This is a genomic window from Klebsiella pasteurii (genome assembly GCF_018139045.1).
Lineage (GTDB): Bacteria > Pseudomonadota > Gammaproteobacteria > Enterobacterales > Enterobacteriaceae > Klebsiella > Klebsiella grimontii.
The window spans coordinates 2806359-2921701 of the sequence record NZ_CP073236.1 but is presented as its reverse complement, the minus strand read 5'-3'; the positions used below and the strand labels follow the sequence as shown (position 1 = coordinate 2921701).

Sequence of the window (115343 nt, the reverse complement as noted above, 5' to 3'; positions counted from 1 at the left end):
CGGCGGAGGTTGAAACCGTGGTGGCCGGGCCGCTGTGCGAATCGGGCGATGTCTTTACCCAGCAGGAGGGTGGGAAAGTGGAAACCCGCCTGCTGCCTGCGGTGGCGCCGGGGGATTATCTGGTGCTGCACGATACCGGCGCTTACGGCGCGTCGATGTCTTCAAACTACAACAGCCGTCCGCTGCTGCCGGAGGTGCTGTTCGACAACGGCAAAGCGCGGCTGATCCGCCGTCGCCAGACCATTGAAGAGCTGCTGGCGCTTGAGCTGCTGTAAGGTGGTGCCCGATGGCGCTTCGCTTATCGGGCCCGCTCATTATGGGTAATACGGCCCAATTGTCACCGATTCGCGCAGCACCAGGGTGCCGGTAAACGGCGGGATGGTCTCGATCGGCTGACCGTTGGCCAGCTTGATGGCCTGATCGATAGCGGTGGTGATCATGTTATCGATCGGCAAATAGACCGTCGACAGCCCTGGCTCCAGCCATTTGGCGCTCGGCGCGTCATCAAAACCAAACAGCGAAATATCCTGCGGGATCCGCAGCCCCGCCTGATGCAGCGCTTTCGACGCGCCCAGCGCCATATCATCATTACAGGAAAACAGCGCGCTAAACGGCGTCTTCTCTTCCAGCAGCTCGCAGCACAGCTCATAGCCGCGGCTCATGGTGGAGTCACCGTATTTCACCTTCGCCGGATCCCACTTGATGCCGTGCTTTTTCAGCGCGTTACGATACCCTTCCAGGCGGGCTTTGCCCGTCGGCGTGTGCATCGGCACGGTCAAACAGGCAATATCGCGATGGCCCTGGGTAATCAGGTACTCCACCGCCTGGAACGCCGCATCCTGCTGTTCAAAGAACACGCAACGTTCCCGCGCCTGGCTAACATCGCGGTTAATCACCACCAGCGGCATGGCGATGGACTCAATCAGCGACATGATCTTCTTTTCGCTCATATGGCGGGTGTAGAGCACGATGGCGTCGCACTGGCGATCGGCCAGCATCTGCACCGCCTCTTCTTCACGCTCTGGCGCATCGTGGCCGTCGGTGACGATTAGCTGTTTGCCCCAGGCTTCCGTCTGGCGGGAGGCCTGCTGCAGCAGGCGGCCAAAATAGAAGCCATCAAAGGTGGAAACCACCAGGCCGATGCTGTTGCTCGTGCGGTTCGCCAGCGAGCGGGCGAGAAAGTTAGGCCGATAGCCCAGCTCTTCCATCGCCTTAAAAACCTGTTGGCGGGTGCTCTCTTTTACCTGACCCGTGCCGTTCAACACGCGGGAAACCGTCGCTTTAGAGACGCCTGCGCGAATTGAGACATCCAGCATTGTAGCCATTCATCCGATTCCTGATATCACGTGGTAACCCGCAGTTTATCACAGACATTCAGGGGGATATGGCCTCATGGCGCGGCAAAAAAACCATCGCGATCACGCTTTTACAGGAATTGATCGAGTGGAAAATAAAACTGCCAATGCGGTATGCCAATTATCACCATTATGGAATACCAATGAGCGCGTTGAGAGCTTAATCACAGAACTTATTTTCACCAGTCGCTATTTTTTGGTATGCCAATAGGTGTTTGGCTGTACACCTGGTGCGCTATAAGCCCTTAAACCTGAGGTATCCTCTATGGCATTGCAGGACAAACTGATCGACTCACTGGGGAGTTTCGCCACGAAATTCAACAGCTACCGCTACATCATGGCGATAAAATCCGCTTTTATTACCCTGATGCCGGTGATCATCGTTGGCGCCTTTTCGGTGCTGATTTCAAATATGGTACTGGATCCGAAAAACGGACTCGCCAGCTTTCAGTCGCTCTCATTTCTGGCGGCGCTCAAACCGATTACCAGCGCCATCAATTATGCGACCCTTAACTTTCTCAATATTGGCGCGGTCTTTCTTATCGGCATCGAATTGGGGCGGATTAACGGCATCAAGAGCCTGTTCCCCGGTCTGCTGGCGGTGATCTGCTTTATCTGCATCACGCCGACCACCGTCGAGATGATGGTCGACGGCCAAATGCATGAAGTGAAAGATGTGCTGCTGCGCCAGTTTTCCGATACCCGCAGCCTGTTCCTCGGCATGTTTATCGCCATTCTGTCGGTGGAGATCTACTGCTGGCTGGAGGGTCGCAAGGGGCTGAAGATCAAGATGCCGGATACCGTGCCGCCCAACGTCTCGGCGTCATTTTCCGCGCTGATCCCGGCCATTATCACCACCACGGCGATCGCCACCTTTGGCTTTATTTTTCATCAGGCCACCGGCATGTACCTGTATGACGCGGTCTATCAGGTGGTGCAGCAGCCGCTGGAACGCGTGGTGCAAAGCCTGCCGGGGATCCTGCTGCTGATGTTTGTCGCGCAGCTGTTCTGGGTTATCGGTATCCACGGCAACCAGATGATCAAACCGATCCGCGAACCGCTGCTGCTGGGAGCGATCACCGTCAATATGAGCGCCTTTGAGCAGGGCAAAGAGGTGCCGAATATCATCACCATGCCTTTCTGGGATGTTTATATGAGCATCGGCGGATCGGGGCTGACGATTGGCCTGCTGATCGCGGTGATGATCGCCACCAAACGCAAAGAGATGAAAGAGATCGCTAAGCTGTCGATTGGGCCGGGCCTGTTCAACATCAACGAACCGGTGATTTTCGGCATGCCGATCATGCTCAACCCGATCCTCGCGATCCCCTTTATCATCACGCCGCTGGTGACCGGCAGCATCGGCTACTTCGCGACCGCCGCCGGTTTTGCCGGTAAAGCGGTAGTGATGGTGCCGTGGACCACACCGCCGCTGATCAACGCCTGGCTCTCCACTGCAGGTTCGATGGGCGCGGTGGTGACCCAGCTTATCTGTATCCTGACCGCGGTGCTGATCTATCTGCCGTTCGTCAAAATTGCCTCCCGTCGCGCGGAAAACGCACAGCGCCAGGCGGAAAATACCCCCACCAGCCAACAGATATGAGGACACGATGACGACAGTAAGGATGGCGATCCCCCACGACTTTATCCTCGGCGCCGCCGCTTCGGCGTGGCAAACCGAGGGCTGGAGCGGCAAAAAAGAGGGCCAGGACTCCTGGCCGGATCTGTGGTACAAAAACGACCGCCACGTCTGGCATAACGGCTACGGCCCGGCGGTGGCGACTGATTTTATCAACCGCTTTCGCGAAGACGTGCAGTTGATGAAGCTGGCGGGGCTGACCCACTACCGCACGTCGATTAACTGGTCGCGCTTTCTCACCGACTATGAAAACGTCACGGTCGATGAAGACTATGCGGCGTACTACGACCAGCTCTTCGATGAACTGCTGGCCAACGGCATCGAGCCGATGATCTGCCTTGAGCATTATGAACTTCCCGGCCATTTGCTGGAGCAGTACGGCGGCTGGGCGTCGAAAAAGGTGGTTGAGCTGTTTGTGCAGTACGCGGAGAAAGTGTTCGCCCGTTATCACCACAAAGTGACGCGCTGGTTTACCTTCAATGAACCGATCGTGGTGCAGACCCGCGTTTATCTGGATGCGCTGCGCTGGCCTTACGAGCAGAACACCGGCACCTGGATGCAGTGGAATCACCACAAGGTGCTGGCGACGGCAAAAGTGGTCCGGCTGTATCGCGAGAAAGGCTATTGCGGCACGGTCGGCTGCATTCTTAACCCTGAGGTCACCTACCCGCGTTCAAACGCGCCGCACGACGTGCGCGCCGCCGAACGCTACGATCTGTTTTATAACCGGGTTTTCCTCGATCCGCTGGTCCACGGCATCTACCCGCCCGAGCTGTTGACCCTGCTCGAACAGCACCACGTCTCCTGGGATTATGACGCTGAAGAGCTGGCGCTTATCCGCGAAAATACCGTTGATGAGCTGGGAATTAACCTTTACTACCCGCATCGCGTCAAAGCTCCCTCGCGCGCCTGGCATCCGCAGACGCCGTTCCACCCGGCTTACTATTATGAGCCCTTTGAGCTACCGGGGCGGCGGATGAATAGCTCTCGCGGTTGGGAAATTTATCCGCAAATCATTTTTGATATGGCGATGCGGATCAAGCAGGACTATCGCAATATTCCGTGGTTTGTGGCGGAAAGCGGCATGGGCGTGGAAAACGAAGGGCAGTTTCGCAATCGCGAAGGCGCTATCGCCGACGACTACCGGATCCGTTTTATCAGCGAGCATCTGTGGCAAACGCTGCGCGCGAGGGAAGCGGGGGCCAACTGTCACGGCTACATGCTGTGGGCCTTTACCGACAACGTTTCGCCGATGAACGCGTTTAAAAATCGCTACGGGCTGATTGAAATCGATTTACAAAATAATCGTGCCCGGCGGCCCAAGGCTTCCGCCAGCTGGTTCCGTAAGCTAGGCGAGAGTCGCGAATTGACGCTGGATATTGACGATGAGTGGCGCTAGGCGGGCGGAAATTTTGCTAAGATAGCGGCCGATATTGACTCGCAGGTTCATAACGCACAGGTGATATTGTGGAGAAGGCTATCATTCCGCCGGAAAAGAAACCCTACCAGGAAATAGGTGATGATTTACGCGCACAGATTGCGCAGGGGCGCTACCCCATCGGGTCGCGCCTGCCGCCGGAACGCAATATCGCCGAGACCTACGGCGTGAGCCGGACCATAGTGCGCGAAGCGCTGCTGATGCTGGAGCTGCAGGGGACGGTCGATATTCGCCAGGGCTCCGGGGTGTACGTGATGCGCATCCCGCACGAGGACGATAGCGAGGAAGAACAGATGCTAAGCAGCGACGTCGGGCCGTTCGAAATCCTGCAGGCCCGCCAGCTGCTGGAGAGCAATATCGCCGCCTTTGCCGCCAAAATGGCGACCCGCGCCGATATCGATAACCTGAAGCGTATTATCGAGCAGGAGCAGCGGGCTATTGCCGCCAACGATACCAGCCAGGATAACGCCCGGCTGTTTCACCTGGTGCTGGCCGGGGCGACGCAAAATCAGATGCTGCTGGCGACGGTCGAGCGCATCTGGCTGCAGATGGACAGCAGCCCGCTGTGGCAGCAGTTCAACGTGCATATCGCCAGCCGGGCGTACCGGCTGAAGTGGCTCGGCGACCGGCAAACGCTCCTCGCCGCCCTGCGCCGACGCGATGTGATGGGGGCCTGGCAGGCAATGTGGCAGCATCTTGAAAACGTCAAAAACAGCCTGCTGGAGCTCTCCGATGAAGACGCGCCGGACTTTGACGGCTATCTGTTTGAATCGGTGCCCATTTTTCAGGGGAAGCTGGTGTGATCATTCAGCCCCTGCACGCCGCGCCGCAGCACGCTTCACGGGTGACGGAATGGCTATGGCAGGCTTTTGGCGGTGAAACGCTGCCGCAGGCGTTCTTCGCCAGCATTGTCGGGCATAGCCAGACGCCGGGGGCGCTGCCGATGACCTTTATTGCCGCTGAAGGGGAGACGCTGCTGGGCACCGTCGGCCTGTGGCGCTGCGATTTAATCAGCCGTCAGGACCTTTATCCGTGGATGGCGGCGCTCTACGTGGCTCCTGAGTCGCGCGGGCGCGGGCTGGCGGGGAAACTACAGCAGCACGTGATTGGCTATGCCCGAACGCAGGGCTATAGCGAGCTGTTTCTCTACTCCGCCTGCCGCGATTTTTATGAACGTTTCGGCTGGCAGTATATCGGCGAAGGCCTGGATTATCCGGCCGCCGCCGTCAGTTTATACCGCTACGATTTATCGCTATCGAGAGGCGCAATCACCGAGTGACGGCGGACCAGCGTGGGGCTGAAAAGGTGGGTAATCTCCGGCGGCGGGCGATGTTCCGCCAGCGCTAACGCCAGCTCCGCGGCCTGCGTCGCCATGGTGACAATCGGATAGCGTACGGTGGTCAAACGCGGGCGCACGTAGCGCGAAATCAGCACGTCATCAAAGCCAATCAGCGAAATCTCGCGCGGCACATCAATCCCGTTATCGTTTAATACGCCCATAGCACCGGCGGCCATTGAGTCGTTATAGCAGGCTACGGCGCTGAAGTTCCTGCCGCGACCCAACAGCTCGGTTATGGCCTGTTCTCCACCGCTCTCATCGGGTTCGGCAAAAGTCACCAGGCGATCGTTGCACGGCAGATCGCTCTCTTTTAACGCCGCGTAGTAGCCCTGCAGGCGGTCTTCGGCATCGGAAATAGCGTGGTTTGAGCAGAGATAGCCGATGCGGGTGTGGCCCTGCTGGATCAGGTGGCGGGTCGCGAGCCATGCGCCGTAGCGGTCATCCAGCGCAACGCAGCGCTGCTCGAAGCCGGGGAGGATGCGGTTAATCAGCACCATGCCGGGAATTTGCTTCATCAGCGAGGCCAGTTCGTCATCGGGGATCATTTTGGCGTGGACCACCAGCGCGGCGCAGCGGTGGCGAATCAGTTGTTCAATCGCCTGGCGCTCTTTATGGAGATTGTGATAGCCGTTACCGATCAGCAAAAAATTGCCGGTATTGTAGGCGACCTGCTCGACGGCTTTCACCATCGCGCCGAAGAAGGGGTCGGAGACATCGCCCACCACCAGGCCGACGGTTTCCGTTGACTGCTGCGCCAGCGCGCGGGCGTTGGCGTTGGGGTGATAATTTAGCGTTTCCATCGCGGCGCCTACCGACTGGCGCGACGCTTCGCTGGCTTTCGGGGAATTGTTGATAACGCGGGAGACGGTAGCGACGGAAACTCCTGCGAGCCGGGCTACATCCTTAATAGTCGCCATACCAGGCCTTTTTTAGGGTAAGCGTTTACATAACGTTTATGTTACGGGAAAGTGCGGCAGATTCAAGGGTTGCTACTTTTGGGTTCATGCAATTGTGACGCAGATTAGCGTTGCTGGTGAAATAGTTACCCACAGGCGAGCGGAGAATGATTCCGGAAAACGACAATTCACACCTTTGCTTACACTTTGCGATTGGCTGTTGCGAATGTTCGCTGGTTTACCCATTCATTGCATTGATATTCTGGCTATCCCAGAGGTATTGATAGGTGGAGTCAACTTCAGGTTGACCACTTAATTACACCAGCCTGCGCAGATGCGCAGGTTTTTTTTTGCCCGCCGTTGGCCATTGTTACAGTTCGCGAAAAAAGTAATAACTGGTTGCACTTAGGCTCATTCCTTTGCGTTTTATGGCTGGCGGCGGCGGCGGGAAAAACGAGACAATCAGGATCCCAGAGGTATTGATTGGTGAGTTTTTTAAGTACGCTTTTCGTACTGATTATCTTGCACCGACCTGCGCGGATGCGCAGGTTTTTTTTGTCCTGAATTCCGCTCCTCCTGGTGCATTTTCCGCCCCTTCTCATGTAACCTGCTTTGACTGATTAACCGGTCAAACGGAGTTGTTATGCTTTTGGGATTTTTTAGACTGCTTTTCAAAGGATTGTACCGGGTCAAGTTAACCGGTGACCCGCAGGCGTTGTATCAGCAAAAGGTGCTGATTACGCCAAACCATGTCTCATTTATTGACGGCGTACTGCTGGCGCTTTTCCTGCCGGTACGCCCGGTGTTTGCGGTCTATTCCTCAATCAGCGATCGCTGGTTTATGCGCGCGCTAAAACCGATTATTGATTTTGTGCCGCTGGACCCGACCAAACCGATGTCGATAAAACATCTGGTCCGCCTGATTGAGCAGGGGCGCCCGGTGGTGATTTTCCCGGAAGGGCGGATCACGGTGAGCGGCTCGCTGATGAAAATTTACGACGGCGCCGCCTTTGTGGCGGCGAAGTCGCAGGCGACCATCGTGCCGCTGAGAATCGAAGGCGCTGAATTAACCCCCTTTAGCCGCCTGAAAGGGCTGGTCAAACGTCGTCTGTTCCCGCGCATTCAGCTGCACCTGCTGCCGCCGACGCATCTGCCGATGCCCGATGCGCCTCGCGCCCGCGAGCGGCGTAAAATTGCCGGTGAAATGCTGCATCAGATCATGATGGAAGCGCGGATGGCGGTGCGCCCGCGCGAAACGCTGTATGAGTCGCTGCTGGCGGCCCAGTACCGCTTCGGCGCGCGCAAAAACTGCGTGGAAGATATCAATTTTCAGCCGGACACCTACCGTAAGCTGCTGACCAAAACCCTCTTCGTGGCGCGCATTCTGGAAAAATACAGCGCCCAGGGCGAAAAAATCGGCCTGATGCTGCCGAACGCCGGAATAAGCGCGGCGGTGATTTTCGGCGCGATCGCCCGCGGCCGGGTCCCGGCGATGATGAACTATACCGCCGGAGTCAAAGGCCTGAGCAGCGCCATTACTGCCGCGGAAATCAAAACCGTATTCACCTCACGCACCTTCCTCGAAAAAGGCAAACTCTGGCACCTGCCGGAGCAGTTGACTCAGGTGCGCTGGGTGTTCCTCGAAGATTTAAAAGGCGACGTCACCGCCGGCGATAAGCTGTGGATTTTTGCTCACCTGATGATGCCGAAGCTGGCTCAGGTTAAGCAGCAGCCGGAAGACGCGGCGATGATCCTCTTTACCTCCGGCTCGGAAGGCAACCCGAAAGGGGTGGTGCATAGCCATAAAAGCCTGCTGGCCAACGTCGAACAAATTAAAACCATTGCCGACTTTACCGCGAACGATCGCTTTATGTCGGCGCTGCCTCTGTTTCACTCCTTTGGCCTGACGGTCGGCCTGCTGACTCCGCTGTTTACCGGCGCGGAAGTGTTCCTCTATCCCAGCCCTCTGCATTATCGCGTGGTGCCGGAGCTGGTGTACGACCGCAACTGTACCGTGCTGTTCGGCACCTCCACCTTCCTTGGCAACTACGCCCGCTTCGCGAATCCGTATGATTTTTACCGCCTGCGCTACGTTGTCGCCGGGGCGGAGAAGCTGCAGGAGAGCACGAAGCAGATCTGGCAGGACAAGTTTGGCCTGCGCATTCTTGAAGGCTACGGCGTCACCGAATGCGCGCCGGTAGTCTCGATCAACGTGCCGATGGCGGCGAAAGTGGGCACCGTTGGCCGCATTCTGCCGGGGATGGACGCGCGTCTGCTGGCGATGCCGGGAATTGAAGAGGGGGGCCGTTTGCAGCTTAAAGGGCCAAACATTATGAACGGCTATCTGCGGGTGGAAAATCCTGGGGTACTGGAAGCGCCAGCGGCGGAAAATCAGCATGGCGTCATCGAGGCTGGCTGGTACGACACCGGGGATATCGTCAGCTTTGACGAGCAGGGCTACGTGCGGATTCAGGGCCGCGCGAAGCGCTTTGCCAAAATCGCCGGTGAGATGGTGTCGCTGGAGATGGTCGAACAGGTGGCGCTGGCGGTTTCGCCGGACAAAATGCACGCTACGGCGATTAAACAGGACGCCAGCAAAGGCGAGGCGCTGGTGCTGTTTACTACCGATAATGAACTGAATCGTGAAAAACTGCTGCGCTATGCCCGTGAACACGGCGTACCGGAGCTGGCGGTACCGCGCGACATTCGCTGGCTGAAGCAACTCCCGGTACTGGGCAGCGGCAAGCCGGACTTTGTCACCCTTAAAGGCATGGTTGAACAGGCGGAAGATTCGGATGAGTGAGTCAGTACACACTAACACGTCGCTGTATTCGAAAGGGATGATGGCGGTTATCTGCGCCCAGTTTCTTTCGGCGTTTGGCGATAACGCGCTGTTGTTCGCCACCCTGGCGCTGATGAAGCAGCTGTTCTATCCGGAGTGGAGCCAACCGGTATTACAGATGTTGTTTGTGGGCGCTTACATTCTCTTTGCGCCGTTTGTCGGACAGTTTGCCGATAGCTTTGCCAAAGGGCGGGTGATGATGGTGGCGAACGGCCTGAAGCTGGTTGGCGCAGGCTGTATCTGCTTCGGCGTGAATCCGTTTATTGGCTATACGCTGGTGGGCATCGGCGCCGCCGCCTATTCTCCGGCTAAATACGGCATCCTCGGCGAGCTGACCACCGGCGATAAGTTAGTGAAAGCGAATGGCCTGATGGAGTCATCGACCATTGCGGCAATCCTGCTCGGCTCGATGGCGGGCGGTATTCTCGCCGACTGGCACGTTGTGGCGGCGCTCAGCGTCTGCGCGGTGGTGTATGCCGGGGCGGTCGTTGCCAACCTGTGGATCCCGAAGCTGCCGGCGGCTCGCCCCGGACAGTCGTGGCGCTTCAGGCCGATGACCCACAGCTTCTTCAGCGCCTGTACGACGCTATGGCGCAACGGTGAGACCCGCTTTTCGTTAGTCGGCACCAGCCTGTTCTGGGGGGCGGGCGTGACGCTTCGCTTCCTGCTGGTGCTGTGGGTCCCGGTGGCGCTGGGCATTACCAGCAACGCCATGCCAACCTACCTTAACGCGATGGTGGCGGTGGGGATCGTACTGGGGGCCGGCGCGGCGGCGAAGCTGGTGACGCTGGAAACGGTGTCGCGCTGTATGCCTGCCGGGATATTGATTGGCGTGGCGGTTATCTTTTTCGCCATCCAACAGGCGCTGCTGCCGGCGTTTGCTCTGCTGCTGCTGCTCGGGGCGTTCGGGGGCTTCTTTATCGTGCCGCTGAACGCGCTGCTTCAGGAGCGCGGCAAACATACGGTTGGCGCGGGTAACGCTATCGCGGTGCAGAACCTCGGCGAAAACGTGGCGATGCTGCTGATGCTGGGCCTCTATTCGCTTGCGGTGAGCATCGGTATTCCTGTCGTGGGCGTAGGGATTGGCTTTGGCGTGGTGTTCGCGCTGGCGATTACTGCCCTGTGGATTTGGGGACGACGCAGATAGTCTCTCTGGTGGCGCTTCGCTGACCGTATACGTATTTTCCCGGAGGCGGCGCGTCGCGCCTGTCCGGGCTACAAACCGCACGAACTTGTAGCCCGGACAGATGCGTAGCATCGCCTCCGGGAGCTTTTACGGCCTTACGGTGCCGGGTAGGTATAAACCTGATGCACCGCTTCAATCTCGGCTAAAACCTCTGCGCTTAGCTCCAGATGGAGGCTTTCGACGTTGGTCTTAAGCTGCTCCATGGTCGTCGCGCCAAGCAGGGTGCTGGCGACAAAAGGCTGACGACGCACGAAGGCCAGCGCCATCTGCGCCGGATCAAGGTTGTGCCGCCTGGCGATATCGACATAGGCCGCTACCGCTTTTTGCGTTTGCTCGCCGCTGTAGCGTGTAAAACGGCTGAACAGCGTGTTGCGCGCGCCAGCCGGTTTCGCGCCGTTGAGGTATTTCCCGGTCAGCGTACCGAACGCCAGGCAGGAATAGGCCAGCAGCTCCACGCCCTCATACTGACTGACTTCCGCCAGGCCCACTTCATAGCTGCGGTTCACCAGGCTGTACGGGTTCTGAATCGTCACGATGCGCGGCAGATCGTGCTTATCCGCCAGGTGGAGATAGCGCATTACGCCAAACGCCGTTTCGTTGGAGACGCCAATATAGCGAATCTTACCAGCGCGCTGGAATTCGGCCAGCGCGTCCAGCGTATCCAGCAGGGTGACGACCGGCGCGGAATCGGCCCAGGTGTAGCCCAGCTTGCCGAAACAGTTGGTCGGGCGCTGAGGCCAGTGTACCTGATAGAGGTCGAGATAATCGGTCTGCAGACGCTTCAGGCTATCGTGCAGCGCATCGCGGATGTTTTTGCGATCCAGCTTGTGGTCAGGACGAATGCTGCTGTCGTTATTGCGGGCAGGGCCGCTGACTTTAGAGGCGACAACCAGCTTTTCGCGATTGCCGCGCTTCGCCAGCCAGTTGCCGACGTAGGTTTCCGTCAGGCCCTGGGTTTCCGGGCGCGGCGGGACGGGATACATTTCCGCGACATCAATCAGGTTAATGCCCTGACTCACCGCGTAATCGAGCTGTTCGTGCGCGTCTGCCTCGCTATTCTGCTCACCAAACGTCATTGTGCCCAGCCCCAGCGTGCTGATCTCAAGAGAACTGTGTGGGATACGGTGATACTGCATAGCCGGCTTCCTTTTTTATCAACAAGGTCAGGCATTACCCGACAAAGGAATATAAAAATGGCAGAGGGGGAGAAAAAGGGGAAGTAAAAAATCAAAAAAGCCGGGTTGACGCGCTCCGGCCCGCTTAATGCTGGCGGGCAGATCCGGTTTGTCCCGACTCTTTTCTTAAATCTGAAGAATAATGAAAGCTGCTCAACCCGGCGATAAATGAGACATCGCTGCCCGGCGGCGGGTCTTAACGTTTAATAATCTGCGAAACGTCGTCACGATTGATCTGCATTTTATTACCCTGCTGATCTTCGTAGCTGATAAGGCCGGTATCGTCATCTATGGCGGGCTTACCGTCGGTCAGAATCATGCGACCATCTTTGGTTGCCATGACGTAATCGCTGCTGCAACCGGAAACCGAGAACGCCAGTCCTACGGCGGAAATCAATACTGCCCATTTTTTCATCGTTATCACCCCTATTATAGCCGCACCTCGTACCAGTATATTAATAGCCTGATTTATGAGACATAAAAAGCAGTTAAGTCTTAAAAAAGGATTGCAGCCCGTTTCAGGGCTGCATTTTAGCGGGCTACAGCGGATTTTTTTTATTGCGCAGCAGGTTGAGGCTTTCAACTGCAATCGAAAAGAACATCGCGAAGTAGATGTAGCCTTTCGGCACGTGCACGTCGAAACTTTCGAGCATCAGCGTGAAGCCGACGAGGATCAAAAACGACAGCGCCAGCATTTTCACCGAAGGATGGCGGTCAACAAAATCGCCTATCGGACGAGCGGCGACCATCATTACCAGCACCGCGATGACCACTGCCGCCATCATGATAAACAGATGGTCCGACAGCCCGACGGCGGTGATCACCGAATCGAGACTGAAAATAATATCCAGCAGCATAATCTGCACGATAGCGCCCATAAAGGAATGGACGTTGGTTTTCAGCCCTTCTTCTTCGCCTTCAATGGATTCGTGAATCTCTTTACTCGCCTTCCAGATCAGGAATAGCCCGCCCAGCAGCAGGATCAGATCGCGAAACGAGATCTCCTGGCCTAACACGGTAAAGAGCGGATTGGTGAGCTTGACGACCCACGCGATTGACGCCAGCAGTGCCAGACGCATGATCATCGCACCCATTAGCCCAATGCGGCGAGCGTGAGCCCGTTGCGCCGTGGGCAGCTTAGCGACCACCAGAGAGAGGAAAATAATATTATCGATCCCGAGCACTATCTCCAGCAGCGTCAGCGTACCAAGCGCCAGCCAGGCGTTAGGATCGGTTACCCATGCAAATAACATCGTTCAAAGTCCTGCAAAATAGAAAGATGCGATTATATGCAACCGCTACGGCAGAACAAAAAAATAATCATCCGCAGGCCGTTATTTAGGAGGAGAGAAGGAAGTGGCGGGCCAACAGGGCGGCGGTAAAGTTTTTCTTCAGGTAGAAACCGCGCGGTAAGGTGAGGATCGGCTCGCCGCGGGCGCCGACGGCCTCGGTCAGCGCTTTGCTGTTTGCCGCTTTCGGGCGCAGCTGCAGCACTTCGCCATGGCGGGCGGTAATACGTTCGACCTGGCCGAGCACGATCAGATCCATCAGCTCTTCCCAGTCCATCCGCAGCTGGCGATCTTCTTCTTCGCTGGGGCTCCACAGCAGCGGAGCGCCGACGCGGCGATCGGCCAAAGGGATCGTCCGCTCGCCCTCTACCGGCACCCACAGCACGCGCTTGAGCTTATGGCGCACGTGGCTGCTCTCCCAGGTCACGCCGCTGTTGCCGGTGAGCGGCGCGACGCAGACGAAGGTGGTTTCCAGCGGGCGGCCTGAAGAATCGATGGGGATCGTTTTCAGCTCGACGCCGAGGGCGGCGAAATCCTGCTCCGGCTTACTGCCTGCGCTGGCGCCCAGCCATATCTCCAGCAGAATGCCGATCCAGCCTTTATCGCGTTTTAAATCGCGCGGAATCGGAATCCCGGCAAGCTGGGCCAGTTCACCCAGCGAATAGCCTGCCAGCTGCTGCGCCTGGGCCAGAAGTTGCTCCTGGCTTTGCGGGGGGGATAAGAGCGGCGCGATGGTCGGCATAACGTAAAACCTCTGACTAAAAAGTGAGCAGTAATTTCATCCATTGTGGATAGAGTTTACCTTTTCTTGAGTAAGTATGACAATTTGATGATTCGTATGGCTTTTTTTTCATTTTTTTGTCGCTGTGAAAATGGTGAAACCGGGTTTTCCAGAACTGGTCACCGACAATGAACAGGATCTTACACCCTGTTATCCACAGAAAAATGGGATAACTGGGGAAAAGCGCCACTACTGTTTCCATTTACAGCCTTGACGTGAGAGGAAAATCGAGTTTTTAGACAAAATATGCCCAGCTCGCTTGTGTAATCTGTGGATAAAATCAACATTGCTCGATCTTTCATCAGTTCCAGGATCGCTTATGTGATGATCGTCACGTTATACTGTGAATTATGAAATTTAAACATGCTAACACAATGAAAATTAGGTCATTATTATTAATGGTTATGGCTACGCCGTTCGGATGATTCCGGGTTTTCCCGGGTTAATTCCATACTTCTTCACAACTCTATCCACAGAAAAAGTGAATAAAATCGTCCGGGTATGGCTTTCGCTGTTTATAACTCTGGGTATTACTGTGAGTTATTCAAATGTTATTCGAACTCATCGCTCTCACAGAGTGGTTTACCGTTTCCAGCGAGTGTGAAACAATCATTCACATTGAAGCTTATTTTGAGGTAGTCCGGTGATTGATGACGATGGCTACCGCCCAAATGTCGGTATTGTAATCTGTAATCGCCAGGGCCAGGTTATGTGGGCCAGGCGCTATGGTCAGCACTCGTGGCAGTTCCCGCAAGGGGGCATAAATCCAGGAGAATCAGCAGAGCAAGCGATGTATCGGGAATTGTTCGAAGAAGTCGGGTTAAGCCGCAAAGATGTGCGGATCCTCGCTTCAACCCGTAACTGGTTGCGTTACAAATTGCCTAAACGTTTGGTGCGTTGGGACACTAAGCCGGTATGTATCGGCCAGAAACAGAAGTGGTTTCTCCTGCAATTGATCGGCAGCGATGCGGATGTCAATATGCAAACCAGCAGTACACCTGAGTTTGATGGCTGGCGATGGGTAAGCTACTGGTACCCGGTGCGCCAGGTGGTGTCGTTTAAGCGCGACGTATACCGCAGGGTGATGAAAGAGTTCGCCAGCGTCACGATGGCGCTGGCGGAAAGCACGCCTAAGCCGCAAAGCGCGCCTGCATATCGACGTAAAAGAGGTTAAGCCACGCACATTATGCTCACTCGGTTGCGAGAAATAGTCGAGAAGGTCGCGAGTGCGCCGCGTTTAAACGAGGCGCTGGATATCCTGGTCACCGATATCTGCGCCGCGATGGAGACGGAAGTCTGTTCGGTTTATCTGGCTGACAATGACCGACGCTGTTATTACCTGATGGCGACGCGCGGGTTGAAAAAGCCCCGCGGGCGCATCGTTGCGCTTGCTTTTGACGAAGGCCTGGTCGGCCTGGTGGGCCGCCTGGCGGAACCCATTAACCTCGCCGACGCGCAAAAGCACCCCAGCTTTAAATACATTCCTGCAGTAAAAGAGGGCCGTTTTCGCGCCTTCCTCGGCGTGCCGATTATCCAGCGGCGTCAGCTGCTCGGCGTGCTGGTCGTGCAGCAGCGCGAACTGCGCCAGTTTGACGAAAGCGAAGAATCATTCCTGGTCACTCTGGCCACGCAAATCGCCGGCATTCTCTCTCAGTCCCAGCTGAACGCGCTGTTCGGTCAATACCGTCAGACCCGCATCCGCGCGCTGCCCGCCTCGTCAGGCGTGGCGATTGCCGAAGGCTGGATGGACGTCAGCCTGCCGCTGATGGAGCAGGTGTATGAAGCCTCGACGCTCGATACCGCTTCCGAGCGCGAGCGGCTGACCGGCGCGCTGGAAGAGGCGGCGAATGAGTTTCGCCGCTACAGCAAGCGCTACTCTGCCGGCGCGCAGAAAGAGACGGCGGCTATCTTTGACCTCTATTCGCATCTGCTTTCCGACGCGCGCCTGCGCCGCGAACTGTTCGCCGAAGTCGATAAAGGCGCGGTGGCTGAATGGGCGGTGAAGAAGATCATCGAGAAGTTTGCCGAACAGTTTGCCGCGCTCAGCGACGGCTATCTGAAAGAGCGCGCGGGCGATCTGCGCACGCTGGGCCAGCGGCTGCTTTTCCATCTTGATGACAGTATTCAGGGGCCAAACACCTGGCCGGAGCGTATCGTGCTGGTGGCGGATGAACTGTCGGCCACCACCTTAGCGGAGGTTCCTCAGGATCGTTTAGCCGGCGTGGTGGTGCGCGATGGCGCGGCCAACTCCCATGCCGCGATTATGGTGCGCGCGCTGGGCATTCCGACGGTGATGGGCGCGGATATTCAGCCTTCGCTGCTGCACGGGCATACTCTGATTGTCGACGGCTATCGCGGCGAGCTGCTGGTCGACCCGGAGCCGGTGCTGCTGCAAGAGTATCAGCGCCTGATCAGCGAAGAGAACGAGCTTAGCCGCCTGGCTGAGGACGATCTTGAACGCGCTTCCGAACTGAAAAGCGGCGAGCGGGTAAAAGTGATGCTCAACGCGGGCCTCAGCCCCGAGCACGAAGAAAAGCTCGGCAATTTCGTCGACGGTATCGGCCTTTACCGTACCGAAATCCCCTTTATGCTGCAAAGCGGCTTCCCGTCTGAAGAGGAGCAGGTTGCCCAGTATCAGGGCATGCTGCAGATGTTCAACGAGAAATCGGTCACCCTGCGCACGCTGGACATCGGCGCGGATAAACAGCTGCCGTATATGCCGATTAGCGAAGAGAATCCGTGCCTTGGCTGGCGCGGTATTCGGATCACGCTCGATCAGCCGGAGATCTTTCTGGTACAGGTCCGCGCGATGCTGCGGGCCAACGCCGCAACCGGAAACCTCAGCATCCTGCTACCGATGGTCACCAGTCTCGATGAAGTGGATGAGGCTCGTCGCCTGATCGATCGCGCCAGCCGCGAAGTGGAAGAGATGATTGGCTACGCCATTCCCCGCCCGCGTCTTGGCGTGATGCTGGAAGTGCCGTCGATGGTCTTTATGCTGCCGCAGCTGGCGAACCGCGTTGATTTTATCTCCGTTGGCACCAACGACCTGACCCAGTACATTCTGGCGGTGGATCGCAACAATACCCGGGTCGCCAGTATGTACGACAGCCTGCATCCGGGGGTACTGCGGGCGCTGGCGATGATTGCCCGCGACGCCGAGCGTTTTGGTATCGACCTGCGCCTGTGCGGCGAAATGGCGGGCGATCCGATGTGCGTGACGATTCTGATCGGGATGGGCTATCGCCATCTGTCGATGAACGGTCGTTCGGTGGCGAGAGTGAAGTATTTGCTGCGGCGCATCGATATCAATGAAGCCCAGGAGCTTTCCCAGCGTAGCCTGGACGCGCAGATGACCGCCGAAGTGCGCCATCAGGTCGCGGCTTTTATGGAACGACGCGGACTCGGCGGCCTGATTCGCGGCGGCCGGTAGCGGGGGCTACGGTTCATGAATTTGTAGCCCGGGTAAGGCGTTAGCCGTGACCCGGGACAACGCTGACGAGATTCGAGCGGCCTGAGGGTTGGGTCGTCCGGACAGGCGCAGCGCGCCGCCTCCGGGAATGCTCAACCGCGAATTCGCATTCGTATACATATCTTTTACATGTCCGGCGCGGATCGCCCTTCGCGCTTATGCTATCATTCGCAGCCTTTGGAGCGCCCGTTTCTGACGCGCGCGAACGATCCCCGCTGTCCACTTTCGGCGGAATAACAAGTGTTTATGGTGACAGATGAATAGTGGCTACCTGCATTTTCCGGAGTTTGATCCGGTAATTTTTTCCATTGGACCGGTCTCCCTTCACTGGTACGGCCTGATGTATCTGGTTGGGTTTATATTTGCGATGTGGTTGGCCACCCGTCGGGCCAATCGTCCGGGCAGCGGTTGGACAAAAAACGAAGTTGAAAACCTGCTGTATGCTGGCTTCCTCGGGGTTTTCCTCGGCGGGCGTCTTGGCTATGTCTTCTTCTACAACCTACCGGTGTTCCTCGACGATCCGCTCTATCTGTTCCGCGTCTGGGACGGCGGTATGTCCTTCCACGGCGGCCTGATCGGCGTGATTCTGGTGATGATCATTTTCGCCAAACGCACGAAGCGTACCTTCTTCCAGGTTTCCGATTTTATTGCGCCGCTGATTCCGTTTGGCCTCGGCGCCGGGCGTCTGGGCAATTTTATCAACGGCGAACTGTGGGGCCGCGTCGATCCGAACTTCCACTACACCATGATTTTCCCCGGCTCTCGGGCGGAAGACCTGGCGCTGCTGCCGTCACATCCTGAGTGGCAATCGCTGTTCGATACCTACGGCGCGCTGCCGCGTCACGCTTCCCAACTCTATGAGTTGGCGCTGGAAGGCGTCGTGCTGTTCCTGATCCTGAACCTGTTTATCCGCAAGCCGCGTCCGGCAGGTTCGGTTTCCGGTCTGTTCCTGATTGGCTATGGTCTGTTCCGCATCATCGTGGAGTTTTTCCGCCAGCCCGATGCGCAGTTCACCGGCGGCTGGGTACAGTACATCAGCATGGGTCAGATTCTTTCGATCCCGATGGTGCTTGCGGGTATCATCATGATGGTCTGGGCGTACCGTTGTCGTCCGCAGCAACAAAATTCTTGAGGAACCATGAAACAGTATCTTGATTTGATGCAGAAAGTGCTCGACGAGGGCACGCAAAAAAATGACCGCACCGGTACCGGCACCGTCTCTATCTTCGGCCACCAGATGCGTTTTAACCTGCAGGAAGGATTCCCGTTGGTGACGACCAAACGCTGTCATTTACGCTCCATCATCCATGAACTGCTGTGGTTCCTGCAGGGTGACACCAACGTGGCGTATCTGCACGAAAACAACGTCACTATCTGGGACGAGTGGGCGGATGAAAACGGCGATCTGGGGCCGGTCTACGGCAAGCAGTGGCGTTCCTGGCCCGCGCCGGACGGCCGTCATATCGACCAGATCAGCACGGTGATGGAACAGCTGAAGAACGACCCGGATTCTCGCCGGATTATCGTCTCGGCATGGAACGTCGGCGAGCTGAACAAAATGGCGCTGGCCCCGTGCCACGCGTTCTTCCAGTTCTACGTCGCCGACGGCAAGCTCTCCTGCCAGCTCTATCAGCGCTCGTGCGATGTATTCCTCGGCCTGCCGTTCAATATCGCCAGCTACGCGCTGCTGGTGCATATGGTGGCGCAGCAGTGCGACCTCGAAGTGGGCGATTTTGTCTGGACCGGCGGTGATACGCACCTGTACAGCAACCACATGGAGCAGACGCACCTGCAGCTGAGCCGCGAACCACGGGCGCTGCCGAAGCTGGTGATCAAACGTAAGCCGGCATCGATTTTCGACTACCGTTTTGAAGACTTCGAAATCGAAGGCTACGACCCGCATCCGGGGATTAAAGCGCCAGTGGCGATTTAACCCGGAAGTGACGACGAAAAACCGGTGCCTGCGAGCGCCGGTTTTTTTATGCGCCAGCAAGGCCAAACGGCGCAGTAACCCGCTGTCAGAAGACTTTTTTGCGAGCAGGTATCCTGCGTCTCTGCAACCCGTTGCAATACCATAAATACTCTCTGAAGCGCGACGCAAACCCGCATTTTACTGTTCGAATAAAGCCTCAATGCTCCGCATACTTGGGCCATGAACAGAGAACATGGCTACACCCTGATTGAAACCCTGGTCACGATGGTCGTGGTCGTCATTCTTGGCGCCAGCGGGCTGTACGGCTGGCAGAGCTGGCAACGGCAGCAGCGCTTGTGGCAAACCGCCTGTCAGGTCCGCGACTACCTGGTGCTGCTACGCGATGACGCCAACTGGCACAACCGCGATAGAGTGTTAAGCGTCGGCCAGGGCGCGGCGGGGTGGTGCCTGAGCGCCAGCGGGCCGATGGCCGACTGTAGCGTCAGGAACGCTTTCACGCTGCAACCGCTCTGGCCGGAGGTTTCGCTCAGCGCGATGACGCCGGGGCTGGGATTCTATGGCCTGCGTAATACCGCCTGGGCCGGGCATATCCGCCTGCAAAGCGCGGCCGGCGGCTGGAACATAATCGTTTCAAACTGGGGGCGAATCCGCCTCTGTCGCGGCGAGGAGATAGCATCATGCCTGTAACATGCCGCGGTTTTTCGCTACCGGAAACGCTGATCGCGATGGCTATCAGCTCCGTACTGCTGCTCGGCAGCGCGCGTTTTCTCCCGGCGCTGCAGTGGGCTACGCTTCGCCAGACCCGCCAGCAGTCGCTGGAAAATGAGCTCTGGCAGCGAATCTACACCGTAGCGAAGCACCTGCAGCGCGCCGGCTATTGCCGTGGCCTCTGTCGCGGGCAGGCGCTGTATATTGCAGGCGGCGGTGATTGCCTGCTGGTGAGTTGGGATAGCAACGGCGATGGCGTCTGGAATAGCGCGCCGTCATCGGAATCGGATACCACCGGGTTTCGTCTGCGCGATGGCGCGCTGGAAACCCTGCGCGGAGCAAGCGCCTGTAGCGGCAAAGGCTGGGAGAAAATGACCAACCCGGCGGCGATTCAGGTCACCGCGTTTCAGGTTACGCGCCTGGAGAGGGCGGGCTTCTCGCCTGAATTATCGATCGCGCTGGCGGCGCACTCGGTCGCCGACCCGCAAATCCGCGCGCGGGCGGAATACGCCGTAACGGGATATAACCTGTGAATCGCCAGCGCGGGCTCTCTTCGCTACTGATGGTACTGCTGCTTTTAGCGCTCGGCAGTTTATTACTCCAGGGGCTGAACCAGCAGCAGAGTTCGCTGTTAGCGCAGACGGCCAGCGAAACACAGGCGCTTCGCGATGCCGCTGGCGCGCATTCTGCGCTGCAGTGGGGGAAGGGGCTCGCCTGGTCTCTTCAGGAAACGGTTAGCTGCCAGCAGAACGCGGCGCTCGGCTGGCGCGCCTGCTTGCGGATCTTTAGCGACGCCTCGGTATTGCTAATTGGCGGCAGCGATGGCGGCGGCATGCTGCTGTGGCAGTCAGGTGCAATCGAACAAAGCCGCGTTCGCTTTTCGCCTCACGGCTGGAGCGATTTTTGCCCGTTAAAGGAGGCGAGCCTATGCCTGATGCCCTGAGGCGGCAGAGAGGGTTTAGCCTGCCTGAAACGCTGCTGGCTTTAGTCTTGCTTATCGCAACCGTGACCGCGCTGGCCGGCTATCAGCGAGGGTTGGCCAACGGCTTTATGCAGCTTAACCAGTACCGTCAGCTGTGGCGCGATGCGTGGCGATTCGCTCAGCTTAGCCCACCGGTGATTCCCGCGAACCGCCAGGTATCCCGTGTGCAGACATCGGTGCAAAGATGTGTCAGCATCACGGTAACGATCACCATGCCCGCAGCCAGGCGGGCGCAGATGACCCGGCTGCATTGCCCGGTCAGTCAGTAACCAGGAGCGAATATGTTAAGGGTGTACCACTCAAACCGTCTGGATGTGCTTGAAGCGTTGATGGAGTTTATCGTCGAGCGCCAGCGGCTGGATGACCCTTTTATGCCGGAAATGGTGTTGGTGCAGAGTACCGGGATGGCGCAGTGGCTACAGATGACGCTGGCGCAGCGCTTCGGCATCGCGGCCAACATTGAGTTCCCGCTGCCCGCCAGCTTTATCTGGGATATGTTCGTGCGGGTACTGAAAGATATACCCGGAGAAAGCGCGTTCAGCAAACAAAGTATGAGCTGGAAACTCATGACCCTGCTACCGCAGCGGCTTGACGATGAATCCTTTACGCTACTGCGCCACTACCTGCACGATGATAGCGACAAGCGTAAGCTGTTCCAGCTGGCCGCCAGAGTCGCCGATCTCTATGACCAGTATCTGGTTTATCGCCCCGAGTGGCTGATGCGCTGGGAGGCCGATCGGCGCGTGGACGGCCTGGGCGATGCGCAGGAGTGGCAGGCGCCGCTGTGGAAAGCTCTCGTGGAATATACCGCCGAGCTGGGCCAGCCGCTGTGGCATCGCGCCAATTTGTACCAACGCTTTATCAGCGCGCTTGAAGCGGCCGAAGAGCCGCCCGCCGGGCTGCCGTCGCGAGTCTTTATTTGCGGGATTTCGGCGCTGCCGCCGGTATATCTGCAGGCGCTACAGGCGTTGGGTAAGCATGTCGACGTCTATGTCCTTTTCACTAACCCGTGTCGCTACTACTGGGGCGACATTAAAGACCCGGCATTTCTCGCAAAACTGCTGTCCCGCCAGCGCCGTCACCACCGCGAAACGACGCGAGCGCTGCCGCTGTTTCGCGATACGGAACAGGCTCCAGGGCTGTTCAACGACGCCGGGGAGCAGGATGTGGGTAATCCGCTGCTGGCTTCCTGGGGCAAGCTGGGGCGCGACTATATTTATCTGCTGGCGGGTCTTGAGCGCTATGAAGAGCTGGACGCCTTTGTCGATATCGCGCCGGATAACCTGTTGCATAATCTGCAGGCGGATATTCTTGAGCTGCGCAATGCGGCGGTGGCCGGGCGCAGCGCCGAGGAGTTTGCCAACAGCGGCAGCAAGCGGCTGCTGGCCGCGGATGACCGTAGCCTGACGATTCATGTCTGCCACAGCCCGCAGCGCGAGGTTGAGGTGCTGCACGACCGGCTGCTGGCGATGCTGGAAGAGAATCCCGAACTCACCCCGCGCGATATTATCGTCATGGTGGCGGATATCGATAGCTACAGCCCCTATATCCAGGCGGTCTTCGGCAGCGCCAGCGGCGAGCGCTGGCTGCCGTGGGCGATATCCGACCGGCGCGCCCGTGAATCGCATCCGGCGCTGCAGGCGTTTATCACTCTCCTTTCGCTGCCCGACAGCCGCTTCGCCAGCGAAGACGTGCTGGCGCTGCTCGACGTTCCGGTACTGGCCGCGCGCTTTAACATCGACGAAGAGGGGCTGCGCTACCTGCGCCAGTGGGTTAACGAATCCGGCGTACGCTGGGGAATGGATGACGACAACGTGCGCGAGCTCGACCTCCCTGCTACCGGCCAGCATACCTGGCGCTTTGGCCTGACGCGTATGCTATTGGGCTACGCCATGGACAGCAGCGAGGGGGAGTGGCGCTCGGTGCTGCCTTATGATGAGTCGAGCGGTCTTATCGCCGAGCTGGTGGGCAACCTGGCGTCGCTGCTGATGCAGCTCAATCTCTGGCGTCGCGGGCTGGCCCAGGATCGCCCATTAGCCGAGTGGCTGCCGCTATGCCGAGACCTTCTGAACGACTTCTTCCTTCCGGACAGCGAAACGGAGGCCGCCCTGGCGCTGATAGAACAGCAGTGGCAGGCGGTGATTGACGGCGGCGTCGACGCGCAATATGGCGAAACGGTACCGCTGTCGCTACTCCGCGATGAGCTGTCCCAGAGGCTCGATCAGCAGCGTATCAGCCAGCGCTTTCTCGCCGGCCCAGTCAATATTTGTACCCTGATGCCGATGCGTTCGATTCCTTTCAAGGTGGTCTGCCTGCTGGGAATGAACGACGGCGTTTATCCGCGCACCCTGGCGCCGCTGGGCTTTGATTTAATGAGCCAGAAGCCGCAGCGCGGCGACCGTAGCCGTCGCGATGACGACCGCTATCTGTTCCTTGAAGCCCTGATGTCGGCCGAACAGAAGCTGTACATCAGCTATATCGGCCGTTCTATTCAGGATAACAGTGAACGCTATCCCTCCGTTCTGGTTCAGGAGTTGGCGGACTACATCGGCCAGAGCCATTGCCTGGAGGGCGACGAGGAGCTGGACTGCGATGCCAGCGAACGCCGCGTCAAAGAGCACATCACGCATCTACATACCCGCATGCCTTTCGATGCCGCTAATTTTCTGGCCAATGAAGATCAAAGCTATGCCCGGGAATGGCTGGCGGCCGCCAGCCAGCAGGGGGAAGCGCACAGCGCGTTCATCCAGCCGCTGCCGGCGCCGGAAATCGATCGCTTACCTTTCGAACAGCTGCTGCGCTTCTGGCAACACCCCGTTCGCGCCTTCTTTCAGCAGCGGCTGCGGGTGAATTTCCGCTCGGAGGAGAGCGAGATCCCCGACGATGAACCTTTTATCCTCGAAGGGCTGAGCCGCTATCAGCTGAACCAGCAGCTGCTCAACACCCTGATTGAAGAGCAGGACGCCTCGGCGATGTATCGCCGCTTCCGTGCCGCCGGCGAGCTACCCTACGGCGCTTTCGGCGAGCTGGCCTGGGAAACCCAGCGTCAGGAGATGCAAAACCTGGCCGAACGGGTGATTGCCTGCCGCCAGCCGGGGCAAAGCATGGAAATCGATCTGCAATGCAACGGAGTCAACATAACTGGCTGGCTGCAGCAGGTACAATCCGACGGTTTGCTGCGCTGGCGGCCTTCGCTATTAAGCGTGGCCCAAGGGATGCAACTTTGGCTGGAGCATCTTGTCTATTGTGCTAGCGGCGGTAGCGGCGAAAGTCGGCTGTTTGTGCGTAAAGAGGGCCAGTGGCGTTTTCCACCGCTGGCGCAGGAGCAGGCCCAGGGCTACCTTAACGATCTGGTTGACGGTTACCTGCAGGGAATGTCCAAACCGCTGCTGCTGCTGCCGGAAAGCGGCGGCGCATGGCTAAAAGTCTGTTATGACGCCGAAAAGGATGTCATGTTAATGGACGAAGAGACGCAGCAAAAAGCGCGCAGTAAATTTCTACAGGCTTATGAAGGGAACATGGTGGTCAGCGGTGAAGGTACCGACGTCTGGTATCAGCGCCTGTGGCGTACCCTGGAACCAGAATACTATGAAGAGATCCTTACGCATACGCAGCGTTATTTGCTACCGGTGTTTCGTTTCCATCAGTCCGAATAACATTGTAATAGTATAAAAATTGCGCACTGGACGGCAGTTCAATTATGATGCGCAGCGAATCACGGACTGATGTTTTATTAAGAGCTTATCCCATTAGGTTATTTTATTTGCCTGTTTGGGCTTGGGCAGTGCTCACAATCCTCACGTACTATGTGTACGCTCCGGTTGTTCCGCGCTGTCCGCGTCCAAACTGGCTGCAACAATGACACCTACCGGGAAAAGCTCTAAGGCTGCCAATTATGCAGCGCCAGGTTTGTTAATGATGAGGTCCGTGAATGCCCCGCAGTTTATGGTTCAAGGTTATTGTTTTACTGGCCGCCCTCTGGGCGCCGTTAAGTCAGGCAGACACCGGATGGCAACCGATCCAGGAAACCATCCGTAAAAGCGACAAAGATACCCGTCAATATCAGGCGATCCGCCTCGATAACGGCATGGTGGTGCTGCTGGTTTCCGATCCCCAGGCGGTAAAATCGCTGTCGGCGCTGGTCGTTCCCGTGGGATCGCTGCAGGATCCCGCCGAGCATCAAGGGCTGGCCCACTTCCTGGAGCATATGACGCTGATGGGCTCGAAAAAGTACCCGCAGCCGGATAGCCTCGCAGAGTATCTCAAAATGCACGGTGGCAGCCACAACGCCAGCACCGCGCCGTATCGCACCGCCTTCTATCTTGAAGTGGAAAACGACGCCCTCGACGGCGCGGTCGATCGCCTGGCCGACGCCATCGCCGCGCCGCTGCTGGATAAAAAATATGCCGACCGCGAGCGTAATGCGGTGAATGCCGAGCTCACGATGGCGCGTACCCGGGACGGGATGCGAATGGCGCAGGTTAGCGCGGAAACCATCAACCCGGCGCACCCCGGCTCGCAGTTTTCCGGCGGTAACCTTGAAACGCTGAGCGATAAGCCCGGCAAACCGGTGCTTGATGCCCTGCACGCTTTCCGCGATAGCTGGTATTCCGCCAACCTGATGAAGGCGGTGATCTACAGCAACAAGCCTCTGCCGGAGTTGGCAAGCATCGCGGCGGCCACCTACGGTCGCGTGCCGAACCACGATATCAGCAAACCGGAGATTACCGTCCCGGTGGTGACCGATGCGCAAAAGGGCATTATCATTCACTACGTCCCGGCGATGCCGCGTAAAGTGCTGCGCGTGGAATTCCGCATTGATAACAATAGCGACAAGTTCCGCAGCAAAACCGATGAGCTGGTGACCTACATGATCGGTAATCGCAGTCCCGGCACGCTCTCCGACTGGCTGCAAAAGCAGGGGCTGGTTGAAGGCATTCGCGCGGACTCTGACCCGGTGGTCAACGGCAACAGCGGGGTGCTGGCGATATCTGCGACCCTGACGGACAAAGGTCTGGCACACCGCGATGAAGTTACCGCAGCCATCTTTAGCTACCTCAATCTGCTGCGCAGCCAGGGGATTGATAAACGCTATTTTGATGAGCTGGCCCACGTGCTGGCGCTCGACTTCCGCTACCCATCCATCAACCGCAATATGGATTACGTCGAATGGCTGGCGGACACCATGATCCGCGTGCCGGTGGAGCATACGCTGGACGTGGTCAACATTGCCGATCGCTACGATCCGCAGGCAATCAAAGACCGCCTGGCGATGATGACGCCGCAAAATGCCCGCATCTGGTACATCAGCCCGAAAGAGCCACATAACAAGACAGCCTACTTTGTCAATGCGCCCTATCAGGTGGATAAAATCAGCGAGCAGACCTTTGCCGACTGGCAGCAGAAGTCCAGCGCCATCGACCTCAAGCTGCCGGTGCTGAACCCCTATATTCCGGATGATTTCAGCTTAATCAAAAGCGATAAGGCTTACCCGCATCCGCAGCTGATCGTTGATGAACCGACGCTGCGGGTGATTTACGCGCCGAGCCAGTACTTCGCCAGCGAACCGAAAGCGGATATCTCGCTGGTTCTGCGGAACCCGCAGGCGATGGACAGCGCCCGCCGCCAGGTGATGTTTGCGCTCAATGATTATCTGGCGGGCATTGCGCTCGACCAGCTCAGCAACCAGGCGGCGGTCGGGGGGATCAGCTTCTCTACTGGCGCGAATAACGGCCTGATGGTTAACGCCAACGGCTATACCCAGCATCTGCCTGAGCTGTTTAACGCCCTGCTCGACGGCTACTTCAGCTATACGCCAACCGAAGAACAGCTGGAGCAGGCCAAATCCTGGTACGCTCAGATGATGGATTCGGCGGATAAAGGCAAAGCCTACGATCAGGCGATCATGCCGATTCAGATGGTTTCGCAGGTGCCGTACTTCCAGCGTGAAGAGCGGCGGGCGCTGCTGCCGTCGATTACGCTGAAAGAGGTGCTGGAGTACCGCGCTAATCTCAAGGCGAAAGGGCGACCGGAGCTGATGGTCATCGGTAATCTTACCGCCGATCAATCCACCGCCATGGCGCGGCAGATTCAAAAACAGCTCGGCGCCGACGGCAACGAGTGGTGCCGCAACAAAGACGTGCTGGTCGACCATAAACAGCTGGCGATTTTTGAAAAAGCGGGCAACAGCACCGATTCCGCGCTGGCCGCCGTCTTCGCGCCGCCGAACGTTGACGAATACGCCAGCTCCGCCGCCAGCTCGCTTCTCGGGCAAATCGTACAGCCGTGGTTCTATAACCAGCTGCGTACGGAAGAACAGCTGGGCTACGCGGTCTTCGCCTTCTCGATGAACGTGGGCCGCCAGTGGGGGATGGGGTTCCTGCTGCAAAGCAACGATAAGCAGCCGGCTTATCTCTGGCAGCGTTTCCAGGCCTTCTTCCCCACGGCGGAAGCCAAACTGCGGGCGATGAAGCCGGAAGAGTTTGCGCAAATTCAGCAGGCGGTAATTGGTCAGATGCTGGAAGCGCCGCAAACGCTGGGCGATGAAGCGTCGAAGCTGAGCAAAGATTTCGATCGCGGTAATATGCGTTTCGATTCACGTGATAAAGTAGTGGCTCAGATTAAACTGCTGACGCCGCAAAAGCTTGCCGACTTCTTCCATCAGACGGTGGTGGATCCGCAGGGCATGGCAATGCTCTCCCAGGTTTCCGGTAGCCAGAATGGCAAGGCGGAATACGCGCATCCTCAGGATGGCAAAGTCTGGGAGAACGTCAGCGCATTGCAGAAATCCTTACCCCTGATGCGAGAGAATGAATGACCGACACCGCCGAGTCTCTTGACCCCCTGCGCTTGCCCCTGACGGGCGAGCGCCTGATAGAAGCCTCTGCGGGCACAGGAAAAACCTTTACCATCGCCGCGCTCTATCTGCGGCTGCTGCTGGGGCTGGGCGGTGAATCCGCCTTTCCCCGGCAGGTTAGCGTGGAAGAGCTGCTGGTGGTGACCTTTACCGAAGCGGCGACCGAAGAGCTGCGCGGGCGTATTCGCAGCAACATCCACGAGCTGCGTATCGCCTGCCTGCGCGACAGCGCCGACAACCCGCTTTACGCCGGGCTGCTGGCGGAAATCGCCGATAAAACCCAGGCCGCGCAAACGCTGCTGCTGGCCGAACGCCAGATGGACGAAGCGGCGGTGTTTACCATTCACGGCTTCTGTCAGCGGATGCTGAGCCTCAACGCCTTTGAGTCCGGCATGCTGTTCGAACAGCAGCTGATTGAAGACGAGTCCCGCCTGCGCTATCAGGCCTGCGCCGACTTCTGGCGTCGCCACTGCTACCCGCTGCCGCGCGAAATCGCGGCGGTTATCCACGAAGCGTGGAAAGGGCCGCGCGATCTGTTGAAATCCATCGACCGCTGGCTACAGGGAGAGGCGCCGCAGCTTAAATCTCCGCCGCCGGCTGACGAAACGCTGGCCGAACGCCATCAGCAAATTATCGAACGCATCAACGCGCTGAAGCAGCAGTGGCTGGCACAGGTGGGCGAGGTTGAGGCGGTGCTGGAAAACTCGGGCCTCGACCGGCGCAAGTTCAATCGCGGCAATCAGGGGAAATGGCTGGAGAAAGTGACCGCCTGGGCCCAGGAAGAGACCCTGAGCTACCAGCTTCCGGATGCGCTGGAGAAGTTCTCCCAGGTCTTCTTGCTTGAGCGCACCAAAGCGGACGGCGCGCCGCCAGTACACCCGCTGTTCAGCGCGGTAGAAGCGCTGCTGGCGACACCGTTAACCCTGACCGATCTGGTGATCGCCAGGGCGATGGTTGAAATCCGCGAAGCGGTCGCGCGGGAGAAACGCCGCCGCGGCGAGCTGGGCTTTGACGATATGCTCAGCCGCCTGGATGACGCCCTGCGCGGGAAGAGCGGCGAAGCGCTGGCCAGCGCGATTCGCCAGCGCTTTCCGGTGGCGATGATCGACGAATTTCAGGATACCGACCCGCAGCAGTACCGCATCTTTCGCCGCATCTGGCGGCGTCAGGCGGACACTGCGCTGCTGCTGATTGGCGACCCAAAACAGGCTATCTACGCCTTCCGCGGCGCGGATATTTTCACCTATATGAAGGCGCGCGGGGACGTCACCGCCCACTATACGCTCGACACCAACTGGCGCTCCGCGCCGGGGATGGTTGACAGCGTCAATCGCCTGTTTAGTCTCAGCGATAATCCCTTTATGTTCCGTGAAATCCCGTTTATGCCGGTGAAGTCGGCCGATAAAAACCAGGGGCTGCGCTTTACCGTCGATGATGCTGCGGTACCGGCGATGAATATCTGGCTGATGTCGGGCGAGGCTGTGGGCGCGGGGGATTACCAGACGTTTATGGCTCAGCTCTGCGCGGCGCAAATCCGCGACTGGCTCAGTGCCGGCCAGCAGGGCAAGGCGCTGCTGTGGCGCGGTGAAAAAGCGGAGCCGGTGCGGGCTTCAGACATCACGGTACTGGTGCGTAATCGCCAGGAAGCGTCTTTAATCCGCGATGCCCTCCAGCTGCTGTCGATTCCTTCCGTGTATCTCTCCAATCGCGATAGCGTGTTTGAAACGCCGGAGGCGCAGGAGCTGCTGTGGCTGCTGCAGGCGGTGTTGGCACCTGAACGCGAAAATACGCTGCGCAGCGCGCTGGCGACGTCGATGTTTGGCCTTAACGCGCTGGATATCGAAAATCTCAATCACGACGAACGGGCGTGGGATGAGCTGGTTGAGGAGTTTAGTCGCTACCGGCAAGTCTGGCGGCAGCGGGGCGTCATGCCGATGCTCCGCGCGCTGATGAGCGCGCGGAGCATCGCTGAAAATCTGCTGGCGACCAACGGCGGCGAGCGGCGCCTGACCGATATTCTGCATATCAGCGAGCTCCTTCAGGAGGCGGCGAACCAGCTGGAGAGCGAACATGCGCTGGTGCGCTGGCTGGCGCAGCATATCGCCGAACCGGACAGCAACGCCTCCAGCCAGCAGATGCGGCTGGAAAGCGATAAGCATCTGGTGCAGATCGTCACCATCCATAAATCGAAAGGGCTGGAGTATCCGCTGGTCTGGCTGCCGTTTATCGCGCGGTTCCGTAAGCAGGATCAGGCGTTTTATCACGACAGAAGCTCCTTTGCCGCCGTTCTCGACCTGGGCCAGGATGAGGGCAGCATGGAGCTGGCGGAGGCCGAGCGTCTGGCCGAAGACTTACGTCTGCTTTACGTCGCGCTGACCCGCGCGGTCTGGCACTGTAGCCTTGGCGTGGCGCCGCTCAGCACCCGACGCAGCGACAAACCTGGCGCCAGCGATTTTCATCACAGCGCGCTGGGCCGTCTGCTGCAGGGCGGGGAAGCGATGGATGCCGCGGGGCTGATGGCGCGCCTGCAGGTGTTCTGCAGCGGGGACATTGCCCTGCAGCTGCCGGATATGGCGGCGCAGATGCCGTGGCAGGCTCCGCAGGCGGAGCTGCCGCCGCTTTCAGCCCGTATGCTTGAGCGGTCGGTGACCGATGACTGGCGGGTCACCAGCTATTCCGGCCTGCAGCAGAATGGACACAGCGTGGCGCAGGATCTTCTGCCGCGATTGGATGTCGATGCCGCTGGCGTCGGTAAGGTCGTGGAGGAGCCGCAGCTTACGCCGCACCAGTTCCCGCGCGGCGCGTCGCCGGGAACGTTTCTGCACAGTTTGTTCGAAGATCTCGATTTTACCCAGCCGATTCCCGCCGACTGGATGGCGGAAAAACTTCAGTTGAGCGGCTTCGAGGAAAAGTGGACCCCCGTGCTGACCGCATGGCTCGACGGCGTACTGCGTACCCCTCTGCCTGGCGCGGGGATCGCCCTCAATCAGCTGAGCGAGCGCGATAAACAGGTGGAGATGGCGTTTTATCTCCCCATCGAACAGCCGCTGGATCCCCTGCGTCTGGATGCGCTGATTCACCAGTATGATTCGCTCTCCGTGGATACCCCAACGCTCGATTTCCGCCAGGTGCGCGGGATGCTGAAAGGCTTTATCGACCTGGTGTTTCGCCACAACGGCCGCTACTACCTGCTGGATTACAAATCCAACTGGCTTGGGGAAAACCGCGAAGCTTATACCCAGGAGGCGATGAGGCAGGCAATGCGTTCGCATCGTTACGATTTGCAGTATCAGCTCTATAGCCTGGCGCTGCACCGCTATTTACGCCACCGTATGGCCGATTATGATTACGAACGCCATTTCGGCGGCGTTATTTATCTCTTTTTACGCGGCATGGACGGGCAGGAAGGCGGGCAGGGGATCTTCACCACCCGGCCGGCGCTGCCGCTGATTAACGGCCTCGATGCGCTGTTTGCCGGGGAAACCCTGGAGGTTGTGCTATGACCATGGATGAACTGTTGCAGCAGGCGGTTGAACAGCGCCTGCTGCGCCCGCTGGACGTCCAGTTTGCGCTCATGGTGGCGCAGGAGGCGCATCCGGCGGTGAAGCTGACTGCCGCAATTCTCAGTCGCGATGCCGGAGAGGGGCACGTCTGCCTGCCGATTTCACGTCTTGCCGACGATGAACTCCTGAGCGCAAAGACAACGGCTCTGAGTGAGCAAATCCTTGAACTGACCGGCGCTGCGGAGGGCTGGCTGCCCCTGCTGCTCGATTCGGAAGCGGTGAGCCGCGGTGAGCGGCCGACGCCGATGATCCTCTGCGGCGAACGGCTCTATCTCAACCGCATGTGGCGCAACGAATTAACCGTCGCGCGCTTCTTTAACGAAGCCAACCAGGTGCTGGAGGTAGATGAAACCCGCCTGGCCTCGACGCTCGACGCGCTGTTTCCGCCAGGGGATGAAATCGACTGGCAAAAGGTTGCTGCCGCGGTTGCTCTGACCCGACGGATTTCGGTGATCTCCGGCGGCCCCGGGACCGGTAAAACCACCACCGTCGCCAAACTGCTGGCGGCGTTGATTCAAACCAACACCAGCCCGCGCTGCCGTATTTGTCTGGCGGCGCCGACCGGTAAAGCCGCCGCGCGCCTGACTGAATCCCTCGGCGCTGCGCTGCGCCGCCTCCCTCTTACCGACGAACAAAAGGCGCTGGTGCCGACCGAAGCCAGCACCCTCCATCGCCTGTTGGGCGCGCAGCCGGGAAGCCAGCGGATGCGTTATCATGCCGGGAACCCGCTGCATCTTGACGTGCTGGTGGTCGATGAAGCCTCAATGATTGACCTGCCGATGATGTCGCGCCTGATCGAGGCGCTGCCTGAACACGGGCGGGTGATTTTCCTTGGCGACCGCGATCAGCTGGCTTCGGTAGAGGCCGGCGCGGTGCTGGGGGATATTTGCGCGTGGGTTAATGCAGGGTTCACCCCGGCGCGGGCGGCGCAGCTTGGCCGCTTGACCGGTCAGCCGGTGCCGGCAGGCGAAAGCGAGATTGCCGGCGCCCTGCGCGACAGCCTGTGCTTACTGCAAAAAAGCTACCGTTTTGGCCGCCACTCCGGTATCGGCCATCTGGCCTGGGCGGTGAACCGCGGTGAACGCCGCGCGGTCAGGGAGACGCTGCGTCAGTCGTTCGACGATATCGCCCTGCATCCGCTGAGCTCCACCGAGGAGTATGAAGCGATGCTCGTTCAGGCGCAGGCGGGTTACGGCCGTTTTCTGCAGCTGCTGCGTGAACGGGCCGAGCCCGCAGAGCTGATTGCCGCCTTTAGCGAGTTTCAGCTGCTCTGCGCGCTGCGCGATGGTCCTTATGGCGTTAGCGGCGTGAACGAACAGCTGGAGCAGATGCTGAACCGCAAGCGGGCGATTGCTCTGCCGCGCTATTCGCGCTGGTATGAAGGACGGCCGGTGATGATCTCCCGCAACGACAGCACGCTGGGGCTGTTTAACGGCGATATCGGTATTGCGCTGGAAAGAGGCGATGGCCTGCGCGTTTGGTTCCCGATGCCCGATGGCAGCATCAAGTCGGTTCAGCCAAGTCGTCTGCCGGAGCACGATACCGCCTGGGCGATGACGGTTCATAAATCGCAGGGGTCAGAGTTCGATCACGCGGCGCTGATCCTGCCTTCGCGCAGCGTGCCGCTGGTAACCCGCGAGCTGGTTTATACCGCTATTACGCGTGCGAAACGGCAGCTGTCGATTTATGCCGATGAGCAGGTGCTGACCCAGGCGGTTGTCGCGCGTACCGAACGCCGCAGCGGCCTGGGGGATATTTTTTCCGCCGGGTGAGAGCCCGGCGGCTATTAGGACACCAGTAAAAGCATCAGCCATAGCAGCGAGATGGAATTCATGGCGAGAAAATACTTTGCCGAGCCTTTGGGGATCGGAGGCGTTGAGACATTAACCACCACGATAATCACGGTTGAAATCACAAGGTTAATGATAGACAGGACAATGAAAACAAAGAAAATGAACAGCCCGGCTCCCAGGGCGCTTCCGGAAGCGCCGCCGCTGCCCATCATCATCAGCAGAACGAGTAACCAGGGATAAAGCGCAATAACGGTGACGATTAGCTTTATATTCTTCACAAACCAGTTTGGTGATTTCTGCATAATAAGTACACATCCTTTGTGTTTTGCAATGAAACGCTTAGAGATTAAATATCGGGAAAATTACCCACAGTAAAGAGATAGAGTTTATTGCCCAGAAATAACCGGCATTTACTTTTTCTCTGGTCGTGATAAATATATTAATTAGCATGATGAAAATTATGGAAATAATAAAATTAATGAATGACAGGGTGGCCAGCGCACAAGCAAATGCCGCGCCTGCGCTGAAAATCCGCCTGCGAGTTTATTCCTGACATTAAGAGAGACCAACACCATCAGCAGCCAGGGATATAAAGAGAGTAGTGTGGCAATTATTCGCCTGTAGCGAGGGGAACCGTTTTCAAAAAGGATCATTCAGACTGCTCTCCATGCTTATATTGCAACTCCGTTCTTAAGCTACTATAAGCGAGGCCAGCTATCAGGGGAATAGATTATAAATAATTGGGTTATTGGACGAGAGATAATTATCCCCGGTTACGGATGCGTTTCCGGGGATAATATTATCAGGCCAGGTCTGCCATCAGCACCTTGGAGCGGCGCTGATAGTTGTACATCTCTTTTTTGCTCTCCGGCAGCAGGTCGACGTCGACCGGCGTAAATCCGCGCTCCTGGAACCAGTGAATGCTGCGGGTTGTGAGCACAAACAGCTTGCTGAGGCCCATTTGCTTCGCCTGCGCGGCAATGCGTTCGAGCAGCACTTCGCCGCGCGATGAGCTGCGGTAATCCGGATGCACCGCCACGCAGGCCATTTCGCCGATCTTCTCTTCCGGGAAAGGATAGAGCGCGGCGCAGGCGATGGTGGTGTTGTCGCGCTGAATAATGGTGAATTTGTCGATTTCCATCTCCAGCTGTTCGCGCGAACGCCTGACCAGAATGCCCTGCTGCTCCAGCGGGCTAATCAGCTCGAGGATACCGCCGATATCGTTAATGGTGGCGCGGCGGATCTGCTCGGCGCTCTCCATCACTATCTGGGTACCGATACCGTCGCGTGAGAACAGCTCCTGCAGCAGGGTACCGTTTTCCTGATAGCTGATCAGGTGGCAGCGGCGCACGCCGCTGCGGCAGGCTTTTACCGCGCCGCGCAGGAAGCGCACCGTGCCGGAGCTGTAGTCTTCATCCGCTTCCATCTCTTCGACGCGCGCCTGGGCTTCGTTGGGGAACAGTTCGGGGACGATCTCGCCGTCCTGATTGTAAACCCCCTGCGATGAGCAGAAGCCAATCATCTTTTCAGCTTTCAGCTTAATCGCCAGCTGGGTGGCAATCTCTTCGGAGGTCAGGTTAAAGCTTTCGCCGGTGACCGACACCGCAACCGGGCCCATCAGCACGATCGCGCCGTTATCCAACTGGCGGTGAATCGCTTCTTCATCAATGCGGCGAATGCGCCCGCTGTGGCAGTAATCCACACCGTCGTCCACGCCTAACGGCTGCGCGATAATGAAATTGCCGCTGACCACGTTGATGTGAGCGCCCTGCAGCGGCGTGTTGTTGAGGCTCATCGACAGGCGAGCGGTAATTTCCAGCTGCAACATGCCCGCCGCCTGCTTAACCAGCTCGAGCGTTTTAGCGTCAGTCACTCGGGTTTGTTTGTGATAAACCGGCTCATGGCGATGTTCGGCCAGATTGGCGTCAATCTGCGGACGAGCGCCATAGACCACCACCAGGCGAATGCCCAAACTGTGAAGCAGACCAATGTCGTTGACAATACTAGAGAAATTATCATGCTCAATGGCTTCTCCGCCCAGCATGATGACAAACGTTTTACCCCGATGGGCGTTAATATAGGGAACAGAATGGCGGAATCCCTCTACCAGTTCGGTGCGACGTTCCTTCACCATGACACAACCTCAATGCATGATTATTCGTAATTAATGTATTTTTATTCTGTTTTGTCGGCAAACGCAAGCCCCAATTTTGGACGGAGCCAGGAAAAAGGTGTGAGCCAAATCAGGGTGTCAAAGATTGTTTACCCTTTTATAGATGACAGGTTATACGCCTTTCGTTAAAGTTTCCGGTCAATCTGTTTGTTTTCAATACGAATGATTTCTTACTGCTTGGGAGTGGCATGTCGGGATACAAGTCAGGATTAAGCCGCCGCCGTTTTTTACAAGGGGCGGGCGCCATGTGGTTAATGAGTGTGAGCCCGGTTGGCCTGGCTGCCGCGGCGCAGGTGGTTGCCGTACGCGTCTGGCCATCGTCGACCTACACCCGCGTGACCGTGGAGTCCAACCATATCCTGAAATATCGGCAGTTTGCGCTCAGCAATCCTGAACGTCTGGTGGTGGATCTGGAAGGAGTTAATCTCAATTCCGTACTTAAAGGCATGGGGGGGCAGATTCGCGGCGACGACCCCTATATTCAATCCGCCCGCGTGGGGCAGTTCGATCCGCAAACCGTACGCATGGTGTTTGAGCTAAAACAGAACGTGAAACCGCAGCTGTTCGCGCTGGCTCCGGTCGCCGGGTTTAAAGAGCGTCTGGTTATGGACCTCTATCCCGCTAACGCCACCGACGTGCAGGATCCGCTGCTGGCGCTGCTTGAGGATTACAACAAAGGCGATCTTCAGCGGCAGGTTCCGCCAGCGGAGAGCGGGCCTAAACCGGGTAAAGCCGGGCGCGATCGGCCCATTGTTATCATGCTCGATCCCGGCCACGGCGGCGAAGACTCCGGCGCGGTGGGGAAATACCGCACCCGCGAGAAAGACGTGGTGTTGCAGATTGCCCGACGGCTGCGCGCGCTGATCGAGAAAGAGGGCAATATGAAGGTCTATATGACCCGCAACGAGGACGTTTTTATCCCGCTGAAGGTCCGCGTCGCCAAGGCGCAGAAGCAGCGCGCCGACCTGTTTGTCTCTATTCACGCCGATGCCTTTACCAGCCGTCAGCCCAGCGGATCGTCGGTGTTTGCCCTGTCAACCAAAGGGGCCACCAGTACCGCGGCTAAGTATCTGGCGCAGACCCAGAACGCCTCGGATCTGATCGGCGGCGTCAGCAAAAGCGGCGACCGCTACGTCGACCACACGATGTTCGACATGGTGCAGTCGCTGACCATCGCCGACAGCCTGAAGTTCGGCAAGGCGGTGCTGGAAAAGATGGGCAACATTAATAACCTGCACAAGAACCGGGTTGAGCAGGCGGGCTTCGCGGTGCTGAAGGCGCCGGATATTCCATCGATTCTGGTGGAAACCGCGTTTATCAGTAACGTCGAAGAAGAGCGTAAATTGAAAACGGCGAAATTCCAGCAGGAAGTAGCAGAGTCGATTCTGGCAGGGATTAAAGCCTACTTCGCCGACGGCGCGACGCTGGCAAGGCGAGGGTAACGCAACAGGAAAAGGACATGGCTCTACTGAAGAGCGCCCACGGCGGCAATATCCGCGAGGCCGCCGCGCTGTTGGGCATCTGTGCGGAACAGCTGCTGGATTTTAGCGCCAATATCAATCCGCTGGGGATGCCGGAAAGCTTAAAGCACGCCATCATCGACAATATGGCCTGCGCCGAACGCTATCCTGACGTTGAGTATCAGCAGCTGCACCTTGCGCTGGCGGAACACCATCAGATCCCCGACTCATGGATCCTCGCCGGAAACGGCGAAACTGAAGCGATCTTTACGCTGGTTCAGGGCCTGAAGCCGCGCCAGGCGATGATCGTCACTCCGGGCTTTGCCGAATACCGCCGGGCGCTGCAGTCGGTGGACTGCGCGGTACGAGAATTTCTGCTGTGTGAAGAGGATGGCTGGCAGCTCACCGGGGCGATTCTTGACGCTCTGACGCCGGATCTGGACTGTTTGTTTCTCTGCACCCCGAACAACCCAACCGGTCTGCTGCCCGAGCGCCGTCTGCTGGAGATGATTGCTGAACGCTGTAAGTCGCTGGGAATCGCCCTGATTCTCGATGAAGCATTTATCGATTTTATCCCCGATGAGCCGGGGTTTATTCCGCTACTGAGCCGCAACCCGCACGTGTGGGTGCTGCGTTCGCTGACTAAGTTTTATGCCATTCCCGGCCTGCGTCTGGGGTATCTGGTCAATGGCGATGCGCGAGCGGTGGCGAGAATGCGCGAGCGTCAGATGCCGTGGTCAATCAACGCTTTTGCCGCGCTGGCCGGGGAAATTATTCTCCAGGATAGCGTCTATCAGCAGAAAACCTGGCAGTGGCTGGCGGAAGAGGGGCAGCGCTTTTACCATCAGCTGCGCCACGTTCCCGGTCTGACGGTCTATCCCGGGCAGGCCAACTATCTGTTTCTGCGCTGCGACGTGCCGGATCTGGATCTGCAATACGTGATGCTGCAACGGCGCATCCTGATCCGCAGCTGCGCTAACTACCCCGGGCTCGACGGACGCTACTTCCGCGTCGCGATCCGCAGCCAGCAGGAGAATACGCAGCTGCTAACGGCTTTCAGGCGGGTTTTTAACGGGTAGATGTTCCGGGCGTCTGCCGCCATTGTTCGTCTGCGTTCTTCCCGGTGGCGCTGCGCTGACCGGGCTACGGGTTTACAGCCGTCTGCGGTCCGGTAGCCCGGGTAAGGCGCGCAGCGCCGCAACCCGGGGAATGCGCCGGGATTAATGCATCGGTGCGGCTTATCCCCGCCTCGCTCTGCGCTTAGCCGGGCTACGGATTCATAGCCGTCTGCGGACCGGTAGCCCGGACAGGCGCGCAGCGCCGCCTCCGGGGAGGTATGGCTGCTGTAGCGTTAGCGCAGCTCGACGCCGCCCTGCACCATGCGCAGCAGATGCTGCCGGGGCCAGAGCTCGCTAAGCCTCGTTTCCTGCAGCCGCCGCTGCAAATACTCAATATCGTGACGCTGGCGGTCGAGCATCAGGCCGACCACGCTGCCGCTGTGCGCCACGTTAATGCCGTATAAATCGCACTCTTCCACCAGCCCCCGCAGCGTATCAAAACCCGGCTTCGGCAGCAGATGCTGGCTGGCGATGGCGCTCAGCGTCGCCGCCTCGCCCATCCGTCGAGGATCGTCGGTCTGGCAGGCCTGCTGAACTTTCTCCCAGGCCTGATGCAGCGTGGCGGAATGGGCATGCAGCTTTTCGAGCCGGGGAAGGCGGTGGTAATCGGTGGTCAGCAGCGTGGCGGGGCTTTCCAGTACCAGCAGATCGAGCTGAGGCTGGCAGCCGCAGGCAATTTGCGTGGCGGCGGTGTTGTGGTCGAATAGCGTCAGCTGGCGGAACAGGGTGCTGTCGGTGGGTTCCAGGGAAACGCAGAGCCGGGCGAGGGTGGCTTCATCCAGCGGATGGCCGAGATGATGCGCGGTGGCCACCGCCGTCGCGGCGATATCCGCGGTGCTGCTGGCCATCCCCTTGGCGACCGGAATCGTAGAGCAAATATCGATCCGAATTTCTTTGCTCAGCGCTGGCGGATAGCGCCAGTAGCTCAGCAGCCGGTCAACCATCGCCCGCGACAGCGGGCGTTCATCCGCGCGAGGCGAACCGTAGTCCACCTCGACGGTGCTGTACCAGTCAACGGGGCAGGAGACCAGCTTCTCGCTGCCGAGGATCCAGCCCTGGATAAGTTCCCCACAGGAGGCGGGGCATTGTGCTACGGCCACGTATTCACCTTTTTACCCGTTATACTTCAAGCTACAGGAGCGTTGGCTGCTCTCATTCACCCCAGTCACTTACTTATGTAAGCTCCTGGGGACTATGAGGGACATCCCTGTCCCTCACTAAAGCCAGCCTTTGGCTGTTCAAATTCGTTCCAGACGAATTTGTCACTCGTTTGCCGCGTTACTCGGCCTGCGGCCTCGCCCCTACGGGGCCAGCGCAAGCGCTGTTCAAAGCACAAGTGCTTTGTCCTGTAACTTGAATTATTTAGGGTAAAGTTTCAGAATTTTAAGCGCATAGTGTCATGCCGATCCCGCTATTACCATGATTCACCGCAACTTGCCGGACGGCGAGCTCAGGCTGAAACGGTTAATGTCTGCGCTTCGGGAAGCGCGAGGCGCATCACGTCGCGGGCAATCATCAGCTCTTCATTGGTATTGATGACCGCCACTTTGACCAGCGCATGTTCGGCCTGAATAAAGGTGGCGTTGTGCTGGTTTTTCTCTTCATCGACCGACAGCCCGAGGAAATTCAGGTTATGGCAGATGGCGCTCCTGGCACGGGCCGAGTTTTCGCCGATGCCGCCGGTAAAGATTAGCGCATCAATTCCACCCATCTGCATGATATAGCTGCCGATGGTGGCGCGAATACGCTCGGCAAATAGCGCCAGCGCCAGGGCCGCCCGACGATTACCGCCGTCCGCCGCCTGTTCGACATCGCGATAATCGTGTGAGACGCCGGAAACCCCCAACAGGCCGGATTCGTTATTCAGCAGCTGATTCAGCTGCTCCGGCGTTTGCCCCTCATGCAGCGCCAGCCACGGTAAAATCGACGGATCGATATCACCGCTGCGGGTGCCCATCATCACCCCGGACTGCGGCGTAAAGCCCATTGAGGTGTTCACCGAACGCCCGCCTTTAATGGCGCAAACGCTGCTGCCGTTGCCGAGATGGCAGCAAACCACGCGCAGAGCGCTCAGCGGCACGCCCAGCTTTTCCGCCAGCGTCGCGCTGACGTACTTATGGCTGGTGCCGTGGAAGCCGTAGCGGCGAATGCCCAGCTCGCTGTAGTAGCGCCACGGCAGCGGATAGATAAACGCGCGCTCGTCCAGCGTCTGGTGAAAAGCGGTATCAAACACCGCTACCGACGGCGTATCGGGCAGCAGCTGGCGGAAGACTTTGATTCCCAGGGCGTTAACCGGGTTATGCAGCGGAGCCAGCTCGGCCAGACGCTCGATTTCCGCTAAGCTTTCATCGGTCACCGGCGTCGAATCTTTAAAGCGCTCGCCGCCGTGCGCCACGCGGTGGCCGACGCCGTCAATATCCTGCAAACTCTCAATAATGCGGTAGCCGAGGAGCTTTTCCAGCAGCAGCGTGACGGCTTCGCGATGATCGGCGATCGGCGCCGATTCCCGCCATTTCTGCGCCGGCGTTTTGAGGGTCACCTGGGCGTTTGCCATACCGATACGTTCAATCAATCCCTGGCAGAGCGTCTCGCCCTGGGGCATTTCCAGCAGCTGGAATTTTAACGATGAGCTGCCGGCGTTGATGGCCATTATTTTGTAAGACATAGGGGTTCCTTCGAATTCAGAAAATCCAGCACCGCGTCGAGTCCCGAATTGTTCAACGCGCTGGTAACAAAAATCCGCCCGGCGCCAGCCTGCGTAAGCCACTCCGCGATGAGCGATATCCGCTGCGGGTCGGCGAGGTCGGCTTTGGTGACCAGGCCAATCGTCGGGCGATTCATCGGGGCGGTAAACCCAGGCGAAAACGGCGACCACTGGGCGTCGGCGTTCAGTACCAGGGCGATAACGTCAGCCTCGCAGGCGCTGGTCAGTAGAGCGCTATACAGGCAGCGGTTCTCCAGATATTCCCCCGGCGTATCGATGGCCATCGGCGACCATTCGATAGCCTGGGTTTTCTTATAATGGAGCGCTTCACCGCGCAGGCTTTGCGTTAGCGAGGTTTTGCCGCACTGGCTGGGGCCGATAAACATCAGGCGCTTCATTGCGCTACGTCCGGGTGATTGCGCAGGTGGTGAACTGCATCATCTCGCCCAGAGTGCGCGTCACCTGCTTGAGGGCATATTCCACGGCGGAAACGTCGCCGGTCAGCACCACGGCCCCGGTAAAACGGTCGAGAAAACCGATCTCCACCGCGCCGGATTTGGTGGCGATATCACAGGCGATAATCGACGCCTCGCTGGGGGTAATGGTGAGGATGCCAATGGCGGAAACCGCATCCTGCAGACCGAGCTTCTTAAAGAGATCTTTTCCGGGATTGGCAATCAGGTGCGCGAGGGTGACCTGTTTCCCCGGCACGTACTCCTGAATCATGCGATCCGTTGTCGGCTGTCTTTCCATTATCCCTCCACCATCTGTCGCCACATCGCTTCATGCGGGCGCGGGATCACTGAACGATAAACCAGTAGCCCTTTTTCGCCCGCGCTTTCGCTGGCCACCGTGACCGCGTTATTGACGTCGGATACGTCGCCCGCCACCACCATGTAACATTTACCGCCGATGCCGAAGGCCATATGCACCCGCACCAGGGTGACGTTTGAGCCTTTCACCGCCCGATCGGCGGCGCTGATGCAGGCCGCAACGCTCCAGGTTTCAACGATGCCGACTGCCTGGCGCTTATCTACGCTGTTCAGGCCGCTGATGGCCGGAAGTACGCTGGGATGAATATTCGCCAGCACCAGGCTGTCAACGAGCATTTCGCCGGCCTGCGACGCGCCAGTTTCAATGGCCTGCTGGATAGCGCCGATATCTCCGCCGAGCATCAGCAAAAACTTACCCGGGCAGATAGTCTTGCTGACCAGCAGATTGACGTTGGCGCTTTTCAGCATCGCATCGCCGAGCTCCATTCCTTTGGCAATGCTGGTGAGTTCTAAAATTCCTATAGCCTGAGACATGGTTAACCTCTTACCACCGTGATGGCCTGTTCGCTGATGGCCGCAACTACGCCATCGATGCTGGCGTGAATCGGCCCGCCTAATACGCCTGCCGGGATATCGGCAACGCATTGCCCGCGCGTAACGCGTTCTCCTACCGCAACGTTGGCTACCGCGCTGGCGCCGATATGCTGGCGCAGCGGCAACGTCACGGTTGCGACCGCCGGTTCGTCTTCCACCAGCGGCGCCTCCTGATACCAGGGGCTTAGCCCCAGTTTGGCGATCAGCCGCTTCACCGGCACCAGGCGATATTTCGCCATCTCATCTGCCGGATAGAGCGGCCCTTCGTAGCGCTGGTTTTGCGCCCGCAGCTCGCGTTTGAGCATGCGGTTGATGCGCATCGGCGAGATCCCCACCGGGCAGGCCACGCTTTCGCAGACGTTGCACTCTGAGCAGGTGAGGGCGCTCAGCAGCAGCTGCGGCGTGGCGGCCTGATGAAAGTTCACCGCCCGTACCAGCAGGTGCGGAGAGAGTTCGTGGCCGATCAGATGCCGCGGGCAGAGATCGGTACAGAGTCGGCACTGTTCGCAGACGGTGCGGGCCACGGAAAGCACCGTGCGCTCATCCTGCATCCGTCGCTGAATAAGCGAATGGCTTTTCGGCAGCACCAGCAGGCCGCCGGTGGTTTTGGTCACCGGGCTATCGAGAGAGGTAATCAGGCCGCCCATCATCGGGCCGCCGTTAATAAAACCGGGGTCGTCGACCGTCGCGCCGCCCGCCAGCGCCAGCACTTCGCGCAGCGACATGCCGATGGGGACGGTGACGGTCAGCGGCCTGGCGACCGCGCCGTTAACGGTCAGCGTCCGGCGGGTCACCGCAAACTGCTGCTCGACCGCGCGGGCCATGTTGAGCACCGTTTGCACGTTATTCACCACGACCCCGACGCTGGCCGGCAGCGCGGCGGGCGCGACCCGGCGACCGGTCGCCAGCCAGATAGTCAGCACCTCATCGCCTGCGGGATAGACATCGGGCAGAATATGCAGGCGAATACCGGCAGGCAGCAGCGGGGTGAGCGCATCGATAGCCCGGCGGTATTTCTCTTTCAGGGCAATCACCCCTTCGCGCGCGCCGGTTGCCGTCATTGCGTATTGTACGCCGCGGACAAGACGCGCAGCCTGCTGCCACATCAGCTGCTGGTCGACCTTGAGCATCGGTTCGCACTCGGCTGCGTTCACCAGAAAAATCTCTACCTGCGCCTGCAGCTTCACGTGGGCGGGAAAACCCGCGCCCCCCGCGCCGACCACGCCCGCTGCGCGAACGCGCTCACGGATGTCATCAGCGCTCAGGGCCATTTCAACAGCGTTGACGGCGTGACTCATAGCAGTTCCTCCAGCAGTTCCCGAATCTCCTCGGCGCTGGCCGGGCGAGGATTGGTGCGTAGCGTGACGTCAGCCAGCGCGGCCTGCACCATCGCCGGAATGCGCGCTGAAAATGTGGATCGTCCCTCTTTCAACGCCACCGCCAGCGAAGGCAGCGCGCAGCGCTGCTTGAGCCGTTCGATTTGCTGGATCAGGGCATTGATCGCCGTAACGTCGTTGGCCTCTGGCGGGCAAAATCCACAGGCTTTTGCCAACCGCGCGTAGCGTTTGGCAGCACGGGGAACAGCGGCGTTAAAGCGGATAACCGTGGTTAACAGTAGCGCGTTGGCAAGACCGTGCGGGAGATGAAACTGTCCGCCAAGCTGGTGCGCGATGGCGTGGTTAAGCCCCAGTCCCGCCTGGCTGAAGGCCATCCCGGCAAGGGTTGAGGCGTTGTGCATTTTCCCGCGCGTCGCCACGCAGTCGCCTTTTTCCACCGCGGTGGGCAGATACTGAAACACCAGTTTGGCGGCTTTTTCCGCCAGCGCGTCGGTAAAGTCGCTGGCGTGCGGAGAGACCCACGCCTCCAGCGCGTGGGTCAGTACGTCCATGCCGGTGTTGGCCGTAATCTGCGGCGGCACGCTGACCACCAGCTCCGGGTCAAGGATCGCCATATCGGGATAGAGCGCGTTGTTAAACAGCGGATACTTGATGCCTTTATCCGGGTCACTAATCACGCAGGCGCTGGTCACTTCCGAACCGGTGCCGCTGGTGGTCGGTATCGCCACGCAGGTTTCGATATTGATGCCGCTCTGCTGGCTGAACCAGACGATAGCCTTCGCCGCATCCATCGCCGAGCCGCCGCCGAAGCCGATAACCACTTGTGGCTGCAGAGCCTGCATTTGCGCAATGCCCTGCGCCACGGTGCGGATGGTGGGGTCCGGGGTTATCTCGCTAAAGACGCTGATGCGGTTATCTGCGGGTAATGCGTTGCGCAGGGTCTCCAGCAGCGGCGAGCGCGCAAGAAAGCCATCGCAGATGATCCAGATGTGCTTGTTGGTAAAGCGCCTGAGCGCCGCCAGGCTACCCTGACCGCTGTACAACCGCGTTTGTAGTGAGAAAGTCTTCATCGCGACCTCGGTTAGCGAATGGAAAAGCCGTTGGTTAGCACGCAGCGACGGGAGCGGGCAAAGGTGCGCGCCGAGGTCGTCCCTTCGCCGGTCGGCGTGGCAATGGTAAAGGTGGTAAAGCCTTCACCGCCGACGCCGATCCCGGCATAAGATGGGCCGTTCTTGACGAAAATCGAGGTTTGCAGGGTGCGGGCTGCGAGGTTCAGGCGCGACACATTTTGCGAGTGCATAATGGCGGTATGATGCAGTCCCTCTTCAACCTTCAGCGCCAGGGCCAGCGCGCTATCGAAATCGCTGACTTTCACTATCGGCAGCATCGGCATCAGCTGTTCGCTGGTGACCCACGGGTCGTCGGCGTTGACGATAGCGATCAGCAAGCGCGGCGCTTTCGCCGGAACGGCGATCCCGGCGGCTTCCAGCAGCGCCGATGGGCTTTTTCCGACCAGCTTCTTATTGGCCAGGCCTTCCGGCAGGCAGGCGGCGCGGAGCTTGTCGGTATCGGCCGGGCTTAGCAGCAGCGCGCCGAAGGTTTGCATTTGCTGTACCAGACGTTCAGCGACGCTCTCCACCACAATCAGGCTTTTCTCGGCAATGCAGGGCAGGTTGTAATCGAACGAGGCGCCGTTGATGATATCCTCCGCCGCTTTGACCAGGTCAGCGGTTTCATCAACGATGCAGGGGGGGTTGCCCGCGCCAGCACCAATCACTTTTTTACCGCTCTTCATGCCCATCGCCACAATGCCGGGGCCGCCGGTAATAGCGAGGACCGCAATGCGCGGATGGGCCATCATCTGTTGGGTCGCTTCAAACGTCGGTTCCGCCACGGTGACCACCAGGTTGCGGATGCCGCAGCAGCGGAAGGCAATCTCTTCAATCAGGCTGATGAGCTTGAGTGAGACCTTTTTCGCTCCCGGATGCGGGCTGAAGTAGACGCTGTTGCCCGCCGCCAGCATGCTGATGCTGTTGTTGATGATGGTCTCCGTTGGGTTGGTGCTCGGTGCGACCGACCCGATTACGCCAAACGGCGAATACTCAAACAGCACCATACCGCCGTCGCCGGTCAGCGCGGTGGTGGTGAGATCTTCCACACCGGGGGTGTTGTCCAGCGCAGCCTTGTTTTTCAGGTATTTATCTTCTTTGTTGCCCATTCCCGTTTCATTGGCGCTCTCTTCCGCCAGCGCGGTCAGCAGCGGCGTCAGCTCCTGACGTATCGCGCTGATGATGGCGCTGCGGGTTTTCAACGGGCACTGCTGATAACGTAAGAACGCCTGGTGCGCGGCGTCGATGGCCTCGCTGACGGACTGGAAAATCCCTTTGCCCTGCGGCTGGATCGGCGTTTGCGCTGGCGTGGTTAATTGCTCGCTAAGAATGGTGCGAATAAGGGTTTCGAGTTCAGAAGTATTCATTGATGAGTTCCCACATTAATGGCCGCGATGGCGGCCAGTGCTATGTCCATGTCCTGCTCAACGCTGCCGCCGCTGATGCCAAGACCCCCGATTAATAAGCCGTCGCGCCACAGGGCGTAACCACCGCCAAAGGTGACCACTTTTCCCTGTAAATGCGTTTCGAGGCCATAAAGCACGGCGCCCGGCTGAACCACATCGCTCAGCTCATGGGTCGCCGTTTTCATCGCCACCGCGGTCCAGGCCTTTTTCGGCGCCAGTTCGCTGCTGACCAGCAGGGCGTCCGGCATCCGCCAGGTCACGGTCTCGGTACCGTGGGCATCAACGATGCTGATCACCACCGGCACCTGTAGCCGCTGCGCGCGCTCGACGGCGGCGCGGGTGAGCTGGTGTAGATCGTGGAATGAGAGGGCCACGGGCGTCGTCTCCTTACTGCGGCTCGGCTGGCTGGCGGCCAGATAGCGCCGGCTTATTTCACGGATAAGGTTGTTCTGGTGCGCGTCGCTATCTTCGGCGCGGGCCAGGGCGTACAGGCAGTCTGATAAGCGATTGATGTAGCGCATCAGCACCTGGCGCACATTGACTTCCGCCGCCAGCTCCACCAGGCGGCGTTCGGCCCGGCGGGCCAGCGTACGGGCAAAATGCAGGCGGCTCGCAGCTTCGCAGCGGCCGGGTAAAATAAAGCTGTGCAGCGGTTCGACGCGGGCCATGGCCCGATCGATGGCGGCTTCCAGGGCGGAAATTTCTTCGCTGCTGATGTAGCGCTGTTTGGGCGACGGCCGTTCGCTGTCGCTGGCCAGTTCCGCGCTAAACCAGAAAATTTGCTGCTGGATGGCCTCGAGCAGGGCGCGGTGATTTTCATCCGCGGCGGCGCAGGCGCACAGGCTCAGCGCGGCATTCAGCTCGTCCAGCGTGCCGTAGGCTTCAACCCGCGGATGGGTTTTACTCACCCGCTGGCCGGTAAAGAGTGAGGTGGTGCCAGCGTCGCCCGTTCGGGTATAAATCGCCATATTCGCTCCTTAACGTGAAAGCGTATCGACAATGCCGACGACGGCGAGGTCGATGGCCTCGTTTGGCCCGGAAAAAACGTGCCTGGCGCTGGAGCCGCCGCTGAGCAGAACCAGCTCGCCGATCCCCGCGCCGACGGAATCCACGGCGACTTCATCGCCGGAGGTGGGCGAGGCGGGAAGTTCGCCATCGGCGCTGACCCTCCGCACAAGCAGCAGCTTTTTCCCGACCAGGGAAGGCGATTTTTGCGTGGAGACAACCGCGCCCGTGACTCGTGCCAGATGCATGATTTACTCCTGCTTAATTAATTGAATATTCCGCGCGCGCGCCGCGTCGCGCGCCAGGGCGGTCACGAGGCATTTGCGCTGAATAACCAGACGCCCGTGACCTAGCGGCGCGACGTCGCGATAGCTGAGCACCGAACCGGCGTGTAAAACCAGCGGCAGCCCGCGTTCGTCGGCAAAGGTCAGCGGCAGGCGAGCCAGTTTTTTAACCGGGATAACCGGCAGCAGCTGGCCGTGCAGGGTGAGCTGCACGCGGATGCCGAAAGCCAGCGCATCGTGAATGTTGCGGGCGGCGGCATCGTCGGTGTCCGCCTCCGCCAACTGGTTCAGCAGCGGCAGGTCGACGAGCAGGATGCGCAGCGACGCGTGCTGGCAGAACAGACTCCGGCAGTCGGCATCACGCAGTTGCGCAACGCTCAGCGTCGCCGTGCTTTCGGCACGCCGCTGCAGCCGGGAGACGATCGTCTCCACAATGCGCTGCAGAAGTTCAGCGTTCATCGCGGGCCTACCAGCCGGGCAAAGACCTGCGGGCTATCGGCCCCGGCGGCGTTAGCCTCATCGGTATCAATATGCATTTCGAGGCGCATGTCCGGCGAAACGCGAACCGCCACGTTGTTGAAGATCAGCCCGCGCTCGTCGCCTTCAATGGCCACCGAAACTCTGTCGCCGTGGGCGACCCGCAGGATCAGCGCATCGAGCGGCGACATATGAATATGCCGCTGCGCGACGATAACCCCTGACGCCAGCTCCAGCTCGCCAAAAGGGCTGACCAGGCGGATGCCCGGCGTGCCCTTGAGGTTGCCGGACATTCTCAGCGGCGCCGCAACGCCCAGGGTTCTGGCATCGGTACGTGAGATTTCCACCTGGCTTACCGAGCGCAGCGGGCCGAGCAGGCGTACATTTTTCAGTTGCCCCTTCGGCCCCACCAGGGTGACGGTTTGCTCCGCGGCATACTGTCCCGGCTGCAGCAGCGCTTTTTTCTCGCTGATGGGATGGCCGGGGAACAGGCGTTCGTAATCCGCCGCGGACAGGTGGATATGACGATTTGAAACCCCCAGCGGGATGGGCCGTAGCCGCATCTCGTCGAGAACTTTACTGACCGTTGATTCCAGAAGCTGTTTATCCATTACGCCTCACCTCGCTTGCCGGGGTGAATGCAAAGCGAGCGCGGCTCGCCCTTCTGGCGCGGACATTTCGGGTCCAGACACAGGTTGCAGCTAACCAGACCCTGTTCCTGCGGGAGCGCTTCGGAAACCCTATCTGCCGTCTCTGACGCTTCAGGCTCAGGTTGCATGACGGAGAGAGGGGGCGTCTGCGTGCGCAGGATCCCTTCTCCTGGCCTGGCGATGACTTTGTGGGCCACCAGGCCATTTCGCTGTTCGGCAAACTGCGCACCGGTGGTGATAGCCGCCTGCACGGAGGCCACATCACCGGTAATTTTAATCACCGTCCAGCCTGAACCATTGGTCTTTTCGAGGGCGACCAGCGTGATAGAAGCGGATTTCGCCATGATATCGGCGCAGCTAATAGCCAGTGCCAGACCACAAACTTCAAGTAATCCCAGTGATTGCTTCACGCGGTGCTCCTTATTCGCCATCAATCAGGCTGATTTCGGTAAAATGGCCTCAACGTCGCTGTGCGGACGCGGGATCACGTGGCAGGATTTCACTTCACCCACTACGCTTGCCGCCGCGCTGCCCGCGTCCACCGCCGCTTTGACCGCGCCGACGTCGCCGCGAACCATCACGGTCACCAGACCAGAGCCAATTTTTTCGTAGCCAACCAGCTGCACGTTGGCGGATTTCACCATGGCGTCGGCGGCTTCAATAGCGCCCACCAACCCTTTTGTTTCAACCAGTCCCAGTGCGTTATTCATCCTGCTGTTCTCCTGTTGCTTAGCGATTCAGGTCCCGGAAAGGGACCCCTTTGACCAGCCGTGCCGCGTTATTACCGGTGTTGCGATAGGCCTGACTGTCCTGATGATGCATCAGCGTAAAAAGCGGCGCCGATGCGGGTAAATTCTTGTAGTGCACGACCAGCGTATGGCGGTCGCAGGCGATGCCCACCAGCAGCGGCGAACTGCGCGCCGCCTGCCAGGCGCTGTCCACGACCTCTCCGGCCGGCTGATGCTGGAGCAGGAAAGGGATGCCTTCCTCTTCAATGCCCAGCAACACTTCGCGCCACAGGCCGTCGCAGCCGTCGATGGCGGTAATGACGATGGCCGGGGCGCTGTGCTTACTGTCCATGCGCAAACTCCTTATGCCAGGAGAGAATCAGCCCGGTGGCCACCGCGTTTCTCGGGCCTTCGCTGCCGCGAATATTTCCCCGCCCGGCAACCAGGCGGTAGTGCGCCAGCGCATCGGTGACCAGCTGCGGGACTTCGAAATCCAGCGACGAGCCGCCGACCAACACCACGAACGGAATATCGCGAATGTTGCCGGTCGGGCTGACCTGACGCAGCGCGCGCAGGGCGTTGGTGACAAAGACCCGCTCTTTGGCGCTGCGGCGAATGGCGCGTACTTTTTCCAGTGCTAAGTCGCCGGGTAGCGGCACCAGTTCCTCCGGTTTCACCACGCAGACACGAGCGAATACAGCGGGAGGCAGCGGCGTGGAGAAGAACTGCACGCTGCCGTCCTCGTGGCGCAAATGGAACAGGCTTTCGACCTTAGCCAGCGGGTATTTCTTGATCTCTTCCGCCAGATAGCGGTCTTCCAGCCCCAGCTCGCGGGCAATGATCATCGTCACCATATCGCCTGCTCCGGCGAGGTGGGTGGCGATGATTTCGCCTTTAGGGTTGATGATGGAGGCATCGGTGGAGCCTGCGCCGAGGTCGAGGATCGCCAGCGGTCGGGTGGTGCCCGGCGTGGTCAGCGCGCCCAGGATGGCGGCTTCGGCCTCGGCGCCGCCGATCTGCACGTCGATATTAAGCTTCTGCTCGATCTCGCGGGCGATCATCGCCATCTGCAGGCGATCCGATTTCACCATCGAAGCGATGCCGACGGCCTGCTCCAGCGAGAACTCCCCGGCCAGACCGCCGGTGACGCTCACCGGTACCGAGGTATCAACGGCCAGCAGGTCCTGGATGAATATTTCGCTACTCGGCTTGTTGGTCAGCTCGGCCATGGTCTGGCGCACGTGTTCCAGCATGCCGCCGATATTGGTGCCAGCCTCGCCGGTGACGTTATCGAGCCTGCCGCAGCCGTCGACCGCTTTCATGATGGCCTCGGCGCCGGCGGCGACATCTACGCGCACGCTGCGCCCCTGGGCCAGCAGCGCCAGGTTACCGGCGGGGATCGCCCGCGCTTTGACATCGCCGGATGGCGTTTTGACCACCACGGCGGAACGGTTGCCAATCAGCGCGCGGGCCATCGGGACGATGTTTTTCGTCTCCTCCGGGTTGAGGTTGAATACGGTAGCGATGCCGTAAGGGTTGGAGAGGGTTTCGATAACCTTCCCCGGAACGGCGACTTCAATCGCCGCCAGCATCCCCAGCGGAATGCGGTCGATGTACAGCACTTCGTCAACGATTGGCAGCGGTTTTTCCAGCCGGTTGCTGACCAGCACGCCGTCGTCGCGCTGCAAAATGACGCCGGTAATCTGATACCCGGCGCGCAGGGAGGCGTTGATAACGTTCGCGATATCGGCAAAATCGAAGGTCGATGACACCACCAGGATATAGGGGGCGTCCGCCGGGCGGGTTAACAGCTCCTGCGGCGTAATAGTGATGCCAACGCCAAGCCCCACGCCGCCGGGCGTTTTCGGGTTATGACCGATCATGGTCGATTCGGTGATGATGGTTTCGGTAATGGTTTCCATCGCCACATCGCCAATCACCGGCGTGGCTTCGTTAATGCGGATGAGCGAAATATCGCTGACATTGATCCCCGCGCGCTTTGCAACGAGAGCGAGGGCCTCCTGAATGCCGAACACGTTACGCAACGTGCCTTTGATCCCGGTGGTTTCCGCTAGCGCGCTATGCGTAATCGTCAGCGCGCCGGCCGCATCCAGAGTCGCCAGGGCGACTTCCGTTGATGAGTTGCCGATATCAATGCCAGCTATATATCGCATTGTTTACCCCTAAAGTTAATCGTCGCCTTTAAGTTTCTTACGCTCGACGTACAGCGTGGCCGCTTCGCGAACGAAAGCGGCGCAAATCTTCGCCTGATAGCGGCTTTCGAGATCGTCGGCGATCGCCAGCAGCTCCTCTTTCGTCGAGCGATAGGGGCGGAGGGCGTTGTAGATTTCAAGAATGCGATCGTCCGGTACCGCGGTCAGCTCGGCGGCGCGTTCGAAGTTCATCGCCAGCCGGTCGCGGCCCGCGTCTTTGGCGATAGATGCCTGTAAGCGCAGGGTTTCCGGGGTGATACGCATATCCTGGGCGGTGACTTTGTTGCTCAGCACGTTTTCCAGCGTAAAGTCGTCCAGCGTTTTATTGGTGGCGGTTTTCACCCATTCCGGGTGCTTGTTCGCCAGCGGATAGTCGCTGACCCTGGCGCTACGGGGCGCGCCGCCAGCCGCCGGAGCCGCCGCAGGCGCCTCGCCCTGCAGGCTATTCATGCGGCTCAATACGTCGCGGACCATCGATTCAATTGCGTCGGTATTCATGGAGTTATCCTTTATCAAAGCGCCACGCGCAGTTCCTGCGGGTTTTTACCCGTCACCACGTACTTGGTCTCTTTAATGTGCAAAATGGCCGATTTCGCCTGGTACTTTGGCCGCGCCATCTGATCATTCAGTGTCGGGACCGGCTGCGGCGATTCGCGTTTCGCATAGCGGGCGGCGTTCTTACCAATCTGACGGTAGGTGTCCAGGGTCAGCAGCGGCGCCTGTGGGAACAGCTCCAGGTTGGAGAGCGGCGGCAGCCCCTGCTGGTGGATAACCGTGGTGCCTTTCGACTGGATGCCGATAGAGATGCCGGAGCCGCTCAGGCGATTGCCCTCAACGGCGACGAAGGCCACGTCGGAGGATTTAAAGCAGCGAATCACGCGCGCTTTAATGCCTTCTTCTTCAATACCGGCAATCACTTCGCGCAGAATGCTCTTATGCGGGATGCCAACGATATTGACGGTCTGCGCCAGGCCGAAAGCCGGGCCGACGGCGATAATCACTTCGTCCTGCTGGGTTCCCTGACGCGCTTCGCCCACTTCGGTCAGGAAGCCGTCGCCGGCAGGCGCTGCGGAGGCAGCCGGCGCATTAAACGAGACCGGTTTATCGCTGCCCTTCATTTCGCTAAGCACGTCTTCAATTATCTGGCGCAGCAATTTTTCATTAATTTCCATTTCTCACCCCTTAATCAATCTCGTTGGGATCAAGAGCGCCAGGGATGTTTTTGATCTCTTCCCAGCGTTCGCCCTGCAGGCGATAACCCGTTGCCGGACCGGCATAATCGTTAACGTCGTTGACGGCTGATAGCACCTGTCCGTCGCCGACGATAATCGCGGAGGTATGCAGATAGTCCCCGGTCAGCTTGGCCTTCTGGATGTTGAGCATGTCCTGGGCCACGTCGGTAAACCCGCCCTGCGCCAGCGCTTTCACTACTTCCAGACCGTTGCGGTTTTGATTGATGATTTCCTGGGCGAACTTGATGTCTTCGACGATGTTACGCTCCGGCATATCTTTCGAACCGTGGGCGTAGGTCGCGGCTTCAACTTCCTCATCAGTAATCGGCGGCAGCCCCATTCCGGCAAACACGGCCTGCAGCGCGCGGGCGGCTTTGTTACGGATGGCGATGACGTCCTCTTCACGAACCGGACGCAGACCGCCGTCCACCTTCAGGTCGCGCTGGATAACGTTGTAGTCGTCAAAGTCTTCGGCATCTTCGTTGGAGCCGGCGAACATGTTGTCGTAGTTCGGCACCGCGGAATAACCGGAGGAGATGAAGTCGGTTCCCGGCAGGAACTGCATCAGCAGGCGCGCGGTGCGACGCATATCGGAGTGGGTAAAGGTCTGGTCGTTACTGGAGGCGCATTCCAGATCCAGCGACGAGCAGATCAGGTTTTCCGCCAGCACCGCACGAATGCCTGACGGCACCGCAGACGGTACGCCGATGCAGCTCACCGAGCCGTTCTGCAGCCCCTGAACGCCGGCGGCTTTGGTGATGTAGATGCAGCGCGCTTCCAGATAAAGCATGGATTTGCCTTCGGCGTAGCCCATCTGCACTTCCGAGCCGGAGCCGGAGGTGAAGCGCATTTTCAGGCCGCGAGAGGCGTAGGACGAGGCCAGGAAGCCCTTCGACCACGGGGTGTCGTCGCCGTCGGTAAAGACCGGCTCGGTGCCGTAGACGGAGATGGTTTCGGCGTAGCAGGTATGGCCCAGCATGCCGAGCTTCAGCTCGGTGGCTTCTTCCAGCGAGCACTGAGTCAGCACGCCCGGACGGCCTACCTGCGAGCCCACCAGCAGCGCGATGGCGTTAAACGGCGCATAGCGCGCTACCGCAACCGTGGTTTCTTGTTCGTCAAATCCGCGCCATGCGCCTTCGGCGGCGTCGGCGGCAATTTGTACCGGGTTATCTTTGACGTTGGTGACGTGGGCCTGCTGGGACGGGGTGCGGCGAGCGCGCATTTTCTGCATCGCCATCATCATCTCGACCACGTTCATATGCGAAACCACTTCGACGATTTTCGCCGGCGTCATCGCGGTGGTCAGCGGGACGATTTCGCTGCGTTTGACGTTCGGATCGCACAGCATATTGGCCAGCTTGACCGAATCCATCGCCATCACTTCTTCAGCGCGGTTCAGATTGATGCCGTAGCGGGCGATGAAGTGGTCGATCAGGTCAAATTCGCTTACCGGTTTCCCGTCCAGCTCGGTTACCGCGCCGTTAACGATTTTAATCGACGGTTTCGGGTCGTTCGGGCTTTCCATTGCGATAAAGCCTTCTTCGATCCACTCTTTAACGAAGCCGTCCTGATTCACAGGGCGTTTCGCCAGTGCTTCAAATCTTTTCGATCTCATGAATCAGCCTCGTGGGTATCAGATGTAGGACGGGCGATCGTTTTTCGGTTCAGAACCGAGGGTCGCAAGGACGGTTTTGCCGATTTCGCGCGCCGAGATGACCGCCTGGCGGACCGCGCCGGAGTCGCCGGAAATCACCAGAATGGCTTCGTTACTGAAGCTGGTGCCGTGCGCCGGGGAGCTATAGACCACGACTTCAACGTTGGCTGACTTCAGCGCGGTATCGGCCATCAGTACGCCAACCGAAGCCGGCGCGCCGACGATGATGCCGCAGGCGCGGCCAATCGGCGCGCCGAACGCTTTTTCCAGGGCGTAGCTGGCGCGAGCGGTGTACTGCAGCTCGATATGTCCGGCTTCGTTGCCGTAAACATCGCCGAAGGTGCGGTCGAGCTCTTTCAGAGCGACTTCGATACCGCGCTTAACGTCGGAAACGTCGTTGCCGCCTAAAATAATCAGCGAACCGTGGCCCGCGCCGCCTTTGGTATCGCGCGGAAGCTCAATGCTGACCACTTCGGTGTTGGTGGCTTTCACCGCTTCGTCCGCCGCCATAATGTGCGGGCCTGCGCCGGTGCGGGCGCCGAGAATGCCGATGGAGCGATAGCGTTTTTCAAGCTTCATCGCGTCCAGCAGGGCGGTATCGACGTTGGCGATCACCAGGCCCAGGGTGTCGCCAATGGCGGTCCCGACAAATTCCGTTAAACTGCAGCTTTTTTCTGCCATAGCCGTCTCTCGTATTGGATGGTTTTCAGTAGGGATGGCCTGCTGTTCCGGCGTTGCCACACGGGCAATCACCTGAGCCATGATCTGTTCAACCAGCTCATTGCTGCTCATTGGCTAATTCCCTTCGGTAAGATTTTTTCTACATCGGTGTGAGGGCGTGGGATGACGTGTACGGCTTTCACTTCTCCCACGTTACGTGCGGCGGCGGCACCGGCATCGGTGGCCGCTTTCACCGCGCCAACGTCGCCGCGCACGATGACGGTGACCAGCCCGGAGCCAATCTTTTCATAGCCCACTAACATCACATTGGCTGACTTCACCATTGCATCAGCGGCCTCTATGGCTGCGGTTAAGCCTTTGGTTTCTACCATTCCTAGTGCTTCTTGTTGCATAAAGACCTCGCATGGAGTGTTCCGATAGTTGGGACTATAAGAAGATGCGAGGAAAAAGAATGGCTGACTTGAATTTGATGGTGAAAAAATAGTGGGTATTTAATAATATAAAATTGTCATTTATAAATTTAATGCAATGATTTTATTATATATTTTTATTTTGTCTTATGTGATTATCTTGTTTTGTATATTCCATATTTACAAATTTATCCATGACGAATTTAATTTTATCTGCTATGCGAGAAAAACTGATTTGTGATGTTTGTTGGAAAAAGAGGAGTTGGTTTTAGCAATATTTTTGCATGCCAAAGGGACAGGTTAATTACAGAATCCACGCGTCAGCGTAGCTCTTCCGGCTTATTCCATGACAATAATTTGTTATTGATGCCCGAATTTTCCGGAGCCGCCGTCGGCAGGTTGCCAACAATTTGTGGAGCGGAGTTCATATAGTGATGCTCGTTGTACTCTACTGCCAGCAGGAGGTTGGCTGGTCAGGACACGAACTCTGCTAAGAAGGTGTCACCATGAATGATTCGTTAAAAGCGCAATGTACCGCCGAGTTTCTGGGCACCGGGCTGTTTTTGTTTTTCGGCATCGGCTGCCTGAGTGCGTTGAAAGTGGCGGGCGCGAGCCTCGGGCTATGGGAGATATGCATTATCTGGGGGCTGGGGATCTCGCTTGCCGTCTATCTGACGTCGGGAATATCCGGCGGCCATCTCAACCCGGCGGTGACCGTGGCTTTATGGCTATTTGCCTGCTTTCCCGGACGAAAAGTTTTCCCCTATATCGTTTCACAGGTCGCGGGCGCCTTTGGCGGCGCGGTGCTGGCCTATGTGTTGTACAGCACTATGTTTACCGAGTTTGAATCCGCCCACCATATTGCTCGCGGCAGTGTGGAGAGCCTGCAGTTGGCGAGTATTTTCAGCACCTACCCGGCGGCGTCGCTGAGCATCTGGCACGCGGCGCTGGTCGAGGTGGTAATCACCTCCATGCTGATGGGGATGATCATGGCGCTGACCGACGATGGCAACGGCGTGCCGAAAGGGCCGCTGGCCCCGCTGTTGATCGGTCTGCTGGTGGCGGTCATTGGCGCCTCAACCGGGCCGCTGACCGGCTTCGCGATGAATCCGGCACGTGATTTTGGACCGAAGCTGTTTACGTGGATGGCGGGCTGGGGCGATATCGCGATGACCGGCGGAAGGGATATTCCGTATTTTATTGTACCGATTATTGCGCCGCTGATCGGCGCCTGCCTCGGCGCGGCGATCTATCGTTATCTGATAGGGAATAACTTACCGTGTAATACCTGTAAATTAGAGGATTAATGTATCGGCTGAAATAGCTAAAAAATTTCATGAACCGGTATCACGAACTGGCCAAAAACGTCTCCCACGGATGGGAGACTTTTGCTATCGTAATATTCTTTTATCGTTGGCGGTAAATGATGATGAAAGGCAGTGAATATTAAAAAAATGTTTTATTTATAACAAAAAATTAACTGAGAGGTTTTATCATGATTTCTGCGAGCACACTGAACTCAGAACTCATTAATAAAATCGCACAGGATTTTGCGCAGGCCACCAGTCTGGCGGTTGTGGTTGTCAATATTCACGGTGATGAAATATCCGAACTGTTTAATTTCACTCCTTTCTGCCAGCTGATGCGCCAGCATCCCCAGCACAGCACCCGCTGCCGAATGAGCGACCGCTGCGGCGGCCTCGAGGCCTCGAAAACCGATGCGCTCTGTATCTACCGCTGCCACGCCGGGTTAACCGATTTTTCCATTCCGCTGGTTATCGCCGGGCACCTTGTGGGCTTCGTGCTTTGTGGCCAGGTGCGCTTAAGCAACGACGTTGAACTGGTGGATATCCTCAACGTTGACGACCGCTGGCAGGCTGACCCCGAGCTGCTTAAAGCGTTCCGCGACGTGCCGGAGATGGACTACTCCAGAGTGATTGCCTCCGCGGATTTACTGAAGCTGATCGTCGAGAATTGCCTGAAAAAGCAGCTTAATTTTGTGGTGATTAAAGACAATCCCCTGCCGCCTGAACCCGCGCGCGCCAGCCGGGCGGTCAGCCCCCACGACAGTAAAATGAAGAAGGCACTGCGCTACATTGACGCCCATTTATCCGACGAGCTTCGCCTGGAAGACGTCGCCGCCCACGTTTATCTCAGTCCCTACTATTTCAGTAAGCTGTTCAAAAAATATCAGGGAATCGGTTTTAACGCGTGGGTTAACCATCAGCGGATGGTGAGCGCCAAAGAGCTGCTTTGCCACAGCGACTGGAGCATCGCCAGCATTGCGCGGAATTTAGGATTTTCGCAAACCAGCTATTTTTGCAAAGTTTTTCGCCAGGCTTATCAGGTCACTCCGCAGGCCTATCGCCAGCAAATTAACGCCAGATCACAAACTGAGTCAATTTAAATGACAATATTTTGTTATTGCCGATTTTTGATATGCCCTCGTATCTGGCTCATTATAAAATGAAAATATCTCATTCAGAGCAATAAATTGTCATAGCGCAACAAAATAATAATGAGAGAACGATAAGCTGCACCAGTTTTTATTTATTTGATGGGATAGAGTGACAACTGAAATGCTTTTCAGAGCGCTATCGGCGTAATGAAGCAGCCTTTGCAATTAAAGATTAAACACGACGGGAGCCATCCAGCTTCCGTAAGATGTTCCTGAAAGCATTCGAGCCGGGCAGTCCCGCTCGAATCACGACGGACTAAACCGACAGGCGCCAGGGAAGGGGGTGTGAATCCCCCGCAGCCCCCGCTGCTGTGATGCTGACGAACCCATATTTAGCCACTGATCTGCTTACCGGATTGGGAAGGATGGGGGAGGACGACGCTAAGCCAGAAGACCTGCCTGCCGGTAATAATCAACAACTTCGGTGGGAAGTGGGTTGCTCAGATGCGTACAGTCGAAAGACTGGGAATGCACGCAGCCCTACCACCCGGCACAGGATCGGGGTATGGCAGCCAGGCAGCACGCATTTATTCTCGCAGGTACCGGCAGCGGTTGTGGTAAAACCACCGTTACGCTTGGTCTGCTCAGCCTGTTGAAGCAGCGCGGCATGCGGGTGCAGCCGTACAAAGTCGGCCCGGACTACCTCGACACCGGCTGGCACACCGCCGTCAGCGGCGTCGCTTCCTGCAACCTCGATGGCTTTATGCTCCCGGAGCCAGTGCTTAACGCGCTGTTTTGCGAACGGATGCAGCGGGCGGATATCGCGGTCATTGAAGGCGTCATGGGGCTGTATGACGGTTTCGGCGCCGACCCCGGCTACTGCAGTACCGCCGCGATGGCCAAACAGCTCGGCTGTCCGGTCATTTTACTGGTAGACGGTAAAGCGGTTTCCACCTCCATCGCCGCCACGGTGATGGGATTTCAGCACTTCGACCCCAGCCTGAATATCGCCGGCGTTATCGTCAATCGCGTCAACAGTGACACCCATTATCAACTTCTCAAAGGCGCCATTGAACGCTACTGCGGGCTGCCGGTGCTCGGCTACGTGCCGCGGGTGGAAGGGGTGGCGTTACCGGAACGCCATCTGGGACTGGTTACCGCCCGCGAGTCGCTGGTTAACCAGCAGCCGTGGCGCGATTTTGCCCACACGCTGGCGCAAACGCTGGATATTGAACGGCTCCTTGCCCTTAGCCAACTCATTACCCTACCCGCCGGGGAGTGGTCCCCGCTGCCGTCGCCCGACGCCGGCGCGGGCCTGACGCTGGCGCTGGCCGACGACGAAGCCTTCAACTTTTACTACCCGGATAACCTCACGCTGCTCGAACGTTGCGGGGTGAATATCGTGCGCTTCAGCCCGCTGCGCGATAGCGAGCTTCCACCGTGCCAGATGATTTGGCTCGGCGGCGGCTATCCGGAAATTCATGCCGCCGCGCTGGCGGCGAACACGCGGATGCTGGCGCAGCTGCAGGAGGCGCACCGGCGCGGGGTGGCGATTTACGCCGAATGCGGCGGCCTGATGTATCTCGGCAGCACTCTTGAAGACGCCAGCGGCGACATCTATCCGATGGCCAACCTTATTCCCGGTCACAGCAAGATGGGCAAACGGCTCACCCGCTTTGGCTACTGTGAGGCGCGGGCGATGCGGCAAACGCTGCTGGCGGCGCCCGGCGAAATCCTGCGCGGGCACGAGTTTCACTACTCGGATTTTACCCCCGAGTCCCCTGCGGTCCTGGCCTGCCGCAAAGTCCGCGACGGCATCACCCTCCAGCAGTGGTCGGGCGGCTGGCAGGTGGGCAACACGTTCGCCAGTTATCTGCACCTGCACTTTGCGCAGCGTCCCATGATGCTTAACCACTGGCTGGCTGCGGCAAGGAGCGCGCTATGACGCTGCTGGCCTGGGGCGTTGCCTGGCTCCTTGATTTTTTCATCGGCGATCCGCAGAGCTGGCCGCACCCGGTGCGCTGGATTGGCAACCTGATCGCCGTCGTTCAGCGCGGCGTGCGTCGCTGCTGTCACAGCGATGCGGCCCTGCGCCTCGGCGGCGCGATGATGTGGCTGGTGGTGGTCGGGCTGACGTGGGGCGTCTCCTGGGGCGTGCTGACCCTGGCGCAGGCGATCCATCCGTGGCTTGGCTGGCTCGTTGAAGTATGGATGATTTTCACCGTGCTGGCCGGACGCTGTCTGGCGCAGTCGGCGCGGGATGTCGAGCGTCCGCTGCGCGCGGGCGATCAGGTGGAGAGCCGTATCAAACTGTCGTGGATCGTCGGGCGAGACACGTCGCAGCTTGCGCCGCAGCAGATTAATCGCGCGGTGGTGGAAACCGTCGCGGAGAACACCGTCGACGGCATTATCGCGCCGCTCTTCTTTTTGCTGCTGGGCGGCGCGCCGCTGGCGATGGCCTATAAAGCGGTCAACACCCTGGACTCGATGGTTGGCTATAAGCACGAAAAATATCGTGCCATCGGCATGGTCAGCGCCCGCCTCGATGATGTCGCCAACTTTATCCCCGCCCGCCTGAGCTGGCTGCTTATCAGCCTCGCCGCTCTCCTCTGCGGTGAAGCGGGCGGCCGCGCGTTGCGCATCGGCTGGCGCGACCGCTACAACCACAGCAGCCCGAACTGCGGCTGGTCGGAAGCGGCGGTCGCCGGGGCGCTCGGCATCCGGCTTGGCGGCCCTAACGATTACTTTGGCCAGCGCGTGGAGAAGCCGTGGATCGGCGACGCGACGCGCGATATTTCCGTAGACGATATTTCCCGAACGATTCGACTGATGTGGGTGTCTTCGACCCTGGCGCTGGCGCTGTTTATGGCGGTCCGGTACTGGCTGGTCGGCGCAGCCTGAGGACAAATGAATGCACTATATCCAGCAACCGCAGGCGATTGAGGCGAAAAGCTTCGACATTATTGGCGACATTATTGCGCAGACCCGCCCGGACTACCGCTTTGCCAGCCCGCTGCACGAAGCCATTATCAAGCGGGTGATCCACACCACCGCCGATTTTGACTGGCTGGATATCCTGTGGTTTTCGCCCGACGTGCTTCCGCGCTTAAGCGCCGCCCTGAGCCATCCCTGCACGCTTTATACCGATACCACCATGGCCCTTTCCGGAATCAATAAAACTCTGCTGGCGAAATTCGGCGGCGAGTGCCGCTGCTATATCAGCGATCCGCGGGTGGTGGCGGAGGCCAAAGCGCAGGGGATGACCCGCTCGATGGCGGCGGTCGATATCGCGGTCGCCGAAGAGGGCGAGAAGGTGTTTGTTTTTGGCAATGCGCCCACCGCACTGTTTCGTCTGCTGGAGCATGACGTCGCGGTCAACGGCGTGATCGGCGTGCCGGTCGGTTTCGTCGGCGCGGCGGAGTCGAAAGAGGCCCTGACGCAGAGCGGCCTGCCGGGCATCGCCGCGCTGGGTCGTAAAGGCGGCAGCAACGTCGCCGCCGCCATCGTCAACGCCATTTTGTACCACCTGCAGGGGGCGCGATGAGCGAGCAATCCTTTGACGCCCCGGTGTGGCACAACGGCAAGGCGCTGCGCAAAGGCTATACCACCGGATCCTGCGCGACGGCGGCAGCCAAGGTCGCGGCGCTGATGGTGATGCGCCAGCATCTGATTCATCAGGTCTCCATTGTCACCCCTTCCGGCGTCACCCTGTGCCTTAACGTCGAGTCGCCGCACGTTGAAGGGCAGCAGGCGATCGCCGCCATTCGTAAAGACGGCGGCGACGATGTTGACGCCACCCACGGGATGCTGATTTTTGCCCGCGTGACGCTCGACGATTCCGGCGAGATTATCCTGCGCGGCGGCGAAGGTGTCGGCACGGTCACCCGCAAAGGAATCGGCCTGCCCATCGGCAGCCCGGCGATTAACCGTACCCCGCGCCACACTATTGAGTCGGCGGTGCGCGAAGCGATTGGCCCGTCGCGCGGAGCCGAAGTCGAGATTTTCGCCCCGGAAGGCGAGGCGCGGGCGCAGAAAACCTATAACTCGCGGCTCGGGATCCTGGGCGGCATCTCGATTATCGGCACCACCGGTATCGTGACGCCGATGTCGGAGGAGAGCTGGAAGCGTTCGCTATCGCTGGAGCTGGAAATTAAGCGCGCGGCGGGGCTGGAGCGGGTGGTGCTGGTGCCGGGCAACCACGGCGAGCGCTTCGTCCGCGAGCAGATGGGTATTGATGCGCAGGTGGTGGTCACCATGAGCAACTTCGTCGGCTACATGATTGAAGAGGCCGTGCGCCTCGGGTTCCGCCAGATTGTGCTGATCGGCCACCCTGGCAAGCTGATTAAAGTCGCCGCCGGGATCTTCCACACCCACAGCCATATCGCCGATGCGCGGATGGAAACCCTGGTCGCGCATCTGGCGCTGCTGGGCGCGCCGCTGGCGCTTCTGCAGCTGGTGAGCGAATGCGATACCACCGAAGCGGCGATGGAGCACATCGACGCGTACGGTTTTCAGCATATCTATCACCATCTTGCCGAACGCATCTGCCTGCGGGTGACGCAGATGCTGCGCTTTACCAAAGCGCCGCCCGTCTGCGACGCCATCATGTTCTCCTTTGATAACAAGGTCCTCGGCAGCAATCGGCCGATCGCCGAGATTGCGCGGGAGATGTCATGTTAACGGTCGTTGGCATGGGCCCGTCGGGCCTGCATCTGATGACGCCGGCGGCGCGGGACGCGGTCGCCAGTGCGGACGCGCTGGTGGGCGGCAAGCGGCATTTGCAGCAGTTCCCTGAGTTTGACGGCGAACGGTTTGCGCTGGGGGCCAATATCGCCGAACTGCTGGAATGGCTCGGCGAGCGTGACGCGCAGAAGGTGGTGGTGCTGGCCTCCGGCGACCCGCTGTTTTACGGCATCGGTACGCGGCTGATAGCCCACTTTGGCATCGAGCGCGTGCGCATTATCCCCGGCATCAGCGCGGTGCAGTATCTCTGCGCGAAGGCTGGTATCGATATGAACGATATCTGGCTGACCAGCAGCCACGGGCGGGAGGTCTGTTTTGATGAGCTGGCGCGCCAGCGCAAGGTGGCGATGGTGACCGACGGGCGCTGCGGGCCGCGGGAAATCGCCGCCCAGCTGGCGGCGCGGGGAAAAGGGTATCGCTGGATGGTGATTGGCGAAAATCTGGCGATGGATAACGAGCGGATCCGCTGGCTACCGGTCAGTGAGGTCAACGGTGAATATGAGATGAACGCGGTGGTGATCCTCGATGAAAGATGAGCTTTTTCTGCGCGGCGAGAAGGTGCCGATGACCAAAGAGGCGGTTCGCGCGCTGGCGCTGGCCAAACTTGAACTGCACCGGGCAAGCCACCTGATTGATATCGGCGCCGGTACCGGCAGCGTGTCGATTGAGGCGGCGCTGCAGTACCCCTCGCTGCAGGTAACGGCGATCGAACGCAATCCCGCGGCCCTGCAGCTGCTGGACGAAAACCGCCAGCATTTCGCCTGCGGCAACATTGAGATCCTGCCCGGCGAAGCGCCGATGGTGATGACCGAGCGGGCCGACGCCATATTTATGGGCGGCAGCGGCGGCCGCCTCGACGAGCTTATTGACTGGTCGTGGCAGCAGCTCTACCCCGGCGGTCGTCTGGTAATGACCTTTATCCTCCAGGAGAACCTGAATGCCGCTCTCGACTATCTGCGGCTGAAGGGAATCGAACAGGTTGATTGCCTGCAGCTGAACGTTTCAGCGCTGACCACGCTGGGCAGCGGCCACTATTTCAAACCGAATAATCCCGTTTTTGTTATCGCCTGTCAGAAGGAAGAAAACCATGGCTGAGACATTTGATCCCCGTAGTGTGTGGTTCGTTGGCGCAGGGCCGGGCGACCGTGAACTGATTACCCTCAAGGGGTACCGTTTGCTTCAGCAGGCCCAGGTGGTGATCTACGCCGGGTCGCTGATTAACACCGAGCTGCTGGAGTACTGTCCTCCTGGCGCCGAGTGTCACGACAGCGCCGAACTGCATCTGGAGCAAATTCTCGACCTGATGGAAGCCGGGGTTAACGCCGGGAAAACGGTGGTGCGTTTACAGACCGGAGACGTGTCGCTGTACGGCTCGGTACGCGAGCAGGGCGAAGAGCTGACTAAACGCGGCATCGACTGGCAGGTGGTGCCGGGCGTCAGCGCGTTTCTCGGCGCCGCGGCGGAGCTGGGGGTCGAATACACCGTCCCGGAAGTCTCCCAGAGCCTGATTATTACCCGCCTCGAAGGGCGCACGCCGGTGCCGGAGCGTGAGCAGCTTGAGTCGTTTGCCAGCCACCAGACCTCGATGGCGATTTACCTCTCTGTGCAGCGTATTCATCGGGTGGCGGAGCGCCTGATTGAAGGCGGTTACCCGGCAACCACGCCGGTGGCGGTGATCTATAAAGCGACCTGGCCGGAAAGCCAGACCGTACGCGGCACCCTGGCGGATATCGGCGACAAGGTGCGCGAGGCGGGGATCCGCAAAACGGCGCTCATTCTGGTCGGGAATTTCCTGGGCTCTGAGTATCACTACTCAAAACTCTACGCGGCGGACTTTAGCCATGAATACCGTAAAGCCTGAATCGATTGCGCTTTTCTGCCTGACCCCAGGCGGCGTCCGGCTGGCGAAACGGCTGGCGGCGATGCTGCCGTTAACCTGTTTTACCAGCGAGAAGCTGCTGGAGGAGGGGTTTCTTCCCTTTGAAAACGGTTTTGCCAGCGCCGCGCGCGAGGCCTTCAGCAGCTATTCGGCGCTGATCTTCATCGGCGCCACCGGGATCGCGGTACGCGTGCTGGCCCCGCTGGTGAATGACAAGTTTAGCGACCCGGCGGTGGTGGTGATTGACGAGCGCGGCCAGCACGTTATTAGCCTGCTTTCCGGCCATGCGGGCGGCGCGAATGCCCTGAGCCGCTATCTGGCCGGGATGCTCGGCGCCGACCCGGTGATCACCACCGCCACCGACGTCAACGAGATGGCGGCGCTGGATACCCTGGCGTTCCAGCTTAATGCCCGAATGGTCGACTTCCGCGCGGCGGTGAAAACCGTCAACCAGATGCTGGTCAGCCATCAACGCGTCGGCCTGTGGTGGGACGACGAGCTGGATGAAGACGTCAGCCGCTGCGACCGGCGCGGGTTTATTACCGTGACCGATCTGCACCAGCTTCCCGAGCTGGACGCGCTGGTCTGCGTCACCCTGCGCAACGAACTGCCGGCGATCGCCGTGCCGCACTGGAAGCTGGTGCCGCAGCGGGTAGTCGCCGGAATTGGCTGCCGTCGCGATACGCCATTCCCGCTGTTAGCGGCGCTGCTGGCGCGCCAGCTTGAGGCGCAGCGCCTCGATCCGCTGGCGCTGAAAGCCATCGGCAGCGTCACGCTGAAGAAACACGAACAGGGGCTGATTCAGCTGGCCTCCTGCTGCCGCGTGCCGTTTGAAACCTTTACCGCTGATGCGCTGCGCGAGCATGAGCATCACTTTCCCGCTTCATCGTTCGTCAGAAACACCGTCGGCGTGGGGAGCGTATCCGGCCCGGCGGCCTGGCTGCTGAGCCATGGACAACTGTTGGGCGAAACCCTGCGCGAACAGGGCGTCACTATTACTTTGGGAGTTTCACACTGATGTTAAGCGTAATCGGAATCGGCCCTGGCTCGCAGTCCATGATGACCATGGAGGCCATTGAAGCGCTGCAGGCGGCGGAAATCGTCGTTGGCTATAAAACATACACCCACCTGGTGAAAGCCTTTACCGGCGATAAGCAGGTGATCAAAACCGGGATGTGCAAAGAGATTGAGCGCTGCCAGGCGGCGATTGAGCTGGCGCAGGCCGGGCATAACGTGGCGCTGATCAGCAGCGGCGACGCCGGTATTTACGGCATGGCCGGACTGGTGCTTGAACTGGTCAGCAAGCAGAAGCTGGATGTGGAGGTTCGCCTGATCCCGGGGATGACCGCCAGCATCGCCGCCGCCTCGCTGCTGGGCGCGCCGCTGATGCACGACTTCTGCCATATCAGCCTCAGCGACCTGCTGACCCCGTGGCCGGTGATTGAAAAGCGCATTGTCGCCGCCGGGGAAGCCGACTTTGTGATCTGTTTTTACAACCCGCGCAGCCGCGGCCGCGAAGGGCATCTGGCGCGCGCTTTCGAGCTGCTGTCGGCCAGCAAAAGCGCGCAGACCCCGGTGGGGGTAGTGAAGTCCGCCGGACGTAAAAAGCAGGAGAAATGGCTGACCACCCTGGGGGAGATGGATTTTGAACCGGTCGATATGACCAGCCTGGTGATCGTCGGCAACAAAGCGACCTATATCCAGGATGGCCTGATGATCACGCCGCGGGGCTACGTGCTGTGAGCCACGGCGAGGTGCTGGTGATGGGGGGAACCAGCGACGCGCGGGCGCTGTGCCAACAGCTTGACGCGGCGCAGGTTCGCTACACCCTGTCGGTAGCGACGCCGACCGGCCAGCAGCTGGCGGGGGATATTCGCGGCCGGGTGCGCTGCGGGCGTCTTGAGCTGGAGGAGATGATCGCCTGGCTGAAGGCTAACCGGACCCGCTGGGTGATTGATGCCTCGCACCCCTACGCCGAAGCGGTGAGCCGCAATATCGTCCAGGCCTGCGAAATCGCCGGCGTGCTGCTGAGCCGCTATCAGCGCCCTGAGCAGCTGAGCGGCCTGACCCATCCGCTGCTCTATACCGTGGAGAGCATTGAACAGGCCTGCGAGGTCGCGCGGCGCTTCGGTCCGCGCGTGCTGCTCACAACGGGCAGCAAAGATCTGGCGCGCTGGCGGACGGGATTAGGCGAAAAAACGCTGCTGGCCCGTGTGTTGCCGGTAGCCGATGTCATCGCGCAGTGCGCCGCGCTGGGGTTTGGCGTTGGCGAGATCTTCGCCCTGTGCGGGCCGTTCAGCGCCGAGTTCAACGCCGCTTTCTACCGCCAGTGCCGGGCCGATGTGGTGATCACTAAGGCCTCCGGCGCCGAGGGCGGCTATCAGGAAAAAGTACAACCCTGTCTGGATGCCGGTATCCCCTGCATCGTGATTACGCGCCCGGCGCCGCTGGTGACCGGTGAAGAATTACTGGAAAGTCAGGCTGCCTTTGCCCGGCGCTTAGCGCGCTGGCTGGCCGCTGCTTAAGGAGTCAGAAATGAAAAAAGCGCTTCTGGTGGTCAGTTTTGGCACCAGCTATCCCGACACCTGTGAAAAGAACATCGTCGCCTGCGAGCGCGAGCTGGCGGCCAGCTGCCCGGACCGCGACATGTTTCGCGCCTTTACCTCCGGGATGATTATCCGCAAGCTCAAACAGCGCGACGGTATCGAGATTGATACGCCGCTGCAGGCGTTGCAGAAGCTGGCCGAGCAGGGCTACCAGGATGTGGCGATTCAGTCGCTGCACATTATCAACGGCGATGAGTATGAAAAGATCGTCCGCGAAGTGCAGAGCCTGCGCCCGCTGTTCCTCCGCCTGACGCTGGGGGCGCCGCTGCTGAGCAGCCATAACGATTACGTTCAGCTGATGCAGGCGCTGCGCCAGCAGATGCCGCCGCTTGCCGCCGATGAAACGGTGGTCTTTATGGGCCACGGCGCCAGCCATCACGCTTTCGCCGCCTACGCCTGCCTGGACCATATGATGACGGCGAAGGGATTTCCGGCGCGGGTCGGCGCGGTCGAAAGCTATCCGGAGGTCGATATTCTTATCGACAGCCTGCGCCGGCAGGGGGTGAAGGGCGTGCACCTGATGCCGCTGATGCTGGTGGCCGGCGATCACGCCATTAACGATATGGCCTCGGACGAAGAGGATTCCTGGAAAACGCTGTTCAACGCCGCCGGTATCACGGCGACGCCGTGGCTGAACGGGCTGGGAGAGAATCCGGCGGTGCGCGCGATGTTCGTCGCTCACCTGCAGCAGGCGCTGAGCCTGGCGATGGAGGAGGCGGCATGAGCGGCAAACTGTATGCCCTGAGCACCGGCCCCGGCGCCGCCGATCTGATCACCGTGCGCGCGGCGCGCGTGCTGGGCACGCTGGACATTCTCTACGCGCCCGCCGGACGTAAAGGCGGCGACAGCCTCGCGCTCTCCATCGTGCGCGAATATATCGGCGAGCAGACTGAAGTGCGCTGCTGCCATTTCCCGATGAGCGCCGACAGTGCGGAAAAAGAAGCGGTGTGGGACGAGGTCGCCGCCGCGCTGGTTGAGGAAGTGGCGGCGGGCAAGCAGGTCGGCTTTATTACCCTCGGCGACGCCATGCTGTTCAGTACCTGGGTGTTCTTACTCCAGCGCATCGGCTGCCCGGAGTGGCTGGAGATTGTACCCGGCGTCACCTCTTTCGCCGCCATTGCCGCGCGTTCAAAAACGCCGCTGGCCATGGAGCAGCAGTCGCTGGCGGTGATCTCCTGCACCGCGCCGGAAACGGAAATCGAACAGGCGCTGCGCCAGCATGAAAGCCTGGTGCTGATGAAAGTCTACGGACGCTTTCCCCGCATTAAAGCGCTGCTGGCGAAAAATGGCCTGCTGGATGCCGCCCTGATGATGTCCGAAGCCACGCTGCCGGGCGAGCAGTGCTGGCGTCATTTGGCTGAAGTCAGCGACGACCAGCCGCTGCCCTATTTCTCGACCATTCTGGTCAACAAACAGTGGGAGTATGCAGAATGAAACTTGAACAACAGCTAAAACAGCTGTCTTTCAGCGGGTTAGCTGCAGCGCTATTGCTGATAGTGGTGCCCGAAAAGGCTTTCGCGATGCACATCATGGAGGGGTTTTTACCGCCGATGTGGGCCCTGGCGTGGTGGCTGCTGTTTTTACCCTGCCTGTGGTACGGGCTGGTGCGCCTGCGCCGCATCGTGCAGGAAGATAACAACCAGAAGGTGCTGCTGGCGCTGTGCGGGGCGTTTATTTTTGTCCTCTCGGCGCTGAAAATTCCTTCCGTTACCGGCAGCTGCTCGCACCCGACCGGCGTCGGCCTGGCGGTGATTCTCTTCGGGCCTGGCGTGGTGGCGATCCTTGGCGCCATTGTGCTGCTGTTCCAGGCGCTGCTGCTGGCGCACGGCGGGCTGACAACGCTCGGCGCGAACGGCATGTCGATGGCGGTCATCGGGCCGGTGGTCGGCTATATGGTGTGGAAAATGGCCTGCCGCGCGGGCATTCGTCGCGATGTCGGGGTATTTCTCTGCGCCATGCTGGCGGATCTGGTGACTTACTTTGTCACCTCGGTCCAGCTCGGCGTGGCCTTCCCGGATCCGACCGCCGGCGCGACCGGATCGATCGTTAAGTTTATGGGGATCTTCTGCCTGACCCAGATCCCGATCGCCATTGCTGAAGGGCTGTTAACCGTCATGATCTACGACCAGTTGACCAAACGTCAGCTGATTACCGCACAGGGGCATTAACATGAAAAAGACGCTGATATTGTTAGCCATGGTGGTGGCGCTGGTGATCCTACCGTTCTTTATCAATCACGGCGGCGAGTTTGGCGGCTCGGACGGCGAGGCGGAGAGCCAGATTCAGGTGGTCGCGCCGCATTATGAGCCGTGGTTCCAGCCGCTGTATGAACCGGCAAGCGGGGAGATTGAGAGCCTGCTGTTTACGCTCCAGGGCTCGCTTGGCGCGGCGGTGATATTCTATATTCTGGGCTACAGCAAAGGCAGACAGCGCCGTGATGACCGGGTTTGACCGACTTAGCTATCAGAGCCGCTGGTTTCACGTCGCGCCGGAGCGCAAGTTCCTGTTCTGGCTGCTGCTGATGGGACTGGCCTTTACCCTGCCCCCGCTGGGGCAGGGTATCGAAATGGCGTTGATTGCCGCCTTAACCTGCTGGCTGCTGCGGGTCTCGCCGTGGCGCTGGTGCCGCTGGATGGCGCTGCCGTTTGGCTTCCTACTGATCGGCGTGCTGACCATTCTGTTAAGCGTCAGCCGCGATCCGCAGGATCTGCTGGTGAGCCTGCCGCTGGGCAGCGTCTGGCTGGGCATCACGTCGGAGGGGCTGACGACCGCCAATCAGACCTTCTGGCGCAGCCTGGCGGCGCTGGCGTCCACCTTCTGGCTGGTGCTGAATCTGCCGTTCCCGCAGCTTATTGTGCTGCTCAAGCGCGGGCGGGTGCCGCGGCTGCTGACCGAGCAAATCCTGCTGACCTGGCGCTTTATTTTTATTCTGTTAGACGAAGCGCTGGCGATTCACCGTGCGCAAACATTACGTTTTGGCTACCGTAGCGTGCCGAAGGGCTATCGTTCGCTGGCGATGCTTGTAGGGCTGCTGTTTACCCGGGTGATGATCCGCTACCAGCAGATGAGCACAACGCTGGATATCAAATTGTATCAGGGTGATTTTCACCTCTAAGGATAAGTATGCTTGCCACGACCGATCTCTGGTTTCGCTATCAGGACGAGCCGGTGCTGAAGGGGCTGACGCTGGATTTTTCCCATCACGCGGTGACCGGACTGGTGGGGGCGAACGGCTGCGGAAAATCGACGCTGTTTATGAACCTGAGCGGTCTGCTGCGCCCGCAGAGCGGGGCGGTGCTGTGGCAGGGAAATCCGCTGGACTACAGCAAGCGCGGCCTGCTGGCGCTGCGTCAGCAGGTGGCGACCGTTTTCCAGGACCCGGACCAGCAGATTTTCTATACCGATATCGACAGCGATATCGCCTTTAGCCTGCGTAACCTGGGAGTTGCGGAAGAGGAAATTGCCCGCCGGGTGGACGATGCCCTGACTCTCGTCGATGCCCAGGGGTTTCGTCACCAGCCGATTCAGTGCCTGAGCCACGGGCAGAAAAAGCGCGTGGCGATAGCCGGCGCGCTGGTGCTGCAGGCGCGCTATTTACTGCTCGACGAGCCTACGGCAGGGCTCGATCCTTCGGGACGCGCGCAGATGATCGACATCATTAAGCGTATTGCCGATCGGGGCAACCACGTGGCGATCTCCAGCCATGATATCGATCTGATCTATGAAGTCAGTGATGCGGTTTACGTGTTACGCCGCGGCGAAGTGCTGGCGCATGGCGAACCCGGCGAGGTGTTTGCCCGCAGCGAACTGATGGCCCAGGCCGGGCTAACCCAGCCGTGGCTGGTGAAGCTGCACGCGCAGCTCGGGCTGCCGCTGTGTAAAACCGAAGAAGAATTTTTTACGCGGATGCGAAGCAACGCGATGAAGGAGGCGTCATGACGCTGGCAATTATGTTACAGGGCACCGCTTCCGACGTCGGTAAAAGCGTGCTGGTCGCTGGGCTGTGTCGTATTTTTTATCAGGACGGGCAGCGCACCGCGCCGTTTAAATCGCAGAATATGGCGCTCAATTCCGGTATTACGCCGGATGGCAAAGAGATGGGCCGCGCGCAGATTTTCCAGGCCGAAGCGGCGGGGATCGCGCCGGACGTGCGCATGAACCCGGTGCTGCTTAAGCCGACCAGCGACCGCAAAGCGCAGGTGGTGCTGATGGGCAAGGTGGCGACCGATATGGACGCGGTGAGCTATCACGAATACAAGCCGCGCCTGCGCGAACAGATCCTCGCGGTCTATCATAGCCTGGCCGCCGAACATGACGTGCTGGTGCTGGAAGGGGCGGGCAGCCCGGCGGAGATCAACCTGCGCGATCGCGACATCGTCAATATGGGCATGGCCGAGATGGCCCAGTGCCCGGTGATCCTCGTGGCCGATATCGATCGCGGCGGCGTATTCGCCTCTATCTACGGCACCCTCGCGCTGCTGCACGACCACGAGCGCGCGCGGGTCAAAGGGGTGATTATCAATAAATTTCGCGGCGACGTGGCGCTGCTGTATTCCGGGATCGAGCAGATAGAAGCGCTCACCGGCGTCCCGGTACTCGGCGTGATGCCGTGGCTGGACGTCGATCTCGAAGATGAGGACGGCGTCGCGCTGCAAAAGGGCAAATATCTGCGCACCGACAGGCGCGACATTGAGATTGCCGTGGTTCAGCTACCGCACATCGCCAATTTTACCGATTTCAACGCGCTGGCGGCGCAGCCGGACGTCCGCGTCCGCTATGTTTGCCAGCCGCAGGAGCTGGCGGGCGTGGATATGGTGATCCTGCCGGGCAGTAAAAATACGCTTGGCGACCTGGGCTGGCTGCGCGAGAGCGGCATGGCGCACGCGGTGCTGCAGGCCCGGCATCGGGGCGTACCGGTGCTGGGGATCTGCGGCGGCTACCAGATGCTCGGCGAAACCATTATCGATGAGGTGGAGTCGGGGCTTGGCACGCAGCCGGGGCTGGGTTTGCTCAATACCGTCACCCACTTTGCGCACAGCAAAACGACCACCCAGGTGAGGGCGACCCTCGCTCCAGGGCTGCCGGCGTGGCTGGCGGCAACGGCGGGGCTGGCCGTACGCGGCTATGAGATCCATATGGGCGAAACTGAGCTGCGCGATGGCTGCCGTTCGCTGATGCAACTCCATAAAAATGGGCTGAGCGTAGCGGACGGCGCGGTCAGTGATGACGGCCTGGCGTTTGGCACCTATCTGCACGGCCTGTTTGATAGCGATGAATTTACCCGCGCGCTGGTTAACGGCCTGCGCCAGCGTAAAGGGCTGGCGGCGCTGGATAGCGATGTCGAATATGCGCAGTATAAATCCCGCCAGTTCGATCTGCTGGCCGACGCGATGCGCCAGCATATCGATATCGAAAAAATCTACGCCATCATGCGTCAACATCAGGAGCCCGTATGCTGACTTTAGTCACCGGCGGGGCGCGCAGCGGTAAAAGCCGTCATGCCGAAGCGCTGATCGCCCATGCGCCGCAGGTACTGTACATCGCTACCTCACAGATCTTTGATGACGAGATGGCGGCGAGGATCCAGCACCACCGCGATGGCAGGCCCGCACACTGGCGCACCGCCGAGCGCTGGCGGCAGCTTGATGAGCTGATAACGCCGGATATCGCCCCGGAAGAGGCGATTTTGCTGGAATGCATTACCACCATGGTGACCAACCTGCTGTTTGCGCTGGGCGGCGACAGCGCGCCGGACGATTGGGATTATGCGGCGATGGAGCGGGCGATCGACGCCGAAATCGACGTCCTGATCGCCGCCTGCCAGCGCTGTCCGGCCCGCGTGGTGCTGGTGACCAACGAAGTGGGGATGGGGATTGTGCCGGAGAATCGTCTGGCCCGCCATTTCCGCGACATCGCCGGGCGCGTCAATCAGCGCCTGGCGGCGGCGGCGGACGAGGTCTGGCTGGTGGTGTCGGGCATTGGTGTGAAAATCAAGTAAATCAGGCGCGCCGTACCGGGCGTTATTCTTCTTGCTGGCTCTGCCCTGAGCCAGCCAACATGACGAGAACCTCTATGCAAAGCTTAACCTCTCTACTGAGTGCGATCCCTGCGCCTGATGAAAAAGCGATGGCGCGCGCCCGGCTTCATATTGATGGTCTGCTGAAGCCGCCCGGAAGCCTTGGACGCCTTGAAGATCTTGCCGTGCAGCTGGCGGGCATGCCTGGCCTTGACGGCGTCCCGCAGGTGAAAAAGAAGGTGTTGCTGGTGATGTGCGCCGACCACGGCGTGTGGGACGAAGGGGTCGCCATCTCGCCAAAAGCGGTGACCGCGATTCAGGCGGCGAATATGACGCTGGGCAAAACCGGCGTTTGCGTACTGGCGGCGCAGGCGGGTGCGAAGGTGCACGTGATTGATGTCGGGATCGATGCCGAGCTTATTCCGGGCGTTATCAACATGCGCGTGGCGCGCGGCTGCGGCAATATCGCCGTCGGTCCGGCAATGCGCCGCGGCCAGGCGGAAGAGCTGCTGCTGGAGGTGATGCGCTATACGCGAGGGCTGGCGCAGGATGGCGTGACGCTGTTTGGCGTCGGGGAGCTCGGAATGGCCAATACCACCCCGGCGGCGGCGATTGTCAGCGTTCTGACCGGTAGCGATGCCCAGGAGGTGGTCGGGATTGGCGCTAATCTGCCGTTGGCGAAAGTCGCTAACAAAGTGGAGGTGGTGCGTCGGGCAATTGCCGTCAATCGACCCGACCCGAATGATGGCCTGGATGTACTGGCGAAAGTGGGCGGTTTTGATTTATTGGGGATGACGGGCGTGATGCTGGGCGCGGCCTCCTGCGGCCTGCCGGTGGTGCTCGATGGCTTTCTCTCCTACGCGGCGGCGCTGGCGGCGTGCCGAATTGCGCCGGAAGTGAAACCCTATCTGATCCCGTCCCACTATTCGGCAGAGAAGGGCGCGCGTACGGCGCTGATGCATCTCGAACTGGAGCCCTACCTGAATATGGGGATGCGCCTGGGCGAAGGCAGCGGCGCGGCGCTGGCGATGCCGATCGTTGAAGCAGCCTGCGCGATGTACCACGAGATGGGCATGCTGGCGGCGAGCAATATTGTGTTGCCGAAGGGCTGAGAAAGGGCTGGGGAGCGGCGCTGCGCCGTTCCCTGAATCACATGGAAGATTTTGCGGAACGCAGAAACAAAAAAACACCCTTGAGGGTGTTTATGATGTTGGTTGCGGGGGCCGGATTTGAACCGACGACCTTCGGGTTATGAGCCCGACGAGCTACCAGGCTGCTCCACCCCGCGTCCGTCTTTACTCTTCATCGAGTAAACTTGCATCAGATTTTAATTGGTTGCGGGGGCCGGATTTGAACCGACGACCTTCGGGTTATGAGCCCGACGAGCTACCAGGCTGCTCCACCCCGCGTCCGTCATTACTCTTCCATCGAGTAACGTTACTTCTCTGATTTTAATTGGTTGCGGGGGCCAGATTTGAACTGACGACCTTCGGGTTATGAGCCCGACGAGCTACCAGGCTGCTCCACCCCGCGTCCGTGGAAGCGCACTATACTCCGCTAACGTTTTGATGCAACCCTTTTTGACAGAAATCGTCGATTTTGTAAAAAATGGTGCATACAGAAGCACTTCCCGCTTGTTTTTTGCGCAAAACTGCCTTTGCGGTGCCTAAGCGCATTTCATTAGCCCTGGCGGTTTGTTATCTTCATCACGCACCCGGGCTTAGCAGCATAAAGAAGAGATACCATGAAAGGACGTTGGGCAAAATATGCAGTAACAGGCGCGATGCTGGCAATGCTGGCCTCCTGTTCCTCAAAACCGACCGATCGCGGTCAGCAGTATAATGAAGGTAAACTCACCCAGCCGTTTTCGCTGGTTAACCAACCTGATGCGGTCGGCTCGCCGATTAACGCCGGCGACTTCTCCGAGCAGGTGAGACAGATTCGTAGCGCCTCTCCGCGTCTCTACACCAGCCAGAGCAACGTCTACAATGCGATTCAGGAGTGGCTGCGTTCCGGCGGCGACACTCGCACGCTGAGCCAGTTTGGTATCGACGCCTGGCAGATGCAGGGGACGGATAACTACGGTAACGTTCAGTTTACCGGCTACTACACGCCGGTGGTGCAGGCGCGTCATACTCGCCAGGGCGAGTTCCAGTATCCGATTTACCGGATGCCGCCGAAGCGCGGCAAGCTGCCGTCCCGCGCCAGCATCTACGCCGGCGCTCTGAGCGACAACTACATCCTGGCCTACAGCAACTCGCTGATGGATAATTTCATCATGGACGTGCAGGGTAGCGGCTACATTGACTTTGGCGACGGTTCGCCGCTGAACTTCTTCAGCTATGCCGGGAAAAACGGCTGGCCCTATTACAGCATCGGTAAAGTGCTGATCGACCGCGGCGAAGTGAAGCGCGAAGATATGTCGATGCAGGCGATCCGCGAATGGGGCGAAAAGCACAGCGAGGCGGAGGTTCGTGAATTGCTGGAGCAGAACCCGTCGTTCGTCTTCTTTAAACCGCAGTCCTTTGCGCCGGTGAAAGGCGCCAGCGCGGTGCCGCTGATTGGCCGCGCGTCGGTGGCCTCCGACCGTTCCATTGTTCCTGCTGGCACCACGCTGCTGGCGGAAGTGCCGCTGCTGGACAATAACGGTAAGTTCAACGGCCAGTACGAGCTGCGTTTAATGGTGGCCCTCGACGTTGGCGGCGCGATTAAAGGCCAGCACTTCGATATTTACCAGGGCATTGGTCCGGATGCCGGACACCGTGCCGGTTGGTATAACCACTATGGCCGCGTATGGGTGCTGAAAAACGCGCCGGGCGCGGGCAACGTCTTTAGCGGCTAGTACTCACGTTCTTTTCCCCGGTCGCGCTGCGCTTACCGGGGCTACGGTAGCCCGGGTAAGGCGCTTGCGCCGCGGCCCGGGAATATCCACTTATTCTGAGGTTTTATGTCTGTTGTAATCAGCGATGCCTGGCGCCAGCGTTTTGGTGGCACGGCGCGTTTATATGGTGAAAAGGCGCTGCAATGTTTTGCCGATGCGCACGTCTGCGTGGTCGGCATCGGCGGCGTGGGCTCCTGGGCGGCGGAAGCGCTGGCGAGAACCGGGATTGGCGCGATAACCCTCATCGATATGGATGACGTCTGCGTGACCAACACCAACCGCCAGATCCACGCGCTTGGCGGTAACGTTGGCCTGGCGAAAGCCGAGGTGATGGCGGAGCGCATTCGCCTGATCAACCCCGAGTGCCGGGTCACGGTGGTGGACGATTTCATCACCCCGGAAAACGTCGCGGAGTATCTTGGCGTTGGTTTTAGCTACGTGATTGACGCCATCGACAGCGTGCGCCCGAAAGCGGCGCTGATCGCTTACTGTCGTCGCCATAAGGTTCCGCTGGTGACCACCGGCGGCGCGGGCGGGCAAATCGATCCGACGCAAATTCAGGTCGCCGATCTGGCGAAAACCATCCAGGATCCGCTGGCGGCAAAGTTGCGCGAGCGTTTGAAGAGCCAGTTCGGGGTGGTGAAAAACAGCAAAGGTAAGCTCGGCGTGGATTGCGTGTTTTCCACCGAAGCGCTGGTTTATCCGCAGGCGGACGGCAGCGTGTGCGCGATGAAAAGCACCGCTGAGGGGCCGAAGCGAATGGATTGCGCATCCGGTTTTGGCGCCGCGACGATGGTGACCGCGACCTTTGGTTTTGTCGCCGTCTCCCACGCGCTGAAGAAAATGCTGGCGAAGGCGGAGCGGCTGACGGCGTAAATTCCCGGGTCGCGGCGCAGGCGCCGCCCCCGGGATGAGCTTAAACCTCAACCTCGCGGGCGGCGGCGAGTACCGCCTCGCTCAGGGCGCTGAGCCCCTGGCTGCGCGAGGCGCTCAGCTGGCCGCGCATTCCCAGCGCATCAAACAGCGCCAGCGGATCCTGCGCCAGCAGCTCGGCGGCGCTTTTGCCTTCAACGGCGGTCAACAGCACCGCCAGCATGCCGCGCACGATACGGCCTTCGCTATCGCCGAAGAAATGCAGCTTGCCCTCGGCATCGACGGAATAGCCCAGCCAGACGCGGTTTTCACACCCGGCAATCTCTTTGGCGCGCGCTTTCTGGTCGTCCGGCAGGGCGGGAAGCTGCTTGCCCAGTAAAATCAGCTGGCGGTATTTATCCTCCCACTGGCTGAGCGGAGTAAAGGTCTGCCGTAGAAATGCCTCGGTGATGCGGGTTCCAAAAGGGTGAGAAGTCGTCATTAGTCCACCAGAATTTCCAGAGCGCGGTCAATGGCGTGCACCAGCGCGTAAACGTCGTCTTGCGTATTATAAGGCGCGAAGGAGGCCCGCAGCGTGCCGCTGACGCCAAGCGCCGCCAGCAGCGGCTGAGCGCAGTGCTGACCGGCGCGCAGCGCGATACCCGATTCCGCCAGCAGCGTCACCATATCGCTATGGTGAACGCCGTCAAAATCAAACGCCAGCAGGCTGGCGTCCTGGCAGCGGAACGAACGGAATCCCGGACGTTTCGCCAGCTCCTCTTCCGCCAGCGTGGCCAGACTGCGGCACCAGTTTTCCGCCTGCGCGATATCCGTCTCCTCCAGCCACTCCAGCGCCGCGCTCAGGCCAATCACCCCGGCGATATTGGGCGTCCCGGCCTCGAAGCGCCAGGGGGCGGGCTGGGTTTTGAAGCCGTCGAAGGTGACTTCGGTAATCATTTTTCCCCCGCCGAGCCACGGCGACATCTCCGCCAGCCGTTCGCGTTTGCCATACAGCGCGCCGATGCCGGTCGGCCCGTAGAGCTTATGGCCGGAAAAAGCATAAAAGTCGATATCCAGCGCCTGGACGTCCGCCGGGAAATGCACCGCCCCCTGCGCGCCGTCGACCATCACCACCATCCCGGCAGCGCGAGCCTGGCGAATCGCCAGCGCCAGGTCCGGGCAGCCGCCGGTGACGTTGGACATCTGGCCAATCGCCAGCACCCGACTGCGCGGCGTGATGAGCGCGCCAAGCGCCGCTACGTCCGGCAGACGGTTGCCCGCCAGCGGCAGCTTCACCACCCGCGCGCCGGTTTGCTCTGCAACCATTAACCACGGCACCAGGTTGGCGTGATGCTCCGCTTCGCTGACGATAATCTCATCGCCGGGTTTCAGACGCGGGCGCACGTAGCTCTGCGCCACCATATTAATGGCTTCGGTGGTGCCGCGCGTCCAGACGATATCTTCGCCGGATGGGGCATTAAGCAGCGCCGCCACGCGTTCGCGCGCGTTCTCATAGCGTTCGGTTAGCTGCCGGGCGGCGGCGAACTGGCTGCGATGGACGTTGCCGGCGCTAAGGCGATAGAACTGGTCGCTGGCCTCAATGACCGCCAGCGGTTTGAGGGTGGTCGCGGCGCTATCAAGATAGACGCCGGCGTCGGCCAGCGCCGGGAACTGGGCGCGAAATTGGACGGGGTTGAATGCGTTCATGAGATTCCTCGTATCGATATCAGGATCGTCGCGCAAATCGGCGGGTGATACAAGGTTTGTGCTAACGACTGGAATTTTCTGAATATGGCTTCGGGTGGGTAAAAGATAGTTATGCTGAATAGTGTTGGGTTTGCGTTTTAACCTGGTACAGAACGAATCATAAACAGTATAAATAGTCGAAAGGAGAGAAAGATGAAAATGAATAAGACTGCCGCAATTATTACTGCCTGTGTGCTGACCTTTGGCCTGAGCGCGTGCTCCTCCAACTACGTGATGCATACCAACGATGGGCGCACCATCGTGACCGACGGCAAACCGCAAACGGATAATGATACTGGCATGATTTCGTACAAAGATGCCTGGGGTAACAAGCAGCAGATTAACCGTTCTGACGTCAAACAGCTGGGCGAGCTGGATAAGTGATTAGCGTATATACCCTAAATAATTCGCGTTGCAGGAAGGGGGCAAGTGAGCGAACCCCAGGAGCTTAATCGAGTAAGTGACTGGAGTGAACGACAAATCTGCCGGGAGCAGATTTGAACGTCGCTTGCGACGGCCCGCCAGGGTGAGGCCCACGGCTCGGCCGAGTAATCCGAGGCCAACGCACGTGCAACTTGAAGTATGACGGGTATAGCAGGCAAAAAAAAAGCACCGCGCAGTGCGGTGCTACATTAAATCACTATGGACAGACAGGGTAAATGTACAGGAAGTGAAAAGGGGTAGCTGAGCTACCATGGTCCGCAAACCCGGACCAATTGCAAACACAACAACACAACATCACAACCGTAAGCCAAAAGCTTGTTGGAACACGCATTCCAAAAAAAGCTCTTCGTTCCGGCTCAGGAAGTGCCGCCACTATAGGTATTTGCTGGTAGAAGCTCAACGGACAAATTATAATAGCTCAGATAAAAAAAACTAATAGGTTAACTATTGTTTCCTGTTTGTTAAATTGCCTTAACATCTAAGCCAGAATAACTATGTCCAAGCGTTTGCCACCTCTGAATGCATTACGTGTTTTTGATGCTGCCGCCCGTCATCTTAGCTTCACTCGCGCCGCCGATGAGCTTTTTGTGACCCAGGCCGCAGTCAGCCACCAAATCAAGTCCCTGGAGGATTTCCTCGGCCTCAAACTGTTCCGTCGACGCAATCGTTCTCTTCTTTTAACGGAGGAGGGGCAGAGCTATTTTCAGGATATCAAAGAGATTTTTTCGCAGCTCACCGAAGCGACCCGCAAGCTTCAGGCGCGAAGCGCAAAAGGGGCTTTAACCGTCAGTATGCTGCCCAGTTTTGCCATTCAGTGGCTGGTGCCGAGACTCACAAGCTTTAACTCAGCTTATCCGGGAATCGACGTCAGAATCCAGGCCGTGGACCGTCAGGAAGATAAGCTAGCCGACGATGTCGACGTGGCGATTTTTTACGGCCGCGGCAACTGGCCGGGGCTACGGGTGGAAAAACTGTACGCCGAATATCTGCTCCCGGTGTGTTCCCCGCTGTTACTCACCGGTGATAAAGCGTTGAAAATGCCTGCCGATCTGGCGCAACATACCCTGCTGCACGACGCTTCCCGCCGCGACTGGCAAACTTATACCCGTCAGTTGGGTCTAAACCATATCAATGTTCAACAAGGACCTATATTTAGCCACAGCGCAATGGTGCTGCAGGCGGCAATCCATGGACAGGGGGTCGCGCTGGCCAACAATGTGATGGCGCAGTCCGAGATTGAGGCAGGCCGTTTGGTCTGTCCGTTTAATGATGTTCTGGTCAGTAAGAATGCGTTTTATCTCGTTTGTCATGACAGTCAGGCAGAACTGGGTAAAATAGCCGCCTTCCGCCAGTGGATTCTGGCAAAAGCGGCTAATGAACAAGAAAAATTTCGCTTTCGTTATGAACAATAAATCATCGTAGGGTAAACACATGACCAGCCGTTTTATGCTGATTTTCGCCGCGATAAGCGGTTTTATCTTTGTGGCTTTGGGCGCTTTTGGCGCGCATGTTTTAAGTAAAACGATGGGCGTTGCGGAAATGGGCTGGATCCACACCGGCCTGCAGTATCAGGCTTTCCATACGCTGGCGATCTTTGGCCTGGCGGTGGCGATGCAGCGCCGGATCAGCATCTGGTTTTACTGGAGCAGCGTCTTTATGGCGCTCGGTACCGTTCTTTTTAGCGGCAGCCTCTACTGTCTGGCGCTCTCGCATTTACGCCTGTGGGCGTTCGTTACGCCGGTCGGGGGCGTCTGCTTCCTCGCCGGTTGGGTATTAATGTTAATTGGTGCAATTCGTCTGAAACGTAAGGGCGTTGTTCATGAATAAAGTTGTCCTCTATTGTCGCCCTGGGTTTGAGAAAGAGTGCGCAGCAGAAATTACCGATAAGGCCTCGCGCCTTGAGGTGTTTGGTTTTGCCCGAGTCAAAGACGACTCCGGCTATGTGATTTTTGAGTGCTATCAGGCCGAAGACGGCGAAAAGCTGGTGCGCGAGCTGCCGTTCAGCTCGCTGGTGTTTGCCCGCCAGATGTTTGTGGTTGGCGAACTGCTGCGCGACCTGCCGCCGGAAGACCGGATTTCCCCGATCGTCGGTATGCTGCAGGGCGTGGTGGAGAAGGGCGGCGAGCTGCGCGTGGAAGTGGCCGATACCAACGAAAGCAAAGAGCTGATGAAGTTCTGCCGCAAGTTTACGGTACCGCTGCGCGCGGCGCTGCGCGAAGCGGGCGTGCTGACCAACTATGAAACGCCAAAACGTCCGGTGGTCCACGTGTTCTTTATTGCGCCGGGCTGCTGCTACACCGGCTATTCGTTGTCTAACAACAACTCGCCGTTCTATATGGGCATTCCTCGCCTCAAGTTCCCGTCCGATGCGCCAAGCCGTTCGACTCTCAAGCTGGAAGAGGCGTTTCACGTCTTTATCCCGGCGGATGAGTGGGATGAGCGTCTGGCGAACGGTATGTACGCGGTGGATCTCGGCGCCTGCCCCGGCGGTTGGACCTATCAGCTGGTGAAACGCAATATGTGGGTCTCCTCGGTGGATAACGGCCCCATGGCGCAAAGCCTGATGGATACCGGCCAGGTGACCTGGCTGCGTGAAGATGGCTTCAAGTATCGCCCAACGCGCAGCAACATCTCGTGGATGGTGTGCGATATGGTAGAGAAGCCGGCGAAAGTGGCGGCGCTGATGGCGCAGTGGTTGGTGAACGGCTGGTGCCGGGAAACCATCTTTAACCTGAAGCTGCCGATGAAAAAACGCTACGAAGAGCTATCGCGTAACCTGGCCTATATTCAGGAACAGCTCGACGAGCACGGTATCAACGCGCAGATCCAGGCGCGCCAGCTGTATCACGATCGCGAAGAGGTGACGGTTCACGTTCGCCGCCTGTGGGCTCCCGTCGGCGGTCGCCGCGACGAACGCTAGTTTGCCCGCTTGTAGGCCGGATAGGGCACTAAGAGCCTATCCCATTAGGGCTATTTTGTTTGCCATTTTGAACCTGGGCAGTGCTCAGAATCCTCACGTACTACGTGTACGCTCCGGTTCTTCCGCGCTGTCCGTGTTCAAACTGACTGCACCAATAACGCCTATTGGGATAGGCTCTAAGCCGCTATCCGGCGCTGCCATAGCCGTTATGACTGCGACACGTCCGAAACAATATGCGTCACATCATCCAGATGGCCGATCCGTGCCTCTCCTGAGCGATTAAATTTGCTCTTATCAATCAGCAATAACGATTGCGACGCCCGCTTGAGCAGCAGCGATTTGAACTCGGCGTTCACCGTGTTTGAGTCCCAGAGCGCGCCCTCGCTGTCGATACCCTCGCAGGAAAAAATGAACAGGTCGATCTCCAGCGCTTTGAGCTGTGGGATAAGCGACGCGCTGACGTAGCAGCCGTATTTTCGCTGGAGCGTACCGCCGGAGCAGGTGAGCTGAATGTACTCTCGCTTGCTGAGCTCCTGGCAAATTGGCTGGCTGTTGGTAAAGACGTGAAGGTCGATATCAGGCAACTGGCGGGCCAGATACCAGCAGGTGGAACTGGCATCAAGGGCGATAACCATCCCCTCTTCTATCCACGCAAGCGCCTCGCGGGCGATATCCGCTTTGTGCGCGTAGTGGCTTTTCAGACGGATATGAAAAGGGTCGCCGCTATCCCGGCTTTGCCGGTGAATGACTTTTGCCCGGCCGTGGTTACGCAGCACTTTTCCCTGGGACTGGAGCTCGCTGAGATCGCGGCGGATGGTTTCTCTGCTGACGTTCAGCTGCAGCGATAAGGCTTCGGTGGTCAGGCTGTTATGGTTAATGAGCAGGTCTAGTATCGCTTGCTGTCGTGCCGCTTTCATTTTTCTCACCCTGGCGTTCGCTGAGCGCCCGCATCAGACGGGCGCTCCGGCATGAGATTACGGCGTTACTCCTTTTTTTAAAAGAATATTCCCGTACTTAGCGCGCTCACCTGTGATAACGATCGCAAAGGCTTTTTGCGCCCGCTCGTAGAAAGCAAAACGGTCGATGCGCGTGATATCCGGGCAGGGCGCGGGGCCGGAAAGCGCCTCGCGGTAGCGGGTTTCCACCTGCGGATCGAGGGCGTCGCCGGTCACGGCGGCCATCATCACCAGCGGCGGAGCGTAGCTGTCTAACTCAAACAGCGGAATAATCGCCTGCAGCAGGTCGCTGACCTGCAGGCCGTCGGCTCGAATGACCTGTGGCCCCATGCTGTGCGCCGGGAAGTGGGCATCGGAAAAGACGATCTCATCTCCGTGCCCCATTTCCGCCAGCACTTTCAGTAGCTCCGGCGATATTAACGGGGAAATTGTTTTTAGCATCTCATACTCCCTCAATCAGTTCGGGATCGGTTTGCGGGTAAAAATAGCGATACTGATAGCTCACCTGCGCTCTGGCCTGCTCAGGGCTGCTGAATTCACCGACGCCATACCAGCCAAACATGGCGGCGCCGGCGACGGTGGTTTCGGCGTCATCCAGTACTTTAATCGGGATCTCCAGCCTGTTGGCTTTGATCTGATTCCACAGCGCGTTGCGGCTGCCGCCGCCGACCAGCAGCAGCTCGCTGGCGTTAAAGTGACCGATTTTTTGCAGCGTTTGTAGGTTGTTCGCCAGCTGTTCGGCTAATCCCTCCAGCGCGGCGAGGTAGAAGTGACCGCGAGTGGTATTCAGCGTGATGCCCTGCCAGCCCGCATTTGGGCTGGATAGCAGGTCGCACTGCATCTTCACTTTTTGAGCGCCGGCGGGGAGGGCGCGGGCCTCTTCAATCAACGTTTGCCACGGCGTTTCAGGCGTCCACAGCAGCTGGCGTATCCATTCCAGCACGCCGGAGGCCAGCCACTGCATGCCGGGGTTATAGCGTCCCGGCTGGCTATCCAGCTCGCAGGTGGATCCCGCGTAGTGGCTGAGTAGCGGCGTATTCACCTGAGCGCTGCGCACCATCAGGATTTCCCAGGTGCCGGAAGAGAGCACCGGTTCATCCTGCTCCGCGCCCGCGCCAAACAGCGCGAACTGGGTATCGTGTCCGGCGGAGATAACCGGAATGCCGACGGCTAAACCCAGCATCTTCGCGGCATCGCTTTGTAGCGTGCCGATCTGCTGGCCCGCCTCAACGAGCCGGGGAAACAGGCGGCGCGGCAGCCCCGTCGCCTGCAGGATCTGCGCGCTGAAATCCCGCTGGTGGATATCCAGCATCTGGCTGGTGCCCGCCATGGTGATATCGGTCGTGAATTCCCCGGTCAGACGCTGGTTGAGAAGCGAGGAGATGAACAGCCAGGCATGGGCCTGCTCCAGCAGCTGCGGGTGGTTCTCTTTCAGCCAGATCAGCTTATACAAGGTGTTGAAGGCAAATGCGCCGACGCCGGCAATCTGCTGGAGCTGCTGCGCGGGCATAAAGCGGCCGATATTGTCCATCACCGCCGCGGTACGCGGACATTTCCAGCTGATGACCGGATAGAGCAGCTTGCCCTGTTCATCCACCAGCGCGCCGTCGACGCCGAAGGTGGTGACCGTGATGCCGCGAACCGTGCAGGACGAGAGCGCATCGCTAATCTGCCGGCAGCACTCGGCGAAACGTTGCAGGATCGCCTCCAGCGACCACTGGTGCCAGGCGCTGTTCTCCACGGCGATATCGCTGGCGTTGGCCGTTGCGGCGCGGGCGATAATGTTCCCCTGGCGGTCAACCGCAATCGCCCGCACGTTGGTGGCGCCGCAGTCGAGGACCAGGATGACGTCTTTTTTCATAGTGAACTCCATAAACGTCGCCGGATGGCGCCGCGCTTATCCGGCCTACGGTTCTGTAGGCCCGGTAAGCCTGCGCCACCGGGCAAAGCCGCATTAACGTTTATACAGCGGGCCGTAGTTTTCGCAGGCGCGGTAATCCTGGCCTTCGCTATCCATACCGTGCGCAGACCAGCTGGAGGGGCGATAAATTTTCGCCTCATCTACGTTATGCATGCAGACCGGGATCCGCAGCATCGACGCCAGGGTGATAAAGTCGGCGCCGACGTGCCCGATGGTCAGCACGCCGTGGTTAGCGCCCCAGTTCGCCATCACCGAGTAGACGTCGGAGAACGGGCCTTTACCGGTCAGGCGCGGCGCAAACCAGGTCGTGGGCCAGGTGGAGTTGGTGCGGGCATCGAGTTGGTCATGCATCGCTTTCGGCAGCTCTACGCTCCAGCCTTCGGCGATTTGCAGTACCGGGCCAAGACCTTTGATGATATTCACGCGGGTCATGGTGAACGGCACGCCGCCTTCGGTCAGGAAGCGGGAGGAGAAGCCGCCGCCGCGGAAGTATTCATGAATCGCCGGGCACCATTCGGTGGCCGCCAGGCAGGCGTCGGCCTCCTGCTGGCTGATTTCCCAGTGCGGTTTCATGGTTGGCTTGCCTTCCGCATCGCGCTGTTTGCAGGCGCCGTCCAGCGCCGCCGAACCGGAGTTGATCAGGTGGATGATGCCGTGCTCCGCCAGCCCGGTGAGCGGTTGTCCGGTGACGCGTTCTACCGCTTCCGGCGACCAGTAGGTGCGCACGTCGGCAAATACCTGAGCGGTGCCGGTCAACTGGTGGCCCATCAGCATTGCCACGCCGTTGAGACTGTCGTTTTCCGTGGCGACGACAAAGGGTTCGCGTACGCCGTTCCAGTCGAACGAGCTATTGAGCAGCGCTTCGGCGGTATCGCCGTTGGGGTATTGATCGGTCCAGTGGCGCTGGCCCTGAAAACCCGCAGCGATGGCGTTATAGCCCAATGACTCTTCGACCAGCCCTTTTTCCGCCAGCTTGCTGTTGCCCTGCATCATGTCGCGAATGCACATCGCCATCAGCAGGCTCTCTTTCAGCACCGCGCGGCTCTGTTCGGCATTGCGCTTATACTGCTGCGCGTTCTGGTCTTCGCCGTAGCGGAAGTTTTTATCCGCCCACGCCAGCGCCATTTCCAGCTCGCTTTCATCATAGATTTTCTGGTCGATGCGGCGGCGCAGTTCGGTCATGTCCACCGCCTGCACTTTCATACCTAGCCAGGACTCGAAGAAGTTGTGATCGACGATAGAACCGGCAATCCCCATCGACACGCCGCCGACGGAAAGATAGCTTTTGCCCTTCATGCTGGCGACCGCTAAGCCGGCGCGGGCAAAGCGCAGCAGTTTTTCTTCGACATCCGGCGGAATGCTGGTGTCGTCGGCGTCCTGTACGTCGTGGCCATAAATGGAGAATGCCGGAATACCCTTCTGGCTATGCGCCGCCAGCGCCGCCGCAAGGTAAACCGCGCCGGGGCGCTCGGTGCCGTTAAAGCCCCAGATGGCTTTTGGCCGCAGCGGATCCATATCGATAGTTTCGCTGCCGTAGCACCAACACGGGGTGACGGTAATGGTGACGCCGACGTTCTGGCTGCTGAATTTCTCCTCGCAGGCAGCGGACTCCGCCATACCCGCGATGCAGCTGTCGGCGATGACGCACTCAATCTGCGCGCCGCAGGCGTGACGCAGTTTTTCCGCGATCAGCGCGGCGGTGGCTTTCGCCATGTTCATGGTTTGTTCTTCCAGCGACTCGCGTACTCCCATGCGGCGTCCATCGATCACCGGGCGAATGCCAATTTTCGGTAAGCTGATTTTTTTCATTACAGATTCCTCACGTTATTCGGATAAATGTTTAGTTAGCTGCCGTTTGCGAACGGAAACGGGCGAAAATGAAGATGACGGCAAAGCACAGGGCCGGAACCAGCTCCGCGGTGGGAATATTGCCGGCGGCGTCGCTGACAAAGCCCATCACCGGGGTGACGATCCCGCCGCCAATAATGGTCATGACGATAAAAGAGGAGCCGTATTTGGTGTCCTGCCCCAGGTTTTTGATGCCCAGCGAGAAGATGGTCGGATACTGAATGGACATAAAAGCGCTGCACAGCGTCAGGGCCAGCAGACCCACGTGGCCGCCGGTGAAAGCGGAAATCAGGCACAGGATCATGGAAAGCAGGGCGTAGGCCGCCAGCACTTTATGCGGCGCGAAGCGGCTGATGAGCCAGGTACCGGAGAAGCGGCCGATAAAGAAGCACACCATGGTGCCGGTCAGATAGTTGGCGGCGAAACCGGGCGTCATGCCGGGGATCTCTTCGATAGCGTAGCGAATCAGATAGCTCCAGCAGGCGGTTTGCGCGCCAACGTAGCAGAACTGCGCCAGCACCGCCCAGCGCCAGTGGCGAACGCGGACCAGGCGAGCAAGGGAAGCGGAGAAAGAACTCTGGTTGGCGTCACTATGGTCGTCGCTCTGCAGGGCCGGAAATTTGGTCAACATAATCAACAGAGCGACCAGTAAGACAACCGCGACGATGATCATATACGGGGTTTGCACCGAGAGCACCAGGCTGTGCTTATAGGCGCTAAGCTGCTCCGGAGCCATTTTATCGAGCACATCCTGCGATTGATGCGGCACATTAGACAAAATAAGACTTTGCCCAAAAACCACCGCAATAATGGCGCCAAACGAGTTAAAGGTCTGGGCAAGATTAAGCCGGAAGTGACCGCCGCTTTCTGGGCCTAACACGGTAACAAACGGGTTTGCCGCGGTTTCTAAACACCCTAAGCCCGCAGCAATAATAAACAGGCCAATCAGAAATAAGGTGTAATTCATGACCTCGGCGGCGGGCCAGAATAGCGCGGCACCAAAAGCATATAAGAACAGTCCGGTAATAATACCGGCTTTATAACTTAACTTTTTCATCAAGATTCCGGCCGGAATAGGGATAACGAAATAGCCGAAATAAAAGGCGGATTGAATCAGTCCGGCCTGAAAATTCGTCAGCGTAAAGGCTTGTTGAAATTGTGGTAATAAAATATCGTTGAGATTATTAGCGACCGCCCAAAGAAAAAATAACGAGCACAGCAGGGCGAAGGGAATAATGTAGCGCTTGCTTTTCCCTGTCTCTACCGCACGAAAACTCTGCGTTTGTATTGTTGTGTTTCCCATAGCATCCTCATTGGTTCAGAAGCGTGTTCAGCGGCCGGCTTATGCCCACCAGACCACAATAATCAGGTGAGCTCTTGCGGCGACGTCAACAGTGAAATAAACATCACGGAATGAACTCATGAATGCATTTTCAAATTAAAAACGCCTTTTAATATGATGACGGTCACATTTAGCATCCCCTCGGTGATTTTATGTGATTATCATCACTTTAATTATCAGAAAAACATGACCGTTTGAGGAAGTTAATTCTAAAACCCACAGGTTGAATGCCCGATTTAATTTATAATAAAGAAAACGGTCAGTTGTTAAAACTATCAGCAAAATGCCCGTTTTTAAATCTATGAGTAAGAACGGGCATTTTTTTATCAGGCAAAAACGAGAGAACGCTTTTTTTAGCCTGAAATAAGTGAGGGGTATCACAGAACCGGTGAATGTAAATTCCTTTCTGATTATTCGGGATGAAGATGATGGGCAATTATTCGAGTTATTCAACAGCGTCGCGCGTCTTATCCGACGAGCCGTCTGTTGTGGCATTGCGCATCATAAAGAGAGGTAAAGAATGGAACGAAATAGACTGGCCCGGCAGATTATTGATACCTGCCTGGAAATGACCCGGCTGGGGTTAAATCAGGGGACCGCCGGCAACGTGAGCGTGCGTTATCAAGGGGGAATGCTGATCACGCCGACGGGTATTCCATATGAAAAGCTGACGGAGGCGCATATTGTGTATATCGATGCCGAAGGCCAGCACGAACAGGGTAAACTGCCGTCCAGCGAGTGGCGTTTTCATCTGGCGGCCTATCAGACCCGCCCTGACGCGCACGCGGTGGTGCATAATCACGCGGTTCACTGCACGGCGGTGTCGATCCTCAATCGCCCCATTCCCGCCATTCACTATATGATTGCGGCGGCGGGGGGCAACTCTATCCCCTGCGCGCCATACGCCACGTTCGGTACCCGCGAGCTGTCTGAACATGTGGCCGTGGCGTTGAAAAATCGTAAAGCGACGCTGCTGCAGCACCATGGACTGATCGCTTGTGAAGAGAATCTGGAAAAGGCCCTGTGGCTGGCGCATGAAGTTGAGGTACTGGCGCAGCTCTATCTCAGTACCCTGGCGATTATCGATCCGGTGCCGGTTCTTGATGACGAGGCCATCGCCGTTGTGCTGGAGAAATTCAAAACCTACGGATTGCGTATCGAAGAGTGATGCCGTAAGCGAAGGTTTCTGCCGACGGCTTCCGGGAAACAGATCCAGTGCGGCTTCGCTTATTCCCCCGGTGGCGGCTGGCGCCTTACCGGGGCTACTGGGTCATCACCGTCTGCGGATCGGTAGCCCGGACAGATCCGCAGCATTGCCTCCGGGAAGCCCCAGCGCTAGCGGGCCAGCCGCAGCTGCTGCAGGTTGCCGTCCAGCTGTAAATCGGTTTGCAGACGTGCGATTTCCCGGCAGGTGAAGGCCATCTCTTGCTGTTCTTCCAGCTTCTTGCGCCACTTCTCCGGCACGTCCGCCAGCCGCGCGTAGATTCCTTCCAGATCCTGGAAATCGGTTAATAGCTGGGCGGCGCTTTTTGGACCAATCCCCGCCACGCCGGGAACCTTTGAGCTGCTGATGCCCGCCAGCCCCCAGTAGTCGGGCAGCTGCTCCGGCGTCACGCCAAACTCTTTGGCGATAAACGGCGCGTCGAGCCAGCGCTTCTGGAAATAGTCGCGGATGCGAATCGTCGGCGACAGCAGCTGGCAGTAGCCTTTGTCGGTTGAAACGATGGTTGCCTGATGGCCAGCCTGCGCCACCTTTACCGCCAGGGTCGCGGCGAGATCGTCAGCTTCGCTGCCGCTGAGCGCCCAGCAGCGAAACCCGCGCTGCTCAAACGCCGCCCGCAGCGCCGGCATTTCCGCTTCGAGGGTCTCCGGCATCGGCGCGCGCCCGGCTTTATAATCGGGCAGGCGCTGATGCCGCCAGCCGTGGCCGCGGTCTTCATCATCAAATACCGCCACCACGTGGGTCGGTTGGCTATGAACCACCAGCTGTTCGAGCGCATGCAGGCAGGTATCGACGCAGGGTGACCCCTGCACCGCATGGATGCGGCGAATCAGATTAAGTGCGTCGACGATTAGCAAATGAACGGCCACGGATCCCCCTTATTCTCAACGTCTTTTAGGGTAACACCACCGCGCGGATGAGGCTATTGGCACCAGGAAAATCAGGAAGATGCCTCGCAGTTTCGGGCTAACCAACGTGCATCAGCAGGCGAGGATCGCCATGAGTGGCCTCGCCGTACCAGACCGCCTCGCGTACCGACACCGGTTTGTGGATCAGGCCCAGCGCGTAAAAACGATCGGCGATACTTTGCTGGGCGCGAATCACGTGGAGATCCATTGGCCGCGGTCGATGGCTGCGGCGCGCCAGGGCTCGGGCCAGAGAAGCGGCGTTAAGCCCCTGCTCGGCGGAGAGCAGTCCGACGGCTTCCTCCCGATGCTGGTCGATAAACTGCCCGGTCTGCGTCAGTTCCGCCAGCAGGCGCTGCATGATATCGCTATTGCGGCTGGCGTAGTCGCGGCGCGACAGGTAGAACTGGTGGTTATTGACGCGCCCCTCGCCGCTGGCGACAACCCGTAATTCACCGCTATATTCCGCGTCGCTGAGCAGCGGATCCCACATCATCCAGGCGTCCACCGCCAGGTAATCGCTGGCGGTCAGTGGATATTTCGGCGGTATATAGACCACTTTGACGTCATGTAATCCCAGCCCGGCCTCTTCCAGGATATGCAGCAGCAGCCAGTGCACGTTAGAACCTTTATTCAGCGCGATACGCTTGCCGCGCAGGTCGGTAAGGGTGCGAATGTCGCTGTGCTGCGGGACGACCATCGCCACGCTTTGCGGCGCGGGTGGTTCCCAGGCGACGTAGACCAGTTCGCTGTTATTGGCCTGCGCGAAAACCGGCGGCGCTTCGCCGGTGGTGCCAAAATCGATTTCATCGCAGGCTAGCGCGTGCAGCAGCTGCGGCCCGGCGGGGAACTCGCTCCACAGCACGCTGACGCCGCGGCTGGCAAAAGCTTGCTCAAGACTTTGCCGCGCTTTCAGGATGCCAAGATTGCCGAAGCGCTGGAAGCCGATGCGCAGTTCCCGGTCGCGAGAGATCGTTTTGACCGCCGCGCTGTAGCGGGGCTCCTGACGGCGGCGGCTTTTAATGATGCCTAAATTTGCCAGCTGCGTGCGCAGCGCGTGGCGGCTGATACCGAGCAGCGCCGCGGCCTGACTTTGATTATCGTCACTGTGGGCCATCGCGCCGCGTATCAGCGCCCCGGTGACCCTTTCCCACAGCGGTTCGCCCGGCAGGGAAAGCTGACGACGAATAAAATCGTCGAGTTCATTATCGCCAACTGCCGAGGGCTCGTTGTTCAGGGTCGTCAGCCGCAGCTGGGCGGGGCCGATCTCCTCTTCTTTACTCAGCAATACCGCGTTATGCAGGGTGTTCTCCAGCTCGCGAATATTGCCCGGCCAGGGGTACGCCATCAGCCTTGCCAGCGTCTCCGGGGCCAGACGGCGAACCGGGCGACCTAAGCGGCGGGCGTAGAGCGAGAGAAAATGGTCCGCCAGCACCGGAATATCCTGGCGACGCTGGCGCAGCGGCGGCAGCGGCACGATGGCGATATTCAGTCGATAGTAGAGGTCTTCGCGGAAACGACGCTCGCGGATGGCCTGCATCAGATCCACGTGGGTGGCGGCGATCACCCGCACATCGACCTTAATGGCCTTGCGCGAGCCGACGCGGGTGATTTCGCGCTCCTGCAGGACGCGCAGCAGTTTCACCTGGAGCGCCAGGCTAAGCTCGCCGATTTCATCGAGCAACAGCGTGCCGCCTTCCGCCGCTTCGAACCAGCCGGGATGGCTTTGTACCGCGCCGGTAAACGCACCTTTTTCATGGCCGAACAGCTCCGCTTCCGCCAGGCTTTCGCTGAGCGCGCCGCAGTTGACGGCCAGGAACGGCCGGTGACGGCGCGGGCTATGGTGATGCAGGTAGCGGGCGACGACCTCTTTACCGGTGCCGGTTTCGCCGACGATCAGTACGGTCGCCTCTGTTGGGGCCAGTTTATCCAGCAGGCTCTGAAAAGCTTTCGACGCCGGGTCGATCAGCGTGGGCGTTGAGGATGGAAATTCAGGATTCAGCATGGTTGACCTCCGGCTTTTGATATCCTGAAGTTATCCTGTGCCGGGGACGGAAACCAGAGGGCTAACTCGCCGGTCAGTTGCAAATGCCGCAGTCCGAACGCATTGGCTGCGGCATTTGCAACAGCGGTATACGGTCCCGTTTTATCTAACCGACTGATTTTGTATTGTTAATTTTTTATTCACCATTGGCACGATTATCGCTAACACTCATATAACCAAATTAAAACAACTCTTCGATAAATATCGAATATGGTTATATAGGAAATCGATAATGACGCAAAAAACCGACGACAAAATCAATGTGTTCTGGTTTCTGCCCACCCACGGCGATGGTCGCTACCTGGGCACCGCGGAGGGCGGGCGGCCGGTTGATTTGCCTTACCTGCAGCAGGTAGCGCTGGCGGCCGACAGCCTCGGCTACTACGGCGTGCTGATCCCAACGGGGAAAAGCTGCGAGGACTCCTGGCTGGTGGCCTCGGCGCTGGCGCCGCTGACCCGTCGCCTGCGCTATCTGGTGGCCGTTCGTCCGGGCCTGCAGCCGCCGACGCTGGCGGCGAGGATGGCGACGACGCTCGACCGTCTGTCGGGCGGTCGGCTGCTCATTAACGTCGTCACCGGCGGCGATCCGGTGGAAAACAAAGGCGACGGTATTTTCCTCAGCCACGGCGAACGCTATCAGGTCACCCGCGAATTTCTCGACGTCTACTCGCGCCTACTGAAAGGTGAAAAGGTGGATTATCACGGCGAGCATATCCACGTGGAAGGCGCGGAAGTGCTGTTTCCGCCGGTACAGGAAAACGGCCCGCCGCTGTTTTTTGGCGGCTCCTCTGAGGAAGCCATCGACGTTGCCGCCGATCAAATCGATACCTACCTGACCTGGGGGGAGCCGCCGGCGCTGGTGGCCGAAAAGCTGGCGGTAGTGCGCGAGCGCGCCGCCGCCCGGGGCCGCACGTTGCAGTACGGGATTCGTCTGCATGTGATTGTTCGCGAAACCGAAGAGGAGGCGTGGGCCGCCGCCGATCGGCTGATTTCTCACCTTGATGACGAGACCATCGCCCAGGCGCAGAAAATTTTTGCCCGTATGGACTCCACCGGCCAGGCGCGCATGAGCTCGCTGCATAAAGGATCGCGCGACAATCTGCGTATTGCGCCGAACCTGTGGGCGGGCGTAGGGCTGGTGCGCGGCGGGGCGGGAACGGCGCTGGTCGGCAATCCGCAGCAGGTGGCAGAACGCATTCGCGAATATCAGGCGCTCGGTATCACCAATTTTATCTTCTCCGGCTATCCGCATCTGGAAGAAGCCCATCGTTTCGCTGACCTGGTCATGCCGCTATTGCCGCTGGCAGGCCACGATCAGCCGAAGGCGCGTAGCGTCAATACCGGCCCGTTCGGCGAAACCATCGGCGGCGATAAGCGTCCGGTGAAACAGGTCAGCGCAAGCTGAGGAGGCGCGTATGTTACACCGGTTTCTGAAGGCGGTGGGCTATGCAAACTGAACCGCACGTAGTGATCGTCGGCGGCGGATTTAGCGGTGCGGCGGTGGCTATTCATCTCCTGCGCCTGGCGCCGACTGGCGTGCGGGTCACGCTGCTGGAGCCGCGCGAGGTGCCCGGTGCGGGCGTGGCCTACTCCACGACCGAACCGAGCCATCGGATTAACGTTCCCGCCGCACGGATGCAGCTTGCCGGGGAAGAGGAGGGCGCATTCGACCGCTGGTACCGCAGCCAGCCTGCTTTTGCTGATGATCCGCAGGCTCTGTTGGAAGACGGCGCGGTCTATCCGCAGCGCGGCCAGTTTGGCCGCTACGTCGCCCAGCGTTTTGCCGAGAAGGCGCGCGCCAGCGGTGGGCGGCTGACGCATCTGCGCGAGCAGGCGCTAAGGTTTGAAGATGGCGAGATTATCACCGATGGCGGGCATCGGCTGCGGGCCGATCTGCTGGTGCTGGCCATCAGCCATCCGCCGCCCTCTCTGCCGTCGCTGGCGACGCCGTTCGCGATCCATCCGGCGCTCATCGCTAACCCCTGGCGAACGGGCGTGCTGGACGCTATCGCGCCGGAGGCGAGCGTCGCGGTCATGGGCACCGGCCTGACGATGGCGGATACCGTCGCGACGCTGACGCGGCTGGGACATCGGGGGCCGATAACGGCATTTTCACGCCGTGGGCTACTCTCCCGCAGCAACCTGAGCGGCAGCGCTGACCCCTGGGAAGGCGAGTATACCTACGGATCGCTGCGCCAGCGGCTGCGGCAAATCCGCCGGGATATCGACCGCGCCGCAGAGCGGGGGCAGGCCTGGCAGGTGGTGCTGGACGCGGTGCGTAATCAGGGGCAGGAGATCTGGCAGGCGCTGTCGGTGGCCGATCGTCAGCGCTTCCTGCGTCATTTACGCAGCTACTGGGACGTTCACCGCTACCGTATCGCTCCCCAGGTCGCCGGGATTCTTGAGCAGCGCCAGCGCAACGGCAGCCTGCGAGTGCTGGCGGCCAGGCTTACTGCGCTGGCAGGCGACGCGCAAAAATTGACGCTCACCCTCTCGCCCCGGGGCGGTGAAGCGCAGCGGGTGAGCGTTGACCATTTTATTTTAACCACCGGCCCGGCGCACGGGGCCCTCACCGACAGCCAGCCGCTGCTGCGCCAGCTGAGCCAGGATGGGCTGATTCGCGCCGACGCGTTTGGCCTCGGGCTGGACGTTGATCGCCGCTCGCGGGCGATTGGCCGGGAAGGGCGGGTCGCGCCCAATCTGCTGGTCTCCGGGCCCGCCGCGCGGGCCCATTTCGGTGAACTGATGGGGCTACCGCAGGTAGCTGACCATGCCGCCGCCGTAGCTGCCGAAGCATTACTGGCGCTGGGCATTAAGCAATCCGCCCGATGTCCGGCGTTCTGAACGCCTTTTATCCCCTGATTCCTTTAATGATTATGCGCGCGTCCCGACAGCGGGGCGCGTCGTGGAGAGCGCTATGTCATCACAACGTGAAATTCGTCTGAACGCTTTTGATATGAACTGCGTCGGCCATCAGTCGCCGGGGCTGTGGGCCCATCCTCGCGACTGCTCCTGGCAGTATAAAGACCTTGAGTATTGGGTCGACCTGGCGCGTTTGCTGGAGCGCGGCAAGTTTGACGGGCTGTTTATCGCCGACGTGCTGGGCGTCTATGACGTGCTGAACGGCAACGGCGATGCGGCGCTCCGGCAGGCGGCGCAGGTGCCGGTCAACGATCCGCTGGCGCTGATTACGCCGATGGCGCTGGTGACGGAGCATCTCGGATTCGGTCTGACCGCTTCGCTCTCTTTTGAGCATCCCTATCCGTTCGCCCGCCGCCTGTCGACGCTCGACCATCTGACGAAGGGGCGAGTGGGCTGGAATATCGTGACCTCCTATCTGGAGAGCGGGGCGCGTAATATTGGCCAGAAAGCGCAGACCGACCACGATGCCCGCTACGACTACGCCGATGAGTATCTGGAGGTGGTCTATAAGCTGCTGGAAGGGAGCTGGGAGGATGGCGCGGTGCTACGCGACAGGGAACGTAAGATCTTCAGCGATCCGCGAAAAATTCATCCGATTAACCATCAGGGCAACTTCTTTTCGGTGCCGGGGATCCACCTCTGCGAGCCATCGCCGCAGCGTACGCCGGTGCTCTATCAGGCGGGCGCTTCCAGCCGCGGCAAGCAGTTCGCCGCCGGCCACGCGGAGTGCGTATTTGTCGGCGCGCCGTCGAAAGTGCTGCTGAAAAAGACGGTGGCGGATATTCGCCGTCGCGCCGAGGAGGCCGGGCGCGATCCGCGCAGCATCCTGATCTTCAATATGCAGACGGTCATTGTTGGCGAAACCGACCGTGAAGCTCAGGCGAAATGGCAGGAGTATAAACCGTACGTTAGCTACGAAGGGGCGCTGGCGCTGCTCTCCGGCTGGACCGGCATCGACCTTGGTCAGTATCAGCCGGATCAGGTGCTGGAGTATCTGCATACCAACGCGATTCAGTCGATGGTAGAGGCGTTTTCCACCGCCGATCCGAATAGCCAGTGGACCGTACAGAAGCTGGCGGACTGGGCGGGGATCGGCGGCTTCGGGCCACTGGTGGTCGGCAGCCCGCAGACGGTCGCCGATGAGCTGCAGTCCTGGGTCGAGGAGACCGACGTCGATGGCTTTAACCTCGCCTATGCGGTGACCCACGAAACCTTCCGCGACGTGGTGGATTTGCTGGTCCCGGAGCTGCAAAAGCGCGGCGTGTTTAAGCAGGAGTATCGCGAGGGAACCCTGCGCGAGAAGCTGTTTGGCGCCGGCCCGCGGCTGGCTGCGCCGCATCCGGGCGCAGGCTATCGCTACGGCGCGCAGGTCGTGGTCGGACGTGAAGAGAAGGTGAGTTAATTTTGCCGGTCCCCCTCTCCCCGAAGGGTGAGGGGCTGAACTGTGGGGCGGAAGGTTTTTCCCGGAGGCGGCGCTTGACGCGCCTGTCCGGGCTACGGGTCCACCGCCGTCTGCGGGCCGGTAGCCCGGACAGGCGACTGCGCCGCGACCCGGGAAGTGAAGGCTTACTGCTTATCCAGCGACCAGGTCGCGCTGCGCACGTCTACTTTTACCGGCAGCAGGCCGATACGGGTGAAGGTATCCGCCAGCGCCTGCTGTTCGTTATAGACCGCAGGCGTCATACGCTCTGCGCCATAAGGCAGACGCGCCAGCGTCTTCAGCCAGATAGCTTTATCCAGCCCGGTAGAGGTGGAGAGGATCCCGGCGGCATCGTCCTGATGACCGTTGGCCCATTCGCTCAGTTTACCCAGCTCATCCACCACCTGCTTTGCGGTATCCGGATACGTGTCGGCAAATTTGCGGCTGGCCAGGTAGAAAGTGTAGTGCGGCACCAGCCCTTCGGCATTGCGAATCTGCCGCGCTTTGGCGTTCGTTTCCACTTCGGCGAGGAACGGATCCCAAATAACCCAGGCGTCAATGGCGCCGCGCTGGAAGGCGGCGCGGGCGTCAGCAGGCGGCAGATAGACCGGCGTGATATCTTTATAACTCAGCCCGGCTTTCTCCAGCGCGGTCACCAGCAGATAGTTCACGTCGGAGCCTTTATTGAGCCCCACGCGCTTGCCTTTAAGGTCGGCGACACTCTTTACCGTCGAGTTTTCCGCCACCACGATGGCTTCGGTTTTTGGGTTCGCCGGAGAGTGGGCTAAATAGACCAGATCCGCCTGCGCCGCCTGGGCAAAGGCCGGGGGCGCATCGCCGGTGGCGGCAAGGTCGATGCTGCCAACGTTCAGTCCTTCCAGCATCTGCGGCCCGGCGGGAAATTCAATCCAGCGTACGGCGATACCCTGCTTTTTGAAGCTTTCATCGAGGGTGCCGCGATATTTAAGCAGCGCGAAGATATTCGCTTTCTGATAACCGATGTTCACGGTCTCCGGCGCCTTCGCCAGCGCGGAAATGGATAAGCCTGCAAGCAGGAGTAGCAGCGCCGGGCGGGATAATCTGAGCATGATTTGTTCTCCTTGAGCGGTTTTCCGTAAGGTAACAAATCGTCTTTATAACTAATAAATAACTAAATTGTCATTTATATAACATAAATGAAGGGTGAGGGCAGGGAAAAGAAAGCCCGGCATACCGCAGCATACCGGGAGAGGGGTTAATCGCAGGCGACAATCTTCATTGCCAGGCCGCCGCGCGAGGTTTCACGATATTTGGCGTTCATATCTTTGCCTGTTTCGTACATGGTCTCGATGACTTTATCGAGGCACACCCGCGGCTCGCTGGTGCGGCGCAGGGCCATACGCGCGGCGTTGACCGCCTTGACCGCCGCGATAGCGTTACGCTCGATGCACGGCACCTGCACCTGGCCGGCAACCGGATCGCAGGTGAGACCGAGGTTGTGTTCCATACCAATTTCCGCAGCGATGCATACCTGACCCGGACTGCCGCCCAGCAGTTCAGCCAGACCAGCCGCCGCCATTGAACAGGCTACGCCGACTTCTCCCTGGCAGCCCACTTCGGCGCCGGAAATTGAGGCGTTCATCTTATAGAGCGAGCCAATGGCGCTGGTGACCAGCATATAGCGCGCCAGCGAGTTGGCGTTCACTTTGCGGATGAACTTGTCATAGTAGGCCAGCACCGCAGGTACGATACCGCAGGCGCCGTTGGTCGGCGCGGTCACCACGCGCCCGCCGGCGGCGTTCTCTTCGTTAACCGCCAGGGCGAACATATTAATCCAGTCAACGACCGCCATCGGGTCGCTGTTGGTATTGTCCTGGCTTACCAGCATCCGGCGCAGCGCGGCGGCGCGACGGGGAACCCGCAGCTTGCCCGGCAAAACCCCCTCGGTGGTAATGCCGCGCTCAATTCCGCTGCTCATCACCTCCCAGACCGCGGCAAAGTGCTGCTCCAGCGCTTCTTTACTGTGCAGCGCCAGCTCGTTTTGCATCATCAGGCCGGAGAGCGATAGCCCGCTTTCGCGGCAGTGGCGCTGCAGGTCGGCGGCGCTTTTATACGGATAAGGGACGGCGACAGGCGCTTCGGCGGTCATGCCGAAATGGTCTTCGTCGACGATAAAGCCGCCGCCGATGGAGTAGTACGTCTGGCTGTAGAGAACCTTCTCGCCGCCGAGGGCGGTAATACGCATGCCGTTCTCATGCCGCGACAGGTTGTCGGCGTGGAAATTCATGCACTGATCGACCGGGAACGCCACTTCCTGCTGGCCGTTCGCCAGCATCAGGCGGCCATGGGTGTTGACGTCCTGGATAAAGCCGGGAATCGCGTCGATATCGACGGTATCCGGCAGGTTGCCCGCCAGGCCCATAATAATCGCGATGTCGGTATGGTGGCCTTTACCGGTCAGGGAAAGGGAGCCGTAGACATCGACGACGACTTTGGTTACCTCGGGAAGCAGCCCGCGCTCAATAAGATCGTCCGTGAATTGTTTGCCCGCTTTCATCGGTCCAACGGTGTGGGAGCTGGAAGGGCCAATGCCGATTTTAAAAATATCGAATACGCTGATCATGATGCATCCAGTGCTGTCGGGAGGCGCGCCGCCGTTAAGCGGCGCGGGGGATATTAGCTAAACAGAGAGTAGAAAATCGCGGAGATAGCAATCAGGCCCATAATCACTACGAATACGTTGCTGACGTGGCCGCTGTATTTGCGCATCGCCGGGACTTTCTGAATCGCGTACATCGGCATCAGGAACAGAATCATCGCGATAATTGGGCCGCCCAGGGTTTCGATCATCCCAAGGATGCTGGGGTTCAGCGTCGCCACAATCCAGGTGGTGACCAGCATGAACAGGGCGGTGATTTTGTTCAGTTTGTTGATTTCGATGGACTTGCCTTTACCGCGCAGGGATTTAATCACCATGCCGTTAAAGCCTTCGCGAGCGCCCAGGTAGTGGCCAAGGAAGGATTTGGTGATGGCGATCATCGCAATGATCGGCGCCATCCAGGCGATGATCGGCGCGTTAAAGTGGTTCGCCAGGTAAGACAGAATCGAGATGTTCTGATCTTTCGCCGCCGCCAGATCCGCCGGGGAGAGGCTCAGTACGCAACTGAAGACGAAGAACATCACGGTAAGCACCATCATAATGTGCGCGCGGGCCAGAATGCTGGAACATTTTTTCTCTGCGCCCTGGCCGTACTCTTCGCGTTTCGCCACGGCGAAGGAGGAGATGATCGGCGAGTGGTTAAAGGAGAACACCATGACCGGAATCGCCAGCCACAGGGTCATCCACAGGCCGTTGCCGGTCGCGGTCGCGCTGCTCAGGGAGAGTGTCTCCAGCGCCGCGCCGTTCCACTGCGGGATCAGATAAAAGGCCAGGATCATCAGCGCGACCACGAACGGGAACACCAGCACGCTCATCGCTTTCACAATCATCTGCTCGCCGAAGCGCACGATGGTCATCATGCCGACAATCAGAATCAGGGAAAGAATCGCGCGCGGCGGCGGCGTGATATGCAGCTGGTGCAGCATAAAGCTTTCGACGGTATTGGTGATCGCCACGCTGTAAACCAACAGAATCGGGTAGATGGCGAAGAAGTAGAGCAGGGTAATCAGCTTACCTGCGCCGACGCCGAAATGCTCTTCAACCACTTCGGTGATGTCTTCACCTGGATTCTTACCGGACAGCACGAAACGGGTCATCCCGCGGTGGGCGAAGAAGGTCATCGGGAAGGCCAGAATCGCCATGATGATCAGCGGGATCATACCGCCGACGCCGGCGTTGATCGGCAGGAACAGGACGCCCGCGCCGATAGCCGTGCCGTACAGGCCCAGCATCCACATGGTGTCCGTCTTACGCCAACCGCTACGGGTAGCATCCGAAACGATGGTGCTGGTTTGAGTGGTTTCCATCTGTATCTCCTGGAGGAAGCAACAAAATCTATTGAATAAAAAAGACCAAATAATATGAAATTCGTTTGTTTACGGTTTTTTAGGCATTTTCTCCGTAACAATTGGTGCGGGAAGATACATTTATATGGTGAATGCATCAGTGATCGCGATCTCAAATGCAATAATCCACTTTAAATGTAAGCAATTTTAGTCCAAAAGCCTGTTTCTGGTGATCAGCCAGAGATTTGTGGCGCGGAGGCTATCATTTTCAGCATATGAGAGAATAGTGGCGGGACGTAATAACGAGGTTTTTACTGTAAAAATGCGATGTTCTCGACGTTTTTACGTTAAAAGTCATCTTTCCTGGTGATATTTATTGCCATTTTTGGAAACGCAAACGATTGGCTTTTGTGGAAATGGCGCTAAAAATTCATAAAAGGAATGATTTATTTGGAAAGCATTCGGGCGTATTGAGAACTGAAGACGCGGGGAAATATTGCGGCAAGGGCGGGGAGAAATGCCCGGGGGGCGTAAGCCGCCGCCCGGGAGAAGAGCACAAGAGAACTCAGGAACAGATTTCGTAGCAGGGGATGTAGGCGGTGCCGCCCGGCAGCTTCATACGATGCTGCGCCACAAAGCCCTGCAGCAAGTCATCCATGCGGCGCATCATCGCCGGATCGCCGTGAATCTTATACGGGCCGAATTTCTCGATAGCCTGGATACCCACCTCTTTAACGTTACCGGCGACGATACCGGAGAAGGCGCGGCGGAGATCCGCTGCCAGCACTTCCACCGGCTGGTCCGGATAGAGTTTAAGGTTGGCCATATTGTCGTGGGTGGGGTCGAACGGCATCTGCAGGTCCGGCGCAATACGCATCGACCAGTTGAAGCTGTAGGCGTCTCCGGTTTCGCGGCGGTTCTCTTTGACCATCGGCATCGCTTTTTTCATCTGACGGGCAACTTCTGCGGCGTCGTCGATGATGATGCGATAGTGATGACGGGCGGATTCGCCCAGCGTATGGACGATAAACTCATCCAGTACGCGGAAATAATCGGCGCTCTCTTTTGGCCCGGTGAGGATCAGCGGCAGAACCTGCGACTTGTTCGACGGGTGCATCAAAATGCCCAGCAGATAGAGCAGCTCTTCCGCCGTGCCCACGCCGCCCGGGAAGATGATGATGCCGTGGGCGATGCGCACGAACGCCTCCAGACGTTTTTCGATATCCGGCATGATGATCAGTTCGTTCACCAGCGGATTCGGCGGCTCGGCGGCGATAATTGACGGCTCGGTCATCCCGATAAAGCGGCTGTCTCTGTAACGCTGCTGCGCGTGGCCGACGGCGGCGCCTTTCATTGGCGCTTCCATCGCGCCCGGTCCACAGCCGGTGCAGATGTTAAGTTCGCGCAGACCCAACTGGGTGCCTACGCGGCGGGCGTACAGATACTCATTTTCGTTAATCGAGTGGCCGCCCCAGCAGACAATCATATTTGGCGCTTCGCCAACGTGCAGGGCGCGGGCGTTACGCAAAATGGAGAAGACCAGGTTGGTGATATGCACCGAGCTTTCAAGATCGAGGTTCGGGAAGCGGACGGTGTTGTGGATCTGGCCGTAGACGAACAGGATATCGCGCAGTACGGCAAACAGGTTGGCCTGCAGGGAACGGATAATACGCCCGTCAACGAAAGCGTCTTCCGGCGGGTTGATCAGTTCCAGCTTCACGCCGCGTTCGCGACGCAGCACGTTAATATCGAAGTTTTCAAAACGAGACAGAAGCTCCTTGCTGTTATCGGTCAGGCTCCCCGAGTTGAGCACAGCAAGCGAGCAGTTGCGAAAGAGTTGATACAGGTCACTGCTGGCGGTGCGTTTAAGCATATCCACTTCCAGCTGCGACAGCATATCCATTGAACCAAGCGGGCTAACATGTGTAATCAAGTGAACTCCTTACAGGACGATTATCGTCTTCCTGTGATTACAATAGCCCTGCTGATGGCGTTTTCACAACCTTGCGCGCGGGTTAACGCACGCAAATTGTGAAAATGTTGATTATTGACGGGCGAGGCGACCGGTGGCCGGCACAAAATCGGTATTGCTGCGCCACGGGTTGATGTCCAGACCGCCGCGTCGCGTGTAGCGCGCATAAACCGAAAGGGCTTCCGGCTGGCAGAAACGCTGAATATCGTTAAAGATGCGCTCTACGCACTGCTCGTGGAATTCGTTGTGATGGCGGAATGACACCAGATAGCGCAGCAGTTTTTCGCGATCGATTTTCGCCCCGCGATACTGAATCTGCACCGAGCCCCAGTCAGGCTGATGGGTAATCAGGCAGTTGGACTTCAGCAGATGGCTGACCAGGGTCTCTTCGACCACTTTGCCGGCAGCGGCGTCCTGCAGGTAATCGGCGCTAAACTGGTAGTTATCGATTTCAATATCCTGGTCGTCGATGCAGGTGCCGTGCAGATGGGCCACCGGCTGGCCTTCGAGCTCATCAAGGCGATACAGCGACACCTTCACTTCCCCTTCGGCGCAGGCGCTGAGATCGCGCGCCAGCGTCGCCTCGACCGCCTGCCAGTCGGCAAAACGCGTCTGGTTAAAGCTGTTGAGATAGAGCTTAAAGCTTTTTGATTCCACCAGATTTACGGTGGTGTCGCTGAGCTCAACGTGGCCCACGGCGACCTGCGGCAGACCTTTGGCGTTCAGCCAGGAGAGCTCGTACAGCGTCCAGATATCGGCGCCGTGAAACGGCAGATTATCGGCGTGCAGATCCAGCGGGTCGCGGTTCAGGCTGCGCGGGACGCCCTGAAGCAGGCTGGCGTCGTAGGTATCGCGGTAATCGGTTGATTTTCCGAGCGTGAGGCCGGCCAGCGCCTGATGATTATCGTAAGAAGACATGTTTCACCATAGTTAAAGCGGTTACACTATATGCCAAGTGTATCCTGTCTAACGTGAAGAGAGAAACCGGTGGATCAGCAAACCGCAGAAGCGCTACAAGCATTTACCCAACGTTACTGTGAGGCGTGGCAGCAGCAGCGCTCCAGCCTGCCGCGTAGCGAAGAGCTTTACGGTATTCCGTCGCCGTGCGTCAACGGCACGGATGATGACGGTGTTTTCTGGCAGCCGCAGCCGTTTTCATTAGAACAAAACATTCACGCAGTTGAACGGGCGCTGGAGATTGTGGTACAACAACCGCTTCATGCTTATTATACCACTCAGTTTGCCGGTGATATGCAGGCGCGTTTCGCCGATGAAACCATGACGCTGCTGCAAACCTGGAGCCCGGATGATTTCCAGCGGGTGCAGGAAAATCTGATCGGTCATCTGCTGGTGCAAAAGCGTTTGAAGCTGTCGCCGACCCTGTTTATCGCCACCCTCGACAGCGAACTGGATGTCATTTCGGTCTGTAATATGAGCGGTGAAGTGATCAAAGAGACCCTTGGCACCCGAAAACGCGCGACTCTTTCCCCCTCGCTTGCGAGTTTCCTCAATTCCCTTGAGCCTGTTCTGTAATCCAGACTACTCAAATTTTTGTGAGAGATCTCTTACAAGACCTGTAAGAGATCGTCATCATTTAAGCCGATCCTTCAAGGACTATATTTTAAGAAATTTAAGATTTTTCAAGTGATTAATGATTTTCTTATTAAGGATACTGACGAATAATCTTAAGATATTGTCTTAACAAGGGTTGTAAGACAGGGCGGAATCAGGGATTCTATACACATCGACAGGGAGTTGATAAACGAAGTGAACATCAGGATGATGACGCTTCTGCAGGACCCGCCAGGACGGCGTTGCAAGGACAGGCTTCAGGATGAAGCACAGGATAACGCAGGATTGCGTAAAAGGACACCTCCAGGAAGGAGAACGAGAGCCGAGCGGGACGTTCGGTGGATCAGGAAGATCAGGATAGACTTAAGGATGAGTTATTTCGCATCGGGGTGGTGTGAAAGCAGGATGCAACTGTTTATGGATGAACATGGTCAGGAGACCTCAGGAAAAGTTTTCAAGGACGAGCAGGGAGCACCAATGTAGCTGGATTGCTGCAAAACGAACCGGGAGCACTGTTTTATACAGTGCTCCCTTTTTTTATTTCTCGTCTGAATTTGCTATTCTGCGCCGGTTTTCAACTCACCGAGGTTTCCCATGACTCTTGACCATCGCGTGCGCGAGCGCCTGCTCGCCATTGAAGCGCTGCTGCGCGAAACGGAACACTGGCAGGATAGTGCCCCCGATAGCCGCGCGTTTGCCAGCGAACAGCCGTTTTGCCTCGACACCATGGAGCCGATTGAATGGCTGCAGTGGGTATTGATTCCGCGTATGCGCCAGCTGCTGGAAAGCGGAATGCCGCTACCGCAGAACTTCGCCGTTGCCCCCTATTATGAGATGGCCCTCGATAACGCTCACCCCGTACGCGAGCGGTTGCTGGCCGAACTGGTCCTGCTGGATGCGCTGTTTGCCGGCGGCGAAGCCTGATGCTGGAAATTGTATATCAGGACCGTTGGCTGGTCGCGGTAAACAAACCTTCGGGCTGGCTGGTGCACCGTAGCTGGCTGGATCGTGATGAAAAAGTGGTGGTAATGCAGACCGTGCGCGACCAGATAGGCCAGCACGTGTTCACCGCCCATCGTCTCGACAGGCCGACGTCCGGCGTGTTGTTGATGGGGCTATCGAGCGAAGCGGGAAGATTGCTGTCGCAGCAGTTCGAGCAGCATCAAATGCAGAAACGCTATCATGCGATCGCTCGCGGCTGGCTCAACGACGAAGCGGTGCTTGATTATCCGCTGGTTGAGGAGCTGGATAAAATCGCCGATAAGTTCGCTCGCGAAAATAAAGACCCGCAACCGGCGGTGACGCATTATCGCGGCCTGGCGACGGTAGAGATGCCGGTAGCGACAGGACGTTACCCCACGACCCGCTATAGCCTGGTGGAACTGGAACCGAAAACCGGACGTAAACATCAGTTGCGTCGCCATCTTGCCCATCTTCGCCATCCGATTATCGGCGATAGCAAACACGGCGATTTGCGGCAGAATCGCAGCGCGGCGGAACATTTTGGCTGCGATCGGCTGATGCTGCACGCCAGCCAGCTCTCGTTAACGCATCCCTTTACCGGCGAACCGCTGGTCATTCGCGCCGGTCTTGACGACGTCTGGATGCGCGCGCTGTCGCAGTTTGGCTGGCGCGGCCTTCTCCCGCTAAATGAAAGGGTTGAGTTTGCCGACGACTGCGGTCAGGATGAAGAGATACAGGTCAATTCAGGGAGCTAGTCATGGCGGAAGTCGGAATTTTTGTCGGTACGATGTATGGAAATTCGCTCCTGGTCGCCGAAGAGGCGCAGGCTATTTTGAGCGGGCTGGGTCATCAGGCGAAAGTCTTTGAAGATCCTGAAGTCAAAGACTGGGAGTCATATACCGGGAAATATGCGCTAGTGGTGACTTCGACCACCGGGCAGGGCGATTTACCGGACAGCATTGTGCCCTTGTACGAAGGCATCAAAGATATGTACCAGCCGCATTTACGCTATGGCATTATCGCCCTGGGCGATAGCACCTACGCCAACTTCTGCGGCGGCGGTTTGAAGTTTGATGCGTTATTGCAGGAGCAGGGCGGCACGCGCGTGGGCGATATGCTGATGATTGACGCCAGCGAAGATCCGGAACCCGAAAGCGTCTCTAACCCATGGGTAACGCAGTGGGCGACGCTGCTTGATTAAAAAGTTTCGCCCTCTCCCTACAATAGAGGGCGCCCCTTTTATTACTGATGTTCAATGCCAGTGCCAGATTAACGGTCAAAAAGATCGTACCAATTCTCCGCGCGGCTGGCTTCGGGCATTTGCCTTAAAACCTGTGTTATGCCAGGGTCTTTACCGGGCTATTTCACGGGGTCAAGAGAGTTGATTCACACTCCTGTCTTTTGTACCGCCCTCTCCACCTCTCAACGGGCGCGGTTTTTCATTTCCGTGAACCATCCCCCATCTCGTTAGGCATACGCCATAAATCAGATTTGCTCAGCCGGTGAAAGCTGTGTATTTGCACGGTGAGCCCGGCAGCCCCTCTTTTTATACTTTCCCTGCCAGTTCCCAATGCAGTGCCAGATATAACGAAAACAATGAAAAACACTAACACGTCATTCTGAGTACCCTACAGGTTGTGCTGTTCAGAATGAACGTAGCTAACGCTATGATTCAGGAGTGCAACAATGAGTTCATTAAGTCAGGCGGCGAGCGGCGCTGAAAAGCGCACCAATGCTCGCTACTGGATAGTGGTGATGCTGTTTATCGTCACATCCTTCAACTACGGCGACCGCGCCACCTTATCCATTGCCGGATCGGAGATGGCCAAAGATATTGGTCTTGACGCCGTTGGCATGGGTTATGTTTTCTCCGCCTTCTCATGGGCCTACGTTATCGGTCAGATCCCAGGCGGCTGGCTGCTTGACCGATTCGGTTCAAAACGCGTCTATTTCTGGTCCATTTTTATCTGGTCCATGTTTACCCTACTGCAGGGCTTCGTCGATATCTTTAGCGGCTTCGGCATTATCGTCGCGTTGTTTACCCTGCGTTTCCTTGTCGGCCTGGCCGAAGCGCCATCTTTCCCCGGAAACAGCCGTATCGTCGCGGCCTGGTTCCCCGCCCAGGAGAGGGGCACGGCGGTGGCTATTTTTAACTCCGCGCAATACTTTGCCACCGTTATTTTTGCGCCAATCATGGGTTGGCTGACCCATGAGGTGGGCTGGTCGCACGTGTTCTTCTTTATGGGCGGCCTCGGGATTATCATCAGCTTTGTCTGGCTGAAGGTGATTCATGAACCGAACCAGCATCCGGGTGTGAACCAAAAAGAGCTGGATTACATTGCCGCAGGCGGCGCGCTGATCAACATGGATCAGGCGGCAGCCAAAGCCAAAGTGCCATTTAGCGTAAAATGGGGGCAAATCAAGCAGCTGCTGGGTTCCCGCATGATGATCGGCGTCTATATCGGCCAATACTGCATCAACGCTTTAACCTATTTCTTCATCACCTGGTTCCCGGTTTATCTGGTGCAGGCGCGCGGCATGTCCATTCTGAAAGCCGGTTTTGTCGCGTCGGTGCCGGCAATTTGCGGCTTCGCGGGCGGCGTGCTCGGCGGGATTATTTCCGACTGGCTGATGCGGCGTACCGGCTCGCTGAACATCGCGCGTAAAACGCCGATCGTGATGGGAATGCTGCTGTCGATGGTGATGGTGTTCTGTAACTACGTCAACGTGGAGTGGATGATCATCGGTTTTATGGCGCTGGCCTTCTTCGGTAAAGGCATCGGCGCGCTGGGCTGGGCGGTGATGGCGGATACGGCGCCGAAAGAGATCAGCGGCCTGAGCGGCGGTCTGTTCAATATGTTCGGCAATATCTCCGGCATCGTGACGCCAATTGCCATCGGCTATATCGTCGGAACCACCGGTTCGTTTAACGGTGCGCTGATTTATGTGGGTGTCCATGCGCTGGTGGCGGTGCTGAGCTATCTGGTGCTGGTCGGTGATATTAAGCGTATTGAACTGAAACCAGTGGCAGGACAATCATCATGACAACGCAATCGAGTCCCGTTATCACGGACATGAAGGTTATCCCGGTGGCCGGGCAGGACAGTATGCTGCTCAACATCGGCGGCGCCCATAACGCGTATTTCACCCGCAATATCGTGGTGCTGACCGACAACGCCGGCAATACAGGCGTCGGCGAAGCGCCAGGCGGCGAGGTGATTTATCAGACGCTGGTTGACGCTATCCCGCAGGTGTTGGGCCAGGAAGTCGCCCGCCTGAATAAAGTGGTTCAGCAGGTGCATAAAGGCAACCAGGCCGCGGATTTTGACACCTTCGGTAAAGGCGCCTGGACGTTCGAACTGCGGGTGAACGCGGTGGCGGCGCTGGAAGCAGCGCTGCTGGATCTGCTGGGCAAAGCGCTCAACGTGCCGGTTTGCGAACTGCTCGGGCCGGGCAAGCAGCGTGATGCGGTGACCGTGCTGGGCTATCTGTTCTATGTAGGCGATCGTACGAAAACCGATCTGCCCTACCTGGAAAGCACGCCGGGCAGCCACGCGTGGTATCGCCTGCGCCATCAGGAAGCGCTGAACAGTGAGGCGGTGGTGCGCCTGGCGGAAGCCGCGCAGGATCGCTACGGCTTTAAAGATTTTAAACTGAAAGGCGGCGTGCTGCCCGGCGAGCAGGAGATCGAAACCGCCCGCGCGCTGAAGAAGCGTTTCCCGGATGCGCGCATTACGGTCGACCCTAACGGCGCCTGGCTGCTGGACGAAGCCATCGCTCTGTGTAAAGGGCTGAACGATGTGCTGACCTACGCCGAAGACCCCTGCGGCGCCGAGCAGGGCTTTTCCGGCCGCGAAGTGATGGCGGAATTCCGCCGCGCTACCGGTCTGCCGGTAGCAACTAACATGATCGCCACCAACTGGCGCGAAATGGGCCATGCGGTGATGCTGAACGCCGTGGATATTCCGCTGGCCGATCCGCACTTCTGGACCCTGTCCGGCGCGGTGCGCGTGGCGCAGCTTTGCGATGACTGGGGCCTGACCTGGGGCTGCCATTCCAATAACCACTTTGATATTTCACTGGCCATGTTTACCCACGTCGGCGCGGCGGCGCCGGGTAACCCCACGGCCATTGATACCCACTGGATTTGGCAGGAGGGAGATTGCCGCCTGACCAAAAATCCGCTGGAGATTAAGCGCGGAAAAATCGCGGTTCCGGACGCGCCAGGACTTGGCGTTGAGCTGGACTGGGAGCAGGTACAGAAGGCACATGAGGCCTATAAAAGGCTGCCCGGCGGCGCGCGTAATGACGCAGGCCCAATGCAGTACCTGATCCCCGGATGGACTTTTGACCGTAAACGCCCCGTTTTCAGTCGTCACTGATTTGAATAAGGATTGAACTATGAGCGCACAATTTTCGACCCCCGTTGTTTCTTCTATGCAGGTCATTCCGGTCGCGGGCCACGACAGCATGCTGATGAACCTGAGCGGCGCGCACGCCCCGTTCTTCACGCGTAATATTGTGGTAATTAAAGATAATTCCGGCCATACCGGCGTCGGCGAAATCCCCGGTGGAGAGAAAATCCGCAAGACTCTCGAAGATGCGATCCCGCTGGTGGTTGGTAAGACGTTGGGTGAGTATAAAAACGTGCTGACCGCCGTGCGCAATACTTTCGCCGACCGCGACGCCGGTGGGCGCGGTTTGCAGACCTTCGATCTGCGTACCACAATTCACGTAGTGACCGGGATCGAAGCGGCGATGCTGGATCTGCTGGGCCAGCATCTGGGCGTGAACGTGGCGTCTCTTCTGGGCGATGGTCAGCAGCGCAACGAAGTGGAAATGCTCGGCTATCTGTTCTTCGTCGGTAACCGTAAAGCCACGCCGCTGCCGTATCAGAGCCAGCCGGATGACAAATGCGACTGGTATCGCCTGCGTCATGATGAAGCGATGACCCCGGATGCGGTGGTGCGCCTGGCGGAAGCGGCGTATGAGAAATATGGCTTTAACGACTTTAAACTGAAAGGCGGCGTGCTGGCCGGGGAAGAGGAGGCGGAATCTATCGTCGCGCTGGCGAAGCGCTTCCCGCAGGCGCGCGTAACTCTGGATCCGAACGGCGCGTGGTCGCTGAATGAAGCGATTAAGATCGGCAAATATCTGAAGGGATCGCTGGCCTACGCGGAAGATCCGTGCGGCGCCGAGCAGGGCTTCTCCGGTCGTGAAGTGATGGCGGAGTTCCGTCGCGCCACCGGTCTGCCGACGGCGACCAATATGATCGCAACCGACTGGCGTCAGATGGGCCATACGCTGTCGCTACAGTCGGTGGATATTCCGCTGGCGGATCCGCACTTCTGGACCATGCAGGGTTCCGTCCGCGTGGCGCAGATGTGCCATGAGTTTGGTCTGACCTGGGGCTCGCACTCTAACAACCACTTTGATATCTCGCTGGCGATGTTCACCCATGTTGCAGCGGCGGCGCCGGGGAAAATTACCGCCATCGATACCCACTGGATCTGGCAGGAAGGCAACCAGCGTCTGACCAAAGAACCGTTTGAAATTAAAGGCGGGATGGTACAGGTACCGGCGACACCGGGTCTTGGCGTAGAGCTTGATATGGATCAGGTGATGAAAGCCCATGAGCTGTACCAGAAACACGGCCTGGGCGCGCGCGATGACGCTATGGGCATGCAGTATTTAATCCCGAACTGGACGTTTGATAACAAGCGTCCCTGCATGGTGCGCTAAGGAAATATCGGTCCCTTCGGGGGCCGATTGACCGCACGGCATCGGGTCATCGTTCATTTTAAGGACAGCTTATGAAGATAGTGATCGCACCGGATTCATACAAGGAGAGCCTGAGTGCGCTGGATGTTGCTACCGCGATAGAGCAAGGTTTTCGAGAAATTTACGCCGATGCGGAATATGTCAAACTGCCTGTTGCCGACGGCGGCGAAGGGACCGTCGAAGCTATGGTCGCCGCAACCCAGGGATGCCGGATAGCGGTTACCGTCACCGGTCCCCTCGGCGAGCCGGTGGACGCTTTTTACGGCCTGTCGGGCGATAAACAGTGCGCGTTTATCGAAATGGCGGCGGCAAGCGGTCTGGAGAGCGTGCCGCCGGCGCGGCGCAATCCGCTGCTGACCACTTCGTGGGGGACCGGCGAGCTGATTCGCCACGCGCTGGACGCGGGTGTGTCGCAAATTATTATCGGCATCGGCGGCAGCGCGACGAACGACGGCGGTGCCGGAATGGTACAGGCGCTGGGGGCGAAGCTGCTGACTAAAGATAACCAGCAGATTGCCGCCGGCGGACGCGCGCTGGAAAACCTCGCGCGTATCGACGTTAGCGAACTGGATAAGCGCCTGGCCAGCTGTCGTATCGACGTAGCTTGCGATGTCACCAATCCGCTGACGGGGCCCGAGGGCGCGACGGCGGTATTTGGGCCGCAGAAAGGGGCGACGGCGGAGATGATCTCCTGCCTGGATAGCGCGCTGGCCCATTTTGCCGAGATTATTCATCGTGATTTAGAAATGGATGTGCTGCATCTTGAAGGCGGCGGCGCGGCGGGAGGCATGGGCGCGGGCCTGTACGCCTTTTGCGGCGCAAAGCTGCGGCCGGGGATTGAGATCGTGACCGACGCTCTGCACCTTGCTGATATCGTGGCGGATGCGGACCTGGTGATTACCGGCGAAGGGCGTATCGATAGCCAGACGGTGCACGGCAAGGTGCCGGTTGGCGTGGCGAGGGTGGCAAAACGCTATAATCTGCCGGTCATCGGCATTGCCGGGAGCCTGACGCCTGACGTCGGCATCGTGCATCAGCACGGCCTGGATGCGGTATTCAGCGTGATTTATTCAATTTGTACGCTGGATGAGGCGCTGGAAAATGCCGCTGAAAACGTGCGTATGACGGCGAGAAACGTTGCCGCCGTGCTGAAAATGGGGCGGTTATTGTAGGTTATCCCCCGGTCGCGAAGCGCGGACCGGGGCATGCGTTTTAAATTCCCAGTAGCTTACAGGCTTCCCGCGCGACGTTGTCCATTTCATCCAGCAGCTCCAGAAACTCTGGTTCCAGCTCCTCGGCGGCGGTGCCCGCGCGCAGCTGGCTCTCAATGGTGTGACACAGTTTCTTCAGACGCGGCACGCCGCTATAGCTACAGCTGCCGTGCAGCTTATGCACTAAATCCAGTACCCCTTCCGGCTGTTCTCCCACCAGCTGTTCTTCCACCTTGTTACGCACTTCAGGCATAAAGGCGAGCAGCATCTGCAGCATTTCCCGCGCCAGGTCCGGTTTCATCGCCGCCTGACGCAGCGCCAGCTGCCAGTCGAGAGTGACATTATGATTGACGGGCGGCTCCGCAGGCTCCGCGGCGACCTGCGGCGGCGCCGCCTTTCCCGGCTGATAGCGCAGCAGCAAGCTGTGGAGCTTATCTTCCTCAATGGGTTTCGCCAGATAGTCGTTCATTCCCGCTTTGAGTAATTTCTCACGCTGCCCCTCGAGGGCGTGGGCCGTCACGGCGATCACCGGCGTTTGCTGCTGGTGGGGGAGCTGGTGAATCAGTTCGCATGCGCGGATACCGTCCATTTCCGGCATTTGAATATCCATCAGAATCAGATCCTGCTGCGTTTCTCTGGCCTGTTCGACGGCGTGCTGGCCGCTGTCGCAGAGGATGACATGCTGGACTAAATCCTCCAACAGCGCGCCGATGAGTTTGAGATTTGCCGGATTGTCATCAACGGCCATGACCGTCATCGGTAGCTTCTTACTATCGGCACGCGGCGGTAGAGTCGTTGGCTGCGCCTGGCAGGAGGCCGTCAGCGCCGGCAGTAAGCGCGTTGAGGTCAGTGGCTTCAGCAAACAGGCGGCAATGCCGTCCTGGCGCAGCGTTTCGGCGCTGACCTGGGCGTGGCACGGCAGGGCTAGCACCAGGTGATCGGCAAGCTTGCAGGCCCTTGCCAGCTTATCGCGATGCTGGCTCAGGTCGCGTATTGATACGGGAATGCCCGCCAGCAGGATATCGTAGTGGGCATCCGGTAGGGCCGTCATCGTCGGACTATAGACCACCTCCAGCGGCGTTGTCGCCAGTAGCTCCATCGTGCTCTGCGCTGCCGCCGCATTGGCTTCGATATAGGCCAGTTTTTTACCCGCCAGGCACTGGGTCGGCACGCTATCGGGAACCGCGTTGGGGTTGAGGTCGAGGCTGATATGGAACCAGAACGTCGAGCCGCGATTAGGCTGGCTGTGGAAGGAGATATCGCCGCCCATCTCCTTCACCAGCCGCTGGGTGATGACCAGCCCGAGGCCGGTTCCGCCGTGGCGACGGGAAATGCTGGCGTCGGCCTGGCGGAACGCCTGGAACAGACGCGACTGATCGCGCTCCGGAATGCCGATACCGGTATCGTGGATCTGGACTTCGATTTGGACTCGCGAATTGCTGATGGCGCGCTGTTCCACCAGCACGTCAATATTGCCGTGTTCGGTGAACTTGATGGCGTTACCCATCAGGTTGGTAATAATTTGCTGCAGGCGCAGCGGGTCGCCAATGACGTTATCCGGGACATCATTTTTGATATTCAGCGTCAGCTCCAGTCCTTTGTCGTGCGCCGAGTGCGCCAGCAGCGTGACCACCTCGTCCAGCGAGGTGCGCAACAGGAACGGGATGCTCTCCAGAATGAGCTTACCGGCTTCAAGCTTAGAGAAGTCCAGAACATCGTTAATAATGGCCAGCAGATTGTTCGCGGAACGCTCAATGGTGGTCAGATGATCGCGCTGGGTGGTATTTAAATCGGTTTTCAGCGTCAGACGCGTAAAGCCAATGACGCCGTTGAGCGGAGTACGCAGCTCGTGGGACATATTGGCGAGGAATTCGGATTTGATGCGCGCTGCTTCCTGCGCGCGTTTTTTCGCCAGGTCCAGCTCGACATTCTGGATTTCCATCTGCTCAAGCGTTTCACGCAGGTCGGAAGTGGCCTGATCGACGTTATGCTGCATCTCTTCGTGGTAGGCCGCCAGCGACATCGCCATGGAGTTGATGCCGTTTTTGAGCATGTCCAGCTCGCCGAGCATAAAACCTTCAACGCGGCTATCAAGCTGGCCGCGGCGGATGCGGTCAACGGTATTCACCATATTGCGGATCGGCCCGGTCACGTCGCGCATAAGTCGCCAGCCGAAGATCAGCGCAATACCGATACAGAACAGCATCATCACGCTGGAGATAAAGATCTCTTTATACTGCTGCAGCCGCACCGATTTGAGATCCAGCTCCAGCGCCACGTAGCCGAGCATATTGCCCGGCATCTTGGCATCGCTTCCCGGTGATTCGTCTGGTGAATAGCTTTCCGAGACGATAGGGGTTCGCAAAATCATCAAATCGCCGTGGCGAAACACGCTTAAACGGCGGGGAAAGGGGATCCCTTTTGGTAGCTGCAGTTCGCCGGGATCGAGCTGAAAGTTAGAGGTGACAAACAGCCTGTTTTGCGAGTCGTAGATGGAAATGGCGCGCACAATATCGGAGTGGCGGCGATGCAGCACGCTGATAAGCTGCCCGATTGACTCGCGGTTTTGCAAATTCATGCCATATTCACTGGAGACCGCCAGCGGTTCGATAATACTGGCCCCGGCATCTTCTAACTGGCGCTGTAGGTCGTTATAGCGGTGTGCGACGAAGAAAATACTGAGCAGCAAACCGATCAGGACGGTAGGCGCCAGAATAAGAATCATCATGCGGGCACGAAGGCTGTAGTTGGTCATGCGGTTCCATTATGGGAGAATATACATATCATCTTTCAGGCGGCTGGTGCGTTGGTTACTCCCGCTGATCCTGACCGGACTCGTATATAGAGTCAGTATATTTAATTGAGACAAATCTCTACGATGGCGCAATTCTACTCTGCAAAACGGCGTGTGACGACGCGCCAGATCATAACCGTTACAGTAAATGACCTTGACCCCTTCGGCCAGGGCGTTGCGCGTCACCAGGGTAAAGCGCTGTTTGTGAGCGGCTTATTGCCGCAGGAGCAGGCTGAAGTTGTGGTGGTCGAAGATAAAAAACAGTACGCCCGCGCCCAGGTTAAACGCCGTCTTAGCGATAGCCCGCAGCGGCAGACGCCGCGCTGCCCGCATTTTGGCGTCTGCGGCGGGTGTCAGCAGCAGCATGCCAGCGTCGCGCTGCAGCAGCAGAGCAAACGCGCCGCGCTCGCAAGGCTAATGAAGCGCGACGTTGATGACATTATAGCCGCTGCGCCGTGGGGCTATCGTCGCCGGGCGCGTCTGAGCTTGAATTATCAGCCAAAGTCCCAACAATTACAGATGGGCTTCCGCAAGGCGGGCGCCAGCGAAATCGTCGATGTGGTGCAGTGCCCCGTTTTGGTGCCTGATCTTGGTGCGCTGCTGCCTGCGGTGCGTGAATGTCTTAACGAATTGCAATCGGTGCGCCAGCTTGGGCACGTGGAGCTGGTGCAGGCGGATAACGGCCCGCTGATGGTGTTGCGCCATACCGCGGCCCTTCCGGCGGCGGATAAAGTAAAGCTGGAACGTTTTTCGCAATCTCACGGTCTTTCCCTGTATCTCGCCCCGCAAAGCGAGATACTGGAACA

At 58.8% G+C, this 115343-nt stretch carries 105 protein-coding genes, 3 tRNA genes, 1 pseudogene and 1 riboswitch (2 of these 110 cut by a window edge); of the genes and pseudogenes, 61 read left to right on the top strand and 48 right to left on the bottom strand.

The genetic code is table 11. The features are described 5' to 3' along the window. Positions 1–275 carry the 3' end of a diaminopimelate decarboxylase gene (lysA, locus tag KCG39_RS13665; RefSeq protein WP_004124628.1) on the top strand. Its footprint begins 988 nt before the window's first position, so the window shows 275 of its 1263 coding nt (coding positions 989–1263); its start codon lies beyond the left edge, outside the window; the stop codon is at positions 273–275. A gap of 39 nt (positions 276–314) precedes the next feature. Here the strand turns inward: lysA and KCG39_RS13660 are convergent, their stop codons facing one another. Next, positions 315–1316, bottom strand: coding sequence for a LacI family DNA-binding transcriptional regulator (locus KCG39_RS13660; RefSeq protein ID WP_162626078.1), 1002 nt, complete (start codon positions 1314–1316; stop codon positions 315–317). 304 nt (positions 1317–1620) lie between these two features. On the opposite strand from KCG39_RS13660, the gene KCG39_RS13655 reads away from it, so the two are divergent. The 4 genes from KCG39_RS13655 to KCG39_RS13640 all read left to right on the top strand — a co-directional run bounded on the left by KCG39_RS13655 (position 1621) and on the right by KCG39_RS13640 (position 5711). Further along, positions 1621–2958 (top strand): PTS sugar transporter subunit IIC, encoded by a 1338-nt coding sequence (locus tag KCG39_RS13655; protein ID WP_211811426.1) that lies wholly within the window; start codon positions 1621–1623, stop codon positions 2956–2958. 7 nt (positions 2959–2965) lie between these two features. Next, entirely contained in the window at positions 2966–4393 is a 1428-nt protein-coding gene (locus tag KCG39_RS13650; protein ID WP_112166514.1) for a glycoside hydrolase family 1 protein, read from the top strand. A 68-nt stretch (positions 4394–4461) separates the two neighbouring features. Further along, entirely contained in the window at positions 4462–5235 is a 774-nt protein-coding gene (locus KCG39_RS13645; protein WP_004105268.1) for a GntR family transcriptional regulator, read from the top strand. Beyond that, entirely contained in the window at positions 5232–5711 is a 480-nt protein-coding gene (locus KCG39_RS13640) for a GNAT family N-acetyltransferase (RefSeq protein ID WP_004124615.1), read from the top strand. The genes KCG39_RS13645 and KCG39_RS13640 overlap by 4 nt, the downstream gene beginning before the upstream one ends. On the opposite strand, the gene galR is transcribed toward KCG39_RS13640, so the two are convergent. Continuing rightward, positions 5672–6688, bottom strand: coding sequence for an HTH-type transcriptional regulator GalR (gene galR / locus KCG39_RS13635; RefSeq protein ID WP_004853879.1), 1017 nt, complete (start codon positions 6686–6688; stop codon positions 5672–5674). The genes KCG39_RS13640 and galR overlap by 40 nt on opposite strands. Positions 6689–7310: 622 nt before the next feature. Between galR and aas the strand changes: the two genes are divergently transcribed. After that, positions 7311–9470: a bifunctional acyl-ACP--phospholipid O-acyltransferase/long-chain-fatty-acid--ACP ligase gene (aas, locus tag KCG39_RS13630; protein WP_049114675.1), complete on the top strand. Its 2160-nt coding sequence runs from the start codon at positions 7311–7313 to the stop codon at positions 9468–9470. Continuing rightward, the gene (gene lplT, locus KCG39_RS13625; protein ID WP_004124605.1) at positions 9463–10656 is read left to right on the top strand and encodes a lysophospholipid transporter LplT; all 1194 of its coding nucleotides are present in this window, start codon (positions 9463–9465) and stop codon (positions 10654–10656) included. Before aas ends, lplT begins: the two co-directional genes overlap by 8 nt. Before the next feature lie 134 nt (positions 10657–10790). Here the strand turns inward: lplT and KCG39_RS13620 are convergent, their stop codons facing one another. From KCG39_RS13620 to KCG39_RS27990, 5 genes and pseudogenes are all read right to left on the bottom strand, one after another. After that, positions 10791–11831, bottom strand: a complete 1041-nt coding sequence (locus tag KCG39_RS13620; protein ID WP_004124602.1) for an NADP(H)-dependent aldo-keto reductase — start codon at positions 11829–11831, stop codon at positions 10791–10793. A 235-nt stretch (positions 11832–12066) separates the two neighbouring features. Beyond that, positions 12067–12285 (bottom strand): YgdI/YgdR family lipoprotein, encoded by a 219-nt coding sequence (locus KCG39_RS13615; RefSeq protein ID WP_004105255.1) that lies wholly within the window; start codon positions 12283–12285, stop codon positions 12067–12069. A gap of 124 nt (positions 12286–12409) precedes the next feature. Beyond that, positions 12410–13123: a TerC family protein gene (locus KCG39_RS13610; RefSeq protein WP_004132983.1), complete on the bottom strand. Its 714-nt coding sequence runs from the start codon at positions 13121–13123 to the stop codon at positions 12410–12412. An 85-nt stretch (positions 13124–13208) separates the two neighbouring features. Beyond that, positions 13209–13901, bottom strand: coding sequence for a DNA mismatch repair endonuclease MutH (gene mutH / locus KCG39_RS13605; protein WP_004124598.1), 693 nt, complete (start codon positions 13899–13901; stop codon positions 13209–13211). 88 nt (positions 13902–13989) lie between these two features. Then, a pseudogene (locus tag KCG39_RS27990) lies at positions 13990–14130 on the bottom strand (hypothetical protein); the annotation flags it as partial. A gap of 453 nt (positions 14131–14583) precedes the next feature. Between KCG39_RS27990 and rppH the strand changes: the two are divergent. The 12 genes from rppH (at position 14584) to recD (ending at position 33226) form a co-directional block, all read left to right on the top strand. Beyond that, positions 14584–15114: an RNA pyrophosphohydrolase gene (gene rppH / locus KCG39_RS13600; RefSeq protein WP_004124593.1), complete on the top strand. Its 531-nt coding sequence runs from the start codon at positions 14584–14586 to the stop codon at positions 15112–15114. Positions 15115–15126: 12 nt separating this feature from the next. Beyond that, positions 15127–17373 carry a phosphoenolpyruvate--protein phosphotransferase gene (gene ptsP / locus KCG39_RS13595; RefSeq protein WP_004124590.1) on the top strand — a complete coding sequence of 749 codons (2247 nt, stop codon included), beginning with the start codon at positions 15127–15129 and terminating at the stop codon, positions 17371–17373. 295 nt (positions 17374–17668) lie between these two features. Continuing rightward, the gene (gene lgt / locus KCG39_RS13590) at positions 17669–18544 is read left to right on the top strand and encodes a prolipoprotein diacylglyceryl transferase (protein WP_004124587.1); all 876 of its coding nucleotides are present in this window, start codon (positions 17669–17671) and stop codon (positions 18542–18544) included. Between the two features lie 6 nt (positions 18545–18550). After that, on the top strand, positions 18551–19345 hold the full coding sequence (gene thyA / locus KCG39_RS13585) for a thymidylate synthase (RefSeq protein WP_004124584.1): 795 nt from the start codon (positions 18551–18553) through the stop codon (positions 19343–19345). A gap of 219 nt (positions 19346–19564) precedes the next feature. Further along, positions 19565–20032 carry a prepilin peptidase-dependent protein gene (locus tag KCG39_RS13580; RefSeq protein WP_004124582.1) on the top strand — a complete coding sequence of 156 codons (468 nt, stop codon included), beginning with the start codon at positions 19565–19567 and terminating at the stop codon, positions 20030–20032. Beyond that, on the top strand, positions 20023–20586 hold the full coding sequence (locus KCG39_RS13575; protein WP_087829939.1) for a prepilin peptidase-dependent protein: 564 nt from the start codon (positions 20023–20025) through the stop codon (positions 20584–20586). Before KCG39_RS13580 ends, KCG39_RS13575 begins: the two co-directional genes overlap by 10 nt. Next, on the top strand, positions 20583–20996 hold the full coding sequence (locus KCG39_RS13570; RefSeq protein WP_049114857.1) for a DUF2509 family protein: 414 nt from the start codon (positions 20583–20585) through the stop codon (positions 20994–20996). The genes KCG39_RS13575 and KCG39_RS13570 overlap by 4 nt, the downstream gene beginning before the upstream one ends. Continuing rightward, positions 20981–21304, top strand: a complete 324-nt coding sequence (locus KCG39_RS13565; RefSeq protein WP_004124577.1) for a prepilin-type N-terminal cleavage/methylation domain-containing protein — start codon at positions 20981–20983, stop codon at positions 21302–21304. Before KCG39_RS13570 ends, KCG39_RS13565 begins: the two co-directional genes overlap by 16 nt. A gap of 12 nt (positions 21305–21316) precedes the next feature. Then, positions 21317–24691: an exodeoxyribonuclease V subunit gamma gene (gene recC, locus KCG39_RS13560; RefSeq protein ID WP_142468464.1), complete on the top strand. Its 3375-nt coding sequence runs from the start codon at positions 21317–21319 to the stop codon at positions 24689–24691. A 275-nt stretch (positions 24692–24966) separates the two neighbouring features. Continuing rightward, positions 24967–27852, top strand: a complete 2886-nt coding sequence (gene ptrA / locus KCG39_RS13555) for a pitrilysin (RefSeq protein ID WP_049114854.1) — start codon at positions 24967–24969, stop codon at positions 27850–27852. Then, complete coding sequence (recB, locus tag KCG39_RS13550; RefSeq protein WP_142468463.1) at positions 27849–31394, top strand: exodeoxyribonuclease V subunit beta; 3546 nt, start codon at positions 27849–27851, stop codon at positions 31392–31394. The genes ptrA and recB overlap by 4 nt, the downstream gene beginning before the upstream one ends. Further along, positions 31391–33226, top strand: a complete 1836-nt coding sequence (gene recD, locus KCG39_RS13545; RefSeq protein ID WP_049114850.1) for an exodeoxyribonuclease V subunit alpha — start codon at positions 31391–31393, stop codon at positions 33224–33226. The genes recB and recD overlap by 4 nt, the downstream gene beginning before the upstream one ends. 14 nt (positions 33227–33240) lie before the next feature. Here the strand turns inward: recD and KCG39_RS13540 are convergent, their stop codons facing one another. Together KCG39_RS13540 and argA are read right to left on the bottom strand one after the other, a co-directional pair. After that, a complete protein-coding gene (locus tag KCG39_RS13540; RefSeq protein ID WP_004124564.1) occupies positions 33241–33549 on the bottom strand; it encodes a hypothetical protein in 309 nt (102 codons plus the stop codon). A gap of 500 nt (positions 33550–34049) precedes the next feature. Continuing rightward, positions 34050–35381: an amino-acid N-acetyltransferase gene (argA, locus tag KCG39_RS13535; protein ID WP_004105227.1), complete on the bottom strand. Its 1332-nt coding sequence runs from the start codon at positions 35379–35381 to the stop codon at positions 34050–34052. Positions 35382–35608: 227 nt separating this feature from the next. Between argA and amiC the strand changes: the two genes are divergently transcribed. Further along, positions 35609–36862 carry an N-acetylmuramoyl-L-alanine amidase AmiC gene (gene amiC / locus KCG39_RS13530; protein ID WP_004124560.1) on the top strand — a complete coding sequence of 418 codons (1254 nt, stop codon included), beginning with the start codon at positions 35609–35611 and terminating at the stop codon, positions 36860–36862. 17 nt (positions 36863–36879) lie between these two features. Next, entirely contained in the window at positions 36880–37959 is a 1080-nt protein-coding gene (gene cobD, locus KCG39_RS13525) for a threonine-phosphate decarboxylase CobD (RefSeq protein ID WP_049114849.1), read from the top strand. A 272-nt stretch (positions 37960–38231) separates the two neighbouring features. Here the strand turns inward: cobD and KCG39_RS13520 are convergent, their stop codons facing one another. The 21 genes from KCG39_RS13520 to pduA all read right to left on the bottom strand — a co-directional run bounded on the left by KCG39_RS13520 (position 38232) and on the right by pduA (position 55237). Continuing rightward, on the bottom strand, positions 38232–39098 hold the full coding sequence (locus KCG39_RS13520) for a GHMP family kinase ATP-binding protein (RefSeq protein WP_049114965.1): 867 nt from the start codon (positions 39096–39098) through the stop codon (positions 38232–38234). Between the two features lie 350 nt (positions 39099–39448). Further along, positions 39449–40663, bottom strand: coding sequence for an acetate/propionate family kinase (locus KCG39_RS13515; RefSeq protein ID WP_004124553.1), 1215 nt, complete (start codon positions 40661–40663; stop codon positions 39449–39451). Further along, on the bottom strand, positions 40648–41100 hold the full coding sequence (gene pduV, locus KCG39_RS13510; protein WP_004124550.1) for a propanediol utilization protein PduV: 453 nt from the start codon (positions 41098–41100) through the stop codon (positions 40648–40650). Before pduV ends, KCG39_RS13515 begins: the two co-directional genes overlap by 16 nt. Positions 41101–41104: 4 nt before the next feature. Further along, positions 41105–41455 (bottom strand): propanediol utilization microcompartment protein PduU, encoded by a 351-nt coding sequence (pduU, locus tag KCG39_RS13505; protein ID WP_004124546.1) that lies wholly within the window; start codon positions 41453–41455, stop codon positions 41105–41107. Then, positions 41455–42009: a propanediol utilization microcompartment protein PduT gene (gene pduT, locus KCG39_RS13500; RefSeq protein ID WP_004124543.1), complete on the bottom strand. Its 555-nt coding sequence runs from the start codon at positions 42007–42009 to the stop codon at positions 41455–41457. The genes pduU and pduT overlap by 1 nt, the downstream gene beginning before the upstream one ends. Before the next feature lie 2 nt (positions 42010–42011). Further along, complete coding sequence (gene pduS, locus KCG39_RS13495; RefSeq protein ID WP_142468462.1) at positions 42012–43367, bottom strand: cobalamin reductase PduS; 1356 nt, start codon at positions 43365–43367, stop codon at positions 42012–42014. After that, positions 43364–44476, bottom strand: coding sequence for a 1-propanol dehydrogenase PduQ (pduQ, locus tag KCG39_RS13490; RefSeq protein WP_004124538.1), 1113 nt, complete (start codon positions 44474–44476; stop codon positions 43364–43366). Before pduQ ends, pduS begins: the two co-directional genes overlap by 4 nt. An 11-nt stretch (positions 44477–44487) precedes the next feature. After that, positions 44488–45882 (bottom strand): CoA-acylating propionaldehyde dehydrogenase PduP, encoded by a 1395-nt coding sequence (gene pduP / locus KCG39_RS13485; protein WP_004124533.1) that lies wholly within the window; start codon positions 45880–45882, stop codon positions 44488–44490. Next, complete coding sequence (pduO, locus tag KCG39_RS13480; protein WP_049114662.1) at positions 45879–46889, bottom strand: two-domain cob(I)yrinic acid a,c-diamide adenosyltransferase PduO; 1011 nt, start codon at positions 46887–46889, stop codon at positions 45879–45881. Before pduO ends, pduP begins: the two co-directional genes overlap by 4 nt. 9 nt (positions 46890–46898) lie before the next feature. Further along, positions 46899–47174 (bottom strand): propanediol utilization microcompartment protein PduN, encoded by a 276-nt coding sequence (gene pduN / locus KCG39_RS13475; protein ID WP_004124529.1) that lies wholly within the window; start codon positions 47172–47174, stop codon positions 46899–46901. 3 nt (positions 47175–47177) lie between these two features. Further along, on the bottom strand, positions 47178–47669 hold the full coding sequence (gene pduM / locus KCG39_RS13470) for a microcompartment protein PduM (protein ID WP_142468461.1): 492 nt from the start codon (positions 47667–47669) through the stop codon (positions 47178–47180). Beyond that, the gene (locus KCG39_RS13465) at positions 47666–48298 is read right to left on the bottom strand and encodes a phosphate propanoyltransferase (protein ID WP_004124527.1); all 633 of its coding nucleotides are present in this window, start codon (positions 48296–48298) and stop codon (positions 47666–47668) included. The genes pduM and KCG39_RS13465 overlap by 4 nt, the downstream gene beginning before the upstream one ends. Beyond that, positions 48298–48768: a BMC domain-containing protein gene (locus tag KCG39_RS13460; RefSeq protein WP_087829907.1), complete on the bottom strand. Its 471-nt coding sequence runs from the start codon at positions 48766–48768 to the stop codon at positions 48298–48300. Before KCG39_RS13460 ends, KCG39_RS13465 begins: the two co-directional genes overlap by 1 nt. Positions 48769–48771: 3 nt before the next feature. Beyond that, positions 48772–49047, bottom strand: a complete 276-nt coding sequence (gene pduJ / locus KCG39_RS13455) for a propanediol utilization microcompartment protein PduJ (RefSeq protein WP_001057755.1) — start codon at positions 49045–49047, stop codon at positions 48772–48774. Between the two features lie 19 nt (positions 49048–49066). Next, positions 49067–49417, bottom strand: coding sequence for a propanediol dehydratase reactivase beta subunit PduH (gene pduH / locus KCG39_RS13450; protein ID WP_004124522.1), 351 nt, complete (start codon positions 49415–49417; stop codon positions 49067–49069). Further along, positions 49407–51239, bottom strand: coding sequence for a propanediol dehydratase reactivase alpha subunit PduG (gene pduG, locus KCG39_RS13445; RefSeq protein WP_049114663.1), 1833 nt, complete (start codon positions 51237–51239; stop codon positions 49407–49409). Before pduG ends, pduH begins: the two co-directional genes overlap by 11 nt. A gap of 15 nt (positions 51240–51254) precedes the next feature. Next, the gene (pduE, locus tag KCG39_RS13440; protein ID WP_004124517.1) at positions 51255–51776 is read right to left on the bottom strand and encodes a propanediol dehydratase small subunit PduE; all 522 of its coding nucleotides are present in this window, start codon (positions 51774–51776) and stop codon (positions 51255–51257) included. Positions 51777–51790: 14 nt separating this feature from the next. Continuing rightward, positions 51791–52450 (bottom strand): propanediol dehydratase medium subunit PduD, encoded by a 660-nt coding sequence (gene pduD, locus KCG39_RS13435; RefSeq protein ID WP_004124509.1) that lies wholly within the window; start codon positions 52448–52450, stop codon positions 51791–51793. A gap of 10 nt (positions 52451–52460) precedes the next feature. Further along, the gene (gene pduC, locus KCG39_RS13430; protein WP_004124506.1) at positions 52461–54125 is read right to left on the bottom strand and encodes a propanediol dehydratase large subunit PduC; all 1665 of its coding nucleotides are present in this window, start codon (positions 54123–54125) and stop codon (positions 52461–52463) included. Positions 54126–54143: 18 nt separating this feature from the next. After that, positions 54144–54956, bottom strand: coding sequence for a propanediol utilization microcompartment protein PduB (pduB, locus tag KCG39_RS13425; protein ID WP_211811623.1), 813 nt, complete (start codon positions 54954–54956; stop codon positions 54144–54146). Further along, a complete protein-coding gene (gene pduA, locus KCG39_RS13420; protein ID WP_001183618.1) occupies positions 54953–55237 on the bottom strand; it encodes a propanediol utilization microcompartment protein PduA in 285 nt (94 codons plus the stop codon). Before pduA ends, pduB begins: the two co-directional genes overlap by 4 nt. 524 nt (positions 55238–55761) lie before the next feature. On the opposite strand from pduA, the gene pduF reads away from it, so the two are divergent. From pduF to cobT, 21 genes are all read left to right on the top strand, one after another. After that, a complete protein-coding gene (gene pduF, locus KCG39_RS13415; RefSeq protein ID WP_004105118.1) occupies positions 55762–56562 on the top strand; it encodes a propanediol diffusion facilitator PduF in 801 nt (266 codons plus the stop codon). A gap of 188 nt (positions 56563–56750) precedes the next feature. Beyond that, on the top strand, positions 56751–57662 hold the full coding sequence (gene pocR, locus KCG39_RS13410; protein ID WP_004124495.1) for a transcriptional regulator PocR: 912 nt from the start codon (positions 56751–56753) through the stop codon (positions 57660–57662). 263 nt (positions 57663–57925) lie between these two features. Further along, positions 57926–58130: riboswitch (cobalamin riboswitch) on the top strand. 88 nt (positions 58131–58218) lie between these two features. Next, complete coding sequence (locus tag KCG39_RS13405; protein ID WP_004124491.1) at positions 58219–59598, top strand: cobyrinic acid a,c-diamide synthase CobB; 1380 nt, start codon at positions 58219–58221, stop codon at positions 59596–59598. Then, positions 59595–60554, top strand: coding sequence for an adenosylcobinamide-phosphate synthase CbiB (cbiB, locus tag KCG39_RS13400; RefSeq protein ID WP_004124488.1), 960 nt, complete (start codon positions 59595–59597; stop codon positions 60552–60554). The genes KCG39_RS13405 and cbiB overlap by 4 nt, the downstream gene beginning before the upstream one ends. Positions 60555–60564: 10 nt before the next feature. Continuing rightward, positions 60565–61197 carry a cobalt-precorrin-8 methylmutase gene (locus KCG39_RS13395; protein WP_004124485.1) on the top strand — a complete coding sequence of 211 codons (633 nt, stop codon included), beginning with the start codon at positions 60565–60567 and terminating at the stop codon, positions 61195–61197. Next, positions 61194–62333 carry a cobalt-precorrin-5B (C(1))-methyltransferase CbiD gene (cbiD, locus tag KCG39_RS13390; protein ID WP_004124482.1) on the top strand — a complete coding sequence of 380 codons (1140 nt, stop codon included), beginning with the start codon at positions 61194–61196 and terminating at the stop codon, positions 62331–62333. Before KCG39_RS13395 ends, cbiD begins: the two co-directional genes overlap by 4 nt. Continuing rightward, a complete protein-coding gene (locus tag KCG39_RS13385) occupies positions 62327–62932 on the top strand; it encodes a cobalt-precorrin-7 (C(5))-methyltransferase (protein ID WP_004124479.1) in 606 nt (201 codons plus the stop codon). The genes cbiD and KCG39_RS13385 overlap by 7 nt, the downstream gene beginning before the upstream one ends. Then, positions 62922–63491 carry a decarboxylating cobalt-precorrin-6B (C(15))-methyltransferase gene (locus tag KCG39_RS13380; RefSeq protein ID WP_004124476.1) on the top strand — a complete coding sequence of 190 codons (570 nt, stop codon included), beginning with the start codon at positions 62922–62924 and terminating at the stop codon, positions 63489–63491. The genes KCG39_RS13385 and KCG39_RS13380 overlap by 11 nt, the downstream gene beginning before the upstream one ends. Beyond that, positions 63484–64257: a cobalt-precorrin-4 methyltransferase gene (locus KCG39_RS13375; RefSeq protein WP_004124472.1), complete on the top strand. Its 774-nt coding sequence runs from the start codon at positions 63484–63486 to the stop codon at positions 64255–64257. The genes KCG39_RS13380 and KCG39_RS13375 overlap by 8 nt, the downstream gene beginning before the upstream one ends. After that, positions 64238–65293 carry a cobalt-precorrin 5A hydrolase gene (gene cbiG / locus KCG39_RS13370; RefSeq protein ID WP_123828862.1) on the top strand — a complete coding sequence of 352 codons (1056 nt, stop codon included), beginning with the start codon at positions 64238–64240 and terminating at the stop codon, positions 65291–65293. Before KCG39_RS13375 ends, cbiG begins: the two co-directional genes overlap by 20 nt. Next, a complete protein-coding gene (locus tag KCG39_RS13365) occupies positions 65293–66018 on the top strand; it encodes a precorrin-3B C(17)-methyltransferase (RefSeq protein WP_004124467.1) in 726 nt (241 codons plus the stop codon). The genes cbiG and KCG39_RS13365 overlap by 1 nt, the downstream gene beginning before the upstream one ends. Continuing rightward, positions 66015–66800 (top strand): cobalt-precorrin-6A reductase, encoded by a 786-nt coding sequence (locus KCG39_RS13360; protein ID WP_123828863.1) that lies wholly within the window; start codon positions 66015–66017, stop codon positions 66798–66800. Before KCG39_RS13365 ends, KCG39_RS13360 begins: the two co-directional genes overlap by 4 nt. Before the next feature lie 10 nt (positions 66801–66810). After that, complete coding sequence (gene cbiK, locus KCG39_RS13355; protein WP_004124462.1) at positions 66811–67605, top strand: sirohydrochlorin cobaltochelatase; 795 nt, start codon at positions 66811–66813, stop codon at positions 67603–67605. Continuing rightward, the gene (locus KCG39_RS13350) at positions 67602–68315 is read left to right on the top strand and encodes a cobalt-factor II C(20)-methyltransferase (RefSeq protein WP_049112532.1); all 714 of its coding nucleotides are present in this window, start codon (positions 67602–67604) and stop codon (positions 68313–68315) included. Before cbiK ends, KCG39_RS13350 begins: the two co-directional genes overlap by 4 nt. Further along, on the top strand, positions 68312–69049 hold the full coding sequence (gene cbiM / locus KCG39_RS13345; protein WP_004124457.1) for a cobalt ECF transporter S component CbiM: 738 nt from the start codon (positions 68312–68314) through the stop codon (positions 69047–69049). The genes KCG39_RS13350 and cbiM overlap by 4 nt, the downstream gene beginning before the upstream one ends. A gap of 1 nt (position 69050) precedes the next feature. Further along, complete coding sequence (locus KCG39_RS13340; protein ID WP_004124454.1) at positions 69051–69332, top strand: energy-coupling factor ABC transporter substrate-binding protein; 282 nt, start codon at positions 69051–69053, stop codon at positions 69330–69332. Continuing rightward, positions 69319–69996, top strand: a complete 678-nt coding sequence (locus KCG39_RS13335; RefSeq protein WP_004124452.1) for an energy-coupling factor ABC transporter transmembrane protein — start codon at positions 69319–69321, stop codon at positions 69994–69996. The genes KCG39_RS13340 and KCG39_RS13335 overlap by 14 nt, the downstream gene beginning before the upstream one ends. A gap of 8 nt (positions 69997–70004) precedes the next feature. Beyond that, positions 70005–70820 carry an energy-coupling factor ABC transporter ATP-binding protein gene (locus KCG39_RS13330; protein WP_004124450.1) on the top strand — a complete coding sequence of 272 codons (816 nt, stop codon included), beginning with the start codon at positions 70005–70007 and terminating at the stop codon, positions 70818–70820. Continuing rightward, complete coding sequence (locus tag KCG39_RS13325; RefSeq protein WP_004124447.1) at positions 70817–72340, top strand: cobyric acid synthase; 1524 nt, start codon at positions 70817–70819, stop codon at positions 72338–72340. Before KCG39_RS13330 ends, KCG39_RS13325 begins: the two co-directional genes overlap by 4 nt. Next, positions 72334–72879 (top strand): bifunctional adenosylcobinamide kinase/adenosylcobinamide-phosphate guanylyltransferase, encoded by a 546-nt coding sequence (gene cobU / locus KCG39_RS13320; RefSeq protein WP_004124443.1) that lies wholly within the window; start codon positions 72334–72336, stop codon positions 72877–72879. The genes KCG39_RS13325 and cobU overlap by 7 nt, the downstream gene beginning before the upstream one ends. A gap of 74 nt (positions 72880–72953) precedes the next feature. Then, positions 72954–74009: a nicotinate-nucleotide--dimethylbenzimidazole phosphoribosyltransferase gene (gene cobT, locus KCG39_RS13315; RefSeq protein WP_087829893.1), complete on the top strand. Its 1056-nt coding sequence runs from the start codon at positions 72954–72956 to the stop codon at positions 74007–74009. A gap of 99 nt (positions 74010–74108) precedes the next feature. Here cobT and KCG39_RS13310 read toward each other — a convergent pair. From KCG39_RS13310 to KCG39_RS13300, 3 genes are all read right to left on the bottom strand, one after another. Then, positions 74109–74185 (bottom strand) — tRNA-Met (locus KCG39_RS13310). 44 nt (positions 74186–74229) lie between these two features. After that, a tRNA-Met gene (locus KCG39_RS13305) sits at positions 74230–74306 on the bottom strand. A 47-nt stretch (positions 74307–74353) separates the two neighbouring features. Continuing rightward, a tRNA-Met gene (locus KCG39_RS13300) sits at positions 74354–74430 on the bottom strand. Positions 74431–74641: 211 nt separating this feature from the next. Here KCG39_RS13300 and mltA point away from each other — a divergent pair. Together mltA and tcdA are read left to right on the top strand one after the other, a co-directional pair. Then, positions 74642–75739: a murein transglycosylase A gene (gene mltA, locus KCG39_RS13295; protein WP_087829891.1), complete on the top strand. Its 1098-nt coding sequence runs from the start codon at positions 74642–74644 to the stop codon at positions 75737–75739. A 105-nt stretch (positions 75740–75844) separates the two neighbouring features. Next, positions 75845–76654, top strand: coding sequence for a tRNA cyclic N6-threonylcarbamoyladenosine(37) synthase TcdA (gene tcdA / locus KCG39_RS13290; protein WP_004124436.1), 810 nt, complete (start codon positions 75845–75847; stop codon positions 76652–76654). A 40-nt stretch (positions 76655–76694) separates the two neighbouring features. Here the strand turns inward: tcdA and csdE are convergent, their stop codons facing one another. Both csdE and csdA read right to left on the bottom strand, forming a co-directional pair. After that, positions 76695–77132 carry a cysteine desulfurase sulfur acceptor subunit CsdE gene (csdE, locus tag KCG39_RS13285; RefSeq protein ID WP_004124433.1) on the bottom strand — a complete coding sequence of 146 codons (438 nt, stop codon included), beginning with the start codon at positions 77130–77132 and terminating at the stop codon, positions 76695–76697. Beyond that, complete coding sequence (csdA, locus tag KCG39_RS13280) at positions 77132–78337, bottom strand: cysteine desulfurase CsdA (protein WP_087829888.1); 1206 nt, start codon at positions 78335–78337, stop codon at positions 77132–77134. The genes csdE and csdA overlap by 1 nt, the downstream gene beginning before the upstream one ends. Before the next feature lie 198 nt (positions 78338–78535). On the opposite strand from csdA, the gene KCG39_RS13275 reads away from it, so the two are divergent. The 4 genes from KCG39_RS13275 to rlmM all read left to right on the top strand — a co-directional run bounded on the left by KCG39_RS13275 (position 78536) and on the right by rlmM (position 81740). Beyond that, positions 78536–78760: a YgdI/YgdR family lipoprotein gene (locus KCG39_RS13275; RefSeq protein WP_032742197.1), complete on the top strand. Its 225-nt coding sequence runs from the start codon at positions 78536–78538 to the stop codon at positions 78758–78760. Between the two features lie 554 nt (positions 78761–79314). Next, positions 79315–80232, top strand: a complete 918-nt coding sequence (gene gcvA, locus KCG39_RS13270) for a glycine cleavage system transcriptional regulator GcvA (RefSeq protein ID WP_004124422.1) — start codon at positions 79315–79317, stop codon at positions 80230–80232. 19 nt (positions 80233–80251) lie between these two features. Then, the gene (locus KCG39_RS13265) at positions 80252–80647 is read left to right on the top strand and encodes a DUF423 domain-containing protein (RefSeq protein WP_004105073.1); all 396 of its coding nucleotides are present in this window, start codon (positions 80252–80254) and stop codon (positions 80645–80647) included. Then, positions 80640–81740 (top strand): 23S rRNA (cytidine(2498)-2'-O)-methyltransferase RlmM, encoded by a 1101-nt coding sequence (gene rlmM, locus KCG39_RS13260; protein ID WP_142468460.1) that lies wholly within the window; start codon positions 80640–80642, stop codon positions 81738–81740. Before KCG39_RS13265 ends, rlmM begins: the two co-directional genes overlap by 8 nt. A gap of 206 nt (positions 81741–81946) precedes the next feature. Here rlmM and fucR read toward each other — a convergent pair whose 3' ends face one another. The 5 genes from fucR to fucP all read right to left on the bottom strand — a co-directional run bounded on the left by fucR (position 81947) and on the right by fucP (position 87768). Further along, a complete protein-coding gene (gene fucR / locus KCG39_RS13255) occupies positions 81947–82657 on the bottom strand; it encodes an L-fucose operon activator (protein ID WP_142445199.1) in 711 nt (236 codons plus the stop codon). 57 nt (positions 82658–82714) lie between these two features. Then, positions 82715–83137: an L-fucose mutarotase gene (gene fucU, locus KCG39_RS13250; protein WP_004124410.1), complete on the bottom strand. Its 423-nt coding sequence runs from the start codon at positions 83135–83137 to the stop codon at positions 82715–82717. A 1-nt stretch (position 83138) separates the two neighbouring features. Beyond that, positions 83139–84557: an L-fuculokinase gene (fucK, locus tag KCG39_RS13245; protein ID WP_142445198.1), complete on the bottom strand. Its 1419-nt coding sequence runs from the start codon at positions 84555–84557 to the stop codon at positions 83139–83141. A 93-nt stretch (positions 84558–84650) separates the two neighbouring features. After that, entirely contained in the window at positions 84651–86426 is a 1776-nt protein-coding gene (gene fucI / locus KCG39_RS13240) for an L-fucose isomerase (protein ID WP_142445197.1), read from the bottom strand. A gap of 31 nt (positions 86427–86457) precedes the next feature. Then, on the bottom strand, positions 86458–87768 hold the full coding sequence (fucP, locus tag KCG39_RS13235) for an L-fucose:H+ symporter permease (RefSeq protein WP_004124401.1): 1311 nt from the start codon (positions 87766–87768) through the stop codon (positions 86458–86460). Between the two features lie 559 nt (positions 87769–88327). Here fucP and fucA point away from each other — a divergent pair. Beyond that, complete coding sequence (fucA, locus tag KCG39_RS13230; RefSeq protein ID WP_004124398.1) at positions 88328–88975, top strand: L-fuculose-phosphate aldolase; 648 nt, start codon at positions 88328–88330, stop codon at positions 88973–88975. Between the two features lie 167 nt (positions 88976–89142). On the opposite strand, the gene xni is transcribed toward fucA, so the two are convergent. After that, positions 89143–89898, bottom strand: coding sequence for a flap endonuclease Xni (gene xni / locus KCG39_RS13225; RefSeq protein ID WP_004124395.1), 756 nt, complete (start codon positions 89896–89898; stop codon positions 89143–89145). Between the two features lie 97 nt (positions 89899–89995). Continuing rightward, complete coding sequence (locus KCG39_RS13220) at positions 89996–91939, bottom strand: sigma-54-dependent Fis family transcriptional regulator (RefSeq protein WP_142468459.1); 1944 nt, start codon at positions 91937–91939, stop codon at positions 89996–89998. 271 nt (positions 91940–92210) lie between these two features. Here KCG39_RS13220 and ssuD point away from each other — a divergent pair, with 271 nt between their 5' ends. From ssuD to KCG39_RS13205, 3 genes are all read left to right on the top strand, one after another. After that, positions 92211–93383 carry an FMNH2-dependent alkanesulfonate monooxygenase gene (ssuD, locus tag KCG39_RS13215; protein ID WP_049088640.1) on the top strand — a complete coding sequence of 391 codons (1173 nt, stop codon included), beginning with the start codon at positions 92211–92213 and terminating at the stop codon, positions 93381–93383. Positions 93384–93424: 41 nt separating this feature from the next. Then, the gene (locus KCG39_RS13210; protein WP_142468458.1) at positions 93425–94822 is read left to right on the top strand and encodes an FAD/NAD(P)-binding protein; all 1398 of its coding nucleotides are present in this window, start codon (positions 93425–93427) and stop codon (positions 94820–94822) included. A gap of 73 nt (positions 94823–94895) precedes the next feature. Further along, positions 94896–96302 (top strand): LLM class flavin-dependent oxidoreductase, encoded by a 1407-nt coding sequence (locus tag KCG39_RS13205; RefSeq protein ID WP_142468457.1) that lies wholly within the window; start codon positions 94896–94898, stop codon positions 96300–96302. A gap of 164 nt (positions 96303–96466) precedes the next feature. On the opposite strand, the gene KCG39_RS13200 is transcribed toward KCG39_RS13205, so the two are convergent. From KCG39_RS13200 to queF, 5 genes are all read right to left on the bottom strand, one after another. Next, a complete protein-coding gene (locus KCG39_RS13200; RefSeq protein ID WP_142446849.1) occupies positions 96467–97408 on the bottom strand; it encodes an aliphatic sulfonate ABC transporter substrate-binding protein in 942 nt (313 codons plus the stop codon). A 146-nt stretch (positions 97409–97554) separates the two neighbouring features. Continuing rightward, entirely contained in the window at positions 97555–98922 is a 1368-nt protein-coding gene (locus tag KCG39_RS13195) for an L-serine ammonia-lyase (RefSeq protein WP_139529042.1), read from the bottom strand. A gap of 53 nt (positions 98923–98975) precedes the next feature. Beyond that, complete coding sequence (locus tag KCG39_RS13190) at positions 98976–100265, bottom strand: HAAAP family serine/threonine permease (protein ID WP_004124376.1); 1290 nt, start codon at positions 100263–100265, stop codon at positions 98976–98978. A gap of 544 nt (positions 100266–100809) precedes the next feature. Further along, on the bottom strand, positions 100810–102177 hold the full coding sequence (gene ppnN, locus KCG39_RS13185) for a nucleotide 5'-monophosphate nucleosidase PpnN (RefSeq protein WP_142468456.1): 1368 nt from the start codon (positions 102175–102177) through the stop codon (positions 100810–100812). Between the two features lie 111 nt (positions 102178–102288). Continuing rightward, positions 102289–103134, bottom strand: coding sequence for an NADPH-dependent 7-cyano-7-deazaguanine reductase QueF (gene queF, locus KCG39_RS13180; RefSeq protein ID WP_004124372.1), 846 nt, complete (start codon positions 103132–103134; stop codon positions 102289–102291). Between the two features lie 69 nt (positions 103135–103203). On the opposite strand from queF, the gene syd reads away from it, so the two are divergent. The 8 genes from syd (at position 103204) to KCG39_RS13140 (ending at position 111704) form a co-directional block, all read left to right on the top strand. Next, a complete protein-coding gene (syd, locus tag KCG39_RS13175; RefSeq protein ID WP_142468455.1) occupies positions 103204–103749 on the top strand; it encodes a SecY-interacting protein in 546 nt (181 codons plus the stop codon). A 633-nt stretch (positions 103750–104382) separates the two neighbouring features. Further along, positions 104383–104712 (top strand): YqcC family protein, encoded by a 330-nt coding sequence (locus KCG39_RS13170; RefSeq protein WP_004124369.1) that lies wholly within the window; start codon positions 104383–104385, stop codon positions 104710–104712. Beyond that, positions 104712–105506, top strand: a complete 795-nt coding sequence (truC, locus tag KCG39_RS13165; RefSeq protein ID WP_004124368.1) for a tRNA pseudouridine(65) synthase TruC — start codon at positions 104712–104714, stop codon at positions 105504–105506. Before KCG39_RS13170 ends, truC begins: the two co-directional genes overlap by 1 nt. A gap of 2 nt (positions 105507–105508) precedes the next feature. Further along, a complete protein-coding gene (locus KCG39_RS13160) occupies positions 105509–105952 on the top strand; it encodes a flavodoxin (RefSeq protein WP_004124364.1) in 444 nt (147 codons plus the stop codon). Positions 105953–106437: 485 nt separating this feature from the next. After that, positions 106438–107796, top strand: a complete 1359-nt coding sequence (gudP, locus tag KCG39_RS13155) for a galactarate/glucarate/glycerate transporter GudP (RefSeq protein ID WP_004124361.1) — start codon at positions 106438–106440, stop codon at positions 107794–107796. Further along, positions 107793–109133 carry an enolase C-terminal domain-like protein gene (locus tag KCG39_RS13150; protein WP_211811622.1) on the top strand — a complete coding sequence of 447 codons (1341 nt, stop codon included), beginning with the start codon at positions 107793–107795 and terminating at the stop codon, positions 109131–109133. Before gudP ends, KCG39_RS13150 begins: the two co-directional genes overlap by 4 nt. A gap of 19 nt (positions 109134–109152) precedes the next feature. Next, on the top strand, positions 109153–110493 hold the full coding sequence (gudD, locus tag KCG39_RS13145; RefSeq protein WP_049113326.1) for a glucarate dehydratase: 1341 nt from the start codon (positions 109153–109155) through the stop codon (positions 110491–110493). A 71-nt stretch (positions 110494–110564) separates the two neighbouring features. After that, positions 110565–111704, top strand: a complete 1140-nt coding sequence (locus KCG39_RS13140; RefSeq protein ID WP_049113325.1) for a glycerate kinase — start codon at positions 110565–110567, stop codon at positions 111702–111704. Between the two features lie 40 nt (positions 111705–111744). Here KCG39_RS13140 and barA read toward each other — a convergent pair whose 3' ends face one another. Further along, positions 111745–114498, bottom strand: coding sequence for a two-component sensor histidine kinase BarA (gene barA, locus KCG39_RS13135; RefSeq protein ID WP_004124345.1), 2754 nt, complete (start codon positions 114496–114498; stop codon positions 111745–111747). 123 nt (positions 114499–114621) lie between these two features. On the opposite strand from barA, the gene rlmD reads away from it, so the two are divergent. Further along, positions 114622–115343, top strand: the 5' portion of a protein-coding gene (gene rlmD / locus KCG39_RS13130; protein WP_004124340.1) for a 23S rRNA (uracil(1939)-C(5))-methyltransferase RlmD. It continues 622 nt past the right edge of the window; the window shows 722 of its 1344 coding nt (coding positions 1–722); it begins with the start codon at positions 114622–114624; its stop codon lies off the right edge, out of view.

Coding starts and splice junctions, on each gene's coding strand:
- KCG39_RS13660 (WP_162626078.1), bottom strand. CDS start 1,316: ATGCTGGATGTCTCAATTCGCGCAGGCGTCTCTAAAGCGACGGTTTCC.
- KCG39_RS13655 (WP_211811426.1), top strand. CDS start 1,621: ATGGCATTGCAGGACAAACTGATCGACTCACTGGGGAGTTTCGCCACG.
- KCG39_RS13650 (WP_112166514.1), top strand. CDS start 2,966: ATGACGACAGTAAGGATGGCGATCCCCCACGACTTTATCCTCGGCGCC.
- galR (WP_004853879.1), bottom strand. CDS start 6,688: ATGGCGACTATTAAGGATGTAGCCCGGCTCGCAGGAGTTTCCGTCGCT.
- aas (WP_049114675.1), top strand. CDS start 7,311: ATGCTTTTGGGATTTTTTAGACTGCTTTTCAAAGGATTGTACCGGGTC.
- lplT (WP_004124605.1), top strand. CDS start 9,463: ATGAGTGAGTCAGTACACACTAACACGTCGCTGTATTCGAAAGGGATG.
- KCG39_RS13620 (WP_004124602.1), bottom strand. CDS start 11,831: ATGCAGTATCACCGTATCCCACACAGTTCTCTTGAGATCAGCACGCTG.
- KCG39_RS13615 (WP_004105255.1), bottom strand. CDS start 12,285: ATGAAAAAATGGGCAGTATTGATTTCCGCCGTAGGACTGGCGTTCTCG.
- KCG39_RS13610 (WP_004132983.1), bottom strand. CDS start 13,123: ATGTTATTTGCATGGGTAACCGATCCTAACGCCTGGCTGGCGCTTGGT.
- mutH (WP_004124598.1), bottom strand. CDS start 13,901: ATGCCGACCATCGCGCCGCTCTTATCCCCCCCGCAAAGCCAGGAGCAA.
- ptsP (WP_004124590.1), top strand. CDS start 15,127: ATGCTCACTCGGTTGCGAGAAATAGTCGAGAAGGTCGCGAGTGCGCCG.
- lgt (WP_004124587.1), top strand. CDS start 17,669: ATGAATAGTGGCTACCTGCATTTTCCGGAGTTTGATCCGGTAATTTTT.
- thyA (WP_004124584.1), top strand. CDS start 18,551: ATGAAACAGTATCTTGATTTGATGCAGAAAGTGCTCGACGAGGGCACG.
- KCG39_RS13580 (WP_004124582.1), top strand. CDS start 19,565: ATGAACAGAGAACATGGCTACACCCTGATTGAAACCCTGGTCACGATG.
- KCG39_RS13575 (WP_087829939.1), top strand. CDS start 20,023: ATGCCTGTAACATGCCGCGGTTTTTCGCTACCGGAAACGCTGATCGCG.
- KCG39_RS13565 (WP_004124577.1), top strand. CDS start 20,981: ATGCCTGATGCCCTGAGGCGGCAGAGAGGGTTTAGCCTGCCTGAAACG.
- recC (WP_142468464.1), top strand. CDS start 21,317: ATGTTAAGGGTGTACCACTCAAACCGTCTGGATGTGCTTGAAGCGTTG.
- ptrA (WP_049114854.1), top strand. CDS start 24,967: ATGCCCCGCAGTTTATGGTTCAAGGTTATTGTTTTACTGGCCGCCCTC.
- recB (WP_142468463.1), top strand. CDS start 27,849: ATGACCGACACCGCCGAGTCTCTTGACCCCCTGCGCTTGCCCCTGACG.
- recD (WP_049114850.1), top strand. CDS start 31,391: ATGACCATGGATGAACTGTTGCAGCAGGCGGTTGAACAGCGCCTGCTG.
- KCG39_RS13540 (WP_004124564.1), bottom strand. CDS start 33,549: ATGCAGAAATCACCAAACTGGTTTGTGAAGAATATAAAGCTAATCGTC.
- argA (WP_004105227.1), bottom strand. CDS start 35,381: ATGGTGAAGGAACGTCGCACCGAACTGGTAGAGGGATTCCGCCATTCT.
- amiC (WP_004124560.1), top strand. CDS start 35,609: ATGTCGGGATACAAGTCAGGATTAAGCCGCCGCCGTTTTTTACAAGGG.
- cobD (WP_049114849.1), top strand. CDS start 36,880: ATGGCTCTACTGAAGAGCGCCCACGGCGGCAATATCCGCGAGGCCGCC.
- KCG39_RS13515 (WP_004124553.1), bottom strand. CDS start 40,663: ATGTCTTACAAAATAATGGCCATCAACGCCGGCAGCTCATCGTTAAAA.
- pduV (WP_004124550.1), bottom strand. CDS start 41,100: ATGAAGCGCCTGATGTTTATCGGCCCCAGCCAGTGCGGCAAAACCTCG.
- pduU (WP_004124546.1), bottom strand. CDS start 41,455: ATGGAAAGACAGCCGACAACGGATCGCATGATTCAGGAGTACGTGCCG.
- pduT (WP_004124543.1), bottom strand. CDS start 42,009: ATGTCTCAGGCTATAGGAATTTTAGAACTCACCAGCATTGCCAAAGGA.
- pduS (WP_142468462.1), bottom strand. CDS start 43,367: ATGAGTCACGCCGTCAACGCTGTTGAAATGGCCCTGAGCGCTGATGAC.
- pduQ (WP_004124538.1), bottom strand. CDS start 44,476: ATGAAGACTTTCTCACTACAAACGCGGTTGTACAGCGGTCAGGGTAGC.
- pduP (WP_004124533.1), bottom strand. CDS start 45,882: ATGAATACTTCTGAACTCGAAACCCTTATTCGCACCATTCTTAGCGAG.
- pduO (WP_049114662.1), bottom strand. CDS start 46,889: ATGGCGATTTATACCCGAACGGGCGACGCTGGCACCACCTCACTCTTT.
- pduN (WP_004124529.1), bottom strand. CDS start 47,174: ATGCATCTGGCACGAGTCACGGGCGCGGTTGTCTCCACGCAAAAATCG.
- pduM (WP_142468461.1), bottom strand. CDS start 47,669: ATGAACGCTGAACTTCTGCAGCGCATTGTGGAGACGATCGTCTCCCGG.
- KCG39_RS13465 (WP_004124527.1), bottom strand. CDS start 48,298: ATGGATAAACAGCTTCTGGAATCAACGGTCAGTAAAGTTCTCGACGAG.
- KCG39_RS13460 (WP_087829907.1), bottom strand. CDS start 48,768: ATGGCGAATAAGGAGCACCGCGTGAAGCAATCACTGGGATTACTTGAA.
- pduJ (WP_001057755.1), bottom strand. CDS start 49,047: ATGAATAACGCACTGGGACTGGTTGAAACAAAAGGGTTGGTGGGCGCT.
- pduH (WP_004124522.1), bottom strand. CDS start 49,417: ATGGACAGTAAGCACAGCGCCCCGGCCATCGTCATTACCGCCATCGAC.
- pduG (WP_049114663.1), bottom strand. CDS start 51,239: ATGCGATATATAGCTGGCATTGATATCGGCAACTCATCAACGGAAGTC.
- pduE (WP_004124517.1), bottom strand. CDS start 51,776: ATGAATACCGACGCAATTGAATCGATGGTCCGCGACGTATTGAGCCGC.
- pduD (WP_004124509.1), bottom strand. CDS start 52,450: ATGGAAATTAATGAAAAATTGCTGCGCCAGATAATTGAAGACGTGCTT.
- pduC (WP_004124506.1), bottom strand. CDS start 54,125: ATGAGATCGAAAAGATTTGAAGCACTGGCGAAACGCCCTGTGAATCAG.
- pduB (WP_211811623.1), bottom strand. CDS start 54,956: ATGAGCAGCAATGAGCTGGTTGAACAGATCATGGCTCAGGTGATTGCC.
- pduA (WP_001183618.1), bottom strand. CDS start 55,237: ATGCAACAAGAAGCACTAGGAATGGTAGAAACCAAAGGCTTAACCGCA.
- pduF (WP_004105118.1), top strand. CDS start 55,762: ATGAATGATTCGTTAAAAGCGCAATGTACCGCCGAGTTTCTGGGCACC.
- pocR (WP_004124495.1), top strand. CDS start 56,751: ATGATTTCTGCGAGCACACTGAACTCAGAACTCATTAATAAAATCGCA.
- KCG39_RS13405 (WP_004124491.1), top strand. CDS start 58,219: ATGGCAGCCAGGCAGCACGCATTTATTCTCGCAGGTACCGGCAGCGGT.
- cbiB (WP_004124488.1), top strand. CDS start 59,595: ATGACGCTGCTGGCCTGGGGCGTTGCCTGGCTCCTTGATTTTTTCATC.
- KCG39_RS13395 (WP_004124485.1), top strand. CDS start 60,565: ATGCACTATATCCAGCAACCGCAGGCGATTGAGGCGAAAAGCTTCGAC.
- cbiD (WP_004124482.1), top strand. CDS start 61,194: ATGAGCGAGCAATCCTTTGACGCCCCGGTGTGGCACAACGGCAAGGCG.
- KCG39_RS13385 (WP_004124479.1), top strand. CDS start 62,327: ATGTTAACGGTCGTTGGCATGGGCCCGTCGGGCCTGCATCTGATGACG.
- KCG39_RS13380 (WP_004124476.1), top strand. CDS start 62,922: ATGAAAGATGAGCTTTTTCTGCGCGGCGAGAAGGTGCCGATGACCAAA.
- KCG39_RS13375 (WP_004124472.1), top strand. CDS start 63,484: ATGGCTGAGACATTTGATCCCCGTAGTGTGTGGTTCGTTGGCGCAGGG.
- cbiG (WP_123828862.1), top strand. CDS start 64,238: ATGAATACCGTAAAGCCTGAATCGATTGCGCTTTTCTGCCTGACCCCA.
- KCG39_RS13365 (WP_004124467.1), top strand. CDS start 65,293: ATGTTAAGCGTAATCGGAATCGGCCCTGGCTCGCAGTCCATGATGACC.
- cbiK (WP_004124462.1), top strand. CDS start 66,811: ATGAAAAAAGCGCTTCTGGTGGTCAGTTTTGGCACCAGCTATCCCGAC.
- KCG39_RS13350 (WP_049112532.1), top strand. CDS start 67,602: ATGAGCGGCAAACTGTATGCCCTGAGCACCGGCCCCGGCGCCGCCGAT.
- cbiM (WP_004124457.1), top strand. CDS start 68,312: ATGAAACTTGAACAACAGCTAAAACAGCTGTCTTTCAGCGGGTTAGCT.
- KCG39_RS13340 (WP_004124454.1), top strand. CDS start 69,051: ATGAAAAAGACGCTGATATTGTTAGCCATGGTGGTGGCGCTGGTGATC.
- KCG39_RS13335 (WP_004124452.1), top strand. CDS start 69,319: ATGACCGGGTTTGACCGACTTAGCTATCAGAGCCGCTGGTTTCACGTC.
- KCG39_RS13330 (WP_004124450.1), top strand. CDS start 70,005: ATGCTTGCCACGACCGATCTCTGGTTTCGCTATCAGGACGAGCCGGTG.
- KCG39_RS13325 (WP_004124447.1), top strand. CDS start 70,817: ATGACGCTGGCAATTATGTTACAGGGCACCGCTTCCGACGTCGGTAAA.
- cobU (WP_004124443.1), top strand. CDS start 72,334: ATGCTGACTTTAGTCACCGGCGGGGCGCGCAGCGGTAAAAGCCGTCAT.
- cobT (WP_087829893.1), top strand. CDS start 72,954: ATGCAAAGCTTAACCTCTCTACTGAGTGCGATCCCTGCGCCTGATGAA.
- mltA (WP_087829891.1), top strand. CDS start 74,642: ATGAAAGGACGTTGGGCAAAATATGCAGTAACAGGCGCGATGCTGGCA.
- tcdA (WP_004124436.1), top strand. CDS start 75,845: ATGTCTGTTGTAATCAGCGATGCCTGGCGCCAGCGTTTTGGTGGCACG.
- csdE (WP_004124433.1), bottom strand. CDS start 77,132: ATGACGACTTCTCACCCTTTTGGAACCCGCATCACCGAGGCATTTCTA.
- csdA (WP_087829888.1), bottom strand. CDS start 78,337: ATGAACGCATTCAACCCCGTCCAATTTCGCGCCCAGTTCCCGGCGCTG.
- KCG39_RS13275 (WP_032742197.1), top strand. CDS start 78,536: ATGAATAAGACTGCCGCAATTATTACTGCCTGTGTGCTGACCTTTGGC.
- gcvA (WP_004124422.1), top strand. CDS start 79,315: ATGTCCAAGCGTTTGCCACCTCTGAATGCATTACGTGTTTTTGATGCT.
- KCG39_RS13265 (WP_004105073.1), top strand. CDS start 80,252: ATGACCAGCCGTTTTATGCTGATTTTCGCCGCGATAAGCGGTTTTATC.
- rlmM (WP_142468460.1), top strand. CDS start 80,640: ATGAATAAAGTTGTCCTCTATTGTCGCCCTGGGTTTGAGAAAGAGTGC.
- fucR (WP_142445199.1), bottom strand. CDS start 82,657: ATGAAAGCGGCACGACAGCAAGCGATACTAGACCTGCTCATTAACCAT.
- fucU (WP_004124410.1), bottom strand. CDS start 83,137: ATGCTAAAAACAATTTCCCCGTTAATATCGCCGGAGCTACTGAAAGTG.
- fucK (WP_142445198.1), bottom strand. CDS start 84,557: ATGAAAAAAGACGTCATCCTGGTCCTCGACTGCGGCGCCACCAACGTG.
- fucI (WP_142445197.1), bottom strand. CDS start 86,426: ATGAAAAAAATCAGCTTACCGAAAATTGGCATTCGCCCGGTGATCGAT.
- fucP (WP_004124401.1), bottom strand. CDS start 87,768: ATGGGAAACACAACAATACAAACGCAGAGTTTTCGTGCGGTAGAGACA.
- fucA (WP_004124398.1), top strand. CDS start 88,328: ATGGAACGAAATAGACTGGCCCGGCAGATTATTGATACCTGCCTGGAA.
- KCG39_RS13220 (WP_142468459.1), bottom strand. CDS start 91,939: ATGCTGAATCCTGAATTTCCATCCTCAACGCCCACGCTGATCGACCCG.
- ssuD (WP_049088640.1), top strand. CDS start 92,211: ATGACGCAAAAAACCGACGACAAAATCAATGTGTTCTGGTTTCTGCCC.
- KCG39_RS13210 (WP_142468458.1), top strand. CDS start 93,425: ATGCAAACTGAACCGCACGTAGTGATCGTCGGCGGCGGATTTAGCGGT.
- KCG39_RS13205 (WP_142468457.1), top strand. CDS start 94,896: ATGTCATCACAACGTGAAATTCGTCTGAACGCTTTTGATATGAACTGC.
- KCG39_RS13200 (WP_142446849.1), bottom strand. CDS start 97,408: ATGCTCAGATTATCCCGCCCGGCGCTGCTACTCCTGCTTGCAGGCTTA.
- KCG39_RS13195 (WP_139529042.1), bottom strand. CDS start 98,922: ATGATCAGCGTATTCGATATTTTTAAAATCGGCATTGGCCCTTCCAGC.
- KCG39_RS13190 (WP_004124376.1), bottom strand. CDS start 100,265: ATGGAAACCACTCAAACCAGCACCATCGTTTCGGATGCTACCCGTAGC.
- queF (WP_004124372.1), bottom strand. CDS start 103,134: ATGTCTTCTTACGATAATCATCAGGCGCTGGCCGGCCTCACGCTCGGA.
- KCG39_RS13170 (WP_004124369.1), top strand. CDS start 104,383: ATGACTCTTGACCATCGCGTGCGCGAGCGCCTGCTCGCCATTGAAGCG.
- truC (WP_004124368.1), top strand. CDS start 104,712: ATGCTGGAAATTGTATATCAGGACCGTTGGCTGGTCGCGGTAAACAAA.
- KCG39_RS13160 (WP_004124364.1), top strand. CDS start 105,509: ATGGCGGAAGTCGGAATTTTTGTCGGTACGATGTATGGAAATTCGCTC.
- gudP (WP_004124361.1), top strand. CDS start 106,438: ATGAGTTCATTAAGTCAGGCGGCGAGCGGCGCTGAAAAGCGCACCAAT.
- KCG39_RS13150 (WP_211811622.1), top strand. CDS start 107,793: ATGACAACGCAATCGAGTCCCGTTATCACGGACATGAAGGTTATCCCG.
- gudD (WP_049113326.1), top strand. CDS start 109,153: ATGAGCGCACAATTTTCGACCCCCGTTGTTTCTTCTATGCAGGTCATT.
- KCG39_RS13140 (WP_049113325.1), top strand. CDS start 110,565: ATGAAGATAGTGATCGCACCGGATTCATACAAGGAGAGCCTGAGTGCG.
- barA (WP_004124345.1), bottom strand. CDS start 114,498: ATGACCAACTACAGCCTTCGTGCCCGCATGATGATTCTTATTCTGGCG.